We start from the raw sequence: 115,343 nt of genomic DNA, 5'->3' as shown, positions 1-115,343 counted from the left end.
GCTCCGCGTTCTGCACCCCCAGCCGCTCGAACTTGGCGATGTAGCCCACCAGGTCGCCTGGGATGCCGACCTCCTGCGGGGAGGCGTACTCCTCGATGTCGATGGGGCGCGGGCTGATCCCCAGTTGCTTCTCCATCGCCTCCACCATGGCGATGTCGCCGGAGATTTTGCTCGAGCGCTCCAGCTCATGCCAGGCGAGGATGTCCGGCACCGTGTTGGTCGCCACCGCGTTCTGCAGGAAGTTCTGCATGTCGCTGATGTTGTCCGAGAAGCTGGGCCCCTGGATGGGAGTCGTCGGGTCCAGGCGGCGCACCTCCCGGTAGGTCTTCGTCCAGAAGTCCTCGAAGGTGCCGTTCTGCGGCAGCCAGGTGTTGTCCGACTCGTTCCACAGCGCGTATGCCTTCAGGTTCGTGATCCCCGAGGCCTGGACTTCGGCGATCTGCTGGTCGACGACATCGAACCAGTTGTCCCAGCTGAACTGATACGGCCAGCCCGCGTAGTAGTCCGAGAGCCGGTCCACGACCTTCGCCCCCGCCTTCTCGGCCTCCGGGGCAACCTCAAGGATGTCACCGGTGGGCTGCTGATGCCCTCCGGCCGGCTTCAGCACGAACTCGCTCGGTTTGATCGGCTCCACCAGATCATCCGATGGGGCCGTTGCCGTGGCAAGACCGTAGAGCGAGCCGGTGGCCACCTGCGTGACCGCCCGGAAGGGCTGATCCGCGTGCACCACGAGGGCGGCCGGCGTGACTGCGACGCCATCGGCATGGGCGGGCGCGGCTGAGATCAGCACAGCCCCTGCGGCCGCCATCGCAAGGGCGCTGACGATGGCGGTCATGTTCGCACGCAGATGCGACGGTGAGGCCGGCGACGATTGCCGGCCCCCTAATCTTCGAGACATATCTGGATCTCCCAGGTGTTTGCGATTGGCCTGGCCAACGCGAGCGCGAAGCAGGGACGGCTAGTGGATCTTCGCCTGAGGGACGATGATGTGGTTAGCTGAGTCGACGCATCGGCCTCCGCTCGTGGGTGATAGGACGCGGATCAGGTGGCGTTGGAGAGCCCGGTCCGGGGCTACTCGACATGCGCAGCGGACGCGGACCTGTTACCGGCAGCGGATGGCTAGTCAAACGGGGCGATCAGCGCGCGCGTCAGGCCGCGGCGTGACAGGATCGGCATCGGAGCGAAGGTCGAGCCGAGCCGACGGACACCGACCGTTGCGCCTCCGGTCTACGACGCCGACCACATGATGCTGCTGGTCAAGGCCGTGAACGGGACACCGTCCGCGCTGGCGCCGCGGTGGACGACGCGGGCCTGGCCGGGCGGTTGAACGAGGCCGGGGTAGCGATCGCGCCATCGTCGATCTGCCAAGGGCCGCACCTGAAGCCGCGCCAGTCACTCACCCGACACTCCCTTGCGTCTCGCCCGAAGCGCCTCAACTCGGCACCCCGTCCTCGAATTGGCTGAGTCGAACCGGTTCGACTCTGACGTGAAATCATGGCCGCAGACGATGCGGCCTGGGCTGTGCCAGAAACCTAGTACGTCCTATGGGACATGGTCAAGAGATCAGCGAACCGGTTCGAGAAAACGTTCAGGAGGTCGGTCGACGCCGATGGCGGTCGTCACCTGCTCCGCGGATGTGACCGGCGACGACGCCGGGCCGCCGGCTTGGGCTTCCAACGCGGGCTGAGCGCCCTGGGCACTGCCCGGGTCATGCTGGTCGCCTTCGACGCGCACCGCGGCCTGTTCGCGCGATCGGCGCCGCCCCGCGCGGTATGGTCTGGCAGCGTTGCCGCACTCGTTGCCTTGAGGTCGCGCTGATGCCGACGCCGCGGGTACGAGCAGGGGCGTCAGGCGCCCCGACACACCCAGTCCGAGTGCCACGGGTGCTGCTTACGATCCCGCCAGTGTCTCGGGATCTGCCCGTCATTCAGTTGGTGACCACGAAGTGGTCGAGGTTGAACCGGCCGGTGTCAGACGGCAGGTATGACACGGTGATGTCGTTGGTCCCTGCCGTGAGCCGCAGCTTGGTCGTCGCGTCCGCCCAGGTATTCCAGCTTCCGGTCAGCGGCAGCGAAATCTGTTGCTGACCGCTGCCGTTGACGCAGACGGTCGCGGTTCTGGTTCCCTGAGGGCCGCCTGGGCCGTCAGAGCGTCCACGCCGTTGCTACACGCCTGATTTGATCCCGTTGGAAGAGCGGGCCGGACGGCAGCGCGTGCCGCAATCCCGGCTCCGCCACCCCACCGCGCCGAACCACCCACTTCGACTAACCCGGGCGTTGGCCGCCACCAGCAGCCGCCACATCTCGTCGGCGGCCTCGAAGCCGGTGAAGTACCGGGCAGCCGGACACCGACACCGTACTGGCGGTCGCCGGCTTCGCCGCGGCCGCCGCGCTGACGCCGCCGGGTGAGGTCGACGTGGCGCCGCTGCGCCTGCCGGGGCACGAGGGTCGATCCGCGTTGCACCCTTGACACCTAGATACCCTATGCCTAGCCTTCCTAGGCATGGATGTCAAAGGTCACCTCGACCTCCTTCTCCTCGCGACCCTCGCCCGGACCGGTCCCGCTCACGGCTATGCGGTCATCGCCGCCCTGCGAGAGCATTCGCGCGGCAGCTTCGATCTGCCCGAGGGCACGGTCTATCCGGCGCTGCACCGCCTGGAGCAGGCCGGCCTGATTGCCAGCCAGTGGGACGAGTCCGCTCCGCGCCGGCGCCGGGTGTATGCCCTCACAGTCGACGGCCGGCGGGCCCGCGCTAGCAAGCAACGCGAGCTGCAGACCTTCTTCGAGGCCGTGCAGGCCGTGATCGGATACCGGCGACAGGGAGTCAAGGCATGAGTGCCTCATCCCGCGGCGCGGTCGAGGACTACCTCGACGCGCTCTTCGACCGGCTCGCCGGAAGCGGTGGTCACGGGCGTCGGGTTCTCGCCGAGGCCGAAGACCATCTGCTGCAGACCGTCGACGAGGCGATGGCCCAGGGAATCGGCCGCGACACTGCCGAACGGGAGGCGGTGGCCAGATTCGGCGAGGCCCGACAGCTGGCCGCGACGGTCCAGGCCGCCCGGACCCGGATGGTGACGGTGACACGGCGGCTGGTCACCTTTGCCTGGCTGCTCGCCGGGGTCACCGCGCTAACGTACGGACTGAGCGGCGTGTTGACCTGGATAATCGGTTTTCTCTACGAGCGCCTGCTGGCCGCTAACAACTACTTCGGCACTCTCCACCACCCTTGGTACCTCGACCCCTCCGGCGCGAAGGTGACGATCCCGTACTGCTCTTCCCAGCCCAACAGCACAATAGGGTGCCTGCCCATCGGTCACGACACCCTCACGTATCTCGGGCAGGATCTACGGATCGGCATGTTTGTCGGAGCAACCGTGGTCGGACTGGTGCTGCTGACCTCGCTCGCGATCGCCCGGCGCTACACTCTCATCGGCTTGCCGGCGTGGACCCCACCGCGGTTGAGCCTCACCACGGCCTTGATCACATTCTCCGTCCTCGCGGCAGCCGCTCCTCTCTACATCGGCACCTATAGCGTAATCACCCGCGACCTCCAGGGCGACGTGCTCGCCGACCTGATCACCACCGTGCTCTGCGTGGCGATTGGCGTGTCCGCCTGGCGGCTGCGCCGGCCCCGGGGGACTTGGTAGGTGCCAGGAGCGGTCAGCTGGTCCGGTGCCTTCACCGTGACGGTCTGCGGGTCGGTCCAGGACCGATAGACCCCGAACGCGTCGTGCGCCGACTGGAATGTCAGCGGCACGGTAATCGAGCCGCCGGAGGCGCTCACGGTCTGATCGAAGACCACGGGCCGCGAATATGGCGGCGCCTGGTCGGGGGTCCGGTAGGCGGTCGAACCAGGTCTGTCATTCCTGCGGCATGCGCTGCGGCGTGCCGGCGAAGGAGGGGCCGACGATCGTGGCGTTGGGTGCGACCCGCTGGATCTCCTGGTACGCGGGTGTCGCCCGGGCGCAGGCAGCCAGCGACGGGTCCGGTGGTCGCACCACCGGACCCGCGCCGCGTATGACCGCCGGCCAGTACGATTCGCGCCTCACCGCAGCAGCAGCACGGCGGCCACCACCATCACCGCTGCCGTCGCACCATGGACGGCGTAGGCGGTGAGCTTCGGACCCCGGTACCGCAGCACGATCAGCGCGTCGCCGATCGGAGCGACGGCGGTGCAGAGCATGAACCAGCCGAGTACCCGCGGCGTCGCGGCGAAGACCAGGGCGATCGCGATGAGGCCGAAGGCGATGTCCCGGACTCCCTTGACGGCGAGATAGGCGTTGGCGTCGCCGGCCTGCGGTCCGACCGCGACCCCGAAGCCGGCGGCGGACGGGCGGGGTGCCAGCAGGAAACGGGCTCCGATGAGAATGATGCCGATCCCGATGATCCAGGTAACCGCGTAGGCAACAACGTGGGTGAGGGTCATCGTGATACCTCCGGCAGTACGGCGTCGGCGCGGACCCGGCGGATCAGGCGGGCGTAGCTGGCTCGGCCGATGGTCTTCCAGGCGAGCCGGGCCGGCAGCGGCAGCGCGCCGAGCAGGGTGCGACGCTCGCGCGGGTCAGCGTCCTCGAGTACGGCGCCGAGAAACTGCAGCAGCATCGGCTTCGGGGTGGCGGCCAGGAAGTGTTCGCCCAACGCGGCCCACTCCGGGGTGGTCAGATACTGCGCGGCCAGCGGCAGCAGGTGCGTCTCCTCGTCATCGAGGTGCTCGATCACCGCGGCCCGGTGTTCGGTGAGCGTGGCCACCAGGGCGTCGCGGGCGGCCTCGCCGGCCGAGGACTCCCACGCCGGCAGCGCCCGCATCGCCTCGTCGAGGGTGCGCGCGATGCGTTCGTGCTGGGCCTCCATGCGGATCACGACGTCCGCCTCCAGGTCGACGCGGGCGTGCAGGAGCGGCCAGATCAGCTCGTCCTCGCCGTGGTGATGGTTGTGCAGTCCGAGCCGGTACCACCGGAGGTGCTCGGCGAGGATGCGGGCGCGCCGGGTGTCGCCGGGGGTCACCGCCGCGATGGCGCTGCCCAGCAGCCGTGATTCGCGGCGAAACGCGCGGTGGATAATGACCATGTCGCTGGTGTCCGTTGGCACGATGGCCTGCCTTTCTCGACGTCGGTCCGGTCCGGTTGGCCGGGCTGGGACCAGGGTCGGTCCGGGCGCTTGGAGCCCTCCTGGAGCCGGCTTGGAGCCGGGATAGGCTGGGAAGATCATGGTGGGGATTCGGGTGCTCGGACCCGTCGAGGCCGACGTGGATGGGGACGTGGTCCCGTTGGGTGGCCCACGTCAGCGGGCGGTGCTCGCCCGGCTGGTGTCCGCACGGGGTGAGGCGGTCTCCGTGGACCGGTTGATCGACGATCTGTGGGGCGGCGGGCCGCCGGTCCAGGCGATCACCTCGCTGCAGGCGTACGTGTCCAATCTGCGCCGGCTGCTGGAACCCGGGAGGCCGCCACGGGCGCCGGCCCGGATCCTGGTCACCGCGCCGCCCGGGTACGCGATCGCGCTGCCGACCGACGCGCTGGACGCTTGGCGGTTCGAACGTTTGGTCGCCGGGTCGGCCGCTCCCAGCGGTGACGTTGCCGGGGCGCGTGCCCGGCTTATGGCTGGCTTGTCCCTTTGGCGGGGCGCCGCGTTCGGCGAGTTCACCGACGAACCGTGGGCCGCCGCGGACGTGGCCCGGCTCGACGAGCTGCGGTTGCAGGCCGAGGAGGCGTTGGTGGGCCTGACCCTGCGGGCGGGCGAGGTAGCCGCCGCGGTGCCGGCCGCGGACGCGCTGACCCGGCGGCACCCGCTGCGCGAGGAGGGTTGGCGACTGCTGGCCCTGGCGCTGTGGGGAAGCAACCGACAGGCCGACGCCCTCGACGCGCTGAGCCGCGCCCGCCGTGGCCTGGCCGACGAACTCGGCCTCGACCCAGGCCCGGACTTGACCGCCTTGGAGGAGGCCATCCTGCGGCAGCACCGTGAGGTGCTGTATGAAGCGATCCGGCAGCCCGCCGAGACCGGCCCGCCGCCGGGGTCGCGCTCGCGCCGTCCTCCGGCACCGAAGCCCGGCCCGGAAGGGTCACCGTCGCATCGCCCGGAAGAGTCACCGTCGCGCGAAGTGGTCGGGCCGTCGCCCAAGCGCCCGGCCGCTGAACCGTTCGTCGGCCGGGTAGACGAGCTGGCCCGGCTGCGCGACGCCGCCGCCGAGGTGGCCGCCGGGCACGGTTCACGCATCGCGCTGGTCAGTGGCGAACCGGGGGTCGGGAAATCCACGCTGCTCGGGCGGTTGCGGCAAGAGCTGACGGACCAGGGTTGGCTGTCCATCGACGGCCACTGCCAGGAGGACACCTCGGGCGCGCCGCCGGCCTGGCCGTGGGTATTGGCGCTGCGGGCGCTGGCCACGGTATCGGCACCGCCGGCGGAGGTGGCCGAGCTGCTCGGGTCACCGGCCTCCGGTGGCGAACGGGCGGGCATCGACGCGGCGGCCGGCCGGTTCCGGCTGCACCGCGCCGTGGTGGCCTGGCTGCGCGAGGCAACCCGACAGCGGCGTCTGGCGATCGTTCTGGACGACGTGCACTGGGCGGACGGGGAAACCCTTGCCCTGCTGGCCACCGTGGGTACCGAGCTGACGGACGCGCCCATCCTTCTGCTGGTCGGGTACCGCGCCGCCGAGGTCTCCCCCGAGCTGGCCGCCAGCCTCGCCGTGCTGGCCCCACGCGGCCCGTTGCGGCTGCCGCTGACCGGGCTGCCCGCCACCGCCGTCGGCGCGCTCATCACCGCGCTCAGCCACCTACCCGTCGACGCCGCGACCACGGCGGCACTGGCCGAACGGACCGGCGGAAACCCTTTCTACGTCAAGGAAACCGCCCGCCTCCTGGACAGCGAAGGCGCCCTCATCGCGTTGGAGAAGGTCCCCGAGGGGGTACGTGACGTGCTGCGCCGGCGGCTGAACCGGCTGCCGCAGTCGGTCATCGTGGTGCTCCGGCTGGCCGCTGTCGCCGGGCGGGAAACCGACGTCGACGTGCTGATCGACGCCGCCGACACCGACGAGGCGGGGGTACTGGACGCGCTCGACGCCGGCATCATCGCCGAACTGCTGACCGAACCGGCACCGGGCCAGATCCGGTTCGCCCACGCGCTGGTGCGCGACGCCCTCGTCGCCGACCTCAGCGGGCTGCGCCGCGCCCGGACGCACGAGCGGCTCGGCGCCGCGCTGCAGCGGCTGCGTCCCGACGATGTGTCGGCACTGGCCTACCACTACCACCAGGCCGCGTCGGCGGCCACCGCCGCGCGAGCACTGGACTACGCGGTACGCGCCGCCCAGCTCGCCGAACGCCGCTACGCGCACGACACCGCGGCGGATCTGCTCACCGGCGCGCTGGAGAGCATCGAACGCATTCCCGCCACCGGCGATGGCGCCGAACCGGCCCCCGACGACCGTGACGCCGAGCGGGTCGGGCTGCTCGGCCGCCTGCTGCGGGCGCAGATCCGCGCCGGGGCCGTCGCCGCCGCCCGCACCACCCGGCGCCGCGCGATCGACGTGGCCGAGCTCGCCGACCGGGACGACCTACGGGTCGCCGCGTTCACTGGGTGGACCGAACCCACCCCCTGGCAGACCCGGCCCTACGGCACCGTGGACCAGCCGGTGGTCACCCTGCTGACCCGTCTGCTGCAACGCTCGGAACTCACCCCGGCCGACCGATGCCGACTACTGGAGGCACTCACCGCGGAACTCGCCGGGCAGGGCGATCCGCGCAGCCGAGCCGCGGCCACCCAGGCCGTCGAGCTGGCCGACGAACTCGACGACCCCGCCCTGCGCATGCTCGCCCTGACCGCACTGGCCCGCGAACACGGTGCGGAACTGAACTGGCCGCCCCGCGATCGGGTGGCCGCGACGCTGATCGCACTCGCGACCGAACATGACCGGCCCGCCTACCGCGCCTACGGCGGATTCACGGCCGCGCTCAGTGCCGTCGCCGCCGCTGATGTGCCCACCCTGTCCCGGCTGGTCACCGAGGGCCTCGACTTCGCCCGCGCCTACCGGATGCCCGAAGTCGAGGGCGTCGGCGAATACGCGCAGGCGATGCTCGCACACATCGCCGGCGACCCGCACGAGGCGGAACGCCGGTACGAGCACGCGACCACCCGGCTCGTGCGCCAGGGTTCGCTACACGCCGAAGGGTTCCAGTTGCTCGCCGAGGCGACACTGCGCATCGGGCAGGGCCGGGTCGGGGAATACGCCGGCCGGGCCGAAAACCTGTTCGACCGCCACGGGCCCATCTTCGCCGACCTGCTGACCCTCGCGTTGGCCGAGTCCGGCGACGTGGACCGGGCGCGGCGGATGCGCACACTGGCGGTACCGCTGCGCCCCGACTTCCTGATCTCCATCTTCGCGGTACTGCGCGCCATGGCACTCATCGCGATCGGCGACACCCCCGGGGCCCAGGACATGTACCAGGTGCTGCTGCCGCTACGCGACCAACTGCCGGGCACCTCCAGTCTGTCGCTGGCCATGCGACCTGTCGCGCACACGCTGGGCGACCTCGCCCGATTCCTCGGCCGGCCCGAAGACGCCGCCGCCCACTACGCCTACGCGGAGACCATCGCGAACCGCTGGGGCGCCACGCAGTGGGCCGCCGACGCCCGATCTGTATAAGGAACGGCGAGTGCGATGTGGTATCAGACGGGGGCTGTCCGCGCTCTCGTGATGTTGCTCCGGTGAGCGCGGACAGCCCGGCGTGCTACTTCGCGCGCTTCACGAGCAGCGGTAGGAGCCCTGCCGCGTCCGGGGTGCCGAGTCGGGGTCACGTAGCACTGCGGCGCGGCGCCGTCGCGGCCCAGTTTCGTGATGGTGACGTCATAGCTCTCGACCTCCTTGCTCACCGCCACCGGCGTGTGTACCACCGTGCCACCGGCGATGCCGGTCGGCCAGCCGCGAGGTAACCGTCCGGACCCGCGACGCGGGTATCGACGGTGACGGTGGCCGCCGCGTCACCGCCGGCCGGCACCACGACCGACGCGGGGCTGACCGTGAACAGCCCGGCGGGCGCCGCAGTGCCGTCCAGGTTGCTGGCCACCACCGCCAGGTTCAGCGTGACGTCCCTCGACCCGTCGTTGTGGTGGCTCACGGCGGAGCTGCGCACCGCGTCGTCCCGGTGCGGCCGCTGCTGGGTACCGAATCCGATGCTGGCCGGCGTGCTGGTCACCGCCCCGGTGATGGCGCCTGTGCGAGGGGCTCAACCGCCTCCGCGCCCACCGCTCTGGTGGCCGCGTCGCGCGCGAGTGAGCTCGTCGTCAGCCTCTGACTCTTCGTGGCGGCGGCGTTTCGGGCGTTCGGCCGGGTCACACTGGCCCCGTGTAGCGCCACTCGCCGCTCTCCCGCGTGAAGTGGCTGAGCTCGCGCGTCACCCCGCGGCCGTCGGCGTCGCGGTAGTGCGCCGCGAACTCCACGGTGCCCTCCGCGTCGAGCAGACCTCCGCCGGTGGTCCGGCCGACCTCGAGCAGTGTCCAGCGGATCCCATCATTAAGGTCGAGTGACCTCGGCCGGGACCGTGAATGCCAGGTGCGTCGGATGTATTGGGCATCGCCGCGGGCATACGCGCTGAACCGCGAACGCATCAGCGCCTCAGCGGTGGGCGCGGCGGCACCGGTGTGAAAGGGGCCGCAGCACTCGGCATAGGCGAGGCCGGTCCCACACGGGCATCGAGTCACACCCCATGATGGCATCCCGGGCAACGCGCCGGTTCACGCGACCCGCAACGGCGCGGTGATCGCACCAAGGCGGGTTCGAAGGCGTAGGCATTGGTTGTAGGCAAAGCGTGCCGCACCCGCGTGCCGCGCCAGCATCACCGCCTGCCGCGGCGACGCGTCCACAGTGAACCGGAACGCCGTATACCTACCCACGGCCAAGGAGTATTACCCCACCACCCGACAATGTGGAAGCATCGCGAGCCGAAACTAGAACACAACGAGGAGGGACTAGCCGCGGTCGAGCCGCGGAAAGGCGACCTCGCGCAGCAGGATGCCGATCGCGGCGGCGACCGGGATAGCGATCAGCGCACCGACGAAACCGAGCACGGCCCCACCGAGCAGAACCGCGAGGATCGTCGTGGTGGCCGACACCTGTACGGTACGCCCGATGATTTTCGGCACGATGAGGTAATCCTCAGCGAGCCGGTACACGATGTAGAAGGCCAGTGTCGCCACCGCGACCGGCACCGAGACGGTCAACGCGATCAGGCTGACCAGGATGCCACCGACCGTCGATCCGACCACGGGGACGAGGTCGAGAAACGCGACCGCGATGGCCAGCAGCACCGGGTACGGCACATGGAAGACGACCAGCCACACGAAGGTACCCACGCCCGCGATCAACGAGGTCAACAGATTACCCAGAACGAAGCCGCCCACCCGGGTGAACATCTCATCGCCGAGCAGAATCGCGCGGGGCCGCCGGCTGGCCGGGATCAACCGGTAGATCAACCTCCGGATCCGGGGCAGATCAGCGAGCAGGTACACGGTCAGCACCAGCACGGTCAGCGTCGACGCGGTCGCCGACAGAACGACCTTGCCCGCGCCGAGCAGGCCACCGAACACATCGCCGGCGCTCAACGACGACACGGCCTTGTCCAGCCTGTCCTGCAGATGCAGCCGGGCATCCAACCGGCCCAGCGTGGTGCTGTGATCGCGCAACTGAGCGGCGTACCCCGGTAGCTCATGGGCGAATTGCGTGCCCTGCGCCGCCAACGGAGGAATCGCCGCCGCGAGGAACCCTGCGACGACGCCCACACTGACCAACGCCACCACGGCCACCGCGGCCCACCTCGGCAGCCCCCGGCGCATCAACCACTGCACCGCCGGGTCCAAGCCGATAGCCAGAAACAGTGCCAGACCGATCAGCACGAGCACCGACGCCGCGTCGACCAACATTCGGGCCAGTACGTACGCGACGCCGACGCCAGCCGCGCCGAACAGCCCGATCGTGAAGGGCGAGCGCCGGTTGATTGGCCGCCCCGGGGACCCGAGAACCGCCCCGTCATTCCTCAGTTCGGCGGCCTCCAACTCGGCAGCCTGCACTATCTCGGCCCGCGAATCGGGCTCGGCCTGCTCCCCCGCCTTGGGCTGCGCGCCCGGTTGGCCCGGCACTGCCTGCGTCGCGTCCATCCGCGCCACCCGTCTCTGTCGTTGTCTCGGACCGGGGATCGAGCGTCGGCCGGCATCGCGGCCGTCAGCGCACAGAGCGCCGGGGCCCTTCTCGGCCTCGGCGCCCCGAGGAGAGCTCCCGGAAGTGTCGGCGATGCGCGGGCGCGTTCGACTACCGGTGACGGCCCGGCGAATCAATCCGGATGGAAACTTCCCCTCACCGGCTAATCGATAAACTTCAGCGCGGTCACAATAGAGTCTCGATCGCCGAGATCCCGACGTCCGACAAGCGCGTTGGCGTGCGGGGTCGCGGGTGCGGGGAGGACCCGCAGCGGGGTGGCTGGCCTCCATGATCCTGGTCAGCGTCCGGCGAGTAACCGGATGCTTTTCAAGCCTGGGTGACAGGTGTTGCCGCCAAGTCCGAACGCCCTACCTCGTGCAGGTGACGTAGCACCTGACCGTAGGAGGCGAACAGGCCGGTTTCCGCGTAGCTGACGCGCTGTTCGGCGCAGAACTGACGGATCACCCGTTGCGCGCGGCGCAAATTGGGCCGGGGCATGCTGGGGAACAGGTGGTGTTCGATCTGGTAGTTCAACCCACCGAGCAGGAAGTCCACTAGCCGGCCGCCGCGCACGTTACGAGAAGTGAGTACCTGTCGACGTAGGTAATCCAGGTCGTCGCCGTCGGTCGGCGCCGGCATGCCCTTGTGGTTCGGCGCGAATGAGCAACCCATGTAGACACCGAACAGCGCCTGGTGCACGGCGATGAACGCGATCCCCTGCCAGGGTGGCAGCACCAGGAACACGATGGTCAGGTAGCCGACGACGTGCACGGTGAACAGCGCGATCTCCAGTGTCCGGTAGGCGCGGGACTTCACCGTAGAGCCGGCCAGGGCTCGCACGCTGGACACGTGCAGGTTCATCGCTTCCAGCAGCAACAGCGGGAAGAACAGGTATGCCTGTAGCCGGCTCCACCGCCGGCCCGCCGCACCGCGCAGTTGGGCCTGCCGCTCGGTGAAGACCAGCACACCGGAATTGACGTCGGGATCCTTGCCGACCTCGTTAGGGTGAGCATGGTGGCGGCTGTGCTTGTCGATCCACCATCCGTAGCTCAGCCCGACACCCAGGTTGCCCAACGCGAGGCCGAGCAGGTAATTGGCCCGCCGGGTCCGGAAGATCTGTTTATGGCCGGCGTCGTGGCCGAGGAACGCGACCTGAGTGGACAGCGCCGCCATAACCGCCGCGGTACCCAACTGCCACCACGACGAGCCGATCAGCGCGAACGCCACCCAACCACCGACAAACGCCAACAGGGTCCCGGCGATCTTGACGGTGTAGTAGCCGGACCGCCTGTCCAGCAGGCCGGCCTCCTTGACCCGCGCCGACAACTGCGCGTAGCCACTGCCAGATTCCACGCCGGCTCGGCTGCCCATGACCGAATCAACTATTGCCATGGTCTTTCCTTCCGATCATTCACGGAAGGTGCACCACCGGGGACTAGAGCATCCACCAACCTGTATCGATATCACCCCAAACGTACCCGCCTCCCGTGGCCACCGCCACCTCAGCGCTCGCACCCGACAAGGCCGTCTTGTCGCTGCCCGGCACCCTGGCATCGCGTCCACACGAGGCAGGCAGCTGAATCGCCGAAGACCACGCGGGCACGAACGAGGCGTTTCTGACGGACCGGAGTAGGCTGAAGATGCCGCCCAAGCCCCCGGTGGCTAGATAGTCCATCGTTGATGGGCGCGCCCGACTATTCGAGGACCGGATAATCAGGCGGATCCACGACCCCGAAACCGGGATGCCCCGCTCACCTTCGGCAGGCGCACCGCGCTGTCCCCGGATTGGACTTCACCTCGATCGCTCCGGCTCCGGCGGCGCGTGTCGACCCCTTCGCCGCGAATGTGACGGCAAAGAAAGGCAGTGGTCCCCGTGACCCAGCCAACCGATCAACGCCGAGCCTCCTACCTCAACCACGAGGTGCCACCGGTAGCCGCGGTCACCCCGACCGTCCCGCTCCCGTCCCGGCTGCCACGCAGCCGGGCCGGCGGACTCTGGACCGTACTGGTCGCCTTCGCTCTCGTACTCCTCTTCCTCCTGATCTTCATCCTGCAGAACGGCCAACGCTCGGACGTGTACCTGCTGGGGGCGCATGGGCATCTACCGATGGCCGTGGCCCTGCTGCTCGCGACGGTCTTCGGCGTGCTGCTGGTCGCCCTGCCGGCCACCGTCCGCATCCTGCAACTGCGGCTGACGGCGACTCGGGCCCGGAAGAGCGCGAACACCACGCGCGAGCCGGCCGGTTCATGATGCACTCCACCGCCGACCGCAAGACCTGGATGTCCACCGCGGACCCGGTCACACCGCGGCTGCGGCTGCACGACGACCTGACCGCCCGCACGATATTGGACGGAGCCTGGTGGCCGTACTCCCGCACCACGGTGACCGAGCTGACCAACCTCGTCATCGCGCTGGACGCCCGGCACCTGCCGGTCACCCGGATCATGCTGAACGCCGCCGCCTGGGGCGAGCACCCCCGTCGCATCGGCGTCGCGGGACGCACCATACGGCTCGGCTGGTTCACCACCCTGGAGGCGTGCCTGCTCATCGCCACCACCAACACCAACCAGCGTCTCGACCTGCTCGTGATACCACCACGGGTACCCGCCAAAATAGCGGCCGCGGCAATGGCAACGGCCGCAGACAAGGACAACACCACACGGGCCGAGGCCATCATGGCCGCCGTCTCACCCCAGCGGCGCTTCAGTCTGCCGCGCCCCGAAGACATCTGGGAATCCGAAGGCGGCGGGATCAACGGCCACCGGACAGGAACACGATCATGAACCCCGCCATCATCGTCGTTGTCATCATCGCGGGCATCATCATCCTGATCACGCTGCTGGCATCGGTGCACGTCCAGCCCGCCATCCGCCGACCGGGACTCACCCTGGTCTGGCCCATCGTCGACCGGCTTCGCAGCGTGAACATGCAGATCACCACCATGAGCGTGCCCGGGCAGGACGGCATCACCCGCGACAACGTCTCGGTGCGGGTCGACGCCGTGGTCTACTTCCGGGTCGGCCATAATCTGCCCTACCCCGGCTTCGACACCCCCGCCTGAGCCGGCGGACCGCCCCGCGCGCCGGAGCGATCGACTGGTACCTACCGATGACGATGAATTTGGCCCGCCGGTTCCGCGGCCGCGGCGTTCCGGCGCCCGGGGCCCTCTCGACACGTTCCTCAACCGCCACCGATCGCCCGGCCGCGCCCGACGTCACCCCGCCGCCCGGCGCCGGCCACCCTGGCAGCACTTCGCGCGATCCGGACGGGTGACAGGCCGTCTCGATGGGTATGGATGTGTCATGAACAGCGTGGAGAGAGCCCTCCGCCGGGTGGATCTGGCCCAGCAGAGCCGAGCGTGGCTGGCGCTGCCGGTGGCCGCCACGAAGAAGTTCGGCGACGACTCGGCCGGGAACCTCGCCGCCCTGATCGCCTACTACGCGTTCGCTGCGATCTTTCCCCTGCTGCTGATGTTCAGCACCATCCTCGGCTACATCCTGGACAGCCGCTCCGCGCTGCGGGAGCGGCTGCTCACCTCCGTCGTCGTGGATTTCCCGGTCATCGGCGACCAGCTGCGCACGGCCGGGCTGCGGGGACACTGGTACGTCATCGTCGGCTCCGCGGTCATCAGCCTCTGGGGGGCCCGCGGTGTCGCCAACGCCACTCAGGCCGCGCTGAACACGATCTGGAATGTCCCCTATGCTCAACGCCCCGGTATCCGGGCGGCGGCGGGGCGCAGTTTCGCGCTGCTCGCCGTCGCCGCGATCGCGGTACTGTCCACCGGCCTGCTCTCGGGCATCGGTGGTACCGGCACGCTGTCCGGAGCGGCCACGCGCATCCTCACCTACACCGCGTCCACCATCATCAACGTCGGCGTGTTCCTGCTCGGATTCCGGCTGGCCACCGCCCGTCAGGTGCCACTGCGCGACATGGCGCGATCGGCCATCGCCTCGGCGATCATCTGGCAGCTCCTGCTCGTCGCCGGCACCTTCCTACTGATCCACCAGGTGCGCCACGCCCAGGAGCTGTACGGCACCTTCGGCGTCGTGCTCGGCCTGATGGCCTGGCTGCACCTTCAGGGACGACTCACTCTCTACGCGGTAGAGGTCGATGTCGTGCGCGCTCACCGGCTTTGGCCACGTAGTCTGATCCAGCCCCCACTGACCGGCGGGGACAAACGCGCCTACCGTGCGTACGCCGAAACAACCCGCCGGCGGCCGCCGAGCGAGCAGCGCGTCGAGGTCGCCTTTCCCGACCAGCCGGCATCAGCGGAGCGCGCCGACCCCACGAGACCGGCGGATGACAGCCGCGATGGCCCGCCGGCCGTGCGGCCCGCGCGTTCCTGACCTAGGCATCGACCGGCACGGCCAGCACCGTCGGTGGGCGGGCAGCGGTGTCCGGGGCCACGATCGAGGTCAGGACATGGCCTGGACGTTGCGCAGGTGGTCCGCCATCGTGTACAGCCGCTGGATCGGAACGTACAGGCGGAGCCGGGGAAACTCGTCGCGCTCCTCGTGCCCGGCGTGGTCCAGGACCGCTCGGTGGAACGCGGTGAATTTCGCGGCGAACGCCGGATGGTCCGCCCCGAGGTCCTGGAGTTCGGCGATGGCCCAGCCGGCCCGGTCCTCCTCCCCCGCGCGGGCCACGGCGACCGCGTCGCCGCCGGCCCCTGTCTGGTCTCGGGTGACCGGGTGCACGACCGCGCGCTCGCCGAGTTCGTGCAGATGCACGAGGCGGCACAGCTTCCCGAACAGTTGCGGCTGCTGCCCCTCGCCCGCCGCCTGCACGGCCGCACACAGCTCCCGGAGCCGTTCATGCTGCTTCAGGAGTACCTCGACGATGTCGTCCCGGTTGTCTGTGGTCACAGGTACCTCCGGTACGCGTGCTGAGGATCAGCCGGCACGTCATGAGCAGGGTCGGCCGGTGAGTGATGGTCAGTTCGGTGTCGGGCTGGCCTGCCGGGGCGCAGGAGCGGACGCTCGATCGGTGATGGCGGCTGACGGAAGCTGTTCGGCTCCGTCGACGAGGGCCTGGGCGAGGTCAGACAGTCGCCGGTTGCGACTGCGGGCGGTGCCGCGCAGGATCGCGAATGCGTCGGACACGCTGACGTGGAGGCGCTCGGAGAGCAGGCCCTTGGCCTGCTCGATCAGAACGCGGCTGTTGAGCGCGGTCTGCAGTTGTTCGGTGAGCATGTCGCGGCGGTGGATGGCGCGCTGCTGCAGCAGCCCGACGGTCGCGATGTCGGCCAGCGCCTGCCCAACTCGTAGCTTCTCCCCGTCGAGGGCACCGGTTCCGACGGTGAAGAGGTTCAGCGCGCCGATGACGTCGGTGCGCAGCCGCATCGGCAGGGCATGCACGGCGGCGAAGCCGACCTCGGCAGCGGCGGCGGTGAACCGCGGCCACCGCCCGGCCGCGGGCAGGTCCGCGACGGAGACAGGCATGGACGTGCGGAAACAGTCCAGGCACGGACCCTGATCGGTCTGCAATTGGAACAGCTCCAGCAGACGGGTCCGTTCGGAGGACGCGGCGACAACCTGCAGGGTGCCCCGCCCGTCGGTCAGCAGCAGACCGGCCGCGTCGACATCGAGCAGTTGAACGCATCGTTCGGTCAGGGTGTGCAGGAAATCGATGAGGTCGAAGTCGTCGACGAGCGTGTCGGCCATCTCGACAAATACGTCGGCTAGCGGGGGCTGGGCCATGTCATTCACCTTCGTCACGGTAGATCGGCGCCGCGGGGGATGGGAGGCGATGCCAGTCATTTCTCTTCGGTGTCATCAGGACTGTCACCGTCCCCAGCGTCAGAGTGAAATCGCAGCCTGCGGGCGACGACGTCGCCCGCCACCTGGCGCAGCCGCTGATCATGGACGTATGCGTACGCGCGTAGCCGGATCAAGGCTACCGCCGCGCTGACCCCCGCCTGAGCGATGATCATCCCGGTGGCCTGGTGCACTTCCGGATGCTGGAGACTGGCCCCCTCCAGCCGGTACCCGGTGGCCCCGGTGCTGGCCGTGTCCAGGAGCAGCGCACAGGCGGTGTCCGCCAGCAGCAGCGCATCGGCCAACTGGCCCGGGTTCAACGGGCCGGCCCGCACCCGGTACAGGTCCATGACGCCGAGGTGGATGCCGCCCACCTGCAGCGGAAGCGCGAACGCGGCCCGCACGCCGCCCTCGATCGCGGCAGGTGCGAAGACCGGCCAACGTACCCGGCGCCGAGCCTCGTTCAGGTCCGCGGCGAGTGCGGGACCATCGGCCAGTGCGTCGACGCCGGGGCCCTCGCCGAGTGTCGTGGTCAGTTCTTCCATGTCCGCCGCGAGTTGGTCGCTGGCGTAGACGGTCTCGCGCGGCGACGCGGCGAGAGCCACCGTGATCGCGACGGCGTCCACACCCGCGGCATGGACGGTCACCACGCCGACGTGGTCGACAGTGAGCGCAACCCCGTCGGCCGCCTCGACGACCAGCGCCGACAAGCGCAACCTGCCATCGGCACCCATCAGCAGGGACTTTCAAGGGCAGCAGGCGGTGATGCCGCCGCGTGAGCTGACGCCCCTTGAGCTGCCTGGCGCGTGCCGGTGGAGCGCCGCGAGCCTGCGCCGCCCATCGGTCGACAGCCCTGGGGATGGCAATCATCACCGCCGCACGATGCCCGCCCATCCCCATCATCGACGACACAACCGGCAGCGGCGACCGTGCGACCGGCGCAACCACGCGTCCGCGATACATGCTCCGGCCGGGCAGCATCAATGTTGCTGCGGTCATGGCGACCCCTCGCGTGGGAGGCGATCCGTGGGACTTCACGGGACCTGGCCACCGGGGACCCGGGCAGCGCTTTAACGGTACACCCGGGCCATCAACGCCTTGCGGGCCCGCCAGCGGATCGGCACCCCGAGCCGAGCCGGGCGGTGTCGCGGCCGGTCGCCTGGGCGAACTCCGGCTCGGTGCCGAACCCGCGCCGGCCGCGCGGGCCGGTCCAACGGTGGGGCGGTCCGTCGGGGCCGCTCGCTCAGGCCCCGTCCGGCCGCCACTGGCTGATCCGCATCCTGCCGCTACTTCTGCTGTGACTTGACGTTCTGTCCAGCCTGCTGGGCCTGCTCCTTGACATCCTTGGCGGCCCACTGGCCCTGGTCACGGACGTTCGAGGCCGCCTGCCCCGCCGCGGACTTGACCGACTCCGCCGCGTGTTGAGTCGGCTCGCGCAAGCCCTCGCGCATCTGCTGGGCGGCTCCGCCGAGCCCCTGCTTGATCTGACCAGAATGCTGCGCCGCCGTGTCCTTGACCCGTCCGGCCATCCGTCGCTCCGCATCGCTGGCCGGCAGCAGGGATGAGATCAGCATGCCGGCCCCGAAGGCGATCAGCCCGGCGGCCAGCGGACTGCCCTGGGCCTGGTCTCGAGCCTTCTGTGGAGCGGAACTGACCGCATGCCCGGCATTCGACGCGGTCTGGGACGCCTTGTGTCCCATCTCAGACGCGGTGTGCGACGCCCGGTCGCGCATCTCTCCGGCCTTCGCACCCGTGGCGTGACCGGCCGACGTAGTTGTGCCCATGACCTTCTCCCTTGCCCCGTGGAACGCGTCACGGATCCGGTTGACGCGCCGGTTGACTACCTTGCGCGGGTTGTACTTGTCGGCCATCGCGCCCGCCCGGTCGGTCAGCGCGTCGACGTCGTCGCCCAACTCGCCCTGGGTACGTTCGATATCCTGCCGGATCTGGTCGGGATCGGTGCTCATCATCTTTCCCCTTTGTGGTCCGGGCCCGGCTTCAAGGCGCCGGGCACCTCGCGTACCGTCGCCGTGGTCTGACGCAGCCCCGTGATCCGACGCCCCTGCGCTCGACCAGCGGCAAACAGGAACACGCCGATGACCGCCCACACCCCGGCCACGATCAATGCCGCCCAGCCCTGATCCATGACGTTGGCCAGGCCCCACCAGGCAGCGATCGAGAGGAACAGCAACGTCATGTAGCCCGCCAGCGCACTGCCGCCGAACAGGCCACCGACCTTGCCCGTCTTCTTGACCTCCTGCCGCAGCTCCGCCTTGGCCAGCTCGACTTCCTGACGGACCAGCCGCGACACATCCCGGCTGAGCTCCGTAAGCAGCTCACCGACCGAAGACTGCGACTGCGATCCGTCCACGCCCATCTCCTGCGGGCGTTTCGACGGGGCGCTCACCGCGCCATCCCCGGCTCGGATGACGGGGGACCGGCCAGGATCTGAGAGGGGCTGTCGGCAAGGTTAGGACCGGATCCGTCCGGTGACCCCGGCTGCGACTGCCCGCCAGGCTGGACGCCGGCATCGTTCTGGTCACCGCCGCCGCCGGAGGTCATGGTACGAGTGAACCGGCCGACCAGCAGACCAGCCACAGCGGCACCGCCCAGAAAGGCTCCCGGACGACGGCGGGCGAACTCCCGCAGTTCATCGACCACCTGACCCGGCTCCCGCTGCTCGAGCCAGTCGGCCACCCTGGTCATCCGGTCCGACGCCTGGCGGACGAGATCGTCCGCCGGCCCGGGCTGATCGCTCTTGTCCACGGCCGAACGCAACTGGTCGCCGAGGCTGCGCAACCCACTCGCGGCCCGCTTCTGCTGGGCGCTGGCCTGCTCCATCAGCTGCGACTGCGCCTGGTCCACGACGTTATGTGCCTGCCGTCCGGTCTCCTGGACAACCTGCTTGCCCTGCTCCGCAGCCGTATGAGCCACGCGCTGGCCGGTCTGTGACGTGCCCTTGGCTACCTGCGAACCCTGCTCCTTGACCGCGGTCCCGGTTGACTTCTGGCCACCGGACGCGCCTGGCTTGCCGCTTTCACCCACTGCTCCTCCTGACCATACGGCGCGGGCATCGTGTTTCTCAGTCCGCGGACACACCCCGTGAACGCACCGGGTGCGGGCGACGCCGACGACACATCGGACAACAATGGCGCCCCCGCGGGAACCGAGCCTGCGCCAAACTCGCCATACGCTGGAACACTGCCCGCCGCATGCAACGCCCGCTACTTCGTCGTTCGCGCGTGTACCCCCTGTCACGGCGACTATGCGACCCTTCCGAAGTCGATCGCCGTCACGATCGTCCGGTACCGCCGGTGCCTCTGCTGGATGCCATCCACGTCAAGCCACCCGTTTCGGACGATCGACAGGATCGGTGAATTCAAGAACCGGGACCGCCGCCTCGCGCATCCGCTCCCATATCGCCCCGACGACGCCCATCCCGGCACGAGTCGTCAGAACCCACATGACCACGGTCCCTGCCTAACGCTCATCGACCATGACGCGCATCCCGTGGGGTCAAGGTGTCAGCACTGCGCGCACAAGCACCATAGGGTGTGCGCGGGAAACCCACCGTAGGTTCGGTACGCAGTTCGTACGCGCCGTCGGCCCGGGCGATCTCGTAATACAGCCGGTGCCCCCACCAGCGGCCGGCTGGCTCGCCGGCAGTTCGAACACGGCGAGGCATCCGCCGATCCGATCGTGCGCCGGCACACCACCCGACCTGGAACCCCGCCGTCACGGGAGCCTTTCTTCACAAAAGCGATTCCTGCAGCGCCCGCCGGAATTCGGCCTCCGCGCTCGGGACCATCACATAGATCGTCTGTTCGGGAACGCCCTGCACCGTTATCGCCTCGTTGACGAATTCCGCCGGCCCGAGCGACGGATGGTTCAACGTCTTCCGGTCATGCAGCCACCTTGACACCTGGTGTTCCTGCCACAGGCGACGGAACAATGAACTTTCCCGCTCAAGCCGCCCGACGATCTCCCTCAGTCGCGGCGTGTCAGGTTGGCGACCGGCGTCGAGTCGCAGCATGCCGATCATTTCGGCAACGGCATTCTCCCACTCCTCGCCGTACAGTTCCCGGGCCAGTGGCGATCGCAGAAACCATTGCACCGAGTTGCGATCCGTAGGCGGCAGCGTTTTGAAATCCGTGCCGAACAGGAAACAGGCCGCGTCATTCGCCGCGATGATGTCGACGTACCGGCCGCAGACGATCGCGGGCGTGCCATCCAGTAGATCGAATACCCGCTGCGTCCGTGGATCGATCGCCTCGCCAGAGGAGGAGTTGTTTTCCAGCCGCTCCCGGTCAGACAGCCCGGCCAGCGTGTGCAGATGTGACCGTTCGTCGGCGCTCAACTGGAGCACCCGTGCCACGGCGCCCAGCACGGCGGGCGAGGCGGTCGGCTGGCGGCCTTGCTCCAGCCGCGCGTAGTAGTCGAGACTCACCCCGGCAAGCTGAGCCAGTTCCTCGCGCCGCAGTCCCGGCACTCTTCGTCGGTCCGACGGCGAGAGTCCGACATCCTGCGGACGGATCCGGGCGCGCCGGGCGCGCAGAAATGCTCCGAGCTCCGGGTTCCGGGAAACCATCACCGCCGCAGCCCAGTGGAAGTGCTCATAACGCGAGGGTAGCACTGCGATTCCTAGGTATCGTTCGACGACCCAAAACCCTTCGCGATCGACGCATGCCGTGCTTGACTTCTCGGTGACCGCCAGGAAACGGTGACTATCAGCAAGAATTCTTATCCTCGTAGAGAAGTTGGTTCCTATGGAATTCCGTAAGATCGGCGGACTCGGCCTCACGTCCTCTGCTCTCGGTTTGGGCTGCATGGGCATGACCGGCGCGTACGGAACCGCCGACGAGACGGAATCGGTCAACACCATCCACCGGGCAATCGACCTGGGCGTAACGATGTTCGACACCGCCGACGTCTACGGTCCATTCATCGGGGAGCAGCTACTTGGTCGGGCGCTCGCCGGACGACGCGACGATGTGCTGATCGCTACTAAATTCGGCGGGGCGGCAATGGACGACTCCGGCCGGGTGATCGGCGGCGTAAATGGCCGCCCAGAGTACGTGCGGGCCAGTGTCGAACGCTCCCTGCGGAATTTGAATACGGACCGGATCGACCTCTACTACCAGCACCGGGTCGACCCGGACGTGCCGGTCGAAGAGACCTTCGGCGCGCTGGGTGAGCTGGTCACCGCGGGGAAGCTGCGCTATCTCGGCATTAGCGAGGCCGACGCCGCCACCATCCGGCGCGCTCACGCGGCCGCCCCGCTCTCCGCCGTGGAGACCGAATACTCGCTGTTCAGCCGCGATGTGGAACGCAGCGGGGTGCTGGCGACCGTACGAGAGTTGGGCGTCGGCTTCGTCGCGTACGCGCCGCTGGGCCGCGGATTCCTCACCGGCACGGTCCGGTCCAACGACATGCTCGAACCGACCGATCTGCGCCGTTCCTTTCCACGCTTCGAGAATGCCGCCCTCGCCCAGAACCTGGCCGTATTAGAACGGATCACGCAGGTCGCCGCGCAGCTGAACGTCACGACCGGACAGATTGCCCTGGCCTGGGTGCTCAACCAGGGCACACACATCATCGCCATTCCGGGAACCCGGCGCCGCACCCATCTGACGGAGAACGTCGCGGCCGCCGCGCTACACCTAAACGCGGAGACACTGTCCGCGCTGGCCGAGGCAATCCCGACCGACGCCGTGGCCGGTGCGCGCCGGTCCCCCTTGGACTCTGCGATCCAAGAGTGAGTTGCAGTCGGTGGGTGGGCACGCCGAGCCGCCCACGACTGGATCCCCTACCTACGGGAACGCCTCCCCCGCACCTGGTCCTTGAACGGCGCTCGGCAGCGCGACTGACGAGCCCGTTGACCGCAGTCGGGATTTCAGCGCCAGATAGGCAGAGCGGTAAGCCGTGGGGGCGTCGACGTTGGCCGCCCGGCGTCGCGTCACGTGGCGCGAGGCATCAAGTCCATAGTCTGGCTCGGGCGCGTCACCGAGCGGCACCTCGCCGTCGGGCGAGCGCAGCTGTCTCTACGGGGTGAGGACGTTGCAACTCAACGACCCCGGCAAAGCCCTCCTCCGCGTCCTGGACGCCAGCCGCACCGAGCGCCTGTCGCTGACCACGGCCCTGGGACGGTTGCTGGAAACCGAAGTCGAAGCCACCGAGCCCAGGAGAACCGCCGCCGGCCGGCGGCGGTTCTCCTGGCTGGCCGAAGCCTGGACCGTCGCCGACTTCGACTTCGCCGCCCAACCCTGGTGCGAGGTCAACTGCGCCCACTAGGGCGCGACGCTTCACCGCGAGCAGACGTCCGGTATCGCGGCGTGCGATGACGATCCCTTGACGTTGCATTATGGCGGGTCGCTGGTCCGGCTCGGATTGGCGGACCCGCAACGGTGGCGCCTTGGGGTGGCGGTGGACCGGGAGTCGGTCGGCCGCCGCAGTCGCTGCGCACGGGGCACCGGACGCTGGTTGACCTGTCGGGCTCGTGAATCGGTGGCGACCATCCCGACAAGGCCGACCAGAGGCCTACCGCCACAGGCAGGACTCGGCCGGCGGCCGGCCACCCGGCTTCGACCGTGAGCGTTTCCGGGAAAGCAGCACCGTCGAACGCGTGATCAACAAGCTCAACAGTTCCGGGCCGTGGCCACACCCGGTACAGCAAACGCGAGTTCATGTACCTGACCACCATCGACATCGCCACCATCAAGATCTGGCTCCGCGATCTCACCCGCGGAAACGTGAACGACAAGACGCTGCCCAGTAGCACACTGACCTGTCGGACACGTCGACCTCATCCCACTGTGCACCTTTTCAGCCATTCACGCAATTACGCCGATCTGGCGTAGATACACTCCCGCACGAGTGCTTTGGGGTGTTCGTCACCTGACAGCGCGTCAGCAAACAACTCTTGCCGCTCTGAATCTTGTCGGGCGGGATCCTGATGGGTGGGGAAGTCTGTGTCGTTGATCCGTCTGCCACGTGCGTCTCGTAGACGCCGTCGGCCTATTGCGATGGCGATGGCGGGGACCGTCCTCGGTACGACGATGCTTGTTGGGATCGTCGGGCCGCAGGCGGCGTGGGCTCAGGCTCCGGTCCCGTTGGGGGTCGCCGAGACCTACGGGGTGTTGGGGGGCCAAGCGGTCACTGACGTTCCGCCCCCGGTCGGCCCCTCGGTGATCAACGGGGATCTGGGGGTCTGGCCGGGCACGTCGCTCACCGGCGCCCCCGTGGTCAGCGGCGCCACGAACGTCGGTAACACCGCGGCGATGCAGGCCCAGGCGGATCTGACCACGGCGTACGACTTCGCCGCGGCGGAGCCCTCGACCAGCACGGTGAGCGCCGACCTCGGCGGCCAGACCCTGGTCGCCGGGGTATACACGTCGCCCGCCACCATGGCCCTGACCGGCACTGTCACGCTGGACGGGCAGAACGACCCCAACTCGGTCTTCATCTTCCAGGCGGGATCCGACCTGATCACCGCAGTTGACAGCCGGGTCAGCCTGACCCGTGGTGCCCAGGCGTGCAACGTGTTCTGGCAGGTCACCAGCTCGGCGACCCTGAACACCAGGACCGTCTTCGCCGGGAGCATCCTGGCGTTGCAATCGGCGACGCTAGGCGAAGGGGCCACCGTGGTGGGACGGGTACTGGCCCGCAACGGCGCCGTCACCCTGATCCACAACACCATCACACGACCGTTCTGCGCCGCATCCATCGCGCCGCCGACGATCGCGAAGGCGTTCGGGGATGCGACCATTCCGGTGGGTGGCACGACGTCGCTGAGCTTCACTCTCACCAACCCCAACATAGGCACCTCGCTGACGGGTGTTGGCTTCACTGACGCGCTGCCCGCGGGGCTGACGGTCGCGACCCCGAACGGGGTGAGCGGTACCTGCGGTGGTGGCACGATCACCGCGACCGCCGGCGGCACCAACATCAGTCTGGCCGGCGCGACGTTGCCGGCCAACGGGACTTGCACCTTCTCGGTGAACGTCACCGCCACGACCAGCGGAACGAAGGTCAACACGACCAGCCCGGTTGACTCGAACGAAAGCGGTCCGGGTGCCGCCGCCTCGGCAGCCGTCGCGGTCGGCGCGGCGGTCGTCGCGCCGCCGACGATCGCCAAAGCTTTCGATGATGCGACCATTCCGGCTGGCGGGACGACGTCGCTGAATTTCACTCTCACCAACCCCAACCCGAGCACACCACTGACCGGTGTCGGCTTCACTGACGCACTGCCCGCGGGGCTGGTGGTCGCGACCCCGAACGGGGTGAGCGGTACCTGCGGTGGTGGCACGATCACCGCGACCGCCGGCGGCACCAACATCAGTCTGGCCGGCGCGACGTTGCCGGGTGGCGGGAGTTGCACCTTCTCGGTGAACGTCACCGGCACGACCAGCGGAACGAAGGTCAACACGAGCGGTCCGGTGAACTCGACCGAAAGCGGCCCGGGTGCCACTGCCTCGGCAGCCGTCACGGTGGCTATCGCTACCCCGCCGACGATCGCCAAGGCCTTCGGGGCCACGACCATCGCCGTCAACGGGACGACGTCGCTGAGCTTCACTCTCACCAACCCCAACCCGAGCACACCGCTGACCGGTGTCGGCTTCACTGACGCACTGCCCGCGGGGCTGGTGGTCGCGACCCCGAACGGGGTGAGCGGTACCTGCGGTGGTGGCACGATCACCGCGACCGCCGGCGGCACCAACATCAGTCTGGCCGGCGCGACGTTGCCGGGTGGCGGAAGTTGCACCTTCTCGGTGAACGTCACCGGCACGACCAGCGGAACGAAGGTCAATACGACGGCTGCCGTCACTTCAGTTCAAAGCGGCCCAGGCACCCCTGCCTCGGCAAGTGTCACGGTCGTCGCGGCACCGACGATCACGAAGTCCTTCGGGGATGCGACCATCCCGGCGGGTGGGACGACGTCGCTGAGCTTCACTCTCACCAACCCCAACCTGAGCACACCGCTGACCGGTGTCGGCTTCACTGACGCACTGCCCGCGGGGCTGGTAGTCGCGACCCCGAACGGGGTGAGCGGCTCCTGTGGTGGTGGCACGATCACCGCGATCGCCGGTGGCACCATCATCAGTCTGGCCGGCGGGACATTGCCGGGTGGCGGGAGTTGCACCTTCTCGGTGAACGTCACCGCCACGACCAGCGGAACGAAGGCCAACACGAGCGGTCCGGTGAACTCGACCGAAAGCGGCCCGGGTGCTACTGCCTCGGCAAGCCTTACCGTCGGCGCTGCCGCAGCACCGACGATCTCCAAGGCTTTCCGGGACGCCACCATTCCCCTCAACGGGACGACGTCCCTGAGATTCACCCTCACCAACCCCAACCCCCACACGTCGCTGACCGGGGTCAGTTTTATCGACAACCTTCCCGCGGGACTGACGGTCGCCAATCCCAGTGCCGCACAGACCAACTGCGCCTCCGGCACGGTCGTCGCGACTGCGGGAGGCGGCAGCATCAGCCTGTTCGGCGTCACCTTGCCGGCCAACGGGAGTTGCACGGTGTCGGTCAACGTCACCGGCACAACCACCGGAACAAAGGTCAATACGACGGCCGTCACCTCGGTCGAGAGCGGCCCGGGCTCCCCTGCCTCGGCGAGCATCACGGTCCGCAAAGGCACTCTGCCCGTCACCGGAGGCCGGATCGCTACCTACGGCACCATCTCCCTCATGATGGTCGGCCTCGGTGGGATGCTCATCGTGATGAGCCGACTGGTCCGGCGTAGGCACCACACCGCCTAGCTTGCCGGGTGACGTCCGGATCCTGGCCGCGTGGACCTCGGCGCTTGTGCGGAACAACTGGTTGTTCCGCACAAGCGCCGAAGCCGCATGCGTGAGCCGGGTTGGTCCCGCCGCGCGGATGGTGGATTGGCCCCAGCGTTGTTGGCGTGCGCCGCGGACCCGGGCGCGCTCACGCCATCGGGCGCCGAGGACATCGCGGTGGCGGGCGTTGGCGTTACGCCACCGCGGGTACGGCAGCCCAGCCAACGAGGCGGCGCGGATCGGCCTGGCGCTCGGCGGGTGGTGCCAGCGAGGGCGGCGGCGGGAGCGCTTGTCCCCGAGCGTGGAGGCACCAACGCGCTGGCCCGCGCCCTTTTCACCGACTTCGACGCACTGCCGCGCCGACGGCGCAATCTCGTCCACTTTCTCTTCCTCGACGACGGGGCTCGCCCACACCGCCGATCCGGAGCAACTCCTCGGGCTGCACACCGCCGAACCCGGCTCCCCCTCTGAACAGGCCCTGCGCCTCCTGGCGAGCTACGCGGCCACCCCATCGACAATCTGACCGGACAGCCCACCGCGACCCACCTCACGGCTGCGGTTCGCCTGTTTCGGGCGGCGGCCTGTTTCGGGCGGCGGCCTGTTTCGGGCGGCGGGAAGGACCGGCGCCGCTCGGCCACCGCAGTGTTGATCGGGCGCGGCGTCTCTGTCCGCAACTCCTCAGGCCTGCCGGCATGGTACGACTGCTTCGATACCAGCGTGGAGCGGGCAGAACGGGCGAGCCGATGACGAGTAGGTCAGCCGAGCTTGGGCGGAAACCTGAGAGTCCGCAGCGGGCGGCGTTCCTTGAGTTGTTCTTCGACCTTGTGTTCGTCCTCGCGCTGAGCCAGCTCTCGCGCGGGCTGAGCCAGGATCTCAGCTGGAGCGGCGCACTCCAGGCGCTGGTGTTGCTGCTCGCCCTGTGTTGGGTCTGGGTCCACACGGCAGGGCTGACCGACATCTTCGACCCACAACGACCGCAGGTCCAGCTGGTGGTCACCGCGTCCATGCTCGGCGCCCTGGTGATGGCCGCCGTGGCGCCGCAGGCGTTCGGCACGCGAGGCCTGGTCTTCGCCGGCACGTACCTGGTCATCCAGAGCGGGCGCGGTCTGTTCATCGTGCTCGTCCTGCGCGGCCAGGACCAACGACGCCTCTACCTCCGGGTGCTGTTCTGGACCGGCGTGTCCGCCCTACCGTGGATCGCCGGAGCCGTCGCTCAGGATTCCGCGCGTCGCATTCTCTGGACGCTGGCGGTGGCCGCGGACTACGCGTCTTCCACCCTCCGCTGGCCCACGCCAGGGCTCGGCCGGGCGCCCGCATCGGAGTTCGTCATCGCTAGCGGGCACCTGGCCGAGCGGTACCGCCAGTTCTTCATCATCGCGCTCGGCGAATTGATCCTGGTGACCGGGCTGGCGTTCAGCGGCGGCGGCCTCGGGGCTGACCGCAGCGCGGCGCTCGTGGTGTCGTTCGCCACCACGGCGCTGCTGTGGCGAATCTACATCTATCGCGCCGGGGAGGTGCTCGGTACGGCCATCGGCGCGGCCCGCGACGCGGTCCGCGTCGGCCTCCCGATGACCTACGCACACGTGATCATGGTGGGCGGCATCGTGTTGACCGCCGTCGGCCAGGAACTCGTCATCGCCCATCCACTCGCGCATCGGCGATCAGCTTGGACGGCCGTCATCCTCGGCGGGCCCGCGCTGTTCCTGGTCGGGCGTGCCCTCTTCGAGTACGCGGTCTTCGCCCGAGTCTCCCGCGACCGGCCCATTGGGCTGCTCGTGCTCGCCGCCATGACACCGGCGATGCTGCTCCTGCCGCCGCTGCCGGCCGCCACCGCCGCTACCGCGGTCCTGACCGGGATCGCCGTCGCCGACGCGAACCGCGCTCGGGGACGCCTACCCGAACCACCCTCACCGCTCGGCGGCCCAGCATGACAAAAGCGGCGAATCACGGTGCCAGGCGCTGGTGAACACGGATCGCCGTGTGTGACCGGTGTCGGCGCGGCGCGACCCAACGGACGCCATCAGGTGGCGCGCAGCGCGGACATCACAGTGTCCAGCGCGATGTACGCGAACCCCACCCGCGTATCGCTGGCGCCGTAGGGCACCCACAGCGTTCCGTGATGCAGGAGGGCGCCGCAGGAGTAGACGACGTTGGGTACGTACCCGTCCCGATCGTTCTCGTCGGGCGCCAGCAACGTGCCTGGGAGAATCGCGATCACCTGCTCCGGCCGGTGCAGATCGAGCAGCATGGCGCCGATGGCGTACCGGCGCATCGGTCCCACGCCGTGGGTGAGCACCAGCCAGCCGGCCTTGGTCTCCAGCGGCGACCCGCAGTTCCCCACCTGGACCAGTCCCCAGCTCAGACTCGGCGGGTGCAGCGGAACCGGAGTCTGCCACTGGTGGTTTTCGTCGCGCGCTGTCAGGCCGATGGTCTCGCCGTCGGAACGGGACAGCGCGAGATGCCGGCCGTGCACGGTCCGGGGAAACAGCGCCATTCCCTTGCTCCGCACCGCCGGACCGCCCAGCGGGGCGATGTCGTAGTGCAGCAGATCGTGGCTGCGCAGTAGCCGCGCCGAAATGTGCCGACCGTCGTAGGCGGTGTAGGTCGCCAGGTAGACCGCGGTGCCGTCGTCCCCGGAAAATCTCACGAACCGGGCGTCCTCCATCCCGTTGCGCTCCGACGGCGTGGCCGGCCACAGCACCCGCTGGTCGAGGCCGACCTCGGCGGGGAAGGAGACGGTGTAGCTGGCTCCGATCGCGTCACGCAACTGTTCGACCGTCTCCCGCGCGGCCCCGTCGGCGAGCCTCTCTGCCGGTATCCGCGCCAGTGCGCGCTCGAAATCCTCGTCGTCGAACCGTTCGGGCAACGATGCCAGTACCGCGGCGCGGAGCCCGTTGTCGTAACCCACCTCGCCGAGTCCGGCGGCGAGCAGGTCGCGGCGGTGCCGGGCGGTGCCGCGGAGTCCGGGGGCCACCGGGCCGGAACGGTCCGCGACCGTGAGGGGCCTCCCAGACCCGGCCATCCATCGCCGGATCCTCGGCGTACCCGTGGGGGCAGACGCCGTCGAGCGCGGCCGACGTGACCGAGTCCAGCGTGGCGAACAGCGTCACGTCGACGCCGCGGGCCACCAGTCCCTCAGCGAGCAGGCCGGTGACCTGTTCCCAGGGGCCGTAGTGGCGAGGTGGTGTCCGCCAGGCCACCGGACCGAGTAGACCGATCCTCACCCCGCGCAGGCCGCCCGACGCGTCGTCACGCTCCCGCGGTGCGGGCCGCTCTCCGGTGGCATGGCATCACCCTTCAGTCGATTCGCGAGAGGCGGAGCATGGCCAGCACCAGCACGGTCGGGGCGTTCGCGGTCGCTATGCCTCCGGCTTGTCGGCGACGAGTACCTCGGTGGTGAGGAACAGAGCGGCGATCGACGCGGCGTTCTGCAACGCCGAACGGGTCACCTTCGCCGGTTCGACGATGCCCGCCTTGATCATGTCGACGTACCCGCCGGTGGTGGCGTCGAGGCCGTGGCCCGGGGGCAGCGACTCGACGTTCGCTGCCACGACGGCGCCCTCGAGGCCGGCGTTGGTGGCGATCCGCCTGAGCGGCGCGGTGAGTGCGACCCGCACGATCTTCGCGCCGGTGGCCTCATCGCCGGTCAGGTCGAGCTTGTCGAACGCGGTGACCGCGGCGTTGGCAAGGGCCACGCCACCGCCCGGGAGCAGCCCCTCTTCGATCGCGGCCTTGGCATTGCGCACGGCATCCTCGATGCGGTGCTTGCGCTCCTTGAGCTCAACCTCGGTGGCCGCGCCAACCTTGATGACCGCGACGCCGCCGGCCAACTTGGCCAGCCGCTCCTGCAGCTTCTCCCGGTCGTAGTCCGAGTCGCTCTTTTCGATCTCGGCACGGAGCTGGGCGACGCGCCCGTGGATCTGGTCAGCGTCGCCGGCGCCTTCGACGATCGTTGTCTCGTCCTTGCTGGCGACGACCTTGCGGGCGCGGCCGAGCTGGTCGAGGGTGGCGTTCTCCAGTGTCAGGCCGACGGTCTGGCTGATGACCTCACCACCGGTGAGGACGGCGAGGTCGCCCAGCATGGCCGTGCGGCGGTCGCCGAAGCCGGGCGCCTTGACAGCGACCGACTTGAAGGTACCGCGGACGTTGTTGACCACCAGGGTCGCGAGGGCTTCACCCTCAACGTCCTCGGCGATTATCACCAGCGGCCTGCCCGCCTGCATGACCTTCTCCAGGATCGGGAGCAGATCGTTCAGGTTCGAGATCCGGCCCTCCACGACGAGGAGGTACGGGTCGTCCAGGACGGCTTCCATCCGCTCAACGTCGGTGACCAGGTAGGGCGAGAGGTAGCCCTTGTCGAAGCGCATGCCCTCGGTGAACTCGAGGTCCAAGCCGAAGGCGTTGCTCTCCTCGACGGTGATGACGCCTTCCTTGCCGACCTTGTCCATCGCCTCGGCGATGAGTTCACCAACCTGGGAATCACCGGCGGAGATCGAGGCCGTGGCGGCGATCTGCTCCCTGCTCTGGACCTCCTGGGCCTGGGTGGCCAGCACCTCCGTCACCGCGGCCACGGCCTGCTCGATGCCCCGCTTGAGCGCGATCGGGTTCGCGCCGGCGGCGACGTTGCGCAGCCCTTCGCGTACGAGCGCCTGGGCGAGCACGGTGGCCGTGGTCGTGCCGTCGCCGGCCACGTCATCGGTCTTCTTGGCTACTTCCTTGACCAGCTCGGCGCCGAGCTTCTCGTACGGGTCATCGAGTTCGATCTCCTTGGCGATACTCACACCATCGTTGGTGATGGTGGGCGCACCCCACTTCGTGTCCAGCACGACGTTGCGGCCTTTCGGGCCCAGCGTCACCTTCACCGTGTCGGCGAGGATGTTCATCCCGCGCTCGAGGCCGCGACGGGCCTCTTCCCCGAAAACGATCAACTTGGCCATGTGCGTCGTCCTCTACGTCGTAGTGCTGAACGACAACACTGACCGGAGCGAGCTGCGATGGAGCGCAACGCACGACCCGAACCCGGGGTGCCTCATCCCATTCGATTAGCACTCGCCAGTTGCGACTGCTAACTCTGGTCTAGCACTCGCCCGCTCGGAGCGCAAGGCTCATCCCACCCCCTCCGGCCTGCTCGGTCTGACGTTCAAAACGAGGGGACTGGCTGCAGTCAGGCCAGTCGACCGCCGTCACCTCACGCCTCTATGCCATCCTCGCGCCCGCGACGCTGGCCGAGGTCCGCGTTGACCTGTCCGATGCGATCCACTCCATGCATGTCGTTCGCGCGACCCTTCTTTGAGGTTTGGTGGATGTCCGCATTCGACGCGCGATGCGGCGCCCAGCGACAGCACGTGGCCCGCTGGGTCGCTGCGATAGCGAAACGGCGATGCGACGAACGCCCTCAGGCTCTCCACCTGGTGGCCCAGGATGTACCGCCGGAAGGGCACAGGGCGTTCTGGACCGGTCTGTTAGCCGACCACGACCTGTGGACGCAGTTCCAACTGGCAGCGATGCTCGACGGGCATGACGCCATCGTTCGTCCTAGCGATCGGGCCGGCCCCGACGACACCCGAGTGCGCGATCAGGTGGTGTCGATGTCCGCAGGGGGTCGGAGACCTCTGCCGTGACCCTGACGTGGTTGTGGGCGGCGGTAGACCAACATCCAGGCCAGGAATCACTGCGCTGCGGCGGCGGGCACCGGCGGCGGTAATGAGCGCTGCCCCACCGCCGCGCGGAGCCGCCCGATGATCGCGTCACCGACCCGCGCCGTCTCCTGCTTGTACGGGGTGTCGGACAGGACGAAGTGCCGGATGCCCAGCTCGGCGTACCTGCGCAGGGCTGCGGTGACGTCCTCGGGCGAGCCCACCAACCAGGTCGTGCCCGCCCCTCCCCCACCGTACCGCCCAGGAGCTGTGTAGAGGCAGCTGTCGAGTACGTCGCCGCGCGCGGCCAGCTCGAGCAGTCGTCGCTGCCCCACGGCGGGGCCTCGGCGCCGGTCGATCCGACGGTCGTCCGGCGCCTCGGAGCGCCGCGCCATGGCGAGAACCTTCGTCTCCGCGTCCCGCCACGCCTCCTCGGTCGTGTCACGAATCAGAGTGGTGATCCGCAGCCCGAACTCCAGCGGTGGCAGGTCGCGTCCCAGCTCCGCGCTGAGGCCGCGAAGCCGGCCGACGCGTTCGGCGATCCCGTCGAGCGGCTCGCCCCAGAACAGCTGGACGTCGGCCTCGGTGGCCGAGACCCGCTCCGCGGCCGCGGACGCACCACCGAAGTACAGGCGCGGACCGGTGCCATGCGGCCGCGGGACCACCGTGGAATCGGTGACCCCGAAATACTCACCCTCATACGTGACGCGCTCCTCGGTCCACAGCCGCCGGACCAGGCGCATGAACTCCTTGGTCCGCGAATAGCGCTGCGCCTGGTCACCCTCGACGTCGCCGTACGCCGCCAGGTTGTCCTGCCCGCTCACGATGTTGACAAGCAGCCGGCCGCCGCTGAAGTGGTCCAGGGTCGCCGCCGCGCTCGCGAAGTGCGCCGGCTGCCAGTACCCGGGCCGGACGGCCACGAGCGGGCGGAAGGTCATGGTGCGTGCCGTGATCGCGGTGGCGAGCGTGAACGTGTCCGGCCGGCCCCACCCGGTGCCGATCAGAGCCCCGGACCAACCGTGCCTCTCGGCGGTGCGGGCCAGGTCGGTGGCGTGCTCAAGGGTGCCGTAGCCGTCGATAGCGTCGTCGCCCCGGTGCCCCGGCTCGAGGGTGTTGGGGATGTACCACAGGAACGTGAGGGCCATGTCGTCTCCCAATCGCGTACTGCTGATGAGTTGTCTGGCTCAGCCACGGCGCCGGCGCGCCGAATCGCTGAGCGCCGGCGGTACTTGCCGAACAGCCGGCCACCCGCTGGCGCCGAAGACGGCCGCCGTCACGAAGGCGCACCCACCGTCGCCACGTCCCGGACGCCCTGGCCCGCACTCACCCCGCCCGCCTCGCCGAACTGGTTCACCGGCCGCGGCAGCCCGTAGTGCTCGCGCAGCGTGACGCCCTGGTACTCGGTGCGGAACAGGCCGCGCTCCTGCAGGATCGGTACGACTTTGGCGGCGAACGCCTCGATCCCCGAGGGCAGCACCGCCGGCATGATGTTGAAACCGTCGGCGGCGCCGTTGTCAAAGTAGTGCTGGATCGTGTCGGCCACCTGCAGCGGGGTGCCGGTGAAGGTGCGGTGCCCGCGCCCGCCGCCGAGCTTGCCGATCAGCTCTCGAACGGTCAGGTTTTCCCGGCGGGCCCAGTCGACGATGAGCGTGTAGCGGCTCTTCGCACCCTCGATCTCGTCCTCGTCGGGCAGGTCCGCCGGGAGTCGCTCGTCCAGCCTCAGCCGCTCGGGGTCGATCCGCAGCGTCTGGGCGAGCTGCGCCACGGCGTACCGCGGTGCGATCAGACGATCCAGCTCAGCGTCGAGCTCGCGTGCCTCGGCCTGCGTCTCGCCGATAACCGGCACGATGCCTGGCAGGATGATGATGTGATCGGGGTTGCGCCCGGCCGCGGCGGCGCGGCGCTTCACGTCGGCGTAGAACGCCTGGCTTTCCTCAAGCGTCGGCTGGGCGGTGAAGATCGCCTCAGCCCACTTCGCGGCGAACTGCTTGCCGTCCTCCGAGGAGCCGGCCTGCACCAGCAACGGATATGCCTGCGGAGAGCGCGGCACGTTCAGCGGCCCGTCGACCCGGAAAAACGTCCCGCGGTGGTCGATCCTGCGGACCCGGTCGCGCCTGGCGTGCACGCCCGCATCCTTGTCGGCGACGATCGCGTCGTCGGCCCAGCTGTCCCACAGCTTCGTCGAAACCTCGAGGAACTCGTCGGCCCGCTCGTAGCGCGCCATGTGCGACGGCTGCTGTCGCAGGCCGAAGTTGCCCGCCGCGGCGTCGCTGGCGGTGGTGACGATGTTCCAGCCGGCCCGGCCGCCTGACAGGTAGTCGAGAGAGGCGAATCGGCGAGCCAGATTGTAGGGCTCGTTGTAGGACGTCGAGGCGGTCGCGATCAGCCCGATCCGGCTCGTGCTCGCGGCGAGCGCGGCGAGCAGCAGCGTCGGCTCGAGCTTGCCCGAGGGTCGGCGCCCCGGGTCGCCCCACGCCGCGGGGCTGTCGGCGAGGAAGACGGAGTCGAACTTCGCGTCCTCGGCCACCCGGGCCAGATACTGGTGGGCGGCAAGGGAAAGGTTGGCGTGCGGGTCCGCCTCGGGCAGTCGCCACGACGCCTCGTGGTGGCCGGTGTCGTGCAGGAAGAGGTTGAGGTGCAGCTGGTTGGGGTTCTTGCTCATCGCAGGTCCTTTCGGATCGGGGCGCAGGGCGTCACGCCGCCTGGCTCTGGCTGGACACGGCAGTGAGGGTTTCCTCGTTGACACCCAGCTGGTCGAGCAGGAACGTCCGTAGCTCGGCGAACCGGGGATCCGCTTGGGAGCGGTGCGGCAGGTCTACGCGTACGTCCGTGCGCACGACGCCGCCGTCGAGCAGGATCACCCGATCGGCCAGCACGATGGCCTCGTCGACATCGTGGGTGACCAGCAACACCGCCGGCCGGTGTATCGCACACAGCTTGCGCAGCAGGACGTGCATGCGGATGCGGGTCAGTGCGTCGAGCGCGCCGAACGGCTCGTCGGCCAGCAGCAGTGCGGGCTCGCGCACCAGCGAGCGGGCCAGCGAGGCGCGCTGTTGCTCACCGCCGGACAGTTCGTGGGGCCAGGCGCGCCCCCGACCTGCGAGGCCGACCTCGGCCAGTGCCCGCCGGCCACGCTCGACCGCGTCGCCGGCGCGCAACCCGAAGACGATGTTGTCCAGGATCCGTTTCCAGGGCAGCAGCCGGGAATCCTGGAAGACCACCGATACGGCGTCGGGCACGTGGATCTGGCCGTAGCCCGCGACCTGCCGATCCAGCCCCGCGAGCGCCCGCAGCAGGGTGCTCTTGCCGCTGCCGGAACGCCCGATCAGCGCGACGAACTCGCCGGAGGCGATGTCCAGGTCGAGGCCGTTGAGGACGCCCCCGTTTTCGTTGAAGCTGCGGTGCAGGTTGCGCACCCGCACCGCCGGTGTGCCCGAGCCGGTGCGCGGCTTGGGGGTCAGCTCTCCAGCGTCCGTCGCCATGCGAGCACCTTTCTCTCCGTGAGCCTGACCGCGGTGTCGGCGAAAAAGCCGAAGACCCCGTAGAGCACCAGACCGACGACCAGGACGTCGGTCTGGCCGTACTCCTCGGCGAGCGTCATCATGTGGCCGATGCCGCTGGTCGCGTTGTACTGCTCCACGACGACCAGGCCGAGCAGCGCCGAGGTCACCGCGAACCTCATGCCGAGCAGGAAGCCGGGCAGCGCGCCGGGCAGCACCACGTCCCGGATGAACCGACCGCGCCCGACGCCGATGGTCTCGGCCAGCTCGGCGTACCTGCCATCGATGCCGCGCAGCCCGTTGTGCGTGTTGACGTAGATCGGGATCATGCTGATCAGCGCTATCGTCACGATTTTCATCTCCTGGCCAATGCCGAACCAGGCAATGAACAGCGGGATCAGCGCCAGGGTGGGAAGCGACCGCTTGATCTGGATCGGCCCGTCGATCAGGGACTCCCCGATGCGGGACAGTCCCGAGGCCACGGCCAGCAGCGTGCCGCCCGTCACCCCGAAGGCCAGCCCGAGCCCGGCCCGCTCCAGCGAGGAGACGATGTTGCCGAGCAGGTCGTGGTTGGCCCACTGGTCCTTGAACGCCGCCACCACATCCCACGGCGCCGTGAGGACCGCCGGGCTGATGAAGCCGGCCTTCGAGCCGATGACCCAGACCGCCAGCAGGACGACGGGCCCCACCCAGAAGGCGAACCTGATCCGGCGGCCCGGCCCGAGCCTGCGGCGTACCACCCGGTCGTCGACCTTCGACACGCTGGCGGTCGGGGCGGCCGCGTTGCCGACGCTGCGGGCATCGATGGCACCGGTCGCGGTCATGACGCATCACCCGTGACCAGATCGGAGCCGGCGGCCGCCGCCTCGACCGGCTCGAACCGGCGATCGACGAGGGTGCTCACCTCCAGCTTTTTGTGGTACTGCTGCTCGGCGAGCAGGTCCGCGGTCTGCTGGAGCCGTTGGTCGGCGTTGTCCCAGCTCGCCGGGATTCCGGCCGTCCCGTCGAGGGCGACGATCGCTCTCGCGTCAGCGGGGCTCAGCCCCTGGTTGTCCTCGAAGTACGCCTTCGCGTACTCGTCGGGGTGCTGGTTCTGCCACAGCAGCGCCTTCGTACGCACCGCGACATAGGTCTTGAGCGCGGCGGCTTTCGCCGCGTCTTGCACCGAACTGGTCAGGCAGTAGATCGTCGCCGCGTCGTCGCGGATGCCGGTCGGGATCGCGCTGCCCGAGCTGTACTTCTCCTCGTAGACCTTCACGTTCGCGGCCCCCAGCGGCGCGACGTCGACGGCCTCGCTGCCCAGCGCGGTGACGTAGGAGTCGCCCGTGCTGGTCAGGTCGACGAGATCGACGTCCTTCTGGGTCAGGCCCGCCTTCTGCAGCACCCGCAGGACGAGCGCGCCCTGCGCCTGTCCGGCGCTGTAGGCGATTTTCTTGCCCCGCAGGTCCGCCAGCGAGGTGACCTTTACACCGGGAGCCACGCCCAGTTCGTAGATGGGATGCTGGAGCGGGTCGACGGTAACGGACTGGAAGATGATTTTCGTCGACGTGCCGGTCCACGCGGCGAACAGTGAGGGGATATCGGCGACCGAGCTGCAGTCGAGTTTGTTGCCGCGAAACGCCTGGATGCTCTGGGGGCCGCCGCTGATGTTGGCCCACTGGACCCTCACGCCGGCGTCCGCCAACTCCTTGTCGAGACCCGAGACCTGGACGATCGACTGGATCGTCGGATCGCCGATCCGGATCACGGTGCCACCCGGCACCTTGTCCGGCAGCGGGGCGGACAGCTCCAGGGTCACGCCTGAGCCCTTGCTCCCGCAGGCGGTCAGGGTGGAAAGGGCAACGGCCAGCACCGCGAGGGCCGCGAGCGCCGTATGACGCGATCGAGCCGTGCGCTTGAGGCGATGGACCGGTGTGGTCATGACAATCCTTTTCTCGTGAGGGGTTCTTTACAGGACGTGGTAGCTGCCGTCGTGGTAAAGCAGAGGGCGACTGGTCTCGGCGAGCCCGACCTGTTCGATCCGGCCGACGACCAGATGAGAACCGCCGGCGGGAAGGCGGTGCTGCAGCGAGATCCGCAGCCAGGCGGCGGCCCCGTCCAAGAGGGGCTCGCCGGTGGCGAGCTGGCGCCAGCGGGTCGGCGCGGCGAACCGATCGATACCACTGGTGGCGAAGGTCCGCGCCAACTCGGCGTGCGCCGCCCCCAGCAGGTGAACGACGGCGGTGTCGGCGTCGCGTAGATGCGGCCAGGTCGACGCGGTCGCTGAAATGCCGAAGGACAGCAGGGGCGGCTCGGCCGACAGCGAGGCAAGGGAGGTCACGGTGACGCCCGCGGGGCCGCGTCCCGCGTCGGCGGTCACGACGGCGACGCCCGCGGCGTGGCGCCGGAACACCTGACGAAACAGCGCGGCGTCGACCGGTGCCGAAGGGCTCGGAAAGGGGACAGTGGTGGTCATGGGTCGGCTCCGTTCGGTTGTCGAGGCAGCCAGGACAGATCGGGCCCGCAGGCGGCGGGCCGGAACGCGAGCGTCAGTGCGGGTGTCAGCGGCGACAAGACGCGACCCGAAACGCTCCGTCCGAGGTCGGACAGTCGAGGAGCGTGGTCACCGTCATGGAATCCATACTAAGCCGATGGACTTAATAGGCAACTTTGCGTCGCGCTGAATTAACTGCGTCTCGTGCCATGGTGAGCTCCTGGCGGTCAGGAGGCGCGACGTTGCGGGTCCCAGGTCGACGGCGCGGCATACACCCGATCGAGGGCGATTGCACCTCCGGCCACGGCGAGCACGTTGCCCGCGAAGCTGGTCGTCCGGATGACGCTCGCGGCGTCGGCGCGGCGGCAGATTCTGGCCGCAGCCTCGGCGCGCAACGTCGCCAGGCACCCGGGCAGCCGATTCGCGCCCGCCTCAACCACTACGAGAACCTCGGGGTCGAACAGATCGAGCAGCAGGGCCGCGGCGCGACCCACGAGCCGAGCACGCCGCTCAAGCATCGCGGCCGCCCGCACCTGGCCGCTGGCGGCCGCGTCCACCAGGGCACGGAAGTCGGGCCGGTCGATCAGCCCGTCGGCGAGCGCGCGGCGCACCAGCGTCTGGTCGGAGACGGCGGCCTGCAGGCATCCGGTGCGACCGCAGGCACAGACCTCGACGCAACCGTCGACCGGCAAATGGGCGACGGCGCCGCCCGCGGCGGACCGGAGACCCTGATGGACGGTGCCGCCCGCCGCGAAGGCGACGTCGACGACATTTCCCACGAACAGGTGGACGCCGCTTTCCCGTGCCTGCCGGGCGGCGGCGCCGAAGAGCTGCTCGGCTTTGAGCAACGCGCGGGAGTTGCTGTCGACCTGCGCTGGAAGCCCTGTCGCCCGGGCCAGCACCTCACCGACCTGGATATCGCGCCATCCGAGCAAGGAGTGCTCGACGACGGCGCCGTTCGCCGCGTCCACCCACCCGCCGGTGGCGATGCCGAGGCCGAGGATTCTGCGTTCGCCGCCGTACTCCTGCCGGAAGGCGGCGACCCGTGAGGCGAGGGCCGCGAGGACGCTGGCCGGGTCACGCGGGCCGTGCGCGTCCCGGCGCTGCGCGATGACCCGTCCCCGAAGATCGAGCAAAGCCACTGTCGTACCGGGAACCGCGACGTGCGCTCCGACGACCGCGACGCCATCGGTCTGGATGTCCAGCGGCACGTGTGGCCGGCCGACTCCCGGTGGCCCTGCCGCCTCCGGAACCTCGCGGACGAGCCCGCGGTCCACGAGAGAGGTCACGACGCCGCTGACCGCAGCCGCGGACAGGCGCGTCACCCGGGCGATCGAGCTGCGCGCGATCGGCCCGTGGTCGAGGATCGCCCGCAGCACCGCCCCTGCCGAGTCCCACGACTTGCGGGCGGTCAGCGGCAGGTCACCGCGCCGAGTCGCGCGCCTCGCGTCGACCGGTCTGTTCACTAGGCACCTCACCGAAAACGCGCCTCATCGTCAACCACCCTCGCTGTGAGGGGGTTCCTCTCGGTTGGCCTGCTTCACGGATCGTGATGCCGGAGGGTTCCTGATCGAAGGCAGGTCCCCACCAGTTAGGTGATAGCAACCCGCACCGCCGCTGACCAGTAGGCAACGACGATTGCCTGCCCCAAGGCCACCTCCCAGCCGTGAGACGGCCGTCTGCCTCCGCTGCCAGCTCAGCCGCTGAGGGTGCGAACGGTGCGACGAAAGGTCAGCGTCGACACAGTGCGCTGGCGAAAAACGCGAGGTCGATCTCGCGCCGGGACCACAGCAGTGGGCGGCTCACGTATTCCACTATACCTATGGATTTGATGGAACTTGCATGGTGACCCACCCCACAGCGCGCCCCTTCGTTCCACCGCCGCGCCGGCCCGCCGGGCCAACGATCACGCCCGACCATCACCCATCGGACGGCGTGGCGTCCCGGCCCGGCCAACCCAGTGCCCCCACCCCCGGCAATCGCGGCAATTCCCATCATTCCGATAGGCATGGTATGTGTCTCCGCTCACTACACCGGGCGCGGAAGATCGGCTGACCTCAACGGCTCCGGCACCCGCCGCGTCTGCAATCCCGGAAGCCAGAGAGGATTCCAGACGTGGCGCCGGGCCAGGACGCGAGCCGCACCACCGCTCGCGTTCCAGGTGGGCCGCCACTACCAAGATTGACAGTGCGCGGAAACGCTGTGCATACTTCGGCCATGCACCTGCCAGCGGATCTTCTCGTCCGGCGGCGCTACATCGACTTCAAGCTAGTCGCGGGCGCCATCTGTCGCTGACACCCTCCGCCCTACGAGACCAGGGCGGCCCGTAGGGCCCTTTGGTCGCTGGCCGGATCGGGAAATCTCACCTGTCGTCGGAGAAATGCGATGCATTTTGGCCGGCTCGCCTTTTGCTCCAAATTCCTACCCATCCGGTCGGATCAAGTGGATAAGTAGGAGAACCTCTCGACGGGCTTGCCGCTCAGCGAAGAGCGGTCAAACACTGGAAGGGTCGTCATGCCCACAGCGCACGCCACAGCCGAATCCCTGGACAGGATCTGGTTCACCCGCTGCCCGGTACCCACGGCCAGCGGTCTCGCCCACAGCCTTGGCTGGCTGGCGCGCGGCTTCGCCGAGTCAGGCGTCGAGGTCGGCGTGCTGCAGGACGCACCGCTGGAGATCGCGAGGCACCACTACGACCACGATCTCGTGGGTCTGATCCGCGAGGGTGGCAACGTGCCCGCGATCGCCGCACGGGCCGACGGCGCACCGACCCGACTGATCGGGCTGACGTGGATCGACGAGGGGCAGTCCATCGTGGTCGGACCGGATTCGCCGATCTCCTCGCCTGCCGCGCTGCGCGGCGCGCGGATCGCGGTGCCGGGCTGGTCCACCACGCGGGACACCAGCATGGCCCGGGCGATGGCGTTGCACGGGTTCAAAGGTGCGCTCCGCCTTGCCGGACTGACCCTCGACGACGTGGAGTTCGTCGAGGTGCCGATCGTGCCGGTCGTGCCGCCGGGCAAAGTACGCGCCGAGCGTGGCGAGCGGCGCTTCCGCGAATTGGATGAACTCGTCGCCGGGCGGGTCGACGCGGTCTATGTCAAGGGCGCCGCCGCGCTGGAGGCCGCCGCGGCGCGGGGCGCCGCGGTCGGTATCGACCTCGACGCGTCTGGACCGCCGCGGTTCCGGGTGAACAACGGGACCCCGCGTCCGATCACCGTGCACGAGGAGCTTCTGCGGACCCGTCCGGAGCTGGTCGTCGAGTTCCTGGTCCAGACGCTGCGCGCGGCCGACTGGGCGGCGCAGAACCTGGACGGTGTCCGCGACACCCTGGCGAGCGAGACCGGGTCGGGCGCCGATGGTGTGCTGCTGGCCTACCGCGAGGGGTTCCACCGCACGCTGCACCCGACTCTGGACCCACAGAGGCTGGATCTGCTGCGCGTGCAGAAGGCATTCCTGCTGCGCTACGGCTTCCTCGGCGCGGACTTCGATTTCGACTCCTGGGTTGAGCCGCAGCCACTGCGATTGGCCTACGAACGCGTGGCGCAACGGCCATGACCGACACCTCAACGTCATCCCCGGGCGCCCACGACCGAGTCGCGTTCGACACGCGGCGCTCGCGCCCCGACCGGCTCCAAGTCCCGAAAGGCCAACCCTTGATCAGCACCCACCCGTCCGGCGACCGGAACCCGAAGCCACGCGGCCGACGCGTGCTGTCACGGCGCCCGGTGCTGCTGAGCGCGACCGTCCTCGCCGCCTCCGCCCTCTGGCTTTCGGCCTGCGGCGGGTCGAGTGCGTCGGCGGGCGCCTCCGGCCGGGCCGATGAGACCGTCCGGGTCGGCGTCATCGCCGGGTCGCCTCCCGGCGTGTACTCCGCGATCCAGGATGGGTTCTTCGCCCAGCAGCACATCAAGGTCAAACTCGTGACGCTCAGCGGTGGGCCCGCCCTCGTCGCGGCGACCGAAGGCGGCTCCATCGACATCGCCTGGGCCGACATGTTCGCCTGGACCTCCGCCATCGAGCAGGGCTTCAAGCTGACAATCATCAACCCGGCCAACGGCGTGAAGGCCGGGCAGCAGGTCAATGTGATCATGACGAAACCGGGCAGCGGCATCACGTCGGCGAAGGACCTGGCCGGCAAGAAGATCGGGGTACCGGCCCAGGCACTGACCACCGTACAGATCAAGAAATGGCTGGCCGACCAGGGCCTGGATCCGAACGGTCCGCAATACACCACTGTCCAGGACCGCACCACCGAAGGGGGCCTGGTCGCACAGGGCACGATCAACGCGGCGGCGACCAGCGGCGCGTCGGTCACCGAGTGGCAGGCCCAGTACGGGCTGGTGGTCGCCGGTACCTACGACTCGGGCATCCCCGACGGCGCGGCAACGTCCGGCTACGGCGCACTGACCAGCTACGCGCAGGCACACCAGGATCTCATCAAGCGGTTCGTGACCGCCGTCCGGCAGGGCGTGGCCGCGTTCCAGGCAGCCACCCCCGCGGCGCAGAACAAGATACTGGTCGGGTACGGCGGTGCGGACGTCTCCACCTTGGAGGCCAAGTATCCCGGTGCGCTGGCCAAGGCCGCCGCGGCCAACGACGGCGAGCTGAAGGGGCCGTTCGACCTGGCCGCCGAGAATCAGTGGATCAAGATCGGTGTGCGGTACGGCGCGCTGAAGAAGCCGCTGGACCTCACCCAGTACCTGTGGCCCACCGCGACCGCGGCCACCCCATGACCTGCTCGGCCACGCGAACTACCCGGGAGGGCAGATGACCACGTTGACGCACCCCGCCGCGGCCGACTCCGTCGTCACCGGAGCGCAGTTGGTCCTGGAGGATGTGTGGAAGGTGTTTTCCACCAGCCGGCACGACGTCACCGCCCTTCGGGAGCTGTCGCTGGAAATCAACGCCGGCGAGTTCGTCGCCGTGGTCGGCCGGTCCGGCTGCGGGAAGTCGACCCTGCTGCGGATGCTCACCGGGTTGATCCCGCCCTCGGCGGGCCGGATCACGTTGGGCGGTCGCCCGGTCGACGGGCCGCCGCGCGAGGCGCGGTGCGTCTTCCAGGACTACGCGCAGTCGCTGCTGCCGTGGAAGACGGTCGGCGGCAACGTACGGTTCGGGCTTCGACACGCGTACGAGCCGTCGAGCGGGCCGCGCGACGAACTGGTGGCGCACTACCTCGACCTCGTGGGGCTGAGGCATGCCGCCGACCGCTATCCGTGGGAACTGTCCGGCGGCATGCAGCAGCGGGCGGCGATCGCCCGCGCACTGGCCGCCCGTCCCCGGCTACTGCTGATGGACGAGGCGTTCAGCGGGGTGGACGCGCTGAGCCGGGCCAAGCTGCAGGACGTCGTCCTGCGCGCCTGGGCTGAGGCGGGGCTGACCGTCGTGTTCGTGACCCACGACATCGACGAGGCCGTCTATCTGGCGGACCGGATCGTGGTGCTGCGTCCCGAGGGGCACGGCCTGCTCGCGGATCTGCGAGTCGACCTGCCGCGCCCACGCGGCCAGGTCTCCACGCGCGAGCTGCCGGAGTTTCTGGCCTACCGGCGCGAACTGCTGCAACTGGTCCTGGACTGAGAGGACGCGCAGATGACCAGCAACTCCACCCTGACCGGGTCCGGTGGCACGGCGCCGCAAACCGCTGTCGCGCCAGCCGCCGATCCCCGGTCGCGGGCGGTCGGACAACGGCGGGCCGTGCCCAGCTCACCGCCGCGGCGCCCCTGGTACCTGCGGGCGCTGCGCAACCGGCTCTTCGGTTGGCTGGTCTTCGCCGCTGCCCTGGTCGTCTGGCAGCGCTACGCGACGGCGCACCCGTCGCCCAAGTACGCCTCGGTCAGCGACGTGGCCACCGACTGGTGGAGCCAGATCGGCAGTGGTCCGCTGCTGGAGGCTACCCTGCAGACGCTGCGCACCATGATGATCGGCTACGGCATCGCGGCGGCGCTCGCGGTCCTCGCCGGCGTTCTCATGGCCCGGGTGCGGTTCATCTACGTGCTGCTGGAGCCGCCGCTCGAACTGCTGCGCCCGATGCCGATCTCGGCGATCATCCCGGTGCTGATCCTCTATCTCGGCATCGATGACAAGATGAAGATCACTGTCGTCGCGGTCGGCGCGTTCTTCCACATCCTGCTCAACGCCTACTCCGGCGCGGGCTCCACCCACCGCACGATGATGGACACCGCCCGCACCTTCGGGCTGAGCTGGCGGCAGACGATGACCGAGGTGGTGGTCCCGGCCGCCGCGCCGGCGATCTTCGTCGGGCTCCGCTCCGCGCTCGCCGCGTCGCTGGTCATCGCCGTGGTGGTCGGCATGATCGCGGGCAACGACGGTCTCGGGCACTTCCTCATGATCGAGCAGCAGAGCTTCCAGGTGACCGACCTGATCGTCGGCGCGGTGACCGTGGCGATGCTGGGATACCTGCTCAACTCCGCGTTCCTGCTCATCGAGAGACGCGTCCTGCACTGGCACTTCGGCGCGACCCGTGCGCAGGACTGAAACGGCGGCACAACGGCAGTCGCCGGCGGCCGCCACACCCCGGCACCCGTGACTGCGCGGCACGACCACGAGAACAAAGGAGAGGCCATGACATCGACACTGACCCGGCCGGTCCAGGAGGACGGCTGGCTGGACGCGGGCGAGGTCACGCTCGGCGAACGCGACGCGGCCGTGCGCACCGAGCTGATCGAGGCGGTACGCCTGCTGCACCGGCGCGGCGCCCTGCAGAACCCGTCGTCGGCCAACGCCAGCGTCCGGCTGCCCGACTCCCCCGGGCACGTGCTCATCAGCGCGAAGGGGCTGCCCGCCGACATTTCCGAACAGAGCTTCGGCGTGGTCACCCTGGCCGGCGACCTGGTCGCCGGGAAGCTCGGGCCCGGGGTACGGAAGGTGATCCAGATGCACACGCTGGCGTACGCGCGCCCCGAGGTCAACGCGGTCATCCACACCCACTCGACCCACACCACCGCGTTCGCCGTGGCACACCGGCCCATCCCGGTCAACTACGAGCCGCTGCTCAACCGCGGCCAGCCGCAGGAGATCCCGTGCGCGCCGTACCGCAAGCGCAACAACGGTGACCTCGGCGCGTCGATCGCCGCGCTGCTGCGCGAGCACCCGAACACCCGGGCCGTGCTGCTGGCCAACCACGGACTGCTCGCCTTCTACGACAGCCCCCTGAACACCGCGCAGCTGGTCGCCACCATCGAAGAGGCGGCCACCCTGGAAATCTACGCGGCCTCGCTGGGCGGCTCGAAGCCGATCGTCTGACGAGATACCACCGAACGCGAGCAACGGAGCACAACGATGACCGAGCCCCACGCCCTGCCGCCCCTGCCCGAGCGGCGCCTGGAGATCCTCTGGTACCTGGTCGCCAACGACGGCCGCTACCCCTGGGACGCGAAATGGAAGCGCAAGGTCGACTTCAGGTACGTCCAGGCCTGGGCGAAGTCGATCGACGTGAACGGCTTCTACGGAACGCTGCTGGCCACCCAGCCCACCAGCGGAATGGACCCGTGGATCACCGCGGCCTCGCTGGTGCCGACCACCGAGCGGCTGAAATTCCTGATCGCCGTACACCCCTCGGTGTACACACCGACGTCGCTGGCGAAGCTCGCGACCACACTGGACCAGAACTCCGGCGGGCGACTCATCCTCAACATCGTCAGCGGGCACACCGGGCTGGAGGCCGCCGGCGTGCACCTCAAGCACGAGGAGCGCTACGAACACACCGACGAGTTCCTGACCGTGTATCGGGCGATCATGCGCGGCGAACGGGTCGACTTCGACGGCAAGCACCTCACAATCCGGGGCGCCGAGGCCGCGTTCCTGTCCCTCCAGCAGCCGTACCCGCCACTGTGGTTCGGCGGCGCCTCACCGATCGCGCGGGACGTCGCGGCCAAACACATCGACAATTACCTCACCTGGGGCGAGCCTCCCGCCGAGACCGCCGAGCTGATCGCCGACGTGCGGGCCCGCGCCGCCGCGCACGGCCGGTCGATCCGCTTCGGGATCAGGCTCAACCTGATCGTCCGTGACACCGACGAGCAGGCCTGGGCGGCCGCGCAGGACATGCTCGACCACACCGACGACAGCGTCATCGCCCGCACCCAGGCCACCTCGACCAAGCAGGAGTCCGTCGGGCAGGCACGCCAACTGGCCTTCCACAACGGGGTCAAGCCGCGGTTCGCCCAGGAACTCGAGGTGTACCCGAACGTGTGGTCCGGCTTCGGCCTGATCCGCGGGGGTCCCGGCATCGCCCTGGTCGGCAGCCCGGAATCGGTCGCCGCGCGGATCCGCGAGTACCACGCCCTGGGTATCGACTCGTTCATCGTCTCGGGCAACCCTCTGCTGGAGGAGACGTACCGGTTCGGCGAGCAGGTGATGCCGCTGCTGCCGGTCACACACGACGATCCTGGGCCGCTGCGACCCGCCGGCTACACCCGCCCTCCCGTCAGCGCCACGGCGTCGTCGAGTCCCACGCCGCTGGCGGTCGCCGGCTGATCACGCCGCCGCATCCCGCGCCCGGCCCCCGCCGGCCGGACGCGGGATGCGTGCCGGCGCCCTGCCAACTCGAGAAGTGAGGCGATTCGGTGAATACCCGCGCTCCGCAGGCAACCGAGCTCCGGCGGGTCTTCGGCGCGTTTCCGACCGGCGTCACCGCGGTGGCCGCCCTCGTCGGGGATACGCCGGTCGGCCTGGCCGCCAGCTCGTTCACCGCCGTGTCCCTGGCCCCACCGATCGTGTCCATCTGCGTGGCGCACACCTCCACCACCTGGCCGCTGCTGCGCCAGGCCGCCCGGCTGGGCGTCAGCGTGCTCGCCGCCCAGCAGGAACGCGCGTGCCGGCAGCTCAGCGCCCCCGGCGACCGGTTCGCCGCGCTGCCCTGGCACGCCACCACCGACGGAGCCGTCCTGCTCGACGGCGCCAGCGCGTGGCTGACCTGCGGCATCGACCGGCACGTGACGGCCGGCGACCACGACATCGTCCTGCTCCGCGTCCACGACCTGCAAGCCGATCCGGACGTCGTCCCGCTGATCTTCCACGCCAGCCAGTTCCGGCGACTCGAACCGGCGGACGTCCGGTGTGCCGCGTAGCCCGGCCGGCCGGGACCGTCATGGCCCATCGGAGCCGGCTTCCGCACAGTCCACTGACCTGATGCACCTCAAGGAGCTCGCATGTCGGATGTCGTCGCACTGATCGGCAACCCACGCCCCGGGTCGCGGACCCGGATCCTGGCCGAAGCGGCCGCCGCCACCGCCGTGACGGCCGTGGCCGCGGCGGCCGGACCCACGCTGGACGGCGTCCGGGTGCTTGAGCTGGCCGAGATCTCGGCCGTCTCGTTCGGCCCCGGGCCGGCCCAACCATCCGCCTCCGTTGACGACCCACACGCCCTGGTCAGGCAGGCCCGGCTGCTCGTCGTCGCGACCCCCACCTACAAGGGGACATACACCGGCCTGCTGAAGGTCTTTCTGGACCAGTACGCACACCGGGAGTTGGCCGGCGTCGTCGCCGTACCGGTCGCGATCGCCGCCGCGGAACCGCACCGGCAAGCCGTCGTGGCCGCCCTGGAGGCGTTGCTGGCCGAGTTGGGCGCGACGGTACCGGCGCCGGCACTGGCGGTGCTCGAGCCGGCGCTCACCGATCCGAAACGGCTCGCCGCGCAGTGGGCGGCCGACCACGCATCCGCGCTCGCGGACGCGCTCTGGGCGCCCGCCAAGTGACCTCGCCGGTGCTGTCCGCCAACGAATCAGCGCGTGCTCCAGAGGCCGCGTTAGGCACCGGGAAAACCGGGAACTCCTACTTCACCGATAGTCTTAGCTGACATATCGTGAAGGGCGTGCAGGACAGCGATGAGCAACTGGACCTCTTCGTTTCGGGTCCCGTCTTCCTCGACATCATCTTCACCGGGCTGAGCGAACTGCCATCCCCGGGTACCGAGGCATGGGCCCCCGGAATGGGCTCGTGCCCGGGTGGGATCGCCAACCTCGCCGTAGCGGCGGGCCGGCTCGGCGTCCGCACGGGCCTGAGCACGGCGTTCAGCTCCGACGCCTATGGAGACTTCTGCTGGCAGATCCTCAGCGACCAGGAGGGCCTGGACCTGTCACCGTCGCGCCGGTTCGACAACTGGCACTCGCCGGTGACGGTCTCCCTCGCGTACGGCCGGGACCGTTGCATGATCACTCACGGTCATCCGGTACCCGCGAACGCCAACGGCCTCGTCGGGGGACTACCGGCAGCGCGCGCCGCCTCCGTCAGCCTCACCACCGATCGCGCCCCATGGGTGCACCACGCCCGGCAGGCGGGCACGCTTGTCTTCGCCGACGTGGGCTGGGACGACAGCGCGGTGTGGTCGACCGCCGCGCTGGACCTACTCGACGACTGCTACGCGTTCCTGCCCAACGCGGCCGAGGCGATGCACTACACCCGCACCGGTACGCCACGCGAGGCACTGCACCGGCTGGCCGGGCGGGTACCGGTGGCCGTCGTGACGTGCGGGTCCGACGGTGCGCTGGCCATCGACTCGGAGACCGGAACCGAGGTCAGCGTGCCAGCCATCCCCGTCGAGGCGCTGGATCCCACCGGCGCCGGCGACGTGTTCACCGCCGGCTTCATCGCCGGCACCCTGTGGGACCTGCCACTGCGCCAGCGCCTCGCCTTCGCCACCCTGGTCTCGGCATTGTCGGTCCAACACTTCGGCGGATCACTGTCGGCGCCAGGCTGGGGCGACATCACCGACTGGTGGCTGGCGACCCGGTCGCGGGCGGTGCGCCACCACAACGAGTCGACCGAGGTCGCGCTGGCCGCCCGGTACGGGTTCCTCGACGACGTGATCCCGCCGGAGGAACGCAGCAGGCCGCGGCGGGCGCCGGCCACGATCGTGCGACTGCCGGACGCGGCCTGATGACTGTCCCAGTCGAGTACCGGCGGAAGCTCGGCGATGACCTCGATGAAGGAATGATCGGATGCGGTTGACGATCCTCGGCGGCGGAGGGTTCCGGGTACCGCTGATCTACCGAACGCTGCTGGCCGACCACGGCCAGAGCCGGATCACCGACGTCACGCTGCACGACGTGGACGCGGCACGGCTGTCCGCGATCGGCCGGGTCCTCGCGGCGCAGGCCCATGGCGTGCCCGACGCGCCGCGGATCAGCACGACGACCGATCTGACCGAGGCCGTGTCCGGTGCCGATTTCGTCTTCGTCGCCGTCCGGGTTCACGGTCTGGAGGGCCGCGTCATCGACGAACGGGTCGCCATGGCCGCGGGCGTGCTCGGTCAGGAGACCGTCGGTGCCGGTGGGATCTCGTACGGGCTGCGCACCGTCCCCGTCGCCACCGCCATCGCCCAGAAAATCGCCAGATCCGCGCCGGACGCGTGGGTCATCAACTTCACCAACCCGGCCGGCCTCGTCACCGAGGCGATGTCGCGCCACCTGGGTGACCGGGTCATCGGCATCTGCGACACCCCCGCGGGGCTCGGCCGCCGTGTCGTCGCGGCTCTGAAGGCGGACCCACAGCGGGTGCGGCTGGACTACGCGGGCCTGAACCATCTGGGCTGGTTGCGAGCGGTGCATGTCGACGGCGAGGATCTGCTGCCCACGCTGCTTGCCGACGACGCCGCGCTGGACTCCTTCGAGGAAGGCAGACTGTTCGGCGCGGAATGGTTACGCGCGCTCGGCGCGGTGCCCAACGAGTACCTGCACTACTACTACGGCAATCGGGAGTTGGTCGCCGCCGCGCGCGACGCCCCGCAGACCCGCGGCGAATTCCTGCTCGCCCAGCAACGGGGTTGCTACAACCTGCTGGGCACCACCGCCGAACCGCTGTCCACCTGGGACACGATCCGGGCCGAGCGTGACAGCACCTACATGGCAGAGAACCGTGCGACCGCGGGCCTGAGGCAGCCGGCCGAGCGCGACGACGCGGGCCCGGGCGGGTACGAAGACGTGGCGCTCGCGCTCATGCGGGCGATCGCCCACGACGAGCCGGCCACGCTCATCCTCAACGTGCGCAACCATGGCACGCTCGACATCCTGGATGACGACGCCGTCGTCGAGATCCCCTGCACGGTCGACGCGCGGGGCGCGCATCCCGAGCCCGTCGGGTCGCCCCCGGAACACGCGATCGGTCTGGTCTGCTCGGTCAAGGCGAGTGAGCGCGCCGTCCTCGAGGCGGCGGAAGGCGGCTCACGATCCTCGGCACTGCGCGCGCTGGCCACGCATCCGCTCGTGGATTCGGTGGCCGTGGCGAAGCGCCTGCTCGATGCGTACCGATTGCGCTTCCCGGAGCTCTCCTACCTGCGGTAGCTCGTGCGGAAACGGCGCGCCTGGATCTCGCCACCGGCCAGGTCGAGCCGCAGCCGCGGCGACGCGGGAAGGCTGGTGGCTTCGAAGCGCTCCGGCGGGTCGACCTCAGCGCCGCGGCCGTGCCTCCGGGCCCACTCGTCGAACGTGGCGAGCAGGCGATTCATCCTGAGGTCCGCGAGCGAGAAGACGTTGCGCAGGCCGCCGGAGAACAGCGCCTCGCCGTCGCGTACCGTCGCGTACCGCCGCCCAGCGGCCCACCAACTCGACGCCCGGCCCGGCGAGGGTGTTGAGATTGAGCGTCCTGCGCTCGGGGAGTCCCGACGAGTTGCGGGAGGGCAGACGCCGGCTCGGATGAGGTCGTCGATATCGGCGTGCCGCTGGTCCCACACACCGGACGCGTCCATCCACCACAACACGTCGCGTCCGCGGCGCCACGGTCACCGAGACATTCGGCGGACCGGCAGTTTGTACGTGCGACGGATACTCGTCCCCAGAGTGCCGATATCCGCACCGTAGACATGCACGGACGCCACCAGCCCGTCGCCGTTGTTGGCCACCTGGTGGATGTCCGCGGGAGGGAGCGCGACGCTGGTCGTTCCCCGCGGGTTGACGCGATCCGTGGTCGGTTCGAGAAACGACATCCCGCGATGGTGGCGGACGCGATAGCAGACCTCCCGCTCAGCCCCGCGGTGAACGCCCACCACGCACCAGCAGACGTGGTCGTGTATCGGCGTACGCTGCCCGGGCAGCCACACCAGCGCGACGACCCCGAAGGCACCGTCCCGATCGACGTGTATCAGATGTTGCCGATACCGGTGAGGGTCGGGCTCCAGTTGCGCGGGGGTCAGCAACTCGTCGATCCCGAGCCAACGTTCCAGGACGACACGGACGTCACCGGCGGCACGTGCACCGTCTGGTGCCCCATGCACGACCGGCGCGATCTCCGCCAAAAGAGCGGCCATCGGTTCCGACAACGCGGTATTGGGCATCGGCGATCATCTCCCAACGGCCGGCGCCCCCAGTATCGCTCGGCTTGACGGTCCACTTCACCGCCACGACTTCAAGGGAGAATTCTACCCGGGATCCCACTGATTCAGTCGGATATCGGGCCGCGCGCTCCGGGTCCTGTGTTACGGCAACAAATTTTTAACATTAAATCCAGAGCCCAAGCGTTGCCTTCGAGCGGAGTCGGCTGGCAGATTACCTGACACACAACGTCTTCAGGGCCAGGGGTCGGGGCGCTCGCACAGCACGCGGTCCCTCGACGGCAGCGCGCGGCACCCAGGCACCGCGACGACCGCATGTGGCGCGGCGCTGCGCCACGTGCGGCGTTCAACGACACCCGCAGGGCAGCGGAGGTGGCCCGCCCAACTCCGCGACAGACGACGCTCCGGCACGGCCGGACCGTGAAAGGCGATGTCGGCAGATGACCAACAGCGACAGATCAGGCCTGTCCCGTCGAACCCTGCTTCGCACCACCGCGGCGGCCGGTGCCGCGGCGGCCGCGACCACGGTGGCCCACCCGGGCGCCGCCGCGGCGGCGCCCCCGGTAGCCCCGGCCCAGCAGGATCACAGGCAGCCCTCCGCACCACCGAAGGGGTCCATCCCGACCCCGGCGGCAAGACCACTATGGGCCACCCATACGTCCTGCTGACCATCGGCTCGCCGAAGAACCTGGCCAACCTCGACGAGTTTGTCGCCATCAACGCCAAGCTCGCCGACCCGCGCGGGCTGTCGGATGACGAGGCCACGAAGCTGGCCACCGAGGGCAAACCGTTCTACTGCGTGCAGGCGGGCATCCACTCGACCGAGGTGGGGAATCATCGAACGGCTCACCCTGGCCGGCGGCGGCCACGCCGTACCGATCCCGACCGCGGTACTCCTCGTGTTCTTCATCGTGTGCCTTCCGCTGACCCTGCTGTCCCGCCGGTTCGAGCGCGGGCTCCGCTGACGCGCGGCGGCCACGCTGACCGCCGCGCCCAGACAAAAACAGACCTCGTGCCGACGCCTCGCCGCACAGAAAGGCGGATCCGCCACCATGACCGTCCAGCGCCGCACGCTGCTGAGCGCTGCCTACGACAACCTGCGGGCCGCGGTCCTCAACGGCTCCCTCGCACCCGGCTCCCGCGTCACCGTGCGGCCGCTGACCGAACAGCTCGGGCTCAGCCCCACCCCCGTCAAGGAAGCCCTCGCCGCCCTCGAACGCGAGGGCTTCCTCATCTCCGTCCCGCACCGCGGCTACTTCGTGCCCGAGGTGAGCACCGAGGATCTGCTGGAACTGTACGAGTTGCGCGAGGCCATCGACGCGCTCGCCGCGCGCCGGGCCGCCGGGGCGACCAACCACGCGCAGATCGCCACCCAACTGCGCCGCCTGCTGGTCCGCCAGCGCAAGGCCATCAAGGCGAACAACCTGTACTCCTACGGCGACCTGGACCTCATGTTCCACCGACTCATCTGGCAGGGCTCCGGCAGCCGGCGGGTGATCCCCATCGCCGAGAACCTCATCGCGCAGGTCCGGCTGGGCAACCGGTTCTCCGCCCAGGCACCCGGCCGGCTGCCGGTCGCCATCGAGGAGCACGTGGCGATCCTGAATGCCATCGACGACGGAGACCCGGACACGGCCGAACGGCACATCCGCCATCACGTCCATGAGGCCAGCCAGGCGCTGCGGCGCTACCTGCGGTCAAGCGGTGCCGCGGGGCAGCCCAGGCAGTCGTGACTGGGCGTGATGCCCGGCGGTGTGGCCATTCCGCTACCGGGCATCACGCGGCGAATCGGGCGGCGTGTTCGGCGGTGCGCGCGCCGCTCCCGGTCGTGGCACGGGCCATGTCGAGCAGGCTCAGCTTCTGTACCTGCGTCCGGATCTCCGGTACCGCGGTGGTCTCCCACCACTGGCCGCGACGAGGTGGCCCGGCCACGAGGATCTGGTGGTGCGCCTGGCCCTGCTCGGAGACGAGACGACCGTCGACGTCCACGTCGAAGCCGAGCCCGAGCGGGTCCATCCTGGCCAGGCCGCCGGACAGCAGGTCGCGCCCCAGGGCGCTGTGGATGGCGCTGGCCGGGCCGGTGCAGTTGACGATCGTCGCGACCCGCCAGTGGGCACCGGAGGCGGCGGTGGCGATCAGCCAGGCACCGTCGGCGGCCACCGTGTCGAGGCGCGCCGCGTGCGGGCGCAGGGCGCCGTCCAGGACCATGCCGCGGATCGCGATGCCGACCGTTGGGGCCATCCGGTGCCGGTGGATCTCCCAGTACCGGTGCAGGTGGCGCAGGAAGGTGCGCCGTTGGGTGAGACTCAGGCCGTTCCACACAGCGTCGGCGTGCGGGCGCAGTCCATCGACGACCGATCGCCAGTCGTCGGCGGCGGCCGCGTCCGCTCGTAATTGGCGCAGCAGCGCACTCAGTCGGTCGGTGGCCGGCAGGCGCGCGGGCAGCTTCTGCGGCGCCCGCATGCCGTGAGCCAACGGCAGCAGTCCGTGTCGGGACACGGCGTGGATCGGTGCCCGCTGGCCGCGCGCGGCCAGCGACATGGCCACATCCACCGCGGTCAGGCCGGTGCCGACCAGCAACACCGGGGCGTCGGGTGGGACGGCGTCCAGAGCGCCGGGCCGCCACGGATCGGCGACGTAACCGGGGTGCTGGGTCAGGGTGGCGCCCAGCGGGCGCGGATGCCGCGGGGACGCGTGCCCGATGGCAAGGATCACTCGTTGCGCGCGCAGCGCCCGCGCTCCGTCCACGACGACATGTATCCGCGAATCCGCTGCCCGCAGCGCGCCGGCCCTACCCCGGACGTGGGTGAACCGTCCGGGATGGTCCACAGCGGCCGCGTCCAGGGCCTCGGCGAGGTACCGGCCGTAGTCGCGCCGCGCGGCGAACCCGGCGGGGTCGGTGAGGTTGGCGTGCCGGGCCGCCCAGGCCGCGAACTGCCCGGGTTCATCGGGGTCCGCGCTCATCGTGTCGGCCGGCGAATTGAGCAGGTGCATCGGCTCACAAGTCCCGTAGGCGACACCGGAACCCAACGCGGGCGACGGTTCGACCATCGTCACATCGCCGGTACCGTGGCACAGCAGCCGCACCGCCGCGAGCACGCCGGTACAGCCTCCGCCCACGACCACCGTGTTCGTGCGCCCCATCGCAACTCCCACTTTCTCGATAGGCTTTACCGGTTATCGTACGGCGGCGGAGGCCCCGCGACTACCTGAGAAATCGGCCAGATATTCGTGACCATCTCCATGGAACCCGTCGGACAGCTTCCACTGTCCATTACCCCGGGGCCCCACCGTAATCACCTACTCTCGCTGCCGTGTCCGGTCCGGCCGGATGAGTCCGGCACCCCTGCGCGGCGATTGCTCGTCCGCGCGAGCCCCGGTGGTCGGTCGTGGCGAGGATGAACCCGAGCGCCGGGGCCCGGTACGAGACACCCGTCAGCGACGCCCGCCGGTGTGGCGGACCACCGTCTGGGGAATGAGGAGCGATATGCCCACCCCGTCACGAGCACCCGATCAGCGCGACCCGTCGGACTCGCCCGGTATCCGGCCGATCGCGATGCCTGGTCCGCCCGGCATCCGGCCGGTTCCGGCGATGCCGACGCCCCGGCGGCCCGATCCGGGCGAGTGCAGCCCGGTGTTGGCGCCGGCGGACGGGGACCGCGCGAACCGGCCGATCGCGCGTCCGGGCGACTGGCTGCTGCATGCCCACGAGCGCGGCAATCCCGACACGGACATCGATCGGCGCCACGCCGACGGTGCCGCGTGGACCAGCGGCAACGAGGTCACCCCGTTGGTTCATGGCCGGGCCTACTTCGCCGCGCTGCGCAAGGCCGTCCGCGCCACCCGGGCCGGGGATCTGGTGCTGTTCACCGACTGGCGGGGAGACCCGGACGAGGCCGTTGACGACGACGGTACCGCGGTATCGACGCTGCTGTGCCATGCCGCCGATCGGGGCGTCACCGTGAAGGGCCTGGTGTGGCGCTCGCACCTGGACGTGCTGCGCTTCAGCAGCGAGGAGAACCGGCGCCTCGGCGCCGAGATCGAGGCCGCCGGTGGGGAGTGCCTGCTGGACATGCGGGTGCGCCCCGGCGGTTCGCACCACCAGAAAATGGTCGTCGTGCGCTACCGCCGCCGTCCCGACAACGACGTCGCGTTCATCGGCGGCATCGATCTGTGCCATTCCCGCCGCGACGACGAACGACACCACGGCGACCCCCGGAATCAGCCGATGCCGCCCGTCTACGGCGACCGGCCACCATGGCACGACATCCAACTCGCCGTGCGGGGGCCCGCCGTCGGCGACCTCGAGGCCACCTTCCGGGAGCGGTGGGGCGACCCGTCCGCACTGTCACACAACCCGCTGCGGCTGGCGACCAGTTGGCTGGACCATGACGACCTGCGTGCCGATCCGTTGCCGGCGCAGGCCGAGGATCCCGGGGCGCACGGTACCCAACTGGTGCAGGTGCTACGCACCTACCCGTATCGGCACTGGAGCTATCCCTTCGCGCGTGCCGGGGAGCGCAGCATCGCCCGCGCCTACCTCAAGGCGGTCGGCCGGGCCCGGTCGATGATCTATCTGGAAGACCAGTACCTGTGGTCGGCCGAGGTCGCCCAGATCTTCGCCGAGGCACTGCGCAGATCCCCACGGCTGCGGATGATCGCGGTCATACCGCTGCACCCGGACACCGATGGCAGCACCGCCCGAGCCGAGAGCCTCGGGCGGGCACGGGCCCTACGCCTGCTGCGCGACGCGGGCGGGGACCGGGTCGCCGTCTACGGGATCGAGAACCACGCCGGGCGCCCGGTCTACGTCCACGCGAAGGTGTGCGTCATCGACGACACGTGGACCTGCGTGGGCTCGGACAACCTCAACCTGCGCTCCTGGACGCACGACTCCGAACTCAGCTGCGCCGTGCTGGACGCCGACGGCGGCACCAGCTTCGGGCGCGCACTGCGACTTCGCCTGGCCCGCGAACACCTCGACCTCGGCGACAGCGACGGCGACGGCGACGGCGACCTAGTTGATCCGCATGCGATGTTCGACGCCTACCGGCGCAGCGCCACCGCATTGGACGCCTGGCACGAGCGGCCCAGCGCAGCGCCCCGCCCCCCTGGCCGGCTGCGCACCTATCAACTGCCACACCTGGGGCTGGCGCCGCGGCTTCTCGCCACACCGATGTACCGCTACCTGTGCGACCCGGACGGACGGCCACCGACGATGCGACGCCGGCACCTATTCTGAGCCCCGGTCCGGCTGGTAGCCGTGCGGCGGTCGAGCGCCGTGGCAGTCCACGCCCGCGCCCGCACGCGGCCTCCCGGCGCGAACCACCTCGTTCATGCGGTCGCGTCCGCGAGGTCAGGGGGAAGAGCACAAGATCTCCTGGAGTACGGCTGAGCTCGTTCCTGGCAACGGCCGCTGGGGGCTGGCGGGTAAGAAACGCGCCAACCCCCAGCGCCTGCCGGTCAGTGGCCCGCGCTCGTTCCGCCGTCGACGTGCAGGATCTCTCCGGTGACGAAGGGGGCCGACTCGAGGTAGACGACGGCGTCGACGATGTCGCTCGTCTCGCCCATCCGACCGACCGGCTGCAGGCCGGCGAACGTTTCGTGGAGTTCGACCGGGTGCATCGGGGTCTTGATGACGCCTGGCGCGACGGCGTTCACCCGTACGCCTCGGGTCGCGTACTCGATGGCCAGGGACTTCGTGGCGGCATTGAGGCCGCCCTTGGTCAAGGACGCGAGCACGCACGGCACGGTGGAGTTGGGCTGGTCCACGACGCTCGCCGTGATGTTGACGATGTGGCCGCCGCCGTTGGCGAGCAGGTGTGGCAGGACCCGTTGAGTGAACCGGAAGAACCCGGCGAGGTTGACCCCGAGGTGTAGGGCGAATTCCTCCTCGGTGTAGTCGGTGAACGACTTGACGATGAAGATGCCGGCGTTGTTCACGAGTGAGTCGATGCGGCCGAAGCGGTCCAGCGCCGCCGCGATCACACGGTCTGCCGTCTCGGCGTCCGCGACATCGCCCTGGACGGTGACGACGTCCGGGTCGCCGGACGCGCTGATCGTGCGTGAGGTGGCCGCGACGCCGTAGCCGAGTTTGCGGTACGCGTCGACCAGGCCGGCGCCGATGCCCTGGGACGCACCGGTGATGACAACGACCTTTTGTCCCTGATTGGCGCTCATAGTGAACCTTTCGGTGGTTGATTGGAACGTTGGCGACCACTAGACGACTGGTCGACTATGACACTAGACGACTGGTCGTGTATTTTTACAGCCATGGGACGGACGAGTGACGCGCAAAACAAGATCCTCGACGCGGCGAAGATGCTGATCGAACAGCGGGGATATTCCGCGCTGGGCGTGGCGGAGATCTGCTCGACGGCCGGCGTGCCGAAGGGCAGCTTCTACTACTTCTTCGAGTCCAAGCAGGCTCTCGCGCTCACCGTCATCGACGATCATTGGGCAGCCCAGCGACAGCAGTGGGTGGAACTGCTCAGCAGCGATCACGACCCGTTGCGGCGCCTGCGAGACCTGTTCGAGGCGACGGAGAACGTGCAGCGCACCGCACAGCAGAAGGCCGGCCTGGTCGTCGGTTGCTTGTTCGGCAACCTCGCCCTGGAACTCAGTAACCAAGCCGAGGAGATCCGCGACCGCCTACAGGAGATCTTCGCGGCCCAGATCGACCTGATCGAGCGGGTGGTCGTCGAGGCGAAAGACCTCGGCCTGGCCGGCGCCTCGATCGACACGCGCGACACCGCGCGCTCCATCGTCGCCCTGATGGAGGGGCGCGCGCTATTCGCGAAACTGCTGAACGACCCGGCCCAACTCGAGGCGCTGTGGCGTAATTGTCTGGACCTGCTACAGGTGCCGGCGCAGGCGCGGGCGAACTGAAGGAGATCCCGGTGAAGCTCGTCACCAACGTGCCGGAGAGCACCGAGCCCGCCGAGGTCGACCGACGCCGTGCCGCCGAAGCGGTTCGCGCTCGTGAACTGGCCGCGCCAGCAGGACGTCTAGCCCTGAGCCAAACCTAGAACGGACATGAACTGACGGAACGGCATCTGATGCCGTTGGTGATGTTTGTGTTTATAGAGGTCGTGACGTTTCCCGGGTTCGATGAGGTCGTTAGCCGGGTGATTGTTGGCTGAGGCGGATGACGTCGGTCCCGGCGGCGGTCAGGACGTGTTGGACGTGGGTTCTGGCGGGCCCGCGATGTCGACAACGACGCAGTCGGATTGCCTGTCGCCCGTGTCGGCCGTGCTCGTCAATGTCGCGCAGATCGACAGCACAGTGAGCAGGGCCACCGACCTCGGCGGCCCTGCTCACCAGCGGGAGTGGTTAGTCTCGCGCCCCGGCGTTCTCGCCGTACGCCGCTACGTGTTGACCGAGTCGGAGTTCGCCATCGCCGGGCTGCTGTAGACCCAGTGCGAACAACGCTGCCGCGCGAGCTCGGACGCCGGGCCGTGGGAACGACTCGAAGTAGCCGTTGAGCGCGGCGACAAACTCGTCGTCCGACGGCAGGTCGACGCGGTTGACCAGCTCCTTCGTCTCTACGATCGCCTGCTTCTCGAAGCCGGCGATCCGGTCGGCGAATCGGTCGACGAACTCATCCAGCTCGGCGTCGGGTAGGGCGCGGTTGACATACCCGTACCGCTCGGCGAGGTCGCCGGGGAAGTCGTCGGCTCCGAGCAGTACCTCTAGCGCCCGGCCCCGGCCCATCAGGCGGGGCAGCCAGGCCGTGGTGCCACCGCCGGGTACGACGCCGAGCCCGACTTCGAACTGTCCGAGCACGGCGCGCTCGCGGCTGGCGAAACGGATGTCGCAGGCCAGAATGAACTCGCTGCCTGCGCCCCGGACGCGGCCGCGCACGGAGGCGATGGTGACCACGGGTAGGCGGCTGATCCGGGTGAAGACGTCGGTGTATGGGTGCATGCCGCGCCGCGTCGAGCTGTCGGTCGCCATGCCGACGACGGTTTCCGGATCGGCGGCCATGTCCCAGTGGGCGATGAAGTAGTCGGGGTTGGCGCTGTCGAACACGACGACCTTCACGTCGGGGTCGGTCTCCAGGCGTGAGACGAGGGCATCGAGTTCGTAGATCGTGTCGGGATCCATCAGGTTGACCGGATCGTTGTCGAAGGTCGCGCGCCAGTAGGCGGGGCTGTGTTGGCGGACATGTATCTGGGGCATGTGGATCTCCGATTATTCGTGGGTGGCCGACGCTCGGGCCGGCGCGAACCCTGACTTGGAAGTTCCAAGTTAGCAGGTGACTTGGAAATAGCAAGCGAGGTGTACGCTGGGGCGCATGAAGAAGGAGGAGCTTGATCCGCAGTACCCGGCCTGCTCGATCGAGCGGGGCCTGGAGGTACTCGGTGAGCGCTGGACGTTCCTCATCCTTCGGGAAGCGCTGTCGGGGAGCACCCGATTCGGAGAGTTCAGCGACGCACTAGAGATCTCCACCGACCTGCTCAGCGATCGCCTGGCCACCCTGGTCAAGGCGGGGATCATGGACAAGCACCCGTACCAGCAGCCGGGCCACCGCGTCCGCTATGAGTACCACCTCACGCCCGCAGGCGAGGAGCTCCGGATCGTGCTCGGCGCGCTTCAGCAATGGGGCGATCAGCACCGCCCGCCGACCACCGGCCCCAGTGCGCAGCGCCGCAGCCGCAGCACCGGAGGGCAGCTAGACGTGGCGTTTGTCGATAAGGCCGGCAAGGCGGTCGACCTCGACGACGTGACCTTCATCTCCACATAGCGGCTGGTGAGCAGGCTCAGCCGGCGGCCAATAGATGTGATCCCTCATCTATACTGATGAGAGGAGGTGCATCGTGGGACGGGTATCGCAGGCGCAGGCGCAGGAGAATCGCAAGCAGATCGTTGCCGCAGCGGCACGCCTGTTCCGCGAGCGAGGCGTCCAAGCGGTCAGCGTCGCGGATCTCATGGCCGAGATCGGCCTTACGCACGGCGGCTTCTATCGGCAGTTCGCTTCCAAGGAGGCGCTGCTCACGGAGGCCACCGTGCAGGCGTTCGCCGATCTTGCCGCGTCGCTGGCGGAGTTCGACTTGAGACATCCTGGCGACCACGACTCGGCCCGCGACGACCTGATCGACTACTACCTGTCAGCGGAGCATCGGGACGATCTGGGCGAAGGCTGCCCCACGACTGGTCTGAGTGCGGACATCGCGAACGAGGCTACCGACGGTTCCGCCCGCGAGGCCTACGCCGACGGCGTCCGCCTGTTCGCTCGGTGGCTGTCCAGGGACGGCGGCGAAGATCTTGCCACCCTCTCCATGCTGGTTGGAGCACTGACGCTTGCTCGTGCCACGATCGGATCCGATCTGTCGGAGCGCATTCTGGCCGCAGCCCACGAGGCGCTGCCCGATACGACGGCGACTCCCGAAGCGCCCGCTCGTCCCGGAAGCTGAATCGAACCGCCCCAGCAGCGCCCGCCGGAGTATCCGGCGGGCGCTTTGACCTCGACGTGCCCAATTGATCGTTTCCGGAGCTCGCTTGCGCCAGTTAGATGATGGAGATAATCTAAACGAGCAATGCGGTGCCCATCGGGCAACCGCTTCTGATCCTTAAGGAAATCGCCTTCATGTCTGACCCGAACCCGCAGGGCATCGCCGTGATCACCGGGGCCTCCACCGGCCTGGGTGCTGTGTACGCCGACCGGCTCGCCCGCCGCGGCTACGACCTACTACTGATCGCCCGCAACAAGAGCCGCCTCGACGCCGTCGCAACAGCGATCATCGAGAACACCGGGCGCAACGTCGAGGTGCTCGCCGCCGACCTCAGCGACCCTGGCGAACTCGCCACGGTGGAAGAGCGCCTACGCGGCGACGCATCGATCTCGCTGCTGGTCAACAACGCCGGTGGCACCGTCTTCGGCCCGCTCGCCCAGGCCGACCCCTCCCAGCTGGAGGACCTGATCACGCTGAACGTGACCGCACTGACCCGCCTGACCACCGCCGTGCTCGCGGGCTTCACCCAGCGGGGCAACGGCACGATCATCAACCTGTCCTCCGCGCTCGCTCTCAACGTACTGCCGGTAAGCGCCGTCTACAGTGGAACGAAGAGCTACGTTGTGGCGTTTACCCAGGCGCTGCAGCAAGAACTCGCCGAGACCGCGATCCGTGTGCAGGCAGTCTTCCCCGGCGCGGTCCGCACCGAGTTCTGGGACGGCTCCGGCATCGAGGTCTCAGCCTTCCCGCAGGAGTGGGTCATGTCCGCCGACGATGCCGTCGACGCCGCTCTCGCGGGCCTGGACGCGGGCGAGCCCATGACCCTGCTGTCCCTGCCGGATATCAGCGACTGGAACACGTTCGACGCGGCCCGCCAGGCGATGATCCCGAACCTGTCTCGATCGGTTCCAGCCGATCGCTACCGCAACTGATCCAGCCGCTACGACGAGACTCGTCCGGATTGGACTTTCGCCAATCTCCAACGAGGAACACCTGGGCACCTGCCCCTCGGCCATCGCCGGTCGGCCGATACCCGCCGTGGTCAGGTATCGGCCGACCGGCACCTGACCTCGGCGGGTGGCTACTCGATAACGTGGCTCGCACACTCACGACGATTCGCGGTCGCCCGCGCGGCTTCCCGGCGGTAGGCGATGACCTTGTCACGATGATCGGTGAGCCGTAGATGGCGGACGAGCATCGGGGTCGCGGATGCGGCCTATCCATCCCGCCCGAGTTGCCGAATCCAGACCGAGCGAGCTAACTTTTGTTTACCAAGTCAGCTGTCCGGAAGAGAGATTCGTGGACATTCAGAATTCGATCGCCCTGGTCACGGGCGCCAACCGCGGCTTGGGCCGCCACCTCGCCGAGCAGTTGCTGCAACGCGGAGCGACGAAGGTCTACGCCGCCGCCCGCAACCCCGATTCGGTCGACCTGCCAGGGGTCGTCCCCCTCCAGCTGGACATCACAGACCCCGGCTCGGTCGCCAGGGCCGCCGAAATCGCATCAGACGTCACACTGTTGATCAACAACGCTGGTATCAGTACGCATACCGGGCTGGTCGACGGTGACGCCGGCAGCATCAGGCTGGAGATGGAGACACACTTCTTCGGCTCGCTGGGGGTCAGCCGGGCCTTCGCCCCCGTTCTCGCGAAGAACGGCGGAGGAGCGTTGCTCAACGTCCTGTCCGTCCTCGCCTGGGCCCACTACCCCGGCTACGGGGCCTACAGCGCAGCGAAGGCCGCCGAATGGGCAATGACCAATGTGCTGCGTCAGGAGCTTGCCACCTCAGGCATTGACGTGGCGGCTCTGCACGTCGGTTACATGGACACCGACATGGCCGACTACGTCGACGACTCAGACAAGGTGGATCCCGCCCGCGTTGCGGCGCTCGCCCTGGACGGCATCGAGTCCCGAGCAATGGAAGTGATTGCCGACGACAAGAGCCGCAACGTCCGTGCGGCGCTCTCCGGCGATCTCGATCAGCTCTACCCGGGGTTGCCGATGGCGGTCTGACCCTCCGTACGCTCACCACATCATCGGTTGGTCTTGCAGATGACGGGGTGGTAAGCCGCGGCCGGCGGCATCACTAGATAGCACCGAATTGGCCACCGCCTCGGGTGGTTCGACGACGACCAACACGAAGCCGCGAACCTCTGAGGACCGACTACCGGAATCGGGCCGGTGGGTTACCCACCCGCCCGGCCATTCCTCGCCACATCGGTCCGTCGCGGCGAACCCGGCGCTTCGCAGACCCCATCTTCAGGTGCACCGCGTGGCTGCGTCGTTCACGGACCTGATCGTGCTCGCGCCACACAGACCCGCCGTCGCTCCGCGACAGACAGAGCCCGCGGCTGGGGCCGCCCCGGCTGGGGCCGCCCCGGCTGGTACGGCTGCCGCAGTGGGGCGGGCGGGCACACACGGCGGCGTCGGAGTGGCCGGCCTGGCTACGACCGGTGGCCCGGCACGCCGCCCGCACCCCGACAAGCAGCGCCAAGGCGGCCACTGCGGCGTCAACCTTGCTACTGAGGTACCCGGGACGTGAGGACGGGCCGCGGTTATCGACGCGGTCCGGTGCCCCGGATGCCCCGCACGAAGTCCGCCACCGCGGCGCCGATCAGATCCGCACTGTCCTCTTGGACGAAGTGGGCGCCCGGCACGGTCACTTCGGTCTGGTTCGGCCAGGACCGGCAGAACTCACGCGGCCTCCCGATCAGGATCGCGCCAGGCTCCGCGTTGACGAACAGCTTCGGCACCGTCGATGCGGCCAGCCACCGGCCGTAGTCCTCGACGATCCGCACCACCTCGGCGGGTTCACCTGCGATCGGCAACTGGCGCGGCCAACTCAGCGTGGGTCGCCGGCTCTCGCCGGGGGTGAGGTAGGGCGCCCGGTAGACCGCCAGCTCCTCCTCGCTCAGCTCCCGCAGGATCCCCGCCGGAAGGATCTGTTCGACGAACACGTTGTCGGAGATCACCATTGCCTCACCCGCCGGAGAACGGAGTCCCTGGAAAATCTCCCGCGCCTCACGAAAGTCCTCCCAGGTCCTCGGAGCCACGATCGCCTCCATGTACGCGATTCCGGCGACCCGGTCCTGGTGCTGGTGCGCCCAATCGAACCCGAGCCCGGAACCCCAGTCGTGCACGACGAACACGACATCGTCACCCAGGCCCAGGTGATCCCAGAGCGCGAACAGGTACTCCCGCTGCTCCTGATAGGAGTAACGGTCTGGGCCCGACGGTGACAGCCGGCCGGAGTCGCCCATCCCGACGAGGTCGCAGGCGATCAGCCGCCCCAGACCCTCCAGATGCGGCATTACGTTGCGCCACAGGTAGGACGAGGTCGGGTTGCCATGCTGGAAGACGATCGCAGGACCCTCGCCCTCATCGAGGTAGGCCATCCGAACACCGTTGATCTCAGCAAACTTCTTTTCCGCGTAGGGACGGTCACTCGTCATCGTTGCCTCCAAGGGGGCGGGTCGTCGTACTCGACCGCTGCATAATTGATCTTGATGGTATTGATCGGCGCGGGACGGCGGGGCCGCCGCCGAGCCAGCGCAGCACGGAGCAGGCCGCGCCGCTCGGACTCGTGATTGGCGTGGAATATGTAGGCCTACATACATAGTATGTCGCAGCGATCAGATGCCAAGCAGAAGATGATGCAGGCCGCCAAGCAGCTCATCCGCCGAGCCCGCGACGGACCTTCCCGGATGCGTCCTCAGTTCCAGAATTGGGCGACGTCCGTCGCGTGCCGGCGTCCGACGGCGCGGCCGGCTCGGGCAGCGGCGCCCCGGGTAGTCGCGGACAGCGGGTTGGGGCCGAACGCCGCCTGTGACGCCTCGTCGGCGTGAACGACCTGGACCGCGGCCGGGCTCAGCCGCTCGATCTCGTCGTCGAGGCTGCCCCAGGGCGCGGGCGCGCCGGCCAGGGTGGGAGTGATCACCAGGACGCGATCGGACCCGGATGCGAGGTCGGCGTTCGTCGCGGAGCGCATGCCGCCGTCGATGTAGCGGCGCTGTCCGATCGTCACCGGTGGCCATACCCCTGGCACCGCGCAGCTCGCAGTCACCGCGTCGACCAGCGCGACCCCGGAGTCTCGGGTGAAGACGATGAGCTGCCCGGTCTGAGCGTCAACCGCCGGCAGGAGTATCCGCCGATCGGGCCACTCATGGGACGGCAGCCGGCCGGCAACCGCGGCGCGCCGCGCGGGCTCGTCGACCGTTGCCGCGTTCAACGCCCACTCACCGATGCGCTGGCGCGCCTGCGACGGCGAGAGCGCGCCCGCCGTGGCGGAGGTGAGACTGGCCATCAGGTCTTGCAGGTCGACGTCGACCGGGATCTCCGTGGAGTGTGCACTCAACTGCGCGGCGAACAGCGTCTCCAGGTCCTGTCCGCTGGTGATCTGAGCGGCGACGGTGGATCCGGCCGAGGTACCGACGATCAGGTCGGCCGCCTCCAGCGGTGGCCGCAGATCGCCGGCGGCATCACGGATGCCGAGTAGTACGCCTAACTCCCAGGCGATTCCAGCTACTCCCCCACCGGCGAGAACCAGTGCCCGTATCATCGTGACTTCCTTCGTTCGGTACTGCGAGATTCGCCGAAAGACGCGACCGGCCCGTCAGGTGCGGTCGGGGCGTGCTTCCGAGGATCGATCACCTGCTGCGCGATCAATTCGAAGGACCGCACCCGGGCGTCGACGTCGTACCCGGATGTCCCCCGATCAGCCCGCTGGGTTCTGCGCGGCGGCGGTATCGGCGTAGAGCTGCACGTGAGCGAGCTTGCCGTCGGTAACCTCGAACAGCCAGAGGTTCTGGAAGACCACCGTCTTGCCGCTCGCCTTGAGGACTCCGTTGTTGGTGAGCCGGGCGATGAGGTGCTTGTCGGATTCGATGATCTCGTCGAGGCTGATGGCGAAGGACTCCCAGACATCGCTACGACCGAATCGGGCGAAGAAGCCGTCGAAGGCGGTCGGGCCGGTGAACTCCCCGCCGTAGGGCAGGGTGGTCGGCACCTTGAGTACGACATCGTCTCGAAGCATCGGCAGGATGGGGCTTCGATCGCTGCGCTCAAGCAGCGCGGTGACCGCGTTGGCCAGCTCGGTCTGGGTATAAGCGCTGCGGGTACCGGAGATCTTCGCCGCGGCATCGAGCGCTTCGGCGGCGGCGGTGTCGGTGCCGATCACACCGTCGGCAAACGAGAAGTTCTCCGGCGGGGTCACCGTCATCTTGACGAAGACGTCCGCCGGTCGGACACCCGGGCTTTCTTGGAGCAGGCGGACCAAGGTCTTGTAGAACCTGCGCTTGGCCGGTTCGCTGCGGTCGATTCCGTGGGTGATCGTGAACACGATCCAGTCGTCGGAGCGTGGCCCGCCGCGGAAGTCGCGGTTGAACCTCAGCTCGCCGGGGTCGTGTTGCTCGATGATCTGGAAGCGGTCGCCGGGTTTCATGCTCAGCTCCGCCACCAGAGCGTCGTGCACCGCCTGCGACACGGCTTCGAGGTACTCGGGCGACTTGCCGCGAGCCATTGAGATCTGGACAAAGGGCATGACAGTTCCCTCCGGGGCGGCCTCCAGGCTGCGTGCCGGACCGCGTCTTTCGGACTCATGGTTAACCTTGTACTATGTAGCCCAGCATACATAGTGAGCCGCCCGGGAGGTAGGCGCGAACATGGCCCAGCGATCAGACACCAAACAGAAGATGGTGCAGGCTGCCAAGCAGCTCATCCGCGAGCGTGGCTACAACGCGACCGCGTTCGCTGACGTGCTCAAGCTTAGCGATTCGCCCCGCGGTTCGGTGTACTTCCACTTCCCTGGCGGCAAGACGCAGCTAGCCATGGAGGCGGCCGAGGCGCACGCTCACGAGCAGGTGGCCATCATCGACCGCGCCGCCGAGCAGGCGGCATCCGCGGTCGACCTCATCGAGACCTACCTGAACCTCGCCCGCGAGGGCATGGTGGGCAGCAACTACGCGCGCGGCTGTGGGATCGCGCCTCTCATCACCGAGGGCGCCGCCCAGGAGTCAGCCGCCGTGGGAGAGACGGCTCGCCGTGCGTTCTCGGAGATGATCGACCGGCTCGCATTTCACCTGGTCGCCTTCAGAGTAGACCGCTCCGCGGCGCGCGTGCTCGCCGATGCGGTCATAGCCGGGGTCGAAGGCGCAATGGTCACCTCACGCGCGCTCCAAAGCCCGACCCCCTTCGACGCCGTGCGCGTCGCCCTGGCCAGCCACGCGGCGAGCGTGTCCCCGAGGGACTCAAGCCGCAAGCGCGGCTAGTTCGCGATTCCGATGGCGCGGTGGTCGGCGTCGACGCTCGCCAACAACTATGTATGACGACATGCATGATTCAGTCAAGATGTGGCTGGGCAGTCAGCCGTCCCGCTTGGCGAATCTCAACTGGGAAGGATCTCCGTTATGGCTCGGATACTCATCACCGGAGCGTCTCGCGGCATCGGCAGGGCAACCGCGGTCGCCCTGGGCGGCAAGGGACACGAGGTCATCGCGACGGCCCGCGACGTCTCCATGCTCGACGACATCCCGGCCGCGCAGAAGCTGCAGCTCGACGTCACCGACCAAGCATCGGTGGACGCCGCGCTCGCCCGGGCGGGCCGGGTCGACGTGTTGCTCAGCAACGCCGGTTCGACGGTACGCGCGCCGCTTGAGACGATTCCGCTCGACGCGGTGCGTGACCTGTTCGAACTAAACTGCTTCGGTGCGCTGCGTGTGGCGCAAGGGGTCCTGCCGCAGATGCGCGAGCGCGGGTCGGGCCAGATTATCTTCATGTCGAGCATCCAGGGCCGATTCGTCATCCCGCTGATCGGCACCTACGGCGCAGCCAAGCAAGCCCTCGAAGCCTTCGCCGAAACCATCGCTATCGAGGCCGGCCACTTCGGTGTCTCCGTGCACGTACTGCAACCGCCCGCGGTGACCTCCGGCGGCGCCGAGCGCGCCCAGGTCTACCTCGACGACGACAACCCTTACCGACCGTTGCTGGACAAGCTCGGACCGTTCCGTGCCGCGCCGGTCTCGGTCGAACAGGTCGCAGACGCTGTGGCCGCAACGATCGACGCCGGTAGCGAGGCAGCGTTCCGGATCCCGATCGGCGAGACGGCAAAGAGTATTCTCGCAGCGCGCAAGGCGGCACCTGACGACGCGCTATTCCTCGCCGCACCGCTGGCCTGGTAGTCCACCCGCGCCACCCCACGCCTCCACCGGAAAGACCATTGCCGGCTACCGGCCGCTGCTGGCAGGGGCAACGCCGACGACGTGGACGGTGGCGGCTGTAGCGTCGGGCTGTTCGTGGTAGCCGTCGCCTATGCTCTGGCCGCTTGCCCAGATCTCCCCGATGTGCCGATCAGGCAGCGGTTCGAGGGTTTGCGGGTCGCTGATGCGCAAGCGCAGGTCCACGGTGTGCCCGGAGGCGACGAGCGCGGTGCCGTCGGGATCAGGTCTGGCGCGGTGACGCTCGAGCGCGGCCGCGTCGAACCGGGCGACGGTGACGCCGACCCCGTTCCGCGTGCTGATGATCATGAGAGTGGCTTCGGCCATCCCATAGCTGGGCTCCCAGGCCTGGGGGCTGAACCCGTATGGCGCGAACCGGCGGGTGAAACTGTCCAGCGTGGAGGGTTTGATGCGTTCGGCTCCGGTGACGGCCATGGTGAGGCTGAACAGGTCGATGCGTTCGAGCTGCTGGTCGGAAATGCGGCGGGCGCACCACAGGTAGCCGAAGTCCGGTGCCACAGCCCAGGTCGCTCCGTACCGCGTGATCATTTCCAGCCAGGTGACGGGACGAGCGAGGAATGCGTTGGGGCTGGTCGGGATGAGATCCGCGCCGGCTGAGAGGGCATGGAGGTCGAGCCCGACCCAGGCCGATGTCGTGATGGCGCGGGGCGGCGTTTCTCGGGAACGGCGAGCGGATGGTGGCCGGACGTCGCCGGCTATCGGGCATTGATGATGTGCAGACGCCAGCCACACCCGCCACCAGCGGCGGCAAGGTTAATGGTGCTGCCACCCATCACGTGTTGCGAGACCCTTCAGCACTCAGTTGGGTGATTACGAACGAAAGTAACGTTTCGGCGCCTCTGATGCCTCCTACGGTGAGACTTACCTAACGGGCGATTCGCCGGAGGCGGGCAACCACTCGACCCAGGTGGATCTCGAGGGTCGGTGCGGCCCCGCGTCGGCGGCCGCCCCTGGCACTGCGCGGAAAACGCGCCCCGGATCGATATCCCGTCACCCCAGGAGGGGGCAATGGAAACTACCAGCCGAAGAAATGTTCTGCGGGCAATGGCGGTGGGCGCTGGCGTGGTGGGCGCGGCCAGCATCTCCCCTTCCGCCTTGGCGTTCTACAACAGCAACCCCGGCCTGCGTGACTCGGCCCCGGTCGGCGGCGGCACCAGCTCGGGCACCGGAAAGCTGACGGGCCGCCTGGTGTTTCCGGAGGATCCCGGCTACGCCGACGACCGGCGCATCTGGAACCTCCAGTTCAACCCCTACCCGCTGGTCATCGTCTTCTGCCAGAACGCCGACGACGTGGTCAACGCCATCACCTGGAGCCGGCAGCACGACGTAGCCTTCCGTGCCCGCGGTGGGCGGCACGCACTGGAGGGATGGTCGAGCATCGACGGCGGCGTCATCATCGACGTCAGCGACCTGCAGGACATCAAGCTCGACACCGACGCGCAACTGGCGACCGTGCAGACCGGTCTGCCCCAGGACGCGATCGTCAACGCGCTGGGTGCGCACAACTTCGCCATCCCCACCGGCGCCGAGATCGGCGTCGGCGTGGCGGGCGTGACGCTGGGCGGCGGCATCGGACAGCTCAGCCGTAGCCTCGGCGTGACCAGCGACAGCCTGATCGGGGTCGACATCGTCGTTCCCCAGGGCGAGCGTGGCGCCTGCCTCATCCACGCGGACGAGAAGAACTACGCCGACCTGCTGTGGGCCTGCAAGGGGGGTGGCGGCGGCAACTTCGGCATCGCCACCAGCTACACCTTCCGCATCCACCCCATCGACGACGTCACGGTGTACCAGCTGACCTGGGACGACTGGGGATTGCTCAGCCAACTACTCGGCACCTGGCAGCAGACCGCGCCCAGCGCCGAGAACGGGTTCGGCTCCGTGTTCAACGCGAAGACCGAGACCGACGGCCACATCTACTGCTACGGGATTTACCGCGGGTCCGAAGACAAGTTACGGAAGATCATCGCGCCGCTGCTCAACATCGGTGACCCGCAGGCCGACATCCAGACCCTGCGCTACGTCGATGCCTGGAACCTGCTGGCCGGGACCTCGGACGACCCGGTGGCCGTCCATATTCCCTCGTCGTGGGCGTATGACCTGGTCCCGGACCAGGGGATCGCGACGATCCGCAAGTTCCTCGCCGAACTCCCCGGTCTCGAAGGCGAGATCTGGTGCCTGGCCTGGGGCGGCGTGCAGAAACGGACCCGGCCCGACGCCAGCGCCTTCCCCCACCGCCAGCCGCATTACTACATGGAGTGGAGCGGAGTCTGGGAGACCGACGAGCAGCAGAGCATCGTCTACTCCTGGACCGAGCGATTCCGTAAGGCCCTCCAGCCCTACCTCAAGGGCTCCTACGTCAACGTGCCCGACAACAGCCTCGCCGACTGGCCCACCGCCTACTACGGCGACAACTACCCCAGGCTGCGCAAAATCAAGACCAAGTACGACCCGCACGAGTTCTTCCAGTACGAACAGAGCATCCGACCACTCTGACGACTCGGCCCACGGCAGCCGACCCATACGCCTCGGCCACGCGGGTCGGTCAGGACGGTGACGTCATGACCGACCCGCACGGTCCGGCCTTGGGCGTAGACACCGATGACCAGCCGGCCGACTGATCGCTGGTCAGCCCGGCCATAGTCTCGACCCGCGACGGCCGGTCCACGAAGATCGCTTGAATTCTCACAAGTCAGGTGGTCTGCCCGTGGCCGACCATCGCGTCGATCATCGATACGTCACAGTTTGATCGACCCCGCGGAACCTCCCGACGTTGTACGGGCCACGGCTTATTGGCGGCGCTGGCCCCGGAGGGCGGGCAGCACCGCGACCTGGTGCCGAAGCACCAGCGCCTCCACCGCATCGGCGCCGTTCTCACGCGCCATCAGGATGACCAGCGGCAGGAGCTGACGAGGGATCACATAGCCGAACGAGAGGACCTCGACCGGCAGGATCCCGCCAGCCGTCGTTCCCACGGCGGACAAAAACGCCGTCAGCACCCATGACTGAGGTTCCGAACGGTACAGGGCGATGGCCTAAAAAAGTGGACGGTTTCGGTAATGGCCGAGCTTCATCGACGTCTACTGACCAGTCCCTCTCAGTGCCATCGCCCAGAAAGGACGATCCGTTGCAGCAACGCCCACGTCTCAAGCGTGCCAGTGCGATCGCCGTCGCGCTGGTGGTCCCCGCCGCCGTCATCGCCGTTCCGGCCCTGCCGTCCCAGGCGGCCAGCACCCCAGTCAACAGCGGGGTCTACACGCTCGCCAGCGGTGCCAGCGGCAAGTGCATCGACGTGACCGGCGCGTCCACCGCCGACAGCGTCCTGCTCATCCAGATCGCGTGCAACACCGCCGGCGACCAGCAATGGAAGGTCGTGGCGCAGGGCAGCGAATTCCAGTTGATGAACGCCAACAGCGCCAAGTGCATCGACGTGCCGAGTTCCTCGACCGTGCCAGGCACGCAGGTCCAGCAGTACAACTGCGGCAACGCCACAAAGTACAACCAGTTATGGACGTTCACGGCCTCCACCGCGGCGCCGGGCAAGTACGTGGTCAAAAGTGCGGCCACCGGACTGTGCCTGAGTGACAAGGACGGCTCGACAGCCGGGAACAACCCCATCGTCGAGGAGACCTGCTCGGACATCGCCCGCATGCAGTGGAACTTCACCACCGTTTCTGGCGGCTCCTCGGCGACCAGACTCCCCTGCGACATCTACGCCGCCGGCGGAACACCCTGCGTCGCCGCGCACAGCAGCACCCGGGCCCTCTACGCCAACTACTCCGGCAACCTCTACCAGGTGCGCCGTGCCAGCGACAACACCACCAGGAACATCGGTGTCCTCAGCACGGGCGGAATCGCCAACGCCGCCAGCCAGGACTCGTTCTGCGCCGGTACCACCTGCGTCATCACCATCATCTACGACCAGTCCGGCAAGGGGAACCACCTCACCCCGGCACCGCCCGGCCACTTCCCCAGCACGGGCCCGGGCGGGTACGACAACCCCGCGAACGCGGCCCTCGCCCCGACCACGATCGGCGGCAGGAAGGCCTACGGCGTCTACGTGACCCCCGGCATCGGGTACCGCGACACCAGCACCTCCGGCATCGCCACCGGTGACCAGCCGGAAGGCATGTACGCCATCTTCGACGGCACGCGCTACAACGGCAGTTGCTGCTTCGACTACGGCAACGCCGAAACCAACAGCCAGGACGATGGCAACGGCACCATGGAGGCCATCTACTTCGGCAACTGCGCGAACTGGGGTTATGGCGCAGGCAACGGGCCATGGATCATGGCCGACCTGGAGAACGGGATGTTCTCCGGAGTCAACCAGCGATACAACTCCAACGACCCGACCATCAGCCACCGCTACCTGACCGCGATCGTCAAGGGTGAGCCGAACCACTGGGCGATCCGGGGGGGCGACGCACAGTCGGGCAGCCTCTCGACCTTCTACAACGGGGCACGCCCGAACGTCTCCGGCTACAACCCAATGAAGAAGCAGGGATCCATCATCCTCGGCATCGGCGGCGACAACAGCCACGGTGCCCAGGGCACCTTCTACGAGGGCGTGATGACCTCCGGCTACCCGACGGACGCCACCGAGAACGCCGTCCAGGCCAACATCATTGCCGCCGGCTACCGGTAGACCCACCACGGCGACTGGTCGGTCCGGCCGGGATCCGGTCGGACCGCCGTCGCCTCCCAGCGTGGCCGGGGTCGCCGCCGGGCACGCACAGACGCCGAACCCCGTTGTGGTGGAGGTTCCGGACCCGGGTGTCCCGGCCACCGAACGCGATAACACCCGGGCCTGGGTCGGCGCGCCGCTGCGGGTACATCACCGTCACGACTCGTGCTACGGCATCCGTTGCTTACGCCCGCGCCTCCCGTAGTCCTCGACGATCCGCACCACCTCGGCGGGTTCACCCGCGATCGGCAGTCGCAGGAGGTCGAGAAGCCGGGCGGTCGGGCGGATCGCAGTTCACAGGTCTTTGGCCAGGTTGCGGCCGGTCTCGGTGAAGCCCAGCTGCTCGTAGGGGGCCTGGGCGCCGGTGTTGTGGGCGGAGACGTGCAGACCATTGTTCCGCGACTGAGAGTGTTCTAAGAACTCCCAACGACCATCCGTGCCGTGTTGGATACCGTTCTCGGGCTGCCGATCCACCCGTTGATCGTGCACGCCACCGTGGTGATGGTCCCGGTGGCCACCCTGCTGGTGGGGCTGTGCGCCGTGGCGCCAGCGACGCGGCGCCAGTTGGCGTGGCCGGCGGTGCTGGCCTGCCTGGTGGCGTGCGTGACCGTGGCCGGCGCCGCGCTGTCCGGCGGGCCGCTCGAGGCCCGGGTGGGCGGCAACGCCCTGATTCATCATCATTCTCAACTGGCGAAGCTGCTGGTGGCGTGGGTACTGGTGATGAGCGCCGCAGCCGTGGCGCTGGCCTACGTCGACTGGTACCGCGGGGGCACCGCGGTGGCCGGTTGGATACGGGTACCGCCGAAGACGGTCCGGGCGCTTGCTCCCGCGTCGATCGGACGCTTGATCTACGCGCGGTGGCTGCTGCCTACGGTGGTGGCACTGAGCCTGGTGACCGCGCTGGGCACACTGGTACAGGTCGTGCTCGTCGGGCACTCCGGTGCGCAGGCCGCATGGTCAGGAGTCGGCGGCGCCGCGGGTGGCCGGTAACTCGCCGTGGGCGCGATCTTGCCCGGAAGTCGGGTGGCGCCGTCTTCTGCCGGCCGCGCCGTCGGTCGTGGCCGTACCCCAAGCCGGCAGAGTCACCGTGAACGTAGCACCAGCGCCGGGCGCCCCAGCTGCGACGACGGTGCCACCGTGGGCCTGTACAGCCTCGCGCACCAATGCCAGGCCCAGCCCGAAACGACGCCGGTCGCCGTGGCCACCGCGGGCGAAGCGTTCGAACATCCGATGCCGGTCCGCCGGGTCGAACCCTGTCCCGTCATCTTGGACGACGCAGGTGACTACGCCCGCGGTGGGCTCGTGCCCGAGCCGTATGGTGACGTAACCGCCGCTGGAGCTGTGCCCCAGCGCGTTGTCGATCAACGAGGTGAACACCCGGCGCAATGCGGTGGCGGCGCCGCGTACCACGTAGGTCCGGTCGGATGGTGCGGCGACACGCAGCTCCACGCCGAGCTGCGCGCAGCGGGTCTGTTCGGCGGCCACCGCTTCGGCGGCCAGCTCGGCTAGGTCGACGGGGCCGAACGTCGCCGGTTCGGCCCGGAGCTGAGCGGCGAGCAGGAGGTCTTCCACCACGTCGCCGAGGTGCCGGGTCCCGCCGATGAGCAGGCGCACATCCTCCTCGATCCGCGCCGAGTCGCCGCCCCGACGCAGCTCGCGTTGCAGCAGTTGGGCACGGGTGTGCAGCTGGGTCAGGGGCGTGCGCAGCTCGTGGCTGGCGTCGGCGACGAACCGCTGCTGCCGATCGAACGCCTGACCGAGCGGGACGATCGCACGCCGGGCGATGACCGCACCAACGAGCGCGGCGAGGATCAGCCCCGCCGTACCGGCCGCGGCCAGCCCCCAATACAACCGGTGCCGCTCGCGCTCGGCGTCGCTGACGTCCAGCACAGCCTGTACCGCGGCCGGCCCTACCCGCTGGGTCTGCACCTCATATTCGCGGCCCGACCGATGGATCGTGGAGGTGCGGGTGCGCCCACCGGAGAAGACCGAATCCAGCGCGACCGCGTCGATCGGCGTGGCCGGGGCGCCGGGGCTGGACCGCAACCCGCCGGAGGTCCGCTGGTAGATCCAGATGCCCCGGGGCGGCTTGGTCAGCGCGTCCTGGTCGGCGACCGCCTGGGCCACCTGACGGCGGGCGTCGGAGTGCCCGGTCTGCAGCACCAGCCCGACGGCGAGCAGGTCGAGCAGCAGCAGGGCGGCGGCGAACATGCTGGCCGTCTGCAGCGCGATGCGCCGCCAGGCCCGGGCGATGAGCTCCTGATCGGCGGCGACCGCGGGGCGCAGTCTCACAGCGCACCCGCCCGGTAGCCCAGGCCTCGGACGGTGCGGACCGCGCCCGTACCCAGCTTGCGCCGTAGATAATGGACGTAGGTGTCGACGATGGACGCCGACTCGGCCGCCTCGAAGACCTGCTCGCGCAGCTCATCCCGGCTGTATACCCGCGTCGGGCGGGACGCCAGCACCCGCAGCAGGGCCGCCTCCCGCCCAGACAGCTCCACCTCGCTGCCATCCGCCAGCCGGGCCACCCGGGCGGCGACGTCGACCTCGCCGGCGCCGAGCCGCAGTACCTCGGCGACCGCCAGGTGTCTGCGGCGCAGCGCCCGCAGCCGGGCCAGCAGCTCATCGACCTCGAAGGGCTTGACCAAGTAGTCTTCCGCACCGGCGTCGAGCCCGGCGACCCGGTCGGCCACCGCAGAGTACGCGGTCAGGATCAACACCGGGGTAGTCAGGCCACGCCGGCGAAGCCGGATAATCAGATCCAATCCATCAATACCAGGCAGACCACGGTCGACCAGCAACACGTCGTACTCGCGAATCAGCGCTTGATGCAGCCCCGCCTGCCCGTCCCTCGCAAGATCAACCTGATATCCGCTGTCGGCCAGCAGCCGGTCCAGCATCCCGCACAGCTCCGCGCTGTCCTCCACCACGAGAATTCGCGGAGACTCGCTCACGACCAGGTCACTCACCGTCCGATTATCCCGATCCAACCTGAAGAACCGCCGGGATAGGACAGCGGCCCATCAACCGCCCGGACGCGGGTCGAGCACCGTAACGGCCGGTCAGCCACCCAGATGCGCCGCATCCAGCGCGGCCTGCAGCGACCGGGTGTACGCCATGCTGGTATCGGTGGCTCCGCTGACCGCGTCGACGTGGGCGCTTTGTGCCCGTAGCGCCTCCTCGCGCAGTTGCGGCACGGCGAAGGAGTTGATCCGCTCGGAGTGCCCGTCCTGCGGTAGCGCCAACGCGGTCACATCAACGATCTTGCCGTTAGAGATCCTCACCTGGACCTGCACCGGGCCGTACCCGTTGTCCACCGTCGTGCCGTTGACCCTCAGGGTGCCCGAATCCGCCGCGCCCGCGGAGGCCGTGGCCGACGGTCTCGGCTGTGCCGGGTCGGGGACCGCGACGACGGGCTTGACGATTCCCGGAGGTGCGCCGGCCACGCCGACGCCCGATCCGGAGGTACTGGTCCGGTAACTGAACAGCAGCACCACCCCGGCCGCGGTACCCGCCATCACCAGGGCGATCCGGCGCATCCGACCCTCGCTGCGCTTCACCATCCGAAATCCTCACTGTGGATCTGATCGGCCGGCACCCTGGCCTCGGCCAGCGCCAGCCGGATCGCCTCCATCCACGGCGGCGGCCCGCAGACATACACATCCCGGCACGCCACGTCCGGAGCGATGCGGTGCAGCATGTCGCGATCCGACAGGTACGCCAGGGATACCGGCAACCACGACGAGTGCCGGGGCGGCGGCCCATCGAGGTAGTGCACAGCCGCTCCGCGGCGGCGGGCGATGGCGTCCAACTCGGCCCGTAACGCGAAATCCTCGAAAGTGTTCGCCCGGTACGCCAGCGCCGCTTCACCGGCCCGGTAGGGCAGAGCCTCCAGCAGCGCACGCATCGGCGTGATCCCGATGCCCGCGGCGAGCAGCAGGATCCGCCGCCGGTTGCGGACCGTACCGGTCAGCCTCCCGTAGGGCCCCTCGATCAGCACCCTGGTACCGGGGCGGGCACGCGCGATGCGATACGCATCGTCGCCGGCAGCCCGCGCCGTGATGCGCAGTTCGTCGTTCCTGGGCATCGCAGACAGCGAGTACGGGTGCGCCCGCATCCACCCGGTCCCGGTCAGAAACCGCCAATTGAAAAACTGGCCGGCCCGCACCGGTAACCGGCGCAGATCACGCCCGGACAGGTACACGGAGAACACCTCCGGCGCCTCCCAGACCACCCGGTGCACCCGCAGTCGATACCGCCAGCTACGCCACAGCGGCAGGCCGATCCGGAAGACCAGCACGCTACCGGCACAGATCCCGTACACGGCCCACCAGTAGATCCGCGCCGCCGCAGAGCCGATGAAATCGGTGCCGGTCCACAGCTGGTGTGGCAACGCCAGCCCCACACCGAGATAGGCGTAAAGGTGCAGCAGGTGCCACGATTCATACCGCAAACGGCGCCGCGCCTTCCGGACAGACAACACCACCACCGCGACCAGCAGCGCCGTGCCCGCCACCGCCAGCAGCATCCCGGGATAGCCAACGGCCAGAGTCCAGCCCTCCCAGACGACGCCCGTGCCGCCGGAGCCCGCGTACCCCACGGTGATCAGGCCGACATGGGCAACCATCAGCCAGAACGACCACAGCCCGGCACCACGGTGCCAGCGCACCAACCGGTCCTGGCCGAAGCAGCGCTCGACCCAGGGCAGCCGGGCCATAAGGAACACCTGCAACAGCAGCAGATCTGCCGCAACCAGACCGGTCACCCTGCCCACCGACGTTACGGCCTCGGGGCCACCCCGCAACACCGCCTGCAGTCCGGCACCGTGCAGCCACAGCGCCGCGGCAACCACGAGGCTGCCCATCGCCAACGCCCCGGTGGCGTCGGCCCACCACTGCGCCGGCTCCCTGTGCCGTGCCTCGATCCGTTTGCCCGCCATGAGTCAAGGCTGGCGACGAATTCTTTGAGCCTCATGAGAGCTTCTATGGGTGGGCCTCCGCCCACGACCCGAGCTGGCGGCCGCCCCGTCGAAACGAGACCGCCGGCAGCCCCGGCGCGCTGTTCACGCTGCCCGAGCCCGAGGCGCTCCGGCCGCTCATCACCACCCGGGCCTGAGCCGACCGGCCGCCCGACGCGGGTTTGGGGGCGGCCAAGGCCCGGAGGCGGGTCTTCAGCACCGGGCGCTGATGATCAATAATGGGTACGGCACGGGAGCCCCATCCGCCGGTCGAAGCGGTGCCGTTACGGAGGTCTGGCATGACGGTTTTGGGCGACGGCAGCGATGACCTGGCCGAGCTGGGCATCCCCCGCCACGCGGCCAAGGCCATCTCCGGCGTCGTGCGCACCGCCGTCACCCGCACGATGTGTGAACTGTTGCCGGGCGTCCAGGACCGCCCCCAGGCGTGCCAGTGGCTGGTCGCCGCCGCGCTCTCCCTGACGCAGATGGCGCCGCTCGCGGCGCGGTCGGCCCGACCGGAGCTGAGCACCGGCCACGCCAACGCGGCCGCGCTGCCCGGCATCCTGACCCACGTCGCGGCGCTCGAGCTGATCAACCGGTACCAGGCCAGACACGGCGAACTGCCAGCCGGCGGGGCCGGTGGCGAGCCGCCGACTCCCTCTGCCGCACTCGTGGCCGCCCGGGACTCCGCCGCCGCCGCGCGTGAGGCCGGCGGCGGTGCCGCCCGGGAGCGGCTGCGCGCCTACGGCGAGGTTATCGCCGGCGCGATGCGCCGGGTGCTGGCAGACGACGCCGGTGGCGCCGAGGGCGGCTGGGTACTGCTGGCCGCCTCGACCGCGATGGGCCTGCACCGGGATGTGCTGCCGGAGCCCGGGCGCCCACGCCGGCGCCGGGCACGGGAGGAGGCCGGCGCCGCCGCGGCCGGCTTCGCGTATCGGTACGGCCATGCGGTGATGCTGGCCGCGGCGCTGTCGCTGCTGGACGACCCGGGTTCACCGCCGGGCGGCGCACCCGGATCGGCGGGCACCACGGACCCCACCACCATGGACCCCACCGACACGGATCCCCCGGCCGCCGGGGCTCCCACCGCCTCGCGGGATGTCGCCGAGGTCGGCCGCACCGTCCCGAACGACATGCGTGAGTCATTGGACTGGCTGGCGGCGGCGCGGTTCGACGACACCATCGCCGAGGCGGTGGACCGGACCAGGCGACTGGATCCGACGGTCGAGGCCGTCGCCCTGTCGGCGCGAGCCGTCTCGCCCACATCCGAGGATCCGTCCGGCCCGCCGGTACCGCCCACCGTCCCGCTCGAGCTGGCGGGAAAGCTCGCCCGGCAGTGCGCGGTGGCCCACGCCCTGGATCTCGAGGAACTGGCGGTCGACTGCGCGGAGCGGGCCACGTACTGGTATCGGTGCCTGGACCCCTCCGTGCGACTGGGATCGCAGGACGCGGGGTACCTCGCGTACAGCGCGCTGACCGTCGCGCAGGCGGCGCTGGCCGTCGGTGACGTGGCCGGTGCCCAGCGCGCCGCCAGCGAGTCCATCGCAAGCTTTCAGCAGCACACCGCCCTGGTCACCCACGTCAACTGGCCGGACCTGATGCACGCGCTCACGGTGCTGGGCGAGTGCCAGGTCCTGCTGGGCCAGATCCCCGCGGCCCACCAGTCGGTGACCGACCTGCTGTACCTCCTTACGGAACTTCAAAAACAGACCCACGGGCCGGTCGGCACGCCAGGCAGCATGCCGCCGGTCTGGGGTCTTCCGGTGGTACCTACGGGACGGGACTGGCGCCGGATGGTCAAGCGGATGGGGGCGCTGGGCAAACGGATGCCACGGGAATGACACCCGGCTGATGGGCGGGACCCGGAAGCACTCATCCAGCTTCCCAGCGGCACGGCCGTCACCGTCCAGACTTAGACACCCGACGCGCTGTCCGGTCTCGGGTCCCTCGGCAGGCATGCCCGCGCGGGAACCGCACCGGGGCTGACCGACGCAGCGTGGCCGGTGAAGCATGGGTACGGTGATAGATTCGCGGAACGTTCGGCGGGGCAGGGGGCGCACTCAGGTGCAGGATCCCTTGGCAGGACGGACTATTACGCCCGGCGCGTGCAGCGGACTCCATTCGCGCTGGCGATCTTCACGACGCTGGCGGGTGAGCCTGCTCAGGTGACGTTCCAGTTCTGGGTGGCCGCGCCGGAGCAGACGCTGGTCAGCGCGGTACCGGCGGCGTTGCTGTCCAGGCACCGGCCAGTCTGCGCGTCCACCAGCAGACTGCCCAGGCTGTACCAGTTCTGGTTGTTACCGGCGTTGCACACCCGGGTGTACGCGCTGCCGGCGGCACTGCTGTCCAGACAGAGCCCGGTCTGCGCGTCCACCAACGTGGTACCGACAACCTTCCAGTTCTGCGTGTTCCCGCCGCCGCAGGTCCCTGTGCTGGCCACACCGGCCGTGGTGCTGTCCAGGCAGCGACCCGTCGAAGCGTCGTGGAAGGTGAAGTGGCTGGCGGCCGCGCCCGGGGCACCTACCACCAGGGTGGTCACCGACAGCGCCGGCAAGGCGACGTCGAACGTACCGTTGATGGTCGTTGTCGTGGCGACCTGCCGGGGTGCCGCGGCGACCGGACCGGTCTGGTTGATCTGCCAGGCCGTCATGGTCCGGCGCTGACCGTTCGCGAGGTGGATCACCGCGTTCTTGGCGGTCGCGTTCTCATTGATCAGCACGATGTTGTCCTGGCCACTCGAGGCGTGCACCTCGACACCGGCCAGACTCGACGTCGCGGAGACCAGAGTCGTGCCGAAATGCGGGAAGAGACCGGCCCCGGTGAACATGCTCATCGCCTCGTAGCTGGGCATCGGGGTGTCTTCCGAATAGCCCGCGGCCATGTTCAGTCCGTCGGCGACCAGGCCCAGGCCGCCGTTCTTCGTCGCGTACATCATGCTGTCGTCGCCCGCCGCGAGAATCCGGCCCAGCGCGGCGGCGTCCCACACCGAGGCGAATCCCGCGAAGTCATCGGCCATCAACGCCGTCGAGATGTTCCACTCCCCGACATGAATGGCGATCTGGCTGGCCCGGCTGGGCACCACCGTGTTGATCAGCGTCCGCATCGACGTCAGGTACGTGCTGAGGTTGTTCAGCTCACCGACCAACTGCGCCTGGGTCAACGGGCTGGTCGGCCGCTCCGGATAGAAATGGAAATCCACGAAGTCCACCCGGGACCCACTCACCTGCAGAAACGGCCGGAGAAACGCGGAGTCATAGGTGTTGGTGGTGCCTCCGCCTATCAGAATGGTCGGGTCAACCGCTTTCATCGCGTCGGCCAGCGCGTCGAACCGGGCACTGTAGGTGGCCGCGGTTTCCCCGTGGCCATCGGGCTCATTCCCGATAATCCACTGGTGTACCGGATTGGCGCCGCCAACGTTGAAGTGCGCCACCATCGCGGCGGCGTCGGCGGTGCTGGTGGTATCTCCGATCTGCACGATCGGCGACTCGCCCACCGCCCGCTGTCCCGCGATCCACTGGTCGCCGGTGATCGCGGTGTCGCAGTAGGCCGGCTCGCAGACGATCGGACTGCCGGGATCACCCGGTGTCTGATAGATGAGCGGGATCCGCGAGTACCCAAGGCCGAGTGTTTTCAACAGTTGCTGCTCAGCCGGATCCTCGGCGAAGTCCGGCGCGCCGAACGCGGTCTCGTCGGCCCCGATCGCGGCAGGATCGATCTTCTGCACCGGGGTGCTGAAGTTCACCAGGATGTTCGGCGTGCTGGACGCACCCGGCAAGGCGGCGGCGCTCGCGGCACCGGACCGGACCGGCGACACGACCGCGCCGAGAACCACCAGTCCCACCACCAGGCCGATCCGGATCACAAGCCTCGACGGTGGACAGTGGAAACGAGGCACAATGGGCTCCTTGACAGGCGACGCGCGCGACAGCACCAAGGTGGCAGGGCCGGCCGAGCGCGAGAACCTGGCGAGTATTCCAGCACCCGCCATGCTTTCGCAAGATCAGTAACCATCGACGTGCTCGTGACAACCCACTGTCCAACGCACCGCAAGCCCAAGGCATGACGAGCCGCGCCGCACCGCCCAGTCGTCCTCGTCGAGGTTCCCTGAACGTGAGCCTTTGCTACGGCGTCCCGGAAGGGCTGACTCAGCGAGTCCGGTCATTCGTCGTGGCACACGGCGTCCGCGTTGATGTTCCTGGCATCGAGCAGTACCGGCACGCTGGCTTGAGCGACCCCACTGGATTTCCGATCGGCGTCCGCTCCCGGGCGCTCCACATTCGACGATTCGGCCCGGTGCGTGGGGCGAAGGCGCGGTGTCCCCGGCGGAACTGGTGCGGTGGGCGCTGCCCATGAGCTGCGACGCAGCTCCGCCGGACGAGGCCGCGCTAACCGAGCTGGTACTTGACCCGCACCCGACCCGTGCACAGCTGGATCACTTGGATCGCGACAGTCTGCGGGCCGGACAGCGTCGCCTCGGCCTCGGATCCCTCCTCCTGGTCCTTGCGCTCCAGCTTGTACCCGGCGCTGACGAGCAGGTTCGCCGCCTCGTCGCGGACAACGTCCAGGTTGGTGGGATCGGCCTGCTTCCAGACGAAGAACAGTTCGGTCTTGCCGAACGGCCCTTTGGCCTCGTACAGGTGCCCGTCGGACACCATCGGGAAGTTCGCGGGCGGCTTGAGCGCGGGAGTGGCGTCGAGGTCGCCGGCCTTCGCGCAGTCGATGCCGTTGGCAGCCGGGGCAGCGCTCGTGGCGGCCGGTGGTGCCGATGAGCCGGACGAGTCCTGGGCCGGCTTGCTGCTATTACCACAGCCGGCGAGAGCGGCCAAGGCGAGGAGGCCGGACGCGGCGAGAATGCTCGGACGGTGCACAACTGCTCCTATCGCCGCCGATGTGATCTCTCGCACGCTAGTTGCTCCGGTGCCGTCCTGTCCTCCGACGATCGTCGAAGCGACGGCGGACAGGCGCAGTACATCCGTATAAGGCCCCATGGGCAGCGGTCGGGATAATCTCGCACCCTATGGGGCGAGGTCGGACGTTTCTCGGCGCGGGTTTGGTCATGCTGTTCGCAGCGGCGTCGGCCGCGGGCTGTTCGTCCGGGCAGCGATCGGGCGGCTCGTCCAGTGACCTGCGGATAGTCGTAAGCGCACCGGTGAGCAGCCAGCCGTGGATCGCCACGTCGATCAAGAACGGAGCCCAGCTGGCCGCCAGCGAACTCGAGTCCCAAGGCGGCGTAACCGTTGGCACCGCCAAGCGCCACCTGAGCGTGCAGGTGCTCGACAACGGCGGCTCGTCGACGAAGGCGGCGGCCGACGCGCGTACCGCGGTTCGCGAGCACGCGGCGATGCTGCTCATCGACGGCGTCGGCGCGAGCTCCGTTGCTCAGGTGACCGACCCGGCCAACCTGCCCGTGTTCATCTGCTTCGACGGCGGCGACGGACTGATCGACCCCTCGAAGTGGCCAACCCTGTTCCGCATGGCGCCGGCCGACCAGCCGATGGCGCGCCGGCTCGCCGACTACATCGCCAACAGTCATCCGAGCGTCGGGCTGCTCAGCGATGACTCCGACTACGGCCAGCAGGGTCGCGCCGCGCTGCACAAGGCGTTCGGCATCGATGGCGTCCGCATCGTCTCGGACGGCCAGTTGCCCGCGCGGGTGGCCGACGTGACCCCGCAGGTGCTCGGGGCCAAGCAGGCCGGCGCCACTCGTCTGATTGTGTGGGCGAGCGCGGCCGACGTCGCCGCGATCGTCCAGGCGGTGCACGAGGTCGGCTGGTCGGTGCCGATCATCACCGGCACCACCGGTGAGGACCCTCTGGTGCGGCAACGGCTCGCCCAGCACCCGGACTGGCTGCACGACGTCACGTTCGTGTCGTTTCGCATGACGGCCGAGGTCGGACCCGCGCCGTTCGAGGCGTTCCGAGGCCGCTATGAGGCGAAGTTCGGGGCCGAGCACGTGGGCGTCAGCCAGAACGGCAAGGCGGTAATTCAGCCGCCGGACTGGGCGATGTTCTCCTACGACGCGGTCCGGCTCGTGATGTCCGCGCTCGCCAGCGGCGGCTCGGCCGGCACCGCGTTGATGGAGAAGCTCAACCAGGTCAGCATCGTCGGCGCGAACGGCGACTACCGGGGCTACGGCCCGGCGCAGCACGAGGGCGTCAACCCCAGCGACATGTACTTCGCGCGATTCGACGGCTTCACGTTCGTGCCGGTTGGCGACGACCCGTTGTCCGACACGCTGCCCTCGGTGAACCAGCTTTCATGACGGCGGCGCCGAGCCGGCTGGCTCGATACGCCCTTCGCGCAGCGACAGCATCCGGTCCGCGACCCGCTCGGCCAGCGACCGGTGCTGTTCGATCAGCAGCGTCGCAGTGCCCGCGTCCCGCAATGCCCTGATCGCGGCGGCCAGCGCGTCGATCATCGCCGGGGCGAGACCGCTCGACGGCTCGTCGACCACCAGCAGTTGCGGCGCGCTCATCAGCCCGCGGCCGATCACGAGCATCTGCTGCTCGCCGCCGGACAGCGCGGCGGCGAGCAGCCGGCGCCGATTCCGCAGCGCCGGGAACGTCTCGTACACCTCGCTCAGGCGGCCGGCGAGCAGCGGTCGGTCGCGGCGGCGGGCAGCGACCGTCAGGTTCTGCTCGATGGTGAGGCTGGCGAACACGCGGCGCCCGGCGCTCACATGGGCCAGCCCGTGCCGCACGATCTGGTGCGGGGCAAGGCCGGTGATATCGCGCCCGGCCAGGTACACCGACCCGGTTCGGGCGCGGTGCAGCCCGGACACCACCCGGGCCAGGGTCGTCTTGCCGGCGCCGTTCTCGCCCAGCAGTGCGACGATCTCGGCCGGGTCGACGTGCAGCGACGCGCCGCGCAGCGTTTCGGTGCCGCCGTACCCGGCCCGCACGTCGCGCACGTCCAGCAGTGCCGCGCTCATGCCGACGTACCGGATCCGGTCAGGGCGGGCACGACCTCGTGCGGCGTGCCGTGCGCGACAACCCGACCGCCGTCGAGCAGGCTGGCCCGGTCGGCGACATCGGCGACGAGCGACGAGTCGTGCTCGACGAGCAGCAACCCCACACCTCGTTCAGTCAACCGGCGCAGCACGACGCGCAGCCGCTGTCGCTCGTCGGCGCTCATCCCGGCCGCCGGCTCGTCCAGCAGGAGCACCGCCGCACCGGTCGCGGCCGCGCGCGCGACCTGCAGTAGCTGCTGCTCGCCGCCGGTGAGCGAGCGCGGATCGTCGTCGGCGTGACCATCCAGATCCGTCAGCTCGAGCGCCCACCCGCCGTCGGCATCTCGCCCACGAGCCAGTGCGGCCAGCCGTACCTGCCGGTATGGCGTGAGGCTGGGCAGCTCGGCCGGACGCTGGAACGTGCGGGTCACGCCGGCCCTGACCCGGCGCGCCGTTGCGGTGCGCGTGATGTCGGCGTCGCGGAACTCGATCTGTCCGGCAGTCGGGCGCAGCGTGCCGGACAGCACCCGCAGCAGGGTCGTCTTGCCGCTGCCGTTCGCCCCGACGAGCGCGTGTATCTCGCCGGGACGAACCTCGAGATCGACGCCGTCGAGGATCGTGGCATCGCCCAGGCGCACCGACACCCCTCGGGCGACGAGCGTGCCCGGCACCACCGCTCCGGCATCGCTGGTGTCGCTCGCGGCGCGCGGCCGGCCGCGCACGATCGGCAGCAGCCGGCCCACCGGCCCCCGCAACACGACCACCAGACCGAGCAAGGCGGCGGTCAGCACGCCGTCGACGCCGACGGCCGGCACCTCAGCCGCGGCGGCGATCGAGCCGGCCAGGTGCGGGATGGCGGCCACCACCGCCCATCCGGCCACGGGCGCCCACACCCGCGGCGCGGCACCGCCGATCAGCGCGGCGACGAACAGCTGCAACGACAGCAGCGGCGACACGTCGGCCGGCGCGGCGGCACTGGCCAGCAGCGCGATGCCGGCACCGGCCAGCCCGCCGAGCGCCGCCGCGCAGATCAGCGCGACGGCGCGGCGCGCCCGGACCGGCACGCCCAACGTTCCGGCGAGCGCCGGGCCTTCGCGTAGCGCGGCCGCCTGCAGGCCGGCTACGCCGCGCTCCCAACGGGCGAGCGCAACGATCACCCCGGCGCAGAGCACGGCCGCGACACCGAGGTGCACGCCCTCCGTCAGCGTGAACGACAGGTGCAGGATCCCTGAGTGCAGCCTGATCGGCACCGGCAGGCTCAGCCCGTCCGCACCGTTGCTCAGCCAATGAAACGACTGCAACGCCGTGTACGCCAGCCAGGCGATTGCCCACGTCGAGAGGGCAACGTGGGCCCGGGGAAGGTGGATCGTCAGCACCGCGACGATACCCCCCAGTACGGCGGCTATCGCGACGGCGAGGAGCACTGCGGCGGCCAGCGGCAGCCCGACCCCAAGCAGGTGCGCGACACCGAACGCCCCGGCCGAGACGAACGCGCCCTGGCAGAGCACCGGCTGGCCGCAGTAGGCCACGCACAGCGCCAACCCGAGGACCGCGACGAGCATGTACAGGTCGGAGGCCAGCTCGGTCATTCGAGCACCACCGCGCGCGATCGCAGCGGGGCCAGCGCGAGGGCGAGCACGACGATCGCGAGCGGAAGCACGTCGGCGTAGCGCGGGCCGAGGAAGCTGGCCTGGACCGCGAAGGCCTCGATCAGGCCGATCACCAAGCCGCCGGCCAGCGCGCCGCGGATCGACCCGAGCCCGCCGAGGGTGGCGCCGGCGATCGCCTTCAGCCCGAGTACCACTCCGGAGTCGACGCTGATCGACTGGCCCGGCGCGATCAGCAGTCCGGCCAGCCCGGCCAGGGCACCGGCGACGGCGAACGCGAGGAGGGTCAGCCGCCGCACCGGCAGTCCGAGCAGTGCGGCCGCCGTCGCGTCGTCGCTGACCGCGCGCATCCGCACTCCGACCCGGCTGGCGACGAGCAGCCGTTCGGCGAGCAGGCCGACCACCAGACCGATCCCGAGCACGCCGAGCGTGCGGGTCGTGACGACCGCCCCGCCCGGCAGGTGCACCAGCCCGGACCGGTTCAGCTGCGAGAGGTGCAGCGGGTCGGGTACGGCGTACGCGTCCTGGTCGAACGCGAGCCCGAGCAGGGCGCGGACGAGCAGGCCGGCGGCCAGGCCACCGCCGACCCAGCCCGCGACGTCCCAGCCGCGTGCCGCCCTGCCGACCCGGGGCACGAACGGCCGCACCGCGAGCAGGTACACGAGCACCGACGCCAGCGCGCCGGCCGCGAGTACGACGATGGCCAGCCCGGCGGAGCTCGCGAGGCCGAGCGTGGCGGCCGTCGGCGCCGAGCCCAGCAGCAGGATCACACCGACGAACACCGAGCCGATCGCGAGATCGCCGTGCGCGAACGCGATCACCCCGGTCAGCCGCTGCAGCAGCGTGAATCCGATTGCGATCAGCACGTATGCCGAGCCGGTCGACAAGCCGCTCACCACGGTTTGAATCGCCACCGCACCGGTCACTCGATGCAGCCTAGCGGTCTGACTGCGCGTCCGGACCGAGACCGGCGGCGTAAGGGCTGGGCCTCGCGGATCACCGGTTCTTTGCAGCGACAAGTCGGACCGGTCGTCTCCGGCGGGCCGGCGATATCGATGTGGAAGGGGTCCGGTACGCCGTCCAGATCGCTGGGCATGTGAGAACGTTAGGTGCGGTCAGCCCGCCCGTCATCGGACAGATGAATGGAGGGGGCGGCGGCGATCTGCACTGCTGTCGAGAATCCGGTTCGAGGCGGTGTCCAGCGGTGCCGCCGGCACCAGCCAGCGCCGGACACGGCTGGGCGCGCCGTGTTTCCACGGTCGCGCCCAACCTGCGTTCCGGCACACCCCCGGGAATGTCTCACTGTTACCCGACGTGACGGCCGTTGGACTCTCTGACGGTGATCGTCAATTCGTCACATGGAGCTGGTAGACGCCGCGGCCGAAGGTGGCGGCGTACACCGTGCCGCCGTCGGCGCTGAGCTTGACGTCCAGTACCGGGCAGTTCGGCAGCTGCGAACCGAGCCGGGCCCAGTTCTTCTTGCCGTTCTTGAGGTAGAAGACGCCGTAGTCGGTACCGACGTAGAGCTGGTTGTGCGCCTGGTCGTAGGTCACCATCCAGACCGGGGCGTTGGGCAGGTTGCCGCTGATGTTGGACCAGGTGCGGCCGCCGTTGGTCGACATCCACACGTTCGCGGCCAGCTCGCCCTCCCGGTAGTCGGAGAAGGTGGCGTAGACGTGGTTGGCGTTGGTCGGGTCGACCTGGATCGACGTCACCCACTGTTGCGGCAGCACGCCCACCCCGAGCTGGGTCCAGGTGGGGTTGGCCGAGGTGGCGTTGGTCGTCTTCCAGAGCTTACCGGTGTCAGTGCCGGCGTAGATGGTGCTGGACGGTGACGTCGGCGTTCCGGTGCTCTTGGCCGGAGCGATCTGGGTGACCGCGCCGTATTCGTTCGCGTAGTAGGTGTCGGGGTTGATCTCGTTGGCGGGGACCTTGCCGGGCAGGCTGTCCGGGCTGTCCGGCGTCGTCGGGCTGATCAGCGTCCACGCGTTGGCCCCGGACACCACGCCGTCGCCGGAGCGCGCGATCGACGTGCCCGCGACGTACACGTAGTTCGGGTCGGCCGGGTCGAGCACGATCGGCATGTCGGTCGTGATCCGGGTGTTGGACGGCCAGGCCGGGCTGGAGAAGCTCGTGTTGGTGCTCAACGTCGAGCCGCTCGATGCGGCGTCCACCCGGCGTCCGCAGCTGATCCGGGGCGGAACTGGCTGCGAGCACTGGTAGTAGGTGTTCTGGTTGTTCGGGTCGATCTGCACCCAGTGACCGTCGCCGCCGCCGAAGCTCTTCCACTGCGTGAGGTCGGTCGGCTCGACGCCCGGCGACCACGTGTTGACACTGCCCTGGTCCTGCAGCCCGGTGGCCATGCGCACAGAGTCCTGCTGCGACACCGCCAGGTGGTAGGACTGGTTCCACGGCTCGACCTGGGCGTGCGTCCAGGTGCGGGTGGCCCCGTTCTGGGTCGAGTAGTACACCCCGCCGTCGTCGCCGTTGTAGACCAGGTTCGGCACCTGCGGGTCCCACGCCATGGCGTGCTGGTCGGAGTGCGGGCCGCTGGAGTTGGTCCACGTGGCGCCGCCGTTGGTCGACTCCTTCAGGCTCACGTCCGCGGCGAACAGGTGGTTCTCGTCGACCGGGTCAACCCACAGCCGCGCGAATACCCACTCGTAGCCACCGGTGACCGACCCGGGCTCGGCGGCGCCGCAGCTCCAGCTGGCGCCGGCGTCGTTGGAGACGTAGAAACCCTTGTCCGGGCCGTTCGCGCCAGCGAACTGGATGTAGACGCGGTTCGGGTCGCTCGGGGCGAACGCGATGCCGATGCGGCCCAGGTCGGCGTCGGTGTTCAGGCCGCTCTGGTTCTGGTCCCACGCGCACACCGGCCCGTTGATGGCCGAGTTGTCCAGCCGGGTCCAGGTCTTGCCATCGTTGGTGGAGCGGTACAGCCCGGAACCGACGCCGCCGTACTGGAACGCGCCGTTGTTACGGGAGCGGTCCCACATCGAGGCCAGGATGATGTTCGGGTCGGCGGGGTCGACGGCCACGTCGATCGCACCGGTCGTGTCGTTGGTGGGTGCCAGCGACAGCTTCCAGTCCTTGCCGCGGCCGTTCAGCTCGTAGAGCCCACGCTGACCGGACACCCAGGACAGCGACCCCGTCGCGGCCGCCCACACCTGGCTCGGGACCTTCGGGTTGACCACGATGCGGCCGAACGCGCCACTGTCCGGCAACCCCCACTGGCTCCAGCTCGCACCGCCGTCAGTGGACCGGTACATGCCGTCACCGAAGAACGTGGTGCCGCCGCCGGACGGGTTCGCCTCGCCGGTACCTGCCCACAGCGTGCCGTCCGAGCTCCTCGCCAGCGCACCCATCGCCTGCTGGTCGCCGGTTGGATAGGACGGCGCCCAGGTCACGCCGCCGTCCGTGCTCTTCATGATGCCGCCGGAGGTCACGGCGGCGTACACCGTCGAGGGCGAGGTCGTCGGATCGATTGCCAGGTCCGTGACCCGACCACCGACGTTGGTCGGACCCACCGACTGCCAGGGCTGTTTGGTGTCGCCGGTCGGGATGCGGGAGGCCTGCTGCCGGGCCAGCGCCACCTGGGCCTCACCCGTCGGATGCCCGGATCTGTCGTCCACAGCCATGAGGCTGTCCGGGGCCTCGTTCTCGGGCTCACCCAGCGTCTGAGCCTGATTCTGCACTAGATTCAGATCGAGATTCGGACTTCGGCCAGCGGTGGCACTCGATTCCGTCACCGTGAAGGTTGCGGCAACGACCACGGCGCCTGCGGCGGCGAGGAGGCCGGCTACCCGCACGTACTTGATCTGCATGTGCACATCACCCTCTCGGCCCGATGAACATTCGCGCGGCACATGGCACACGCGGGTCTGCCCATAGGATATCGAATAGACTCGATCAGCGTCATCGAGCAGATGTCGAACATCGATGGGTCCACAGCCGTCTGTCTGACGGTGCGCCGATCGGGCCGGCTCGCCGATCGGATCGGCCGCCGGGGATCAGGCTCCAGCGCTAGCGTGAACGAGAGGTTACGTCGCACCGCTCACGGCGCGCCCTCCTCAGGCCGGACCAGACCGACTTCCAGCGCACCTCATCGTCGGCCTCGCACGGGATCCGATGCCCGCGGGAGCGGGAGGTTGCGGGATGTACTTCTAGGCCAAGAGGCGTTCGGCGATGAGGAGCAGCCCGAGGGCGATCAGTGCGATGCCCGCGAGGCGTTCGGCGGCCTCCCGCAACCGCTCGCTGACCCGGGTGCCCAGCCGAACGCCGAGTTGCACGGCCACGAAAGCCTGAACGCCGATGGCGATGATGACCGGGAGGACGGGCAGGCGGGACAAGCCGACGCCGAAGCCAATCGCAAGCTCGTCAAGACTGATACTCAGCCCCAGGCCGAGCAGCGCGACACCACGCGCGGTCACCAGGCGACCGGCCTTTTCTTCGTCGTCGTCATCGTGTACGAGCATCCACGCGCCCATCGCGATGACCGCGGCGGCGGCCAGGCAGTCGGCGACGTCGCCCACGGCGCGGGCCAGCGGCGCACCCGCCGCGAGGCCGACCAGCGGCATTCCGGCCTCGAACACCACGAACAAGGCCGAGATCCGCCACCGGGCCGCACGGGTCAGCCCTCCGGCCGTGCCGAGCGCGGCGGCCACGGCAAACGAGTCAAGGCCCAGCGGCAGCACGAACCCGACCAGCTCGAGGACCATCCGAGCAGCTTACGGAGAATGGCCGAGACCGCAGGACGGCGCGCCCGACCAGCGCATACCCGCGCGGCCGATCGGGCCACCACCGACCCAGCCCGGCACTGACCACCAAACGAACTGGCCACTGCCGCTCGGGCTCGCCGGGCACGAGGGCCTCACCGTCATCGTCGGCCTCAACGGCCTCCAGCTGCTCCGCACCTTCGCGTGGACCATCACAAAGCGCTCCTGACGTCGCCGTCGGCGTCGGCGTCGGGCCGGCGCAGTAACACGGCGTGGCTCATGGCCCTTGTGACCCGGACCGATCTGATCGACAATCATTAATGCTGCCGATGCCTGGGGCCCCGCACGGGCGGCGTTGAGGACAACTCCTCCGCCGACCCGTCGATCTGCTGCTGCCCGCGCATCGAAAGGACCGAGAATGCGCGTCTCCACCCGAACTCGACTCGCCATCGCCACTGTAGCCGCTACGGCACTGGCTGGCACGGCCATCACCATCTCCGCACACGCGGCCACCGTCGGCTGCTCCGTGACGTACACGGTCACCTCGCAGTGGCCCGGCGGGTTCGGCACGAACGTGTCGATCACCAACCTGGGCGACCCGATCAACGGCTGGACGCTCGCCTGGTCCTACGCGGCCGGACAGCAGGTCACCCAGGCCTGGAACACCACGGTGTCGCAGAACGGCGGACAGGTCACCGCCCGCAACATGAGCTACAACGCCAGCATCGCCACCAACGCCAACGTGACGTTCGGATTCAACGGCTCCTGGGCCGGCAGCAACCCGTCGCCGACCAGCTTCACGCTCAACGGCACCACCTGCACCGGCGGCGTGACCGGCTCACCCACACCGGGATCGCCCACACCATCCTCCACCCCGAAATCACCCACACCATCTCCCACGCCGACCGGCGCCTCGCCCACACCGTCGTCCTCGTCTCCCCCACCGAGCAACGGAGACTGGCCGACCTACCACCGCGACAACACCCGCGCCGGCAACGCGACCGACCTCGCTCCGCTGTCTACACTGTCGGTGAACTGGAACGCCACGCTCGACGGCGCCGTCTACGGTCAGCCGCTGGTCGTAGGGGGCCGGATCTTCGCCGCCACCGAAAACGACACGGTCTACGCGCTGAACCCGAACACCGGCGCCGTTGTCTGGTCGGCGCACCTCGGCACGCCCGAACCGCTGTCCGACCTGCCCTGCGGCGACATCAGCCCGCTGGGCATCACCAGCACGATGGTCTACGACCCGGACACCAACCGGGTCTTCGCCGTCGCCGAAACCACCGGCGGCGCACACACCCTGGTCGGCGTCAACGCCACCACCGGCGCCGTAGAGATACGGGTCGCGGTCGAGCCGCCGCTGGGTGACCCGAAGGCCCACCAGCAACGCGGCGCCCTGACCCTGCTCAACGGCCGCATCTACATCCCGTACGGCGGCCTGTTCGGCGACTGCGCCAACTATATCGGCTCCGTCGTCTCGGTCACCACAGCCGGTACCGGCATGCTCAGCTACGCGATACCGACCGGCCGCGAGGCAGGCATCTGGGGAACCGCCGGCGCGCTCGTCGACGCCGGCCATCTACTCTTCGCGGTCGGCAACGGCGAATCCACCAGCGGCGCCTACGACGGCAGCGACTCAGTCATCACGCTGTCACCCGACCTGCAACGCACCGACTTCTTCGCCCCCACCGACTGGGCCACCCAAAACGCCGGCGACCAGGACCTCGGATCAATGACGCCCGCCCTGGTCGGCCAGTACATCTACATCGACGGCAAGGCCGGCATCGGCTACGTGCTGCACCGCGACAACCTCGGCGGCATCGGCGGCGAAGTCGCCGACCTCAACAACGGCTGCGACGCCTTCGGCGGCAGCGCCGTCTCCGGCAACACCATCTACCTACCCTGCAGCACCGGACCCCGCGCCGTCACCATCGACAACAACGGAACGGCGCACGAACTCTGGCGGGCCAGCAACAGCGTGCCCGCCGAAGGCTCACCAGTCATCGGCGGCGGCGCCGTCTGGGTAGTCGACTACTTCGGCGGCGTGCTCTACGCACTCAACCCCAGTACTGGGGCCGTGCTGGCGCAGGTAAGGATCGGCCAGGCGCCGAACTTCGCCTCGCCCACCCTGTCCGGCAACCGGGCCTACGTCGGTACACGTACCGGCGTCACCGCGGTCGGCGGCGCCTGACCTACAGGTCGGCGCTTGGGCCGGCCGACAGCTCAGAGGGTTGGCGATTCGAGTACCCGCGAGCGACGCTCTGAATCGAGGCCGTGATCCGGATAATAGGATTACGGCCTCGATTCCTCCGACCGCGGCGTCGGGCGGGGTCGTCGGCCAGGGCGCGGAATACTCTGCCCGCGGCACGCACCCGGCGCTCCGCGAGGGCGTTCGCCTGGACCCTCGTGGTGACAGCGTGCCTCCGGGCTGGAGCAGGTCCCACTCCCCCGGTGCCCTGATGGTAATCAGGGCACCGACGACTGTGGGTCAGCGTGTGGCAGGCTGACGCGGGTCGGCTGACAGCGGCCCGCGCCCCGGAGATCCTCGCCGGCGCCGAGGACTTCGACGGTGACCTCGCGGAGCGGTACGGCTATGTCAACCGCGCTGTTCCAGACGCGGAGCTCGACGAGTTCGTCACCGCCTTCGCCAGCCGGGTCGCGGCATTCGACCGCGCGGTACTGGCTGAGATGAAGGGCTGGGTGGACGCCATCACCCTTCCCGACGACAACGAATTCCCACCGCAGTCTGACGCCTTCGCGGCTCGGCTCGCCACGCCGCGCTACCAGAGCTGGGCCCAACGCGCCTTCGAGGGGGCTGCAGCAGGCCGGCGACCTCGAGCAGCGCCTCGCAACCCGCTCTGTCGAGTTCTAACCGCAGCACATCTGGGGATTCAAAGCAGTGTGGACGCCTCGAGCGACGTGAGCGCGTCGCGGAGGGCGTCGGTGAGTGACAGCACGGTGCAACCGTCGATCTCCTCGGGCAAGGGCGCGACGAGGGCGCTTGCTTCTGCCGGGCGACCGAGCGTGCGACACCGAGACGTCGCCCGCCCGCCGTCATCCGGTGACGGCGGGCGGGCTCAGGGCTGGCTCGTAGAGCCGTCAGCCTTGGGGTCGCTGGAGCTGGTAAATGCCGCGGCCGTACGTGGCGGCGTAGACGGTGCCGCCGTCGGCGCTGAGCTTGACGTCCAGTACCGGGCAGTTGGGCAGGTCGGTGCCCAGCCGTGCCCAGTTCTTCTTACCGTTCTTGAGGTAGAAGACGCCGTAGTCGGTGGCCGCGTACAGCTGGTTGTGCGCCTGGTCGAAGGTCACCCCCCAGACCGGGGCGTTGGGCAGGTTGCCGCTGATGTCGGTCCAGGTGGTGCCGCCGTCTGTCGACTCCCACACGTTCGCGGCCAGGTCACCCTCCTTGTAGCTGGAGAAGGTGGCGTAGACGTGATCGGCGTTGGTCGGGTCGACCGTGACCGAGGTGACCCACCGTTGCGGCAGCACGCCCACCCCGAGCTGGGTCCAGGTGGGGTTGGCCGAGGTGGCGTTGGTCGTCTTCCAGAGCTTGCCCGTGTCAGTGCCGGCGTAGATGGTGCTGGACGGTGACGTCGGCGTTCCGGTGGTCTTCGCCGGAGCGATCGCGCTCACCGAGCCGTACTCGTTCGCGTAGTAGACGTCGGGATTGATCTCATTCGCCGGGACTTTGCCGGGCAGGCTGTCCGGGCTGTCCGGCGTCGTCGGGCTGATCAGCGTCCACGCGTTGGCCCCGGACACCACGCCGTCGCCGGAGCGCGCGATCGACGTGCCGCCGACGTACACGTAGTTCGGGTCGGCCGGATCGAGCACCAGCGGGTGCTGGACGGTGATCCGGGTCGTGGACGGCCAGGCCGGGCTGGAGAAGTTGGTCTTCGTCGTCGTCGTTCCTGAGTCGACGAACTTCGTGCAGCTGATCCGTGGCGGCGTGGGTTGCAGGCACTCGTAGTAGACGTTCTGGTTGTCAGGGTTGATCTGCACCCGCCCACCGTCGCCGCTGCCGTACTGGTTCCAGATGCTCAGGTCGGTGGGTTCGACACCTGTCTGCCAGCTACGGCTGCTGCCGTTGTCCTGCAAGGCGGTGGCCATCCGCGACGGGTCCTGCTGCGACACCGACATGTAGTACGACTGCGTCCACGGCTCGATCGTGCCGTGCAGGTAGTTCCGCTTGGTAGCGATGTTCGACGTCGGCGGCTGGCCATTGGGTTGGTCGCCGTTGGTGGTGGAGACGTAGGCGCCCCCGTCGTTGCCGACGTAGACCCGTCCGGGAACGTTCGGGTCCCAGGCCATCGCGTGCTGGTCGGCGTGCAGGGTGTCCAGCGAGAACGTGCCCTGCGGCTGCACGACGGCCCGGGTCCAGTCGGTGTTGTCCTGCCAGGTCGCGCCACCGTTGATCGTCTCGCGCATGTTCACGTCCGCGGCGAAGACGTGGTTCTCGTTGGTCGGGTCGACCCACAGCCGGCCGTAGACCCACTCGTAGCCGGCGTTGGGCGAGCCCGCCTCGGCGCCGCCGCAGGTCCAGGTCGCGCCGCCGTCGTTGGAGACGTACAGGCCCTTGTCCGGGCCGTTCGCGCCGGCGAACTCGATGTACGCGCGGTTCGGGTCGCTGGGGGCGAACGCGATGCCGATGCGGCCCAGGCTCGGGTCGGTGTTCAGGCCGGTCTGCGTGGGGTCCCACGGGCAGACCTGCCCGTTGATGGCGGAGTTGTCCAGCCGGGTCCAGGTCTTGCCGCCGTTGGTGGAGCGGTACAGCCCGGAGCCGACGCCGCCGTACGTGAAGCCGCCGTTGTTGCGGGAGCGATCCCACATCGAGGCCAGGATGATGTTCGGGTCGGCGGGGTTCACGGCCACGTCGATCGCGCCCGTGGTGTCGTTGGTGGGTGCCAGCGACAGCTTCCAGTCCTTGCCGCGGTCGTTCAGCTCGTACAGTCCCCGCTGACCGGACACCCACGAGATCGATCCGGACGCGGCCGCCCACACCTGGCTCGGGACCTTCGGGTTGACAACGATGCGGCCGAACGCGCCACTGTCCGGCAACCCCCACTGGTCCCAGCTGGCGCCGCCATCAGTGGACCTGTAGATGCCGTCACCGAAGAACGTATCTCCACCACCGGATGGGTTCGCCTCTCCGGTGCCGGCCCACAACGTGCCGTTCGAGGACCGGGCGAGCGCACCGATCGCCTGCTGGTCCGCGTTCGACCAAGCCGGCGACCAGTTGATGCCGCCGTCGGTGCTCTTCATGACCCCGCCCGTGGTCACCGCCGCGTACACCGTCGACGGCGACGTCGTCGGATCGATGGTCAGATCGTCGACCCGCCCACCGATGTTCGTCGGGCCTATGTACTGCCAGGCCCCGCCGCTGCCGGTCGGGATCTGCGCCGCCTGCTGCCGAGCCAGCGCCACCTGCCCGGCCGACACCGGCTGACCCGTTTCCGCCTCCATCGCCAGGTAGTCAATCGGCGCCTCAGCATGGTAATCACCACCGTTAGCGACCGGAATCGGGTCATGATGCTGCCCGCTCGGCGCCACGACCGACACGGTCATCGCCAAACCCGTGCCCGCCGCCAGCAGCACGCCCCCCAGCAGCTTGGTCAACACTGATCGTTGCGTCACTTGAGCTTCATCCTTCCGGCAAGTGATTCCGCGCGATCACCGAATCCCCTTCGCGGGGACATCGACACTTCACAGGCAGCGTACGAAGGTTGCCGATGTGCGTCATCGAGCAACTGTCGAGAGATGTCCGCCTACCACTCGACGTTTGAACCCGGCGCCGAACCGCACGTGAGCGATCGAGGTGGCCGCGCCCTGAACCGACAACGTGGCCGCACTCGGCGGAGACGGCATCACGCAGCTCACGCCTATCGGTGCGGGCGGGCGGCCACGACCGGGCCGGGCGCAGCCTGCGCCACGACGGGCTGGTCATCGACCTGGCCGACAACTTGCGCGGCGCCGACCTCGTCCTCGCCGACGGGCGCCTGGTCCGCGTGGACGCTCAGCTACCGAGTCGACGTCGATAGGCAACTCGCATGGGACTGTCCGCGCTCTCCGTAAGGTTGCTCCGGTGAGCGCGGACAGCCCGGCGTGCTACTTCGCGTGCTTCACGAGCAGCGGCAGGAGCCCCGCCGCGTTCGGGGTGCCGAGTCCGGTCACCGGATCCCAACGGGCGCCGGCGTTGAAGCCGCCGCCGATCTCGGCGACGTCGTTGTTGCCGGTGGTGATGTCGTGCAGGGCCGCGGCGTAGTGGGGCTTCGCCTGCGCGATTGAGTACAGCGCCGGGTTGATGTTGCCCATCCGGTGCCGGCCGAGCTGGTCGGCGTCCGCGGCCAGACCGGCCCACTGCGGCGCGCCTGCGCTCGTGCCGCCGATGACGAAGAACACCGCCGCGTCGGCCGGGAGCCCGGAACCTACGTTGAGCGTCGCGCTGAAGATCAGCACGCCGCCGGCGACGCCTGCGTTGTAGGAGACATCCGGGACGCCTCGGGCATGGTTCTTCTGCAGCGCGGACTGGTAGCTCGGCCGCGCGTAGATGGTGCTGAACCCGCCGCCGCTGCAGTTCACGTCGGTCGCCGCCACCGCCGGCGGGTTGCAGCCGAAGGGCTCGGTCCACGCGGTCTCGCTCTGGTAGGCACCCGTGCTGGGGTCAGCCGTGAGCGTGGTGCCGCCGACCGCGGTCACGTTCGGGTCCGAGGCCGGCGTGCTCGCCGCGAACAGCGCCGCGGTGCTGTTCGGGTCGCAGCTCGGCTGCGAGGCGCCGCTGTCACCAGACGACGCGACGAGCGTGATTCCCTTGCCGACCGCCTTCTCGAACAGCTTGTGCTGCTCCTTGAGCAGGGCCGGGTCCATGCACGCCTCGGCCTCGCCGAAGCTCTGCGAGATGACGTCACCGACGTTGTGGTCGACCACGTACTTGGTCGTGGCGAGAATGTCGGCGTCGTTGTTGCTCGCTGCAACGGCGAGCACAATTTTCGCACCGGGTGCGGTGACGTGCGCCCACTCGACGTCGAGCGTCGTCTCGACCGCCCAGCCGAACTGGTTGGCGTCGTTGACGTCGAATGGTGGGGGCGAACCCGCCGGCGCGATCTGCCTGAATGACGGGTTGGACAATCCCATCGCCGCGTCGAAGGTCTGAAGGTCGGAGGCGATCGTCGGGCTGCCGTAGGCGTCGACGATGACGATCGTGCGCCCGGCACCGTTGATGCCGCGCTTGAGCAGCGGGGTGATGTTGTACGCGTTCTGGATCTGGGCTGCCTGGTAGCAACGCGGTCCCTGCGAGCCGTCCATTGGCAGGTTCTGGCAACTGAAGGTGGCGTTCGGCGCCTTCGCACCCGCCTGGAAGATCTCCGGGTGGACGGTGATCCGGTGGGCCCTTGGCGCCGATGCGGCCGAGGCCGGTACCGCGCCGATCAGGCCGCTGGCGACCAAAGCCGCGGTCGCGAGCAGGGCCGCGCCGATCGAGGCTCGGCCCGGCCGGAATCTGCTGATTGCGTGCAAGCTCCACTCCCTTATGGCAAGCAAACGCATGGGTTGAGGGCACGGGAAGCTTCTCACCAAGCAAGACCATCGGTCAATGCACGACGGTGGAAATCTGATGTACGCAAAGGTGTTCGAGCAACCGCGGCAGACTGCCGCATACAACACGCACGCCGAGAGGATCGCGACTAACTCGATAGCGAATTTGGCTGCTGATTCCAATTAGGGCGGAAGTGACAAAGTGCTTCTGGCAGCTTGGTCTGCCACTCCGCCGGCGTAGCGCTCAACTGCCCAACGAGCCGAGCAGGTCGTGGTTGAGCTTGTCCTTGTGGGTCGCGGTCAGCCCGCCTCGGCGGTGCGAGCGCGGCGACGCCGCTACGACGCCGAACTCGACGACGGGATCCGTTGCCACTGTGACCGCCAGCCAGTAGCGCGAAGTGTCGCAGCTCCAGAAGAAGCCCAGGTTGATCGATGTCATAGTCCATTGATTAGACAATGCTCCGGGCGCCATAGCGCTTCGAGTCGACAAGCCGGCGGCCGAGTTGTGGTCCTTCCCGGATACAGCTACCTCACCGTCGACGTCATATCCCTGGCGGCGGCCGTCGAAGCCAACCGGTGACCGACGGCGACGCCGGCGTACGTCGGCGTCGTATGCGCGGCGGGCGGAGGTCGGCATGCCAGAGGCGCTGGTCGTCGGCGCGGGGATAGGCGGCTTGGCCAGCGCGCTGGCCCTGATCCGGGCCGGCGGGCATGCGCCGCCCCTCCGGGCGGTGGATAGTGCGGGTCGAGGACCACCAGCCGGTCCAGGATCTGTACGCGATGCACCGCAACGACCTGCATGCCGGGCGATTCGACGCGCTTCCGGCCGACGGGCTGAGCGTGCGGCGACGGCGACGGCCGAGCCCGGCCATCACCATAACCAGTTGTGCCGGAAGGATCGGTTACGCCGATTGACCGTAGCCGTAAGCGTGGACGACGGTCAGTGACGCGGTGTTGCCGTGGCTGTCCGCACCGGTGGCGCGCAGCGACACAGGGCCGCTGCCAGAGCGAGGTTCAATCTTCAGAAGGAGTGTCATTGATCTCACCCTCCGCCCAATTTCTGCCTGGGTGAGGGGCCTGTCGGGCGTAGCCTTCGCCGCGCACGAGGAGAGGCCCTGCGTGGAAGGCAGCGATCAGCGTGGACGTAATAGGCGCCGGATTCGGCCGAACCGGCACATTATCGTTGCAGGCGGCCCTGGAGAGGCTCGGGTTCACCCCGTGCCACCACATGGCCGAAGTGATAACCAATCCCCGGCAGATGCCGCTGTGGCAGGAGGCGCTCGCCAAGCCCGCGATGGACCCGCGGCGGGTGTTCGAGGGGTACCGGGCGTCGGTGGACTTCCCCGGCTGCGTCTTCTGGCGCGAGCAACTGGAGGCGTGGCCCGAGGCCAAGGTCGTGCTGACGGTGCGGGACCCGCGCCGCTGGTACGCGAGCGCCAAGCAGACCATCTTCGCTGGCCCCGAGTCCATGCCGCGGCCCGAGGAGCCCGACCCGGAGATGGCCGCTTTCGGCGGTTTCCTGTTCGGCGAACTGCTCCCCCGCATCTTCGACTTCGGCGGCAAGCAGCCATTGAACGAAATGGACGAGGATTCCGCCGTCCAGGTCTTCAACCAGCACATCGCCGAGGTCAAGGCCATCGTACCGGCCGAGCAGCTGCTGGTCTTCCAGGTGAGCGAGGGTTGGGGTCCGCTCTGTGACTTCCTGGGCGTGCCGGTCCCTGCCGAGGAATTCCCCCACGTCAACGAATCCGACGGCTTCGCCGAGGTCAGGTTGGGGCTGCTCGCGGAGCGGCAGCGGGCGCTCGCCGCGGAGCGTGCCAATTCGGGCCGGACCGGGGCGTAGAGCTCGCGACTGGCGAGCCGTCAACGGCGCGCGGATCGGCAAGCCTCAGCCCATCCACAGGTCTTGACAATTTCTCATCCAGCAATACCGTCACCCGGAGCCCCTTATTCAACGGGTCTGATATTCCTTCGCCATCGCGTTGGCCTCTCCGAGAGCGCGTCGCGCGCCGTCGGCCAGGAAGAGCGAGTCGGCGCCGAGCACCGCATAGTCGCAGCCCTGTGCACGGAAATCGCGCCAGGCCGCGGCGGTCGGCGCGAACACGCCGACGCGGAGGTTCGCCTGATGAGCGGCGCCGACCACGCGGCCGATCGCCGCGCGGAACGCCTCCGCGGCGAAGTCACCGACCGCGCCGAGCGACGCGCTCAGGTCGAACGGTCCGATGAAGACGCCGCCGAGACGCGGGACCCGGCAGATCTCCTCTATCTCCCGCACCCCGTCGACGTCCTCGATCTGAGCGATGACGACCGGGCGCTCCGGCTCCGCGAGCGCGGCCCCGAGTTCGGCGCCGAGCAGCGTGTTCGGAGCGAGGCCGACGCTGCGCTCGCCGACTGGCGGGTACGCCGCCCACACCACGATCTGCTCGGCCATCGCCCCGCTCCGCACGTGCGGCACGACGATGCCGGCCACACCGCTGTCGGCGGCTCGCTTGATGGACGTCTCCGAGCCGTCGCGCAGGCGGGCGAGCTGCGCAATCCTCGACGCGTACACGTGATTGAGCAGGTCAGCGTCGCCGATGCCGCCGTGTTCAAGATCGAGGAAGAGGAAGTCGAACCCCAGCGCCGAGAGCATCTCGGTCAGCGCCGGGCTGTTGATCCCCACGAGGGTGCCGATGGCGCCCGCACTCGGCCCGCCAGCGGGAAACGCGGCGTGAATTGATGTCATGATCGCAGGGTATGCGGCTGCGGACCGATTGGCTAAGCGGGGCTGTTTGATACGGTCCGATGGTCCTGTTTCTTGATCCTAGTTCTGCTGACTGGGTGGTTGTCTGTTGGTGCGGGTGCGGGCTATCCGCCGACCGGGACCACGCCGCCGCGCAACGCATCGCCGCCCGCGGCCTGACCAACCAGACCACCACCCGCCGCGACCCCACCACCGGCACCGGCACCGGCACCGGCACCGGCACCGGGATCATCCGCACCGCCACCGACACCCCGATCCACCCAAGGCGACCCGCGCGGCCGAAGAAGAAACCGCGCCCCGCAGCCCTGCGCAAGCCACGTCGGGACCGACGCAAGACCGGTCCCACCCGCACACAAGTCCAACCCCGGACCCTGCGATCCTCACCCCTGCTGCCCTCGCGACGGCAGGCTCCCGCCCCGGCAACCGCCCAACAAGCGGCTACCGGCAAGCGTCCGGCGGGACGACTACCCCAGGAGACCCACCCCGGTCTCCAGGTACCGACCACGATTCCCACCCCACGACACCCACACCGGGTCCGCGGGACGCTCCTCAGCCACGGCTTCCACCGCCACGTACACGCCACACCAGTACCGAGCGGCGAAACGCCCGAATCACCGAGGAACACGTAGGGAAATCAGAGACGCTCAATGACGATCGGAAAATGGCGCCTTCTGAGGCATCGTCAGGAGATCGGACAGCTTGAGTCGCGTACTGCGACCCGACGGCGCGGGCGCGTGGCTGACACGGAGCACTAGCGCGAAGGACTCCTCCGTGGGGACGCCGGTCACGTCACGGAAAGCGGCAGCCAAGGACTTGAGCGGCTCCACCAGCGTCGGCGGGACCAGTCCCACGAAGTCGTCGTGGTCGACGGCGAAGAGGCATACCGGCGAGATCGGTTGGACGGCAAGACCCATCTTGTGGGCATGTAGCCATACGCGCTGTACCGCCGCACCGCCCCGCAGATAGGACGCGGGGTCCGAGCCGGTCACCGTGACAATGGCCAGCCCCGCGCTCGCCCGCACGCGGTCACGGGTCATATCGCCGAGCGAGCGGCCGCCACCCCACGACGCGAGGTGGGCCATGATGTCGCTGCGGCCGGCCATGGCGATCTTTCTCAGCTCGGAGTCGTCGAGTTCGAGGGTGCGCACGTCGATGCCGGTCTCGAGCGGATCCCGGCCGGGCCAGCGCAGTTCGCTCATCATGTCGCGGTGCAGCTGCGGTGAGAGGAACCGCAGACGGTCGGACTCAGCCAACAACTGCGCACACTGCTCGAGGTCGTTCCGGTCCGCGATGAGCCGTAGCCGTGCACCCTCGCGGTCGGCCGCCCCGCGCAGTACGGCGATCGTCGACTCCTCCAATGGCGAGGGCCGACCCGCCTGGCGGTTCGTCGACCGGGACAGCACCTGTGGGTACAGCTCGGCCAGCGGGGGGTCAACGCCGTCCCCAAAGCTCAGCGTGGCGATGTGGTCGGGGCTTCCCGATGCCGGCAGGAGTTCGACGGACCCTAAGCGGCCGTGCATACTGGCCGTGACCCGGACGTTGAACAGTGCGGCACCGATCGCCACATAGCTGCCTCGGAACTGGACGTCCATGCGCGAGGTGCGCTCCCGGGCCAGGAAGATCCGGAACTCGTCGCCGTTGGTCTCGAACCGCCAGGGCTGTTGGTTGCCTCCGGACGGGGCCAGGCCTGCCGCATGTGCCACCGTCTCGATGAAATCGGTCGGCGGCGAGGGCAGACCGGGCCATGCGCTGTCAACAATGAACGGCTCGGCGAGCGGCATGCCCAGCCGTACGAGGTTGTCTTCGAGGTCGAAGCGCAACCGACCGGAGGGCAATGGCTCGCGCCGGCCGAATCGACGGACCGCGGCCGCAATCGCTGCGGCGCCGAAAGTGACATCGCTGCCGAGCTGGGGCCAGGTGGTCACTGTGTGACCGACTTCGGCCATGGACGCTGCCCCACGGGCCGATAATTGGTTGGGCTCGAGGATGCGCAGGAGGTAGGGAACTTTGTCGCGCGTCGACAGGCCGGACAGCCGTTGCGCCGTCACATCGCCCAGGAGCCCGTGGAACAAGGGCCGGTCGGGTTCGAGATCGAAACGCTCGACGTCGAGCATGCCACGATCGCTTGTCTCCATGAGTACCGGAATGCCGCGGCGCCGGCAAGCCTCGCGCACGAGCAACTTCACGTCCAAGGAGTCGCACTCCTCTACCAGAAGGTCGAGGCCCGCGACGAACGCATCGAGGTTCTCGGCCGAGACCCCGTCAGGCAGGACGCTCACCTTCAGGTACGGATCGAGCTCGGTAATGCGCCGGGCCGCGACGACCGCCTTGTTGAGTCCGAGATCGAGCGTGCTGGCGGGGATGCGGTTGAGGTTGGACAGCTCGATACGGTCGAAGTCGGCCAGGCGCAGCTCCCCGCACAGCCCCTCGTGGGCGAGCGTGTGCGCGATGGCGTGCCCCACGCTCAGGCCGACGACACCGATCCGGAGCCGGCCGAGCCGGTCCTGCTCCTCGGTTGTGATCTTGTTGCGGTTGCGGTCGAGCCGGATCCGCCGGAACGACAATGGTCCGACGATGCGAAGCAGCACCCGCCGCCACCCGAAATAGACCCAGCGCGGCGTCTCGGACTCCAGGTCCGCGCCGACGGGTGGTACCAGCTGCCGCAGCTCCCGGAGCTGATCGATCAACGAGTCTCGGACATCGACGGCGGGATCGTCGAGCAGCTCCCGGATCCGCTGTGCGTCCATCGGCTCGCCGGGGTCGAGAACCTCTGGCTCCCAGACCGCCTCCTCGGAGGGGATCCCGGCCGGCCTGGTGCTGAGCCTTGTCGGTCTGGACGACGCCCACAGCTGCGCGGTCTCCGGCGCGAGCCTCGACAGCTGACCTGGCTCGGCCAGCTCTCCAACGCGGGCGAGTTCCCACCACATGAGCACCGTCTTGTACCGGTCGTCGGGATACTCGACCGGTGCGGACCCGTCGTAGACGCGGCCCCCAGACGCCGACCATCGGGCCAGTGCGTGGTCGGCGACCGTGGCCATGGCGAACTCGGCCCCGAACCACCGCATCGAGTGCACGGTGCAGCGCCCAAGCGCGGCGCTCAGGTCAGCGGCGCACCGATGACCGCGAGCTACCCAGGCACCCTTGGACTCGAGCACGCCGCTGGCCAGGCGAGACTCGATGAGGGCGCGGAGCTCATCAAGAGGTCCGGCTCCCTGGAGCTCGACCAGCGCGTGGACGTCATCGACGGACTGCACCGGCCCGTGGCAGCGAACGCCGGCCACCGCCTGCTCCCCCTCGAACGCGAGCCAGAACACCGTGACGCCCTCGCCGTGCTCAATGCTCGGGCGGTCGAGCGCCTGCTCGACGCCGTGGTGGCGGTACCGAGCCTGCGCGCCGTCGAGGTACGCTCGCCAGAGATCGGGGCGCTCGGCTGGATAGTGACACTCGAAGCGCAGGCCCGACCCCGCATCCACGAAACCGGCCCCTGAGAAGTACCGCGCAAATATCACGAATTATGAATCTACCTCACGCCCCGCAGGGCAGGCGCCCCGGTCGCGTACGCGCGCAGCGCTTGAGGACTCAACGAGATGCCGACGGTCGGCGTGTCACGCCTTCGAGAGAGTGGACGTGTGTAACGGCTCGACGGCCGCAGCACGAACGTGCCCCGGGCTGAGCCGGATGTAGGTGGTATCGGTGTCGGGCGGGCCGTCCACATCGAGGTCGGCCAGCAGCGCCCGCTGCTCGTCGCTGGTCGTACCGCAAACGACAGGCCGAGCTGCCCGCGTACCGTGCTGTGCCCCCGTCGCACCCGACCAGATACCCGGCCCGTGCCCACTCCGTCCCGGACCTGCCGTTGAGTTCCGAGGTGACCCCGCCCCGGTCGGCCTCGAACCCGGCGAGCCTGGTGCCGAACTCGACGTCCAGTCCGTGGTCGCTCAACGCATCCCGGAGCAGTCCCTCGGTCCGCCACTGCGCAAGGGCCACCGAGTCCGGATACCGTTTCGACGGCGACGGCGCCTGTTGGGTGATCGCGAAATCGGTCAGCTCCGCACCGCCCAGGTGGACCCGGGTGTGGGTGGGTAAGCGGCCGGCGGCCACGGCTCCGGCCGCGACGCCGAGGTCACCGAACACCTCCAGGGTCTGCGGCTCGGCCCCGGCGATGAGCACATCCACTCCGACGGTCCTCATGACGCTTTGCACACCGCATCCGGCGCCGGCCCGCTGTCGCCGCCGAGGAGGGCGGTCGTGGACGGGTCGGCGCGCAGCGCTTGGCCGGTACCGGTGCTCAGTCGCCTGCGGTACCCGAACACCGCCAGGCAGCCCACCGCGATCAGCACCCAGCCGACGGCGCGTCCGGCTCCCAGGAAGGTGGTTGTCGGCATGGTGAGTGCGAGGACCACCATCAACACCGCGTGGGCGAAGAGAGTACCGCCGATCAGCGCGGTCAGCACCGACATGGCGTGCTGCAGTGCGGCCCCGCGCAGGGCCGACGGTGCCCGCCGCCCGCGGGCCGCGGTGAGCCGGCGGACATACTCCAGCAGCGGTCTGCGTACCAGCACCGAGACCAGGCACACCGCTCCCAGCGGCCCAGTGATGAGCGCGTCCTGAAGCTTGAGTGCAGTGGATTGTCGCCCGTGAGCAGCAGCACGATGAACGCGAGCACGGTCGAAAGGATCGCCGCGACGCCGACCGGGTCGAGCCGGCGCCGCGCCACGAAGCCGACCGCGGTGGCCGCGACCGGGATCGACGCCGCGATCGCCAACCCGAGCGCATCGCTGCCCACTCTCGGTCGCACCAGCGCGTACACCACAAACGGAACAACGACATTGACCACGACGGTGAGCACCGCGCGCAGCAGCAGCCCGTGTGCGCGCAGGCGCCCCGCCGGAGCCGGCCATCGCCGCGGCGGCGCCTCCCGTGCGTAAGGCTCTGCTGTGCCGGTGCGGGTGGATGGGCGGGTCATGACGCCTCCAATTCGTGTGTCTGGACCAACAGACTCGCCCGCGAGAGGCATCCTTGTCCTCAGCCTCAGGGTGGCCGCCCGGCCCGGATTCGCTCCACCCCAGGTTGGTCGCACGCGCCGGAAGACTGCATCTACGGTTGGAACCCGCGCTCCACCGGCCGGACCCGCATCGCTTCCGTCCCGGCGCGCATGAACCTGGCAGTTCACCTGGACCGCACTGCCGCCCAGGGCCGTCGTCGAGCCCCTCGGCGAGCGGCTGGACGAGCCGGACGCCGGGGACCGGTTCGATCCGCCGCCCGGTATGAGAACGGACATCACAACCTTTCGTTGCAGTACTAAGCGGGCGCGGGCGGCGATTGGAGCTGATCTGACTTTGCTGACGGACATGGGCGTATGGCGCAGATGGATGCTTGCGCGGTTTCGGGTTTGGCGATCGTGACTCTGGGTAGGCGGATGGCCAAACCGGAGGGGGTAGGTGTGTCAGGGCCGATCAGTCCGCGGCCGGTCACGGAGTGGCGGCCGGAGTTTCTGCCCGCGTATCTGTCCAACGGAGTGATCGGGTTGCGGGTGGGACACATCCCACTGCTCTACGGCAATGCCATGCTCAGCAGGTTCGAAGGGCTGGACCCGGCCACCCAGGTAGAGGCATCCGCTCCAGTGCCCTATCCGCTGGCGGGGGACGTTCGCATCGGCCGGGTGGCGCTGTCCGATCCGGGCCGGGCCAGGCTGATCGAGCAGAGCTATGACTTCTCCTGCGGCGAACTGCACACCAAGCTGAGCTTCGACGCCCAGGACGTGCGGGCCGATATCGAGATCCTCACCCTGTGCAGCCGCACTCAGCCGAGCATTGTGATGCAGGAAGTCTCGCTGATCGTCGATCAGGACTGCGAGCTCGCGATGTCGATCAGCATGAGCGCCACCGATCTGCCCGGCATGTGGGCGCACAACCAGCCAGGCAGCCCGGATACCCGGGCGGACTGGCCGGAGGGACCCTTCCGATGGCAGAGTACGGGAAATATCAGCTCGTGCGGCATCTCCTACCAGACTCGGTTGCTCGGCACGGACCGGTTCGAGCGCGACTTCGACCACCAATCGGACCGGCGGCTGACCACCAAATACACGATTTCCGCCCAGGCCGGGAAGCGGTATCGGCTCCGGGAGATGGCAAGCCTGGTGCCCGAGTCACTCGACTCGCAGCCGCACATGCAGGCGGCGCGACTGGTAGACGAGGCTCAGCTGCGCGGATTCGATCTGATGCGCCACGACAATCAGGTCGCGTGGGAGCGGCTGTGGCGGGGGCGGGTGATGCTGATCGGCGCGCCGCAACGGTGGCAGGCGTTCGCCGACGCTGCCTTCTATTACCTGCAGAGCTCGGTGCACGCCTCCTCGCCGAGCGCCACCTCCGTATTCGGGCTGGCGGCATGGCCGAACTACCACTACTACCGGGGCCACTTACTCTGGGACCTGGAGACCTTCGCCGTGCCTCCGCTGCTGCTAACCCAGCCGGCCGCGGCTCTGGGAATGTTGCGTTACCGCAGCTCCCGTCTGCCGGCGGCATACGGGAACGCGACGTTGACGGGCTACCACGGCGCACAGTTCCCGTGGGAAAGCAGCTTACGGCTGGGCCACGAGGCCACCCCAGTGGGTACTCGAGGGCCCGCCACGGAACATCACGTCAGCATGGACGTCGCGATCGCGTTCGCGCGCTACGTGCACGCGACCGGCGACCAGGCATTCGCTCGAGACGAGGCATTTCCAGTGCTGGCCGGCGTCGCCAACTGGATCGAGAGCCGGGTCGAGCGCAGCGAGCGAGGTTATGAGATCCGCAGTGTGGTCGGCATCGCCGAGACTGGGTCACCGATCAACAACAGCGCCTTCACCAACATGGCCGCCGCCGTAGCGCTGCGCGAGACCACGGGGATCGCGCGCGCCCTGCAGTTGCCATACCGCGAGTGCTGGGAAACGATCGCGCGCGGGCTGGTAATCCCGTCCGACGAGCAGTCTGGAATCATCGCCAACCACGACGACTACCATCCGGACGAGGATCAGGGCGCGACGCCGGAGGCGGCGGCCGGACTGTTCCCGCTGGATTTCAGCGTCGATCGAGAGACCGAGCGGCGGACCCTTCAGTTCTACGTCTCCCGGGCGCATCAGTACGCGGGGCAGCCGATGCTCTCCGCGTTGCTCGGAACGTTCGCCGCCCGTCTCGGTGACCGAGCCAGGTCACTAGACCTGTTCGAGCAGGGGTATGGACAATTCATCGTCGACCCGTACACGATCACCTTGGAGTACAGCCCGTCCGTGTTCCCCGACCACCCGCGCGCGGGTCCGTTCACCGGCAACCTGGGCGGCTTCCTGACCAGTTGCCTGTATGGGCTAACCGGGCTGCACCTCAGCGACGGTAGCCCGTCGACGTGGTTCCAACGGGCCATCGCGCTACCCGAAGGATGGGATGCCATCCACTCCGATAGCCTCTGGGTCCGCGGCCGGCGCATGGCGCTGCACGCCGGTCACGGCGACCCACGCGGCCAGCTCAACGATGGCGACGAGGAGTGATGAGAAAAGTCGTCCAGGACGTCAGCGCCCGCTATTCGTGTCTCGCGCAGTGCGAGTGGCGAGGAAAGCCGAGCGGTTGATGTCGACGGCGTCCTTCCACTCAGGGTGGTCCTCGACGTAGTCGGCAACAAAGCCGCAGTAGATACCGGCCTTGAGCTGACTCTGGCTCAGATCTTCTAGCGCGTAGCGCGCCAGTGCCGAAGCGACTCCCCGATGCCGTTGGTCTTCGTTCACGTAAGAGTGCGTGAGCGAGACCCGCCCGCCGGTGGTCTCATAAGCCAGGTTACCGACGACCTGGCCATCGATCAGCGCCTCGTAGAGGCGGGTGGTCTCGTCCTTGCGCACCTCAACGGCGGCCCGTGATGGCTCCATGCTCTCTTCTCGCTCGTTCATCGCCGGTCGATAGCCCCGAGCGGTCCCCGCCAAAGCACGTGAACGGACCGCTGAGTCCAACTCATTACACTCGAGTATTATACCGCAGGCGGCTAGGCACTCTACTTGGACTTTAAGGTCCAAGGCGAGGCCGGCCAGAGTGCGCCGCGTAACGACACGGTGGGAGGGGTGAGCCGATGAGCAGCGAAGAACAGCCACCGGTAACCGATGAGCTGATCGACAACCTCGATCGAGGCCGCTTTGAGCTCTACCGCGACGGCGATTTAGTCGGCTGGCTCTACTACACCCACCTGAGGCCCAACCGGTACGCCCTTCAGCACACCGAGGTCGAGTCGAGTCATCAACATCAGGGCGTGGCGGACGCGATGGTGCGGCGAGTGCTCGACGAGATCCGCGTCCGCGAGGGCACAATCACCGCAATCTGCCCCTTTGTGGTCGGCTACCTCTCGCGAACGACCAGCTATGCCGATCTGGTCGACGCCCGCCACCCGGGCTACTCCGATCGTGCCGCTGCCGAATCGGCGCGGGCGAAGACCGGTAACTGAGACCACCGAGCTGCGCAGTTTAGTGACTCGGCGAAAGCGGGCGGCCTACGGTGCACCACCGTAGGCCGCCCGGTCCCACAGTCGATCCGTATGCCAGGCCGCGTACGTAGCCAATCGGCTATCGGGTCGGCGGGTCAGCTGGGTAGGTCGTCTCGGTGTGCGGGTTGTGCGCGGCGATCACAGTCAACAGGGTGGCGACCAGGGCCAGCCCGCCATATCCGAACGCGAGCTGTGGTAGCGAGAAAGTGCTGGAGAGTCTGCCGGCAATGAGCGCGGGGATCGTGGCGCCGCTGTAGGAAAGTAGGTAGATCGCGCTGAAGATCGGTGCCCGGTCGGCCACCGTGCCGTCATGCAGCAGGCCGCGGGTGGCGGCGCTGATGGCGATGCCTTGACTCGCGCCGGCGACGATGGTTGCGGCGATGAACAACGCCAGTGTGCCGGTGGCGATCGCTGTGATGATGCCGATCATTCCGGCCAAGAACCCGAACATGCCGAGGCGTTGGGCTGCCGCGGGTGTGAACCGGCCGCCGAGGGGGGCGCCCAGAGCGCTGGGGGCCATATACGCGGCGAACACCAGTCCGAGGACGAGCGAGCTGTCGGTGTGAAGTTGATCTTTGACGAGTGCGGGCACGAAGGCCTGGTAGAAGGCCCCGGTCGCCCAGGTGGCCAGGAACACCGCGGCCGCGACGGGGAGCAAATGCCTGACCCGGGCTGGAACGCGGGCACTGGGTCGCAGCGATCGCCAAGCGCCCGGCGTCGGGGTCACGGTCTCCGAGCTGATGGCGATGAGTACGCCAGACAGCAGGAGCAGGCCGACGACAACCAGGTAGATGAGGTCACGTGGCCAGGGGCCGAACTGGACCAAGGCACCCGAGGCGATTGCCCCGACGGCAAGACCGAGCATGACTGTCTGGCTGGAAGCGACGGAGGCCAGCCAGGCCGGCCTGGCCGGCGCGGCGTCGACGATGTAGGCGGTGAGGCTGCTGCTACCCAGCCCGGCGCCCAGGCCCATCAGGAGCCGACCCGCGATCAGGACGCCGATCGCGTGCACGTTCAATAGCAGCAGACAACCCACTACGACCAGCCCGAGGCTGGCGATCGCGGTGGGCCGTCGACCCACATGATTGGACAGTCGTCCCAGCACCAGCAGCGTGCTGAGAGTAGCGGCGGAGTAGGCGACGACGGTCAGGGAGATGCCGGCGTTGGTGAACCCGTCCTCCGCCCGGTAGATGTTAAAGAGAGGGATCGTCGAGCCCACTGCGGCAAACACGGCCACCAGGGAGACCACCGCGCAAACGAATGTTAGGCGGAGCGTTCTGTCCCGGCGACCCAGATCGGTCGCTGGGGTCACGGATTGCATCGATCCCTCTTTCTCTTGTTCTGAACCATGCGGGCGCTTCTAGAGGTTTCGCGGTGCGCGCCTCGCGGTGCACGGCCGCCTCTGCCCCGTTCCGGTCTGCTCATTCATTCCCGCCGTGCGAGTGTCACGAACCGCGCCGCCACCGCGGCGAGCACGGCGGAGGCAAGGACGATGAAGCCGGCCGTGAGGAACACCGTCTGCAAGGTCGCCGATGAGACAAGGATCGCGCCGAGGCCGGACCCTGCCGCCACGGCTATCTGAAGGTTCGCCACATTCACCGCCGACGCGGCCTCCGGCATATCCGGGGCCGCGTCGAGTATCCAGACCAGCGTTCCCGGGTTCACGATTCCCCAGAACAAACCCCACAGCACGAGCAACAGGCCAGCCAGCCAGTGCAGGGTGCCCGCGCTCGCCAGCCCGATGAGCAATGCGGCCACCACCGCCGCCGCCCCGGCGAAGCTGCCGATCACTCCGCGCTTGAACAGCGATCCGGCGATGAGTGAGCCGACGATGCCACCGCAGCCGTAGATGACATACAGCAGGGAGATCATGCCGCTGGACAGATGCGTGTGGTCTATCAGGAACGGGGTGACATAGGTCCAGGCGGTGAACTGTCCGATGAACACCATCGCGCCCGCTGCCATCCCAAACCGGGCGGCCCGCCGCGTCACGACTGCCACGAGATCACGCAGGTGCGTGCGCCCATCCGACGGAATACCCGGCAGCACGACCGTCTGCACAGCCACGACAAGTAGTGTCGCCGCCGCCGCAATGGCGAACGTGAGGCGCCAGCCGACGAGATTGCCGAGGAACTGTCCCGCCGGCAGCCCCACCACCGTCCCACCCGAAATACCGGCCGCGATGATGGTGATGGCGCGAGTTCCGCCGGCCCGGCCCACCAGCTTGGGTCCGACCGGTGGGACCACGGTCCAGAAGGCTCCGAGGGTGGCGCCGAAGAGCACACGGGCGATCAGCACCAGGACGAAGTTCGGCGCCACGGCGACGACCGCGTTCGACACCAGCACCGTTAGACCCAGGACGACGATGACCGAGCGCCGGTTGAAACGGCCGGAGCGGAGGAAGAACAGCGGCGCCGATACCGCGGCGCTGAAGCCCGGCACGAGCACCATCAGCCCCGCGAGGCCGAGCGAGACATGCAGTCCGTCAGCGATCTGCGGTAGCAGCCCCACTGGCAGTGTCTCCGTCATGACGATGACGAACGCGCCGAGCGCGACCGCACCGACTGACGCCCAACCCCGTCTGCTACCGGGCTGCGAAGCAGTGGCGGCAGCGCGGGCGGCCGGGGGCTGGGTCGGGACGGCCGCGGTGCACGACGATGCCGTGACCACGCGCACCTGCGGTGCGTGGTGTGTCGACGTCGCCTCTTCATTTTCGATCATGTGTTCTTCTCACTCGTCATATGCGCGTGACTGGGTTCTGGTCTGTAAGCACCCCACGGTGTATTTGCGCGAGTCATCCGGGCAGTCACAACAGTTCACGTCGCGATCGACCTTCCTGAGCCCAGTGCGCGGCTGCGCGGTCGCGCAGCCGCGTTAGCCCTCGATGAGGTCCCTACGCCGACGTGTATGACCACAACGCCGGCCGCGGGCGGCAAGCCATTGAGCTTGCAGCGGCCGACTGGCCGGTGTGGGTGCCCCCGGAGGCTTGCCCCAGTGGGTACCCAGGGAGACCAGAGGCCAGTTCTTGCTGCTTGGCGATGATCCTCGAGCAGCTAGGTGTCGGGGTCGGTGCGGGCCGACGAACTCGGTGCGTACGCTCCAAGCGAACTGGATCAGCAGAGTGACCGGAGACCGCTCGGCGATCTCGTGCATCACTTCCAAGTCGTGGGGATCAGGCTCTTCGCTCAGCGTGATCGTGCGCTGCAGGTAACGCTCTGCGCCGTCCTGTCGAGGCTCGTGGTAGTCGATCTCCACGGTGATGTCGCCAGCGTAGTCGAACTTGTAGTCAACGTACTGCCGCAGGGTTTGGGCGGTACACGACGCAAGCGCCATCAACAGGTACTCCGTTGGTGTCGGGCCCTCGCCAGGTACACCGTTGTGTGGCTCGTCAGCTATGAACGCGAAGCCGCGGGTAGTCAAGTCCGTGTGCCGGCGCCCGGTAGCCGGAAGGACGGCTCGTGCGCTTGCGACGACGCGATCCTGATCGGTCTCCATCGGAGAGCCCTCCTCAAGTTTCTGTAGGCGACGCGTGAGATACGCGACTGGGGAACGGGCAGCGGCGTCGTGACCGCAGGCTTCGGCCAGGCGGCCCGATGACCAGATGCGTGAACAGGCTAGCTTAGCCGGACTATATAGTCCAATTAAGTGAGTGGCCTGATGGTTGCCTCGCGCTCGTGACGCTTTCGGAACCTGGGCTAGCCGGCGCCGCACCGAACCTTGAGCGTGGAAGCCCAATCCTTCGTGACACGGACAGTTTCACCACGTGGCGGCCACGTGTTCAGGCGGGCTGTCGCACCGCCGTCCCGAGATTATTGTCGATCACGTACCGCCAGAACCCATCCGCGCCGCGACGCACGACATCGCTCGCCGAGCCTTCCAGATGCACGTGCTCGCCGTCGGGCCCGTTGCCATCAATCGACCAGTCCAGCACGAGCAGGGCGGTATCGCCGGCAACGAACACGTGGCGCGCCTTGGCCTCCAGCGGCAGGCCATACTTGAGATCGGGCTCGAGCTGCGCAGCGATCTCGGCATGACCAGTGACGGTTCGTCCGTCTTTCACGACGAACGCGGCCTCCGGCTCGTACAAGGCCAACATCGCGCTGACCTCGCCGGAGTTAAACCGCTCAATCAGCGACGCGACGACGTCTTCGGGTTCGGTGGGGAGTGCATAGGACTCAGACATTTCGGTTCCTCGTGTTGACTGAACTGAGCGGTCGTAACTGGACGGATTGGTCCAGTGTAGCACCGCGGAGTCGTCCGCTGGCGCTGGCGAAATCGTCCAGACGCGGCTAAATGGCTGCACACGTCCACGGTCACCAGGGCGGCGTGAGGGAGAGTCGCAACGGCAGCGGCCGGGCGGTTGACCGCGCCTGGGACGTACCGGCGTGGTGGGCGACCCGGAAGCGGATCGTGTTGTGGATGGCGAAAGCCGGCTCGGCAGATCGGCTTTCGCCATTGAAGGGCGACCTCGTCGACATGGCTCGGGTCAGTTGGACTCCCGAGCCGCAGAGCTTCACGGACGCGACACCCGGGCGGTGATCCCGGAAGGGCAGGGCAACCGGACGCTGTCGAGCGCGTTGCTCAGCGGGTTGTTTTACTGGGCTCTGTGAGGAACGACTTTATGTGTTCCAACGCCATGTCCAGAGCAACCGCCATCGGCTCCACGTCGTGCGCGGCGTTCGCGAGCAGGTAACCACCTTGAAGAGCTGCCATCAGACCAGTGGCCAGCTTCTCGGGATCGGCCTCCTGGGCCAACGCGCCGCTCTCCTGCATCCGGTGCAGGCCGTCGCTGATCAGCTTCTCCCACGCCGCGAACGTCTCCAGCAGCGTCGAGCGGGCCTGCTCATCCTGATCGGACAACTCGACGGCCATCGACCCGAGTCCGCACCCGTAGGCTCCGTTCTGCAGCGAATTGGCCTGGACCAGCGCGTTACGCCATCGAACCAGGCCAGAGAACGACTTGAGCAGTTCAAGCCGCCCGTGCTCACGTTCCAGCACCAGAGCGCCGCGGTACTTGACCACCGCACGCACGAGTTCCTGTTTGTCGGCGAAGTGGTGGTAGAGCTGAGACTTACTCGTCTGGCTCGCCTCTCGGACGTCGTCGAGGGTCGTGGCGTTGACTCCGCGTACGAACATCAGCCGGTTCGCCGCCTCGACGATCCGCTCTCGCGTGGCGATGCCCCGCTGACTGATCCTCCGCCGTTTCGTCAGCGGAGCTCCATGTTCGTCGCTCATGGACCAATCGTATTCAGCGACACCCGGATCTTCCAGGAAGAAGAGACCCTTGAGTCCTTTTAACGAACGGCCCGCTCGACCCGAGATTTTCGGTAACGGAACTGTGATCCAGCGCAGGTGGT

General features: G+C 68.8%; 105 protein-coding genes and 2 pseudogenes (1 of these 107 only partly in view). 43 read left to right on the top strand and 64 right to left on the bottom strand.

Going from position 1 to position 115,343, the window contains the following annotated elements; translation table 11 throughout:
* The 3 genes from ABEA87_RS16395 to ABEA87_RS42635 form a co-directional block, all read right to left on the bottom strand.
* Window positions 1–634, bottom strand: partial view of a LamG-like jellyroll fold domain-containing protein gene (locus ABEA87_RS16395; RefSeq protein ID WP_345630443.1) — the 5' portion only. The gene continues 2,447 nt to the left of window position 1, outside the view; the window shows 634 of its 3,081 coding nt (coding positions 1–634); the start codon lies at window positions 632–634; the stop codon falls past the left edge of the window.
* Between the two features lie 929 nt (window positions 635–1,563).
* A complete protein-coding gene (locus tag ABEA87_RS16390; RefSeq protein ID WP_345630441.1) occupies window positions 1,564–1,881 on the bottom strand; it encodes a hypothetical protein in 318 nt (105 codons plus the stop codon).
* A 46-nt stretch (window positions 1,882–1,927) separates the two neighbouring features.
* Window positions 1,928–2,077: a carbohydrate-binding protein gene (locus ABEA87_RS42635; RefSeq protein ID WP_425570901.1), complete on the bottom strand. Its 150-nt coding sequence runs from the start codon at window positions 2,075–2,077 to the stop codon at window positions 1,928–1,930.
* Between the two features lie 425 nt (window positions 2,078–2,502).
* On the opposite strand from ABEA87_RS42635, the gene ABEA87_RS16385 reads away from it, so the two are divergent.
* Entirely contained in the window at window positions 2,503–2,835 is a 333-nt protein-coding gene (locus ABEA87_RS16385; protein ID WP_345630440.1) for a PadR family transcriptional regulator, read from the top strand.
* Window positions 2,832–3,647, top strand: coding sequence for a permease prefix domain 1-containing protein (locus ABEA87_RS16380; protein ID WP_345630439.1), 816 nt, complete (start codon window positions 2,832–2,834; stop codon window positions 3,645–3,647). The genes ABEA87_RS16385 and ABEA87_RS16380 overlap by 4 nt, the downstream gene beginning before the upstream one ends.
* Window positions 3,648–3,860: 213 nt before the next feature.
* Here ABEA87_RS16380 and ABEA87_RS16375 read toward each other — a convergent pair whose 3' ends face one another.
* The 3 genes from ABEA87_RS16375 to ABEA87_RS16365 are packed head-to-tail and all read right to left on the bottom strand — an operon-like array spanning window position 3,861 to window position 5,088.
* Window positions 3,861–3,998, bottom strand: coding sequence for a hypothetical protein (locus tag ABEA87_RS16375; protein WP_345630438.1), 138 nt, complete (start codon window positions 3,996–3,998; stop codon window positions 3,861–3,863).
* A gap of 47 nt (window positions 3,999–4,045) precedes the next feature.
* Window positions 4,046–4,426 (bottom strand): DUF4267 domain-containing protein, encoded by a 381-nt coding sequence (locus tag ABEA87_RS16370; RefSeq protein ID WP_345630437.1) that lies wholly within the window; start codon window positions 4,424–4,426, stop codon window positions 4,046–4,048.
* On the bottom strand, window positions 4,423–5,088 hold the full coding sequence (locus tag ABEA87_RS16365) for a hemerythrin domain-containing protein (RefSeq protein WP_345630435.1): 666 nt from the start codon (window positions 5,086–5,088) through the stop codon (window positions 4,423–4,425). The genes ABEA87_RS16370 and ABEA87_RS16365 overlap by 4 nt, the downstream gene beginning before the upstream one ends.
* A gap of 118 nt (window positions 5,089–5,206) precedes the next feature.
* On the opposite strand from ABEA87_RS16365, the gene ABEA87_RS16360 reads away from it, so the two are divergent.
* Window positions 5,207–8,632 (top strand): BTAD domain-containing putative transcriptional regulator, encoded by a 3,426-nt coding sequence (locus ABEA87_RS16360; RefSeq protein ID WP_345630433.1) that lies wholly within the window; start codon window positions 5,207–5,209, stop codon window positions 8,630–8,632.
* Window positions 8,633–8,855: 223 nt separating this feature from the next.
* Here ABEA87_RS16360 and ABEA87_RS16355 read toward each other — a convergent pair whose 3' ends face one another.
* From ABEA87_RS16355 to ABEA87_RS16335, 6 genes and pseudogenes are all read right to left on the bottom strand, one after another.
* Window positions 8,856–9,182 carry a DUF1735 domain-containing protein gene (locus ABEA87_RS16355; protein WP_345630432.1) on the bottom strand — a complete coding sequence of 109 codons (327 nt, stop codon included), beginning with the start codon at window positions 9,180–9,182 and terminating at the stop codon, window positions 8,856–8,858.
* Window positions 9,183–9,318: 136 nt separating this feature from the next.
* Entirely contained in the window at window positions 9,319–9,597 is a 279-nt protein-coding gene (locus ABEA87_RS16350; protein WP_345630671.1) for a YchJ family protein, read from the bottom strand.
* A 36-nt stretch (window positions 9,598–9,633) separates the two neighbouring features.
* Window positions 9,634–9,702: pseudogene (locus ABEA87_RS16345) on the bottom strand (SEC-C metal-binding domain-containing protein); the annotation flags it as partial.
* Between the two features lie 18 nt (window positions 9,703–9,720).
* Complete coding sequence (locus ABEA87_RS42630) at window positions 9,721–9,879, bottom strand: helix-turn-helix domain-containing protein (protein WP_425570895.1); 159 nt, start codon at window positions 9,877–9,879, stop codon at window positions 9,721–9,723.
* 75 nt (window positions 9,880–9,954) lie between these two features.
* Window positions 9,955–11,139, bottom strand: a complete 1,185-nt coding sequence (locus ABEA87_RS16340) for an AI-2E family transporter (RefSeq protein WP_345630430.1) — start codon at window positions 11,137–11,139, stop codon at window positions 9,955–9,957.
* Window positions 11,140–11,506: 367 nt separating this feature from the next.
* Window positions 11,507–12,571, bottom strand: coding sequence for a fatty acid desaturase family protein (locus ABEA87_RS16335; RefSeq protein ID WP_345630429.1), 1,065 nt, complete (start codon window positions 12,569–12,571; stop codon window positions 11,507–11,509).
* A 481-nt stretch (window positions 12,572–13,052) separates the two neighbouring features.
* Between ABEA87_RS16335 and ABEA87_RS16330 the strand changes: the two genes are divergently transcribed.
* From ABEA87_RS16330 to ABEA87_RS16315, 4 genes are all read left to right on the top strand, one after another.
* Window positions 13,053–13,430: a lipopolysaccharide assembly protein LapA domain-containing protein gene (locus ABEA87_RS16330; RefSeq protein WP_345630428.1), complete on the top strand. Its 378-nt coding sequence runs from the start codon at window positions 13,053–13,055 to the stop codon at window positions 13,428–13,430.
* Entirely contained in the window at window positions 13,427–13,963 is a 537-nt protein-coding gene (locus ABEA87_RS16325) for a DUF5994 family protein (protein WP_345630426.1), read from the top strand. The genes ABEA87_RS16330 and ABEA87_RS16325 overlap by 4 nt, the downstream gene beginning before the upstream one ends.
* On the top strand, window positions 13,960–14,241 hold the full coding sequence (locus tag ABEA87_RS16320) for an SPFH domain-containing protein (protein WP_345630425.1): 282 nt from the start codon (window positions 13,960–13,962) through the stop codon (window positions 14,239–14,241). The genes ABEA87_RS16325 and ABEA87_RS16320 overlap by 4 nt, the downstream gene beginning before the upstream one ends.
* Window positions 14,242–14,482: 241 nt before the next feature.
* A complete protein-coding gene (locus ABEA87_RS16315; RefSeq protein ID WP_345630423.1) occupies window positions 14,483–15,526 on the top strand; it encodes a YihY/virulence factor BrkB family protein in 1,044 nt (347 codons plus the stop codon).
* A gap of 69 nt (window positions 15,527–15,595) precedes the next feature.
* On the opposite strand, the gene ABEA87_RS16310 is transcribed toward ABEA87_RS16315, so the two are convergent.
* From ABEA87_RS16310 to ABEA87_RS16280, 7 genes are all read right to left on the bottom strand, one after another.
* Window positions 15,596–16,045 carry a hemerythrin domain-containing protein gene (locus ABEA87_RS16310; RefSeq protein WP_345630421.1) on the bottom strand — a complete coding sequence of 150 codons (450 nt, stop codon included), beginning with the start codon at window positions 16,043–16,045 and terminating at the stop codon, window positions 15,596–15,598.
* Between the two features lie 69 nt (window positions 16,046–16,114).
* Window positions 16,115–16,879, bottom strand: coding sequence for a GAF and ANTAR domain-containing protein (locus ABEA87_RS16305; protein WP_345630420.1), 765 nt, complete (start codon window positions 16,877–16,879; stop codon window positions 16,115–16,117).
* A 56-nt stretch (window positions 16,880–16,935) separates the two neighbouring features.
* Window positions 16,936–17,670, bottom strand: a complete 735-nt coding sequence (locus ABEA87_RS16300; protein WP_345630418.1) for an ANTAR domain-containing protein — start codon at window positions 17,668–17,670, stop codon at window positions 16,936–16,938.
* A gap of 552 nt (window positions 17,671–18,222) precedes the next feature.
* Window positions 18,223–18,903 carry a DUF3618 domain-containing protein gene (locus tag ABEA87_RS16295; protein WP_345630416.1) on the bottom strand — a complete coding sequence of 227 codons (681 nt, stop codon included), beginning with the start codon at window positions 18,901–18,903 and terminating at the stop codon, window positions 18,223–18,225.
* On the bottom strand, window positions 18,903–19,313 hold the full coding sequence (locus tag ABEA87_RS16290) for a phage holin family protein (protein ID WP_425570900.1): 411 nt from the start codon (window positions 19,311–19,313) through the stop codon (window positions 18,903–18,905). The genes ABEA87_RS16295 and ABEA87_RS16290 overlap by 1 nt, the downstream gene beginning before the upstream one ends.
* A 26-nt stretch (window positions 19,314–19,339) precedes the next feature.
* The gene (locus ABEA87_RS16285; protein WP_345630414.1) at window positions 19,340–19,981 is read right to left on the bottom strand and encodes a hypothetical protein; all 642 of its coding nucleotides are present in this window, start codon (window positions 19,979–19,981) and stop codon (window positions 19,340–19,342) included.
* Window positions 19,982–20,687: 706 nt separating this feature from the next.
* The gene (locus ABEA87_RS16280) at window positions 20,688–21,569 is read right to left on the bottom strand and encodes a helix-turn-helix transcriptional regulator (RefSeq protein WP_345630412.1); all 882 of its coding nucleotides are present in this window, start codon (window positions 21,567–21,569) and stop codon (window positions 20,688–20,690) included.
* A 133-nt stretch (window positions 21,570–21,702) separates the two neighbouring features.
* Here ABEA87_RS16280 and ABEA87_RS16275 point away from each other — a divergent pair, with 133 nt between their 5' ends.
* The 5 genes from ABEA87_RS16275 (at window position 21,703) to ABEA87_RS16260 (ending at window position 28,652) form a co-directional block, all read left to right on the top strand.
* On the top strand, window positions 21,703–22,695 hold the full coding sequence (locus ABEA87_RS16275; protein WP_345630410.1) for an aldo/keto reductase: 993 nt from the start codon (window positions 21,703–21,705) through the stop codon (window positions 22,693–22,695).
* 298 nt (window positions 22,696–22,993) lie between these two features.
* Complete coding sequence (locus ABEA87_RS16270) at window positions 22,994–23,227, top strand: hypothetical protein (RefSeq protein WP_345630408.1); 234 nt, start codon at window positions 22,994–22,996, stop codon at window positions 23,225–23,227.
* Between the two features lie 737 nt (window positions 23,228–23,964).
* The gene (locus ABEA87_RS16265) at window positions 23,965–26,700 is read left to right on the top strand and encodes a DUF7933 domain-containing protein (protein WP_345630406.1); all 2,736 of its coding nucleotides are present in this window, start codon (window positions 23,965–23,967) and stop codon (window positions 26,698–26,700) included.
* Between the two features lie 87 nt (window positions 26,701–26,787).
* Complete coding sequence (locus ABEA87_RS42625; RefSeq protein WP_425570899.1) at window positions 26,788–27,192, top strand: MmyB family transcriptional regulator; 405 nt, start codon at window positions 26,788–26,790, stop codon at window positions 27,190–27,192.
* Window positions 27,193–27,464: 272 nt separating this feature from the next.
* Window positions 27,465–28,652, top strand: coding sequence for a low temperature requirement protein A (locus tag ABEA87_RS16260; protein ID WP_345630404.1), 1,188 nt, complete (start codon window positions 27,465–27,467; stop codon window positions 28,650–28,652).
* Between the two features lie 89 nt (window positions 28,653–28,741).
* On the opposite strand, the gene ABEA87_RS16255 is transcribed toward ABEA87_RS16260, so the two are convergent.
* The 10 genes and pseudogenes from ABEA87_RS16255 to ABEA87_RS16210 form a co-directional block, all read right to left on the bottom strand.
* Window positions 28,742–29,695, bottom strand: coding sequence for a glycoside hydrolase family 130 protein (locus ABEA87_RS16255; RefSeq protein WP_345630403.1), 954 nt, complete (start codon window positions 29,693–29,695; stop codon window positions 28,742–28,744).
* 22 nt (window positions 29,696–29,717) lie between these two features.
* Window positions 29,718–29,945, bottom strand: a pseudogene (locus tag ABEA87_RS16250) (glycosyltransferase family 4 protein); the annotation flags it as partial.
* Window positions 29,946–30,080: 135 nt separating this feature from the next.
* A complete protein-coding gene (gene groL / locus ABEA87_RS16245; RefSeq protein ID WP_345630402.1) occupies window positions 30,081–31,658 on the bottom strand; it encodes a chaperonin GroEL in 1,578 nt (525 codons plus the stop codon).
* A gap of 731 nt (window positions 31,659–32,389) precedes the next feature.
* Window positions 32,390–33,502 (bottom strand): LLM class flavin-dependent oxidoreductase, encoded by a 1,113-nt coding sequence (locus ABEA87_RS16240; RefSeq protein ID WP_345630401.1) that lies wholly within the window; start codon window positions 33,500–33,502, stop codon window positions 32,390–32,392.
* Window positions 33,503–33,630: 128 nt separating this feature from the next.
* Complete coding sequence (locus ABEA87_RS16235; RefSeq protein WP_345630400.1) at window positions 33,631–35,019, bottom strand: LLM class flavin-dependent oxidoreductase; 1,389 nt, start codon at window positions 35,017–35,019, stop codon at window positions 33,631–33,633.
* Window positions 35,020–35,050: 31 nt separating this feature from the next.
* Complete coding sequence (locus ABEA87_RS16230; RefSeq protein WP_345630399.1) at window positions 35,051–35,839, bottom strand: ABC transporter ATP-binding protein; 789 nt, start codon at window positions 35,837–35,839, stop codon at window positions 35,051–35,053.
* On the bottom strand, window positions 35,815–36,681 hold the full coding sequence (locus tag ABEA87_RS16225) for an ABC transporter permease (RefSeq protein ID WP_345630398.1): 867 nt from the start codon (window positions 36,679–36,681) through the stop codon (window positions 35,815–35,817). The genes ABEA87_RS16230 and ABEA87_RS16225 overlap by 25 nt, the downstream gene beginning before the upstream one ends.
* Window positions 36,678–37,778: an ABC transporter substrate-binding protein gene (locus ABEA87_RS16220; protein ID WP_345630397.1), complete on the bottom strand. Its 1,101-nt coding sequence runs from the start codon at window positions 37,776–37,778 to the stop codon at window positions 36,678–36,680. Before ABEA87_RS16220 ends, ABEA87_RS16225 begins: the two co-directional genes overlap by 4 nt.
* A 27-nt stretch (window positions 37,779–37,805) precedes the next feature.
* A complete protein-coding gene (locus tag ABEA87_RS16215) occupies window positions 37,806–38,312 on the bottom strand; it encodes a flavin reductase family protein (RefSeq protein ID WP_345630395.1) in 507 nt (168 codons plus the stop codon).
* Between the two features lie 245 nt (window positions 38,313–38,557).
* A complete protein-coding gene (locus ABEA87_RS16210; protein ID WP_345630393.1) occupies window positions 38,558–39,796 on the bottom strand; it encodes an ROK family transcriptional regulator in 1,239 nt (412 codons plus the stop codon).
* 1,048 nt (window positions 39,797–40,844) lie between these two features.
* Between ABEA87_RS16210 and ABEA87_RS16205 the strand changes: the two genes are divergently transcribed.
* The 10 genes from ABEA87_RS16205 to ABEA87_RS16160 all read left to right on the top strand — a co-directional run bounded on the left by ABEA87_RS16205 (window position 40,845) and on the right by ABEA87_RS16160 (window position 50,632).
* The gene (locus ABEA87_RS16205) at window positions 40,845–41,888 is read left to right on the top strand and encodes an ABC transporter substrate-binding protein (protein ID WP_345630392.1); all 1,044 of its coding nucleotides are present in this window, start codon (window positions 40,845–40,847) and stop codon (window positions 41,886–41,888) included.
* Window positions 41,889–42,040: 152 nt separating this feature from the next.
* Window positions 42,041–43,066: an ABC transporter substrate-binding protein gene (locus ABEA87_RS16200; protein WP_345630391.1), complete on the top strand. Its 1,026-nt coding sequence runs from the start codon at window positions 42,041–42,043 to the stop codon at window positions 43,064–43,066.
* Between the two features lie 34 nt (window positions 43,067–43,100).
* Window positions 43,101–43,910: an ABC transporter ATP-binding protein gene (locus ABEA87_RS16195; RefSeq protein WP_345630390.1), complete on the top strand. Its 810-nt coding sequence runs from the start codon at window positions 43,101–43,103 to the stop codon at window positions 43,908–43,910.
* A 12-nt stretch (window positions 43,911–43,922) separates the two neighbouring features.
* The gene (locus ABEA87_RS16190; RefSeq protein WP_345630388.1) at window positions 43,923–44,828 is read left to right on the top strand and encodes an ABC transporter permease; all 906 of its coding nucleotides are present in this window, start codon (window positions 43,923–43,925) and stop codon (window positions 44,826–44,828) included.
* 87 nt (window positions 44,829–44,915) lie between these two features.
* Window positions 44,916–45,596, top strand: a complete 681-nt coding sequence (locus ABEA87_RS16185; protein ID WP_345630386.1) for a class II aldolase/adducin family protein — start codon at window positions 44,916–44,918, stop codon at window positions 45,594–45,596.
* 36 nt (window positions 45,597–45,632) lie between these two features.
* Window positions 45,633–46,829 (top strand): LLM class flavin-dependent oxidoreductase, encoded by a 1,197-nt coding sequence (locus ABEA87_RS16180; RefSeq protein ID WP_345630384.1) that lies wholly within the window; start codon window positions 45,633–45,635, stop codon window positions 46,827–46,829.
* Window positions 46,830–46,918: 89 nt separating this feature from the next.
* Window positions 46,919–47,422: a flavin reductase family protein gene (locus tag ABEA87_RS16175; RefSeq protein WP_345630382.1), complete on the top strand. Its 504-nt coding sequence runs from the start codon at window positions 46,919–46,921 to the stop codon at window positions 47,420–47,422.
* Window positions 47,423–47,503: 81 nt separating this feature from the next.
* Window positions 47,504–48,049, top strand: coding sequence for an NAD(P)H-dependent oxidoreductase (locus ABEA87_RS16170; RefSeq protein ID WP_345630381.1), 546 nt, complete (start codon window positions 47,504–47,506; stop codon window positions 48,047–48,049).
* Window positions 48,050–48,165: 116 nt separating this feature from the next.
* Window positions 48,166–49,230, top strand: coding sequence for a carbohydrate kinase family protein (locus ABEA87_RS16165; protein ID WP_345630380.1), 1,065 nt, complete (start codon window positions 48,166–48,168; stop codon window positions 49,228–49,230).
* Between the two features lie 61 nt (window positions 49,231–49,291).
* Window positions 49,292–50,632, top strand: coding sequence for a 6-phospho-beta-glucosidase (locus ABEA87_RS16160; RefSeq protein ID WP_345630378.1), 1,341 nt, complete (start codon window positions 49,292–49,294; stop codon window positions 50,630–50,632).
* On the opposite strand, the gene ABEA87_RS16155 is transcribed toward ABEA87_RS16160, so the two are convergent.
* From ABEA87_RS16155 to ABEA87_RS16145, 3 genes are all read right to left on the bottom strand, one after another.
* Window positions 50,620–51,036 (bottom strand): hypothetical protein, encoded by a 417-nt coding sequence (locus ABEA87_RS16155; RefSeq protein ID WP_345630376.1) that lies wholly within the window; start codon window positions 51,034–51,036, stop codon window positions 50,620–50,622. The genes ABEA87_RS16160 and ABEA87_RS16155 overlap by 13 nt on opposite strands.
* Window positions 51,037–51,069: 33 nt before the next feature.
* A complete protein-coding gene (locus ABEA87_RS16150; protein ID WP_345630375.1) occupies window positions 51,070–51,621 on the bottom strand; it encodes a cysteine dioxygenase family protein in 552 nt (183 codons plus the stop codon).
* Window positions 51,622–52,201: 580 nt separating this feature from the next.
* The gene (locus ABEA87_RS16145; RefSeq protein WP_345630374.1) at window positions 52,202–52,456 is read right to left on the bottom strand and encodes a hypothetical protein; all 255 of its coding nucleotides are present in this window, start codon (window positions 52,454–52,456) and stop codon (window positions 52,202–52,204) included.
* Between the two features lie 214 nt (window positions 52,457–52,670).
* Here ABEA87_RS16145 and ABEA87_RS16140 point away from each other — a divergent pair, with 214 nt between their 5' ends.
* Window positions 52,671–53,351: a GntR family transcriptional regulator gene (locus tag ABEA87_RS16140; protein WP_345630372.1), complete on the top strand. Its 681-nt coding sequence runs from the start codon at window positions 52,671–52,673 to the stop codon at window positions 53,349–53,351.
* A gap of 43 nt (window positions 53,352–53,394) precedes the next feature.
* Here the strand turns inward: ABEA87_RS16140 and ABEA87_RS16135 are convergent, their stop codons facing one another.
* Window positions 53,395–54,762 (bottom strand): FAD/NAD(P)-binding protein, encoded by a 1,368-nt coding sequence (locus tag ABEA87_RS16135; RefSeq protein WP_345630371.1) that lies wholly within the window; start codon window positions 54,760–54,762, stop codon window positions 53,395–53,397.
* A gap of 343 nt (window positions 54,763–55,105) precedes the next feature.
* On the opposite strand from ABEA87_RS16135, the gene ABEA87_RS16130 reads away from it, so the two are divergent.
* Window positions 55,106–56,860 (top strand): phospholipase D-like domain-containing protein, encoded by a 1,755-nt coding sequence (locus ABEA87_RS16130; protein ID WP_345630370.1) that lies wholly within the window; start codon window positions 55,106–55,108, stop codon window positions 56,858–56,860.
* A 221-nt stretch (window positions 56,861–57,081) separates the two neighbouring features.
* Here ABEA87_RS16130 and ABEA87_RS16125 read toward each other — a convergent pair whose 3' ends face one another.
* On the bottom strand, window positions 57,082–57,798 hold the full coding sequence (locus ABEA87_RS16125; protein WP_345630369.1) for an SDR family NAD(P)-dependent oxidoreductase: 717 nt from the start codon (window positions 57,796–57,798) through the stop codon (window positions 57,082–57,084).
* A gap of 57 nt (window positions 57,799–57,855) precedes the next feature.
* On the opposite strand from ABEA87_RS16125, the gene ABEA87_RS16120 reads away from it, so the two are divergent.
* Both ABEA87_RS16120 and ABEA87_RS16115 read left to right on the top strand, forming a co-directional pair.
* A complete protein-coding gene (locus tag ABEA87_RS16120) occupies window positions 57,856–58,506 on the top strand; it encodes a TetR/AcrR family transcriptional regulator (protein ID WP_345630368.1) in 651 nt (216 codons plus the stop codon).
* Window positions 58,507–58,517: 11 nt separating this feature from the next.
* The gene (locus ABEA87_RS16115; protein ID WP_345630367.1) at window positions 58,518–58,646 is read left to right on the top strand and encodes a hypothetical protein; all 129 of its coding nucleotides are present in this window, start codon (window positions 58,518–58,520) and stop codon (window positions 58,644–58,646) included.
* Window positions 58,647–58,950: 304 nt separating this feature from the next.
* Here the strand turns inward: ABEA87_RS16115 and ABEA87_RS16110 are convergent, their stop codons facing one another.
* Window positions 58,951–59,799 carry an enoyl-CoA hydratase/isomerase family protein gene (locus ABEA87_RS16110; RefSeq protein WP_345630366.1) on the bottom strand — a complete coding sequence of 283 codons (849 nt, stop codon included), beginning with the start codon at window positions 59,797–59,799 and terminating at the stop codon, window positions 58,951–58,953.
* A 115-nt stretch (window positions 59,800–59,914) separates the two neighbouring features.
* Here ABEA87_RS16110 and ABEA87_RS16105 point away from each other — a divergent pair, with 115 nt between their 5' ends.
* From ABEA87_RS16105 to ABEA87_RS16090, 4 genes are all read left to right on the top strand, one after another.
* Window positions 59,915–60,364, top strand: a complete 450-nt coding sequence (locus tag ABEA87_RS16105) for a winged helix-turn-helix transcriptional regulator (RefSeq protein WP_345630365.1) — start codon at window positions 59,915–59,917, stop codon at window positions 60,362–60,364.
* 73 nt (window positions 60,365–60,437) lie between these two features.
* Complete coding sequence (locus ABEA87_RS16100) at window positions 60,438–61,034, top strand: TetR family transcriptional regulator (protein WP_345630364.1); 597 nt, start codon at window positions 60,438–60,440, stop codon at window positions 61,032–61,034.
* A 128-nt stretch (window positions 61,035–61,162) separates the two neighbouring features.
* Entirely contained in the window at window positions 61,163–62,005 is an 843-nt protein-coding gene (locus ABEA87_RS16095) for an SDR family NAD(P)-dependent oxidoreductase (RefSeq protein ID WP_345630362.1), read from the top strand.
* A gap of 367 nt (window positions 62,006–62,372) precedes the next feature.
* Window positions 62,373–63,086 carry an SDR family oxidoreductase gene (locus ABEA87_RS16090; RefSeq protein WP_345630360.1) on the top strand — a complete coding sequence of 238 codons (714 nt, stop codon included), beginning with the start codon at window positions 62,373–62,375 and terminating at the stop codon, window positions 63,084–63,086.
* A gap of 542 nt (window positions 63,087–63,628) precedes the next feature.
* On the opposite strand, the gene ABEA87_RS16085 is transcribed toward ABEA87_RS16090, so the two are convergent.
* From ABEA87_RS16085 to ABEA87_RS16075, 3 genes are all read right to left on the bottom strand, one after another.
* Window positions 63,629–64,525, bottom strand: a complete 897-nt coding sequence (locus ABEA87_RS16085) for a haloalkane dehalogenase (RefSeq protein ID WP_345630358.1) — start codon at window positions 64,523–64,525, stop codon at window positions 63,629–63,631.
* 260 nt (window positions 64,526–64,785) lie between these two features.
* Window positions 64,786–65,631 (bottom strand): patatin-like phospholipase family protein, encoded by an 846-nt coding sequence (locus ABEA87_RS16080; protein WP_345630356.1) that lies wholly within the window; start codon window positions 65,629–65,631, stop codon window positions 64,786–64,788.
* 156 nt (window positions 65,632–65,787) lie between these two features.
* Window positions 65,788–66,612: a tautomerase family protein gene (locus ABEA87_RS16075; RefSeq protein WP_345630354.1), complete on the bottom strand. Its 825-nt coding sequence runs from the start codon at window positions 66,610–66,612 to the stop codon at window positions 65,788–65,790.
* A 121-nt stretch (window positions 66,613–66,733) separates the two neighbouring features.
* Between ABEA87_RS16075 and ABEA87_RS16070 the strand changes: the two genes are divergently transcribed.
* Complete coding sequence (locus ABEA87_RS16070; RefSeq protein WP_345630352.1) at window positions 66,734–67,339, top strand: TetR/AcrR family transcriptional regulator; 606 nt, start codon at window positions 66,734–66,736, stop codon at window positions 67,337–67,339.
* A gap of 138 nt (window positions 67,340–67,477) precedes the next feature.
* Window positions 67,478–68,248: an SDR family NAD(P)-dependent oxidoreductase gene (locus tag ABEA87_RS16065; RefSeq protein ID WP_345630350.1), complete on the top strand. Its 771-nt coding sequence runs from the start codon at window positions 67,478–67,480 to the stop codon at window positions 68,246–68,248.
* 45 nt (window positions 68,249–68,293) lie between these two features.
* On the opposite strand, the gene ABEA87_RS16060 is transcribed toward ABEA87_RS16065, so the two are convergent.
* The gene (locus ABEA87_RS16060; protein WP_345630348.1) at window positions 68,294–69,037 is read right to left on the bottom strand and encodes an AMP-binding protein; all 744 of its coding nucleotides are present in this window, start codon (window positions 69,035–69,037) and stop codon (window positions 68,294–68,296) included.
* Between the two features lie 276 nt (window positions 69,038–69,313).
* Here ABEA87_RS16060 and ABEA87_RS16055 point away from each other — a divergent pair, with 276 nt between their 5' ends.
* Window positions 69,314–70,798 (top strand): FAD-binding oxidoreductase, encoded by a 1,485-nt coding sequence (locus ABEA87_RS16055; RefSeq protein WP_345630346.1) that lies wholly within the window; start codon window positions 69,314–69,316, stop codon window positions 70,796–70,798.
* A 293-nt stretch (window positions 70,799–71,091) separates the two neighbouring features.
* On the opposite strand, the gene ABEA87_RS16050 is transcribed toward ABEA87_RS16055, so the two are convergent.
* Complete coding sequence (locus ABEA87_RS16050; RefSeq protein ID WP_345630344.1) at window positions 71,092–71,301, bottom strand: hypothetical protein; 210 nt, start codon at window positions 71,299–71,301, stop codon at window positions 71,092–71,094.
* 128 nt (window positions 71,302–71,429) lie between these two features.
* On the opposite strand from ABEA87_RS16050, the gene ABEA87_RS16045 reads away from it, so the two are divergent.
* Both ABEA87_RS16045 and ABEA87_RS16040 read left to right on the top strand, forming a co-directional pair.
* Window positions 71,430–72,950, top strand: coding sequence for an arabinofuranosidase catalytic domain-containing protein (locus tag ABEA87_RS16045; protein WP_345630343.1), 1,521 nt, complete (start codon window positions 71,430–71,432; stop codon window positions 72,948–72,950).
* Window positions 72,951–73,430: 480 nt separating this feature from the next.
* Window positions 73,431–73,979 (top strand): hypothetical protein, encoded by a 549-nt coding sequence (locus tag ABEA87_RS16040; protein WP_345630341.1) that lies wholly within the window; start codon window positions 73,431–73,433, stop codon window positions 73,977–73,979.
* On the opposite strand, the gene ABEA87_RS16035 is transcribed toward ABEA87_RS16040, so the two are convergent.
* The 4 genes from ABEA87_RS16035 to ABEA87_RS16020 all read right to left on the bottom strand — a co-directional run bounded on the left by ABEA87_RS16035 (window position 73,947) and on the right by ABEA87_RS16020 (window position 77,928).
* Entirely contained in the window at window positions 73,947–75,281 is a 1,335-nt protein-coding gene (locus tag ABEA87_RS16035) for a sensor histidine kinase (RefSeq protein ID WP_345630339.1), read from the bottom strand. The two genes, ABEA87_RS16040 and ABEA87_RS16035, sit on opposite strands and share 33 nt — an antisense overlap.
* A complete protein-coding gene (locus ABEA87_RS16030) occupies window positions 75,278–75,958 on the bottom strand; it encodes a response regulator transcription factor (RefSeq protein ID WP_345630337.1) in 681 nt (226 codons plus the stop codon). The genes ABEA87_RS16035 and ABEA87_RS16030 overlap by 4 nt, the downstream gene beginning before the upstream one ends.
* 93 nt (window positions 75,959–76,051) lie before the next feature.
* Window positions 76,052–76,552, bottom strand: a complete 501-nt coding sequence (locus ABEA87_RS16025) for an FMN-binding protein (protein WP_345630335.1) — start codon at window positions 76,550–76,552, stop codon at window positions 76,052–76,054.
* Entirely contained in the window at window positions 76,546–77,928 is a 1,383-nt protein-coding gene (locus ABEA87_RS16020; RefSeq protein ID WP_345630333.1) for a ferredoxin reductase family protein, read from the bottom strand. Before ABEA87_RS16020 ends, ABEA87_RS16025 begins: the two co-directional genes overlap by 7 nt.
* A gap of 317 nt (window positions 77,929–78,245) precedes the next feature.
* On the opposite strand from ABEA87_RS16020, the gene ABEA87_RS16015 reads away from it, so the two are divergent.
* Complete coding sequence (locus ABEA87_RS16015) at window positions 78,246–79,787, top strand: hypothetical protein (protein ID WP_345630331.1); 1,542 nt, start codon at window positions 78,246–78,248, stop codon at window positions 79,785–79,787.
* 320 nt (window positions 79,788–80,107) lie between these two features.
* Here the strand turns inward: ABEA87_RS16015 and ABEA87_RS16010 are convergent, their stop codons facing one another.
* Both ABEA87_RS16010 and ABEA87_RS16005 read right to left on the bottom strand, forming a co-directional pair.
* Window positions 80,108–81,808 (bottom strand): ricin-type beta-trefoil lectin domain protein, encoded by a 1,701-nt coding sequence (locus tag ABEA87_RS16010; RefSeq protein ID WP_345630329.1) that lies wholly within the window; start codon window positions 81,806–81,808, stop codon window positions 80,108–80,110.
* A gap of 523 nt (window positions 81,809–82,331) precedes the next feature.
* A complete protein-coding gene (locus ABEA87_RS16005; protein ID WP_345630327.1) occupies window positions 82,332–82,814 on the bottom strand; it encodes a hypothetical protein in 483 nt (160 codons plus the stop codon).
* 188 nt (window positions 82,815–83,002) lie between these two features.
* Between ABEA87_RS16005 and ABEA87_RS16000 the strand changes: the two genes are divergently transcribed.
* Window positions 83,003–84,208: an ABC transporter substrate-binding protein gene (locus tag ABEA87_RS16000; protein WP_345630325.1), complete on the top strand. Its 1,206-nt coding sequence runs from the start codon at window positions 83,003–83,005 to the stop codon at window positions 84,206–84,208.
* On the opposite strand, the gene ABEA87_RS15995 is transcribed toward ABEA87_RS16000, so the two are convergent.
* The 5 genes from ABEA87_RS15995 to ABEA87_RS15975 form a co-directional block, all read right to left on the bottom strand.
* Window positions 84,203–84,877, bottom strand: a complete 675-nt coding sequence (locus tag ABEA87_RS15995; protein WP_345630323.1) for an ABC transporter ATP-binding protein — start codon at window positions 84,875–84,877, stop codon at window positions 84,203–84,205. The two genes, ABEA87_RS16000 and ABEA87_RS15995, sit on opposite strands and share 6 nt — an antisense overlap.
* Window positions 84,874–86,484 carry an ATP-binding cassette domain-containing protein gene (locus ABEA87_RS15990; protein WP_345630322.1) on the bottom strand — a complete coding sequence of 537 codons (1,611 nt, stop codon included), beginning with the start codon at window positions 86,482–86,484 and terminating at the stop codon, window positions 84,874–84,876. Before ABEA87_RS15990 ends, ABEA87_RS15995 begins: the two co-directional genes overlap by 4 nt.
* Complete coding sequence (locus ABEA87_RS15985) at window positions 86,481–87,428, bottom strand: branched-chain amino acid ABC transporter permease (RefSeq protein ID WP_345630320.1); 948 nt, start codon at window positions 87,426–87,428, stop codon at window positions 86,481–86,483. Before ABEA87_RS15985 ends, ABEA87_RS15990 begins: the two co-directional genes overlap by 4 nt.
* A gap of 420 nt (window positions 87,429–87,848) precedes the next feature.
* Complete coding sequence (locus tag ABEA87_RS15980; protein WP_345630319.1) at window positions 87,849–90,134, bottom strand: WD40/YVTN/BNR-like repeat-containing protein; 2,286 nt, start codon at window positions 90,132–90,134, stop codon at window positions 87,849–87,851.
* Window positions 90,135–90,665: 531 nt separating this feature from the next.
* Window positions 90,666–91,220, bottom strand: coding sequence for a manganese efflux pump MntP (locus ABEA87_RS15975; RefSeq protein WP_345630317.1), 555 nt, complete (start codon window positions 91,218–91,220; stop codon window positions 90,666–90,668).
* 415 nt (window positions 91,221–91,635) lie between these two features.
* Here ABEA87_RS15975 and ABEA87_RS15970 point away from each other — a divergent pair, with 415 nt between their 5' ends.
* Window positions 91,636–93,411: a cellulose binding domain-containing protein gene (locus ABEA87_RS15970; RefSeq protein WP_345630315.1), complete on the top strand. Its 1,776-nt coding sequence runs from the start codon at window positions 91,636–91,638 to the stop codon at window positions 93,409–93,411.
* 908 nt (window positions 93,412–94,319) lie between these two features.
* Here the strand turns inward: ABEA87_RS15970 and ABEA87_RS15965 are convergent.
* Window positions 94,320–96,851: a WD40/YVTN/BNR-like repeat-containing protein gene (locus ABEA87_RS15965; protein WP_345630314.1), complete on the bottom strand. Its 2,532-nt coding sequence runs from the start codon at window positions 96,849–96,851 to the stop codon at window positions 94,320–94,322.
* 251 nt (window positions 96,852–97,102) lie between these two features.
* Here ABEA87_RS15965 and ABEA87_RS15960 point away from each other — a divergent pair, with 251 nt between their 5' ends.
* Window positions 97,103–97,255, top strand: a complete 153-nt coding sequence (locus tag ABEA87_RS15960; protein ID WP_345630312.1) for a hypothetical protein — start codon at window positions 97,103–97,105, stop codon at window positions 97,253–97,255.
* A 67-nt stretch (window positions 97,256–97,322) separates the two neighbouring features.
* Here the strand turns inward: ABEA87_RS15960 and ABEA87_RS15955 are convergent, their stop codons facing one another.
* Both ABEA87_RS15955 and ABEA87_RS15950 read right to left on the bottom strand, forming a co-directional pair.
* Complete coding sequence (locus ABEA87_RS15955) at window positions 97,323–98,729, bottom strand: S53 family peptidase (RefSeq protein ID WP_345630310.1); 1,407 nt, start codon at window positions 98,727–98,729, stop codon at window positions 97,323–97,325.
* 262 nt (window positions 98,730–98,991) lie between these two features.
* Window positions 98,992–99,186, bottom strand: a complete 195-nt coding sequence (locus ABEA87_RS15950; protein WP_345630308.1) for a hypothetical protein — start codon at window positions 99,184–99,186, stop codon at window positions 98,992–98,994.
* Window positions 99,187–99,885: 699 nt separating this feature from the next.
* Here ABEA87_RS15950 and ABEA87_RS15945 point away from each other — a divergent pair.
* Complete coding sequence (locus ABEA87_RS15945; protein WP_345630306.1) at window positions 99,886–100,590, top strand: sulfotransferase family protein; 705 nt, start codon at window positions 99,886–99,888, stop codon at window positions 100,588–100,590.
* A 108-nt stretch (window positions 100,591–100,698) separates the two neighbouring features.
* Here ABEA87_RS15945 and ABEA87_RS15940 read toward each other — a convergent pair whose 3' ends face one another.
* The 4 genes from ABEA87_RS15940 to ABEA87_RS15930 form a co-directional block, all read right to left on the bottom strand.
* Window positions 100,699–101,472 (bottom strand): HpcH/HpaI aldolase family protein, encoded by a 774-nt coding sequence (locus ABEA87_RS15940; protein WP_345630304.1) that lies wholly within the window; start codon window positions 101,470–101,472, stop codon window positions 100,699–100,701.
* Window positions 101,473–102,134: 662 nt separating this feature from the next.
* Window positions 102,135–104,963 (bottom strand): Rv1355c family protein, encoded by a 2,829-nt coding sequence (locus tag ABEA87_RS15935; protein WP_345630302.1) that lies wholly within the window; start codon window positions 104,961–104,963, stop codon window positions 102,135–102,137.
* 106 nt (window positions 104,964–105,069) lie between these two features.
* Complete coding sequence (locus tag ABEA87_RS42620) at window positions 105,070–105,678, bottom strand: FAD-dependent monooxygenase (protein ID WP_425570894.1); 609 nt, start codon at window positions 105,676–105,678, stop codon at window positions 105,070–105,072.
* Window positions 105,675–106,049 carry a DUF3159 domain-containing protein gene (locus tag ABEA87_RS15930; RefSeq protein ID WP_345630300.1) on the bottom strand — a complete coding sequence of 125 codons (375 nt, stop codon included), beginning with the start codon at window positions 106,047–106,049 and terminating at the stop codon, window positions 105,675–105,677. The genes ABEA87_RS42620 and ABEA87_RS15930 overlap by 4 nt, the downstream gene beginning before the upstream one ends.
* A gap of 75 nt (window positions 106,050–106,124) precedes the next feature.
* Between ABEA87_RS15930 and ABEA87_RS15925 the strand changes: the two genes are divergently transcribed.
* Both ABEA87_RS15925 and ABEA87_RS15920 read left to right on the top strand, forming a co-directional pair.
* Window positions 106,125–106,415 carry a hypothetical protein gene (locus ABEA87_RS15925; protein ID WP_345630298.1) on the top strand — a complete coding sequence of 97 codons (291 nt, stop codon included), beginning with the start codon at window positions 106,125–106,127 and terminating at the stop codon, window positions 106,413–106,415.
* A 431-nt stretch (window positions 106,416–106,846) separates the two neighbouring features.
* A complete protein-coding gene (locus tag ABEA87_RS15920) occupies window positions 106,847–109,009 on the top strand; it encodes a glycoside hydrolase family 65 protein (protein ID WP_345630296.1) in 2,163 nt (720 codons plus the stop codon).
* A 21-nt stretch (window positions 109,010–109,030) separates the two neighbouring features.
* Here ABEA87_RS15920 and ABEA87_RS15915 read toward each other — a convergent pair whose 3' ends face one another.
* A complete protein-coding gene (locus tag ABEA87_RS15915; RefSeq protein WP_345630294.1) occupies window positions 109,031–109,402 on the bottom strand; it encodes a GNAT family N-acetyltransferase in 372 nt (123 codons plus the stop codon).
* A gap of 176 nt (window positions 109,403–109,578) precedes the next feature.
* Between ABEA87_RS15915 and ABEA87_RS15910 the strand changes: the two genes are divergently transcribed.
* Window positions 109,579–109,947, top strand: coding sequence for a GNAT family N-acetyltransferase (locus ABEA87_RS15910; protein WP_345630292.1), 369 nt, complete (start codon window positions 109,579–109,581; stop codon window positions 109,945–109,947).
* 118 nt (window positions 109,948–110,065) lie between these two features.
* Here ABEA87_RS15910 and ABEA87_RS15905 read toward each other — a convergent pair whose 3' ends face one another.
* From ABEA87_RS15905 to ABEA87_RS15885, 5 genes are all read right to left on the bottom strand, one after another.
* Window positions 110,066–111,235 carry an MFS transporter gene (locus ABEA87_RS15905; RefSeq protein ID WP_345630291.1) on the bottom strand — a complete coding sequence of 390 codons (1,170 nt, stop codon included), beginning with the start codon at window positions 111,233–111,235 and terminating at the stop codon, window positions 110,066–110,068.
* A gap of 176 nt (window positions 111,236–111,411) precedes the next feature.
* Window positions 111,412–112,707: an MFS transporter gene (locus ABEA87_RS15900; protein WP_345630289.1), complete on the bottom strand. Its 1,296-nt coding sequence runs from the start codon at window positions 112,705–112,707 to the stop codon at window positions 111,412–111,414.
* Between the two features lie 153 nt (window positions 112,708–112,860).
* A complete protein-coding gene (locus tag ABEA87_RS15895) occupies window positions 112,861–113,481 on the bottom strand; it encodes an OsmC family protein (RefSeq protein ID WP_345630287.1) in 621 nt (206 codons plus the stop codon).
* A 283-nt stretch (window positions 113,482–113,764) separates the two neighbouring features.
* Complete coding sequence (locus ABEA87_RS15890) at window positions 113,765–114,169, bottom strand: YybH family protein (RefSeq protein ID WP_345630285.1); 405 nt, start codon at window positions 114,167–114,169, stop codon at window positions 113,765–113,767.
* A 398-nt stretch (window positions 114,170–114,567) separates the two neighbouring features.
* Complete coding sequence (locus ABEA87_RS15885) at window positions 114,568–115,221, bottom strand: TetR/AcrR family transcriptional regulator (RefSeq protein ID WP_345630283.1); 654 nt, start codon at window positions 115,219–115,221, stop codon at window positions 114,568–114,570.
* Between the last annotated feature and the right edge of the window lie 122 nt (window positions 115,222–115,343).

This window comes from Rugosimonospora acidiphila, assembly GCF_039543385.1.
Classification (GTDB): Bacteria; Actinomycetota; Actinomycetes; order Mycobacteriales; family Micromonosporaceae; genus Rugosimonospora; species Rugosimonospora acidiphila.
Note: the sequence above shows the minus strand (reverse complement) of the source record. Positions and strands in the feature narration are given on the sequence as shown.

Bases quoted from the DNA above. Each gene is read 5' to 3' on its own strand.
- ABEA87_RS16385 (WP_345630440.1), top strand. From the start codon at position 2,503: ATGGATGTCAAAGGTCACCTCGACCTCCTTCTCCTCGCGACCCTCGCC.
- ABEA87_RS16380 (WP_345630439.1), top strand. From the start codon at position 2,832: ATGAGTGCCTCATCCCGCGGCGCGGTCGAGGACTACCTCGACGCGCTC.
- ABEA87_RS16370 (WP_345630437.1), bottom strand. From the start codon at position 4,426: ATGACCCTCACCCACGTTGTTGCCTACGCGGTTACCTGGATCATCGGG.
- ABEA87_RS16360 (WP_345630433.1), top strand. From the start codon at position 5,207: ATGGTGGGGATTCGGGTGCTCGGACCCGTCGAGGCCGACGTGGATGGG.
- ABEA87_RS16340 (WP_345630430.1), bottom strand. From the start codon at position 11,139: ATGGACGCGACGCAGGCAGTGCCGGGCCAACCGGGCGCGCAGCCCAAG.
- ABEA87_RS16335 (WP_345630429.1), bottom strand. From the start codon at position 12,571: ATGGCAATAGTTGATTCGGTCATGGGCAGCCGAGCCGGCGTGGAATCT.
- ABEA87_RS16325 (WP_345630426.1), top strand. From the start codon at position 13,427: ATGATGCACTCCACCGCCGACCGCAAGACCTGGATGTCCACCGCGGAC.
- ABEA87_RS16320 (WP_345630425.1), top strand. From the start codon at position 13,960: ATGAACCCCGCCATCATCGTCGTTGTCATCATCGCGGGCATCATCATC.
- ABEA87_RS16315 (WP_345630423.1), top strand. From the start codon at position 14,483: ATGAACAGCGTGGAGAGAGCCCTCCGCCGGGTGGATCTGGCCCAGCAG.
- ABEA87_RS16305 (WP_345630420.1), bottom strand. From the start codon at position 16,879: ATGGCCCAGCCCCCGCTAGCCGACGTATTTGTCGAGATGGCCGACACG.
- ABEA87_RS16300 (WP_345630418.1), bottom strand. From the start codon at position 17,670: ATGGGTGCCGATGGCAGGTTGCGCTTGTCGGCGCTGGTCGTCGAGGCG.
- ABEA87_RS16295 (WP_345630416.1), bottom strand. From the start codon at position 18,903: ATGAGCACCGATCCCGACCAGATCCGGCAGGATATCGAACGTACCCAG.
- ABEA87_RS16290 (WP_425570900.1), bottom strand. From the start codon at position 19,313: ATGGGCGTGGACGGATCGCAGTCGCAGTCTTCGGTCGGTGAGCTGCTT.
- ABEA87_RS16275 (WP_345630410.1), top strand. From the start codon at position 21,703: ATGGAATTCCGTAAGATCGGCGGACTCGGCCTCACGTCCTCTGCTCTC.
- ABEA87_RS16265 (WP_345630406.1), top strand. From the start codon at position 23,965: ATGGCGGGGACCGTCCTCGGTACGACGATGCTTGTTGGGATCGTCGGG.
- ABEA87_RS42625 (WP_425570899.1), top strand. From the start codon at position 26,788: ATGCGTGAGCCGGGTTGGTCCCGCCGCGCGGATGGTGGATTGGCCCCA.
- ABEA87_RS16260 (WP_345630404.1), top strand. From the start codon at position 27,465: ATGACGAGTAGGTCAGCCGAGCTTGGGCGGAAACCTGAGAGTCCGCAG.
- groL (WP_345630402.1), bottom strand. From the start codon at position 31,658: ATGGCCAAGTTGATCGTTTTCGGGGAAGAGGCCCGTCGCGGCCTCGAG.
- ABEA87_RS16240 (WP_345630401.1), bottom strand. From the start codon at position 33,502: ATGGCCCTCACGTTCCTGTGGTACATCCCCAACACCCTCGAGCCGGGG.
- ABEA87_RS16235 (WP_345630400.1), bottom strand. From the start codon at position 35,019: ATGAGCAAGAACCCCAACCAGCTGCACCTCAACCTCTTCCTGCACGAC.
- ABEA87_RS16230 (WP_345630399.1), bottom strand. From the start codon at position 35,839: ATGGCGACGGACGCTGGAGAGCTGACCCCCAAGCCGCGCACCGGCTCG.
- ABEA87_RS16225 (WP_345630398.1), bottom strand. From the start codon at position 36,681: ATGACCGCGACCGGTGCCATCGATGCCCGCAGCGTCGGCAACGCGGCC.
- ABEA87_RS16220 (WP_345630397.1), bottom strand. From the start codon at position 37,778: ATGACCACACCGGTCCATCGCCTCAAGCGCACGGCTCGATCGCGTCAT.
- ABEA87_RS16215 (WP_345630395.1), bottom strand. From the start codon at position 38,312: ATGACCACCACTGTCCCCTTTCCGAGCCCTTCGGCACCGGTCGACGCC.
- ABEA87_RS16205 (WP_345630392.1), top strand. From the start codon at position 40,845: ATGCCCACAGCGCACGCCACAGCCGAATCCCTGGACAGGATCTGGTTC.
- ABEA87_RS16195 (WP_345630390.1), top strand. From the start codon at position 43,101: ATGACCACGTTGACGCACCCCGCCGCGGCCGACTCCGTCGTCACCGGA.
- ABEA87_RS16190 (WP_345630388.1), top strand. From the start codon at position 43,923: ATGACCAGCAACTCCACCCTGACCGGGTCCGGTGGCACGGCGCCGCAA.
- ABEA87_RS16185 (WP_345630386.1), top strand. From the start codon at position 44,916: ATGACATCGACACTGACCCGGCCGGTCCAGGAGGACGGCTGGCTGGAC.
- ABEA87_RS16180 (WP_345630384.1), top strand. From the start codon at position 45,633: ATGACCGAGCCCCACGCCCTGCCGCCCCTGCCCGAGCGGCGCCTGGAG.
- ABEA87_RS16170 (WP_345630381.1), top strand. From the start codon at position 47,504: ATGTCGGATGTCGTCGCACTGATCGGCAACCCACGCCCCGGGTCGCGG.
- ABEA87_RS16160 (WP_345630378.1), top strand. From the start codon at position 49,292: ATGCGGTTGACGATCCTCGGCGGCGGAGGGTTCCGGGTACCGCTGATC.
- ABEA87_RS16155 (WP_345630376.1), bottom strand. From the start codon at position 51,036: ATGGACGCGTCCGGTGTGTGGGACCAGCGGCACGCCGATATCGACGAC.
- ABEA87_RS16150 (WP_345630375.1), bottom strand. From the start codon at position 51,621: ATGCCCAATACCGCGTTGTCGGAACCGATGGCCGCTCTTTTGGCGGAG.
- ABEA87_RS16145 (WP_345630374.1), bottom strand. From the start codon at position 52,456: ATGATTCCCCACCTCGGTCGAGTGGATGCCCGCCTGCACGCAGTAGAA.
- ABEA87_RS16140 (WP_345630372.1), top strand. From the start codon at position 52,671: ATGACCGTCCAGCGCCGCACGCTGCTGAGCGCTGCCTACGACAACCTG.
- ABEA87_RS16135 (WP_345630371.1), bottom strand. From the start codon at position 54,762: ATGGGGCGCACGAACACGGTGGTCGTGGGCGGAGGCTGTACCGGCGTG.
- ABEA87_RS16130 (WP_345630370.1), top strand. From the start codon at position 55,106: ATGCCCACCCCGTCACGAGCACCCGATCAGCGCGACCCGTCGGACTCG.
- ABEA87_RS16125 (WP_345630369.1), bottom strand. From the start codon at position 57,798: ATGAGCGCCAATCAGGGACAAAAGGTCGTTGTCATCACCGGTGCGTCC.
- ABEA87_RS16120 (WP_345630368.1), top strand. From the start codon at position 57,856: ATGACACTAGACGACTGGTCGTGTATTTTTACAGCCATGGGACGGACG.
- ABEA87_RS16110 (WP_345630366.1), bottom strand. From the start codon at position 59,799: ATGCCCCAGATACATGTCCGCCAACACAGCCCCGCCTACTGGCGCGCG.
- ABEA87_RS16105 (WP_345630365.1), top strand. From the start codon at position 59,915: ATGAAGAAGGAGGAGCTTGATCCGCAGTACCCGGCCTGCTCGATCGAG.
- ABEA87_RS16085 (WP_345630358.1), bottom strand. From the start codon at position 64,525: ATGACGAGTGACCGTCCCTACGCGGAAAAGAAGTTTGCTGAGATCAAC.
- ABEA87_RS16080 (WP_345630356.1), bottom strand. From the start codon at position 65,631: ATGATACGGGCACTGGTTCTCGCCGGTGGGGGAGTAGCTGGAATCGCC.
- ABEA87_RS16075 (WP_345630354.1), bottom strand. From the start codon at position 66,612: ATGCCCTTTGTCCAGATCTCAATGGCTCGCGGCAAGTCGCCCGAGTAC.
- ABEA87_RS16070 (WP_345630352.1), top strand. From the start codon at position 66,734: ATGGCCCAGCGATCAGACACCAAACAGAAGATGGTGCAGGCTGCCAAG.
- ABEA87_RS16065 (WP_345630350.1), top strand. From the start codon at position 67,478: ATGGCTCGGATACTCATCACCGGAGCGTCTCGCGGCATCGGCAGGGCA.
- ABEA87_RS16055 (WP_345630346.1), top strand. From the start codon at position 69,314: ATGGAAACTACCAGCCGAAGAAATGTTCTGCGGGCAATGGCGGTGGGC.
- ABEA87_RS16025 (WP_345630335.1), bottom strand. From the start codon at position 76,552: ATGGTGAAGCGCAGCGAGGGTCGGATGCGCCGGATCGCCCTGGTGATG.
- ABEA87_RS16020 (WP_345630333.1), bottom strand. From the start codon at position 77,928: ATGGCGGGCAAACGGATCGAGGCACGGCACAGGGAGCCGGCGCAGTGG.
- ABEA87_RS16015 (WP_345630331.1), top strand. From the start codon at position 78,246: ATGACGGTTTTGGGCGACGGCAGCGATGACCTGGCCGAGCTGGGCATC.
- ABEA87_RS16000 (WP_345630325.1), top strand. From the start codon at position 83,003: ATGCTGTTCGCAGCGGCGTCGGCCGCGGGCTGTTCGTCCGGGCAGCGA.
- ABEA87_RS15995 (WP_345630323.1), bottom strand. From the start codon at position 84,877: ATGAGCGCGGCACTGCTGGACGTGCGCGACGTGCGGGCCGGGTACGGC.
- ABEA87_RS15990 (WP_345630322.1), bottom strand. From the start codon at position 86,484: ATGACCGAGCTGGCCTCCGACCTGTACATGCTCGTCGCGGTCCTCGGG.
- ABEA87_RS15975 (WP_345630317.1), bottom strand. From the start codon at position 91,220: ATGGTCCTCGAGCTGGTCGGGTTCGTGCTGCCGCTGGGCCTTGACTCG.
- ABEA87_RS15970 (WP_345630315.1), top strand. From the start codon at position 91,636: ATGCGCGTCTCCACCCGAACTCGACTCGCCATCGCCACTGTAGCCGCT.
- ABEA87_RS15950 (WP_345630308.1), bottom strand. From the start codon at position 99,186: ATGACATCGATCAACCTGGGCTTCTTCTGGAGCTGCGACACTTCGCGC.
- ABEA87_RS15940 (WP_345630304.1), bottom strand. From the start codon at position 101,472: ATGACATCAATTCACGCCGCGTTTCCCGCTGGCGGGCCGAGTGCGGGC.
- ABEA87_RS42620 (WP_425570894.1), bottom strand. From the start codon at position 105,678: ATGAGGACCGTCGGAGTGGATGTGCTCATCGCCGGGGCCGAGCCGCAG.
- ABEA87_RS15920 (WP_345630296.1), top strand. From the start codon at position 106,847: ATGGCGCAGATGGATGCTTGCGCGGTTTCGGGTTTGGCGATCGTGACT.
- ABEA87_RS15915 (WP_345630294.1), bottom strand. From the start codon at position 109,402: ATGAACGAGCGAGAAGAGAGCATGGAGCCATCACGGGCCGCCGTTGAG.
- ABEA87_RS15910 (WP_345630292.1), top strand. From the start codon at position 109,579: ATGAGCAGCGAAGAACAGCCACCGGTAACCGATGAGCTGATCGACAAC.
- ABEA87_RS15900 (WP_345630289.1), bottom strand. From the start codon at position 112,707: ATGATCGAAAATGAAGAGGCGACGTCGACACACCACGCACCGCAGGTG.
- ABEA87_RS15895 (WP_345630287.1), bottom strand. From the start codon at position 113,481: ATGGAGACCGATCAGGATCGCGTCGTCGCAAGCGCACGAGCCGTCCTT.
- ABEA87_RS15890 (WP_345630285.1), bottom strand. From the start codon at position 114,169: ATGTCTGAGTCCTATGCACTCCCCACCGAACCCGAAGACGTCGTCGCG.
- ABEA87_RS15885 (WP_345630283.1), bottom strand. From the start codon at position 115,221: ATGAGCGACGAACATGGAGCTCCGCTGACGAAACGGCGGAGGATCAGT.